The following is an 87762-nucleotide window of genomic DNA, read 5'->3' on the forward strand; positions in this document are numbered from 1 at the left end:
TGCAGGCCGATGGCGACGACCACTACACGGGCGCCGCACACGCGGCCTGGGGCAACATGGTCGGCCCGTTCGGCGGCATCACGGCCGCCACCGCGCTGAACGGCGTGCTGCAGCATCCGAGGCTGCTGGGCGCGCCGGTCGCGCTGACGGTCAACTACGCCAGCGCGCTCGCGCCCGCACCGTTCCGCCTGTCGGCCATGCCCGTGCGCACCAACCGCTCGACCCAGCACTGGACCATGACGATCACGCAGGACGGCTCGGACGAGGCTGTGCTCACGGCCACGGCCGTGACCGCCGCGCGGCGCGAGACCTGGAGCCAGAACGACATGGCGCTGCCGCCCGCCCCGCGGCCGCAGGACGTGGAGCGCCTGCAGCTGCGCGGCGTCGAATGGCTCAACCGCTACGACATGCGGCCCGTGCATGGCGCGCTCCCCAAGGCCTGGGACGGCAGCGGCGATCACAGCCTCACGCAGATGTGGGTGCGCGACGATCCGCAGCGCCCGCTGGATTTCGTGTCGCTCGCGGCCCTGTCCGACGTGTTCTATCCGCGCGTGTGGCTGCGCCGCGCCACGCGCGTGCCGGCCGGCACCGTGTCCATCACCACTTACTTCCATGCCGACGCCGCCATGCTGGCGCGCACCGGCACGGGCTACCTGTTCGCCCAGGCGCAGGCCCAGGCCTTTCGCAACGGGTTCTTCGACCAGACCGCGCAGCTGTGGAACGAGGCCGGTGAGCTGCTCGCCACGTCCCACCAGATCGTCTACTACAAGGAATGACCATGAGCGATGTCCTGATCCACGCCGAAGCCGGCGTCACCACCATCACCTTCAACCGCGTCGACAAGAAGAACTCGATCACGGGCGCCATGTACGGCGCGCTGGCCGACGCGCTGGCCGCGGCGGAGGCCGACCCGGTGCAGCGCGTGGTCGTGCTGCAAGGGCACGAGACCATCTTCAGTGCGGGCAACGACATCGGCGACTTTCTGAACGCGCCGCCCAGCGGCGAAGACTCGCCGGTGTTCCGCTTCCTGCGCGGCATCGCCGGCTTCTCCAAGCCGCTGATCGCCGCCGTCTGCGGCCCGGCCGTGGGCGTGGGCACGACCATGCTGTTCCATTGCGACCTGGTCTATGCCGGCGACAACGCCGCGTTCTCCATGCCCTTCGTGAACCTGGGCCTGGTGCCCGAGGCCGCGTCCAGTCTGCTGGTGCCGCAGATGCTGGGCTACCACCGCGCGGCCGAGGCGCTGCTGCTGGGCGAGCCCTTCATGGCCGAGGCCGCGCTCGAGGTGGGCCTGGTCAACCGCGTCGTGCCGCCGTCCGAGGTGACCAACCTGGCCCAGGCCCAGGCGCGCAAGCTGGCGGCCAAGCCGCTGGCCTCGCTGGTGGCCACCAAGAAGCTGCTCAAGAAGGGCAGCGCCGACCAGGTGCTCGCGCGCATGGACGAAGAAGGCGCGATCTTTCGCCGCATGCTGGCCGAGCCGGCCGCGCGCGAGGCGTTCGGCGCGTTCATGGAGCGGCGCAAGCCCGATTTCTCCAAGCTGTGATCAGCGCGTCTCGTACCCGGTCGGTACCGGCGCAAGCCCTGCATAGGCGGCGGCCAACGCGCGCTTCCATTGCAGCCGCCGTCGCAGCGCGATGCCGGTCACGGCGCTGCAGCCGACCAGGTTGATCAGCGAGATCAGCAGTAGGGGCAGGTCGTGCACGACCTGCGTGCTGTACAGCACGGCGAACACGTGCGAGATGGACCAGGAGGCCCAGGTCAGCAGCGACACCGAGCGGGCCCCGTCCCTGCAGCGCCACACGGCGTGGATCTGCGGGAAGTACGACACAACGCGCAGCGCGTTCGTGCCCAGGTAGAGCCAGACGATGGCGGCCAGCATGGGCGCCTCGGGGATGGGGGTGGACCACACAGGCATGCTAGCGATCCGGCCGGGCCGGCCTGGGTTGTGGCCGCGACCCGGCGGCCGGGCAGGGGCTGTGCATGCGCCGTGCGGCGAGGATGGGCGGCATGGCGGTCTCCTTCGTGCGATGGACGCCGACGCGCGGCGCATGCAGCCACTCTAGGAAACCAGGGCGCCGGCGGGAATGCCGTCAGGACGGCAGGGCGTCGCGCGTTCGCGGGATGGGAAGGCGCAGCACGATGCGCGTGCCGCGCGCGGTCGCGGGCCGTTCGAGCCGGCCGCCCAGTCGTTCGGCGCGCGCGTGCATGTTGGACAGGCCGCGGCCCGCGGGGCTGCCCGTGGTTTCAAGGCCCACGCCGTCGTCGCTCACCTCCAGCACCAGCGCGTCGTCCTGCAGCGCGATCTGCACGCGCACCTGGCTGGCCCGCGCATGCTTGAGCACATTGGTCAGGGCCTCCTGCCCGATGCGCAGCACCTGCAGCACCACATGGGGTTGCAGGGCCTGCACGGCATCGGGCAGCTCGGTGTGCCAGTGCGTGGCCAGGCCGGCGTCGCGCAGCCGCGTGTCCCAGCGGAAGCGGAAGTCGACCAGTGCCGTACGAAAGTCGCCGTCGCCCGAGGCCAGGGCCTCGATCGCCACGCGCATCTCGTCGATGGCCGCGCGCAGCATGCCCGTCATCTGCTGCGGCTGCAGCGCGCCACGTTCGGCGCGCAGCAGCGAGGTGAACAGCTGCGCGCCCAGGCCGTCGTGCAGGTCGGCCATGATGCGCTGGCGCTCGTCGGTGGCGGCCTGCTCGCGCTGCAGCGCGGCGATACGCGCGTAGCTGGCGGCGATCTCGGCTTCGCGCTGGGCCACGCGGGCCTCCAGCGTGCGGTGCGATTCCTCCAGCGCGCGCAGGTTGCGCACATAGCGCAGCGTGATCAGCCCGCCCATGGTCAGCAGCAGCAGGTTGGCACCGTAGTGCAGCAGGAAGAAGCGGTGTGCGCTCCATTGCGGCAGCGCCGCGCTGAACCAGGGCGACTGCAGGGCGATCAGGTAGTCGTGCACGCCGGACAGCAGCGTCAGCACGAAGACCAGGGCAATCAGGATGCGCTCGGCCGACGGCCGGCGCCACGCGGCCCCCACCGCGACCAGGGCGCCCATCACGCCGATCGGGATCAGCCCGGCCACCCACCAGCGCGCCACCCACTGCTCGGCGCCCGCACTGGCGCCGCCCAGCAGGTAGACCAGCGGGCCAAGCGCCCACCAGCCCAGCAGCGCGCGCAGCAGCCAGCGTGGCTGCCAGTGCGCCACGTGCAGCGCGAACAGCGCCAGCAGCACGATGAAGCCGCCGTTGCTGGCGTGGTAGAGCAACCGCCAGGGCGGCCAGGCCCAGGCCGGCAGCACGTCGAAGACGAAGGTCGTGGTGCGCAGCGCCCACACCACGCCGATCAACCCGGCGATGCCGTACACCTGCTCCTGCGGGCGCCGCAGCCAGATGTAGAGCGCGAACAGCCCGGCCACCAGCGACACGACGACGGTGATGACCGGCACCGTGCGCACGAAGAACAGCCGCAGGTCGAACTGCCCCTGCAGCACGCTCTGCGGACCCAGCACCAGCCGTGGCAGCAGGGCCGCGGCGGGCGCCTGCGAAGCCGCCACGCGCAGCTGCAGCCGGTTGGCCCCGGCCCGCAGCTGGCTGGGTGGCAGCGCCAGCAGGTGCGGGCGCTCCCAGCGCACGCGCGTGTCCTGCGTGGTCTCGGGCACCGCGCCGATCAGCTGGCCGTTGAGCCAGATGCGACCGCCCCCGTAGAAGTAGGGCAGGTACAGCATCCAGGCATCGTGCTGCATGTGCTCCATGGCGTCGGCCGGCAGCGTGAAGACCAGCTGGTACCAGGCCACCGGCGCCGGCTGTGCGTCGGGCAGGGGCACGCTGTGCCAGCGCGGGTCGCGCGCGTCGGGCGGCAGGGCGTCGTCCGCGCGCAGCAGTTCGGCCTGGGCCGGCTCCAGGGCCTGGGCCTGCACCGCGCCGCCAGCCAGCCAGGCGGCCAGCAGCAGCGCGCTACAGCAGACCCAGCTGCGCAGCTTCATAGACCGCTTCGCCGCGCGAATGCACGGCAAGCTTGCGGTAGATCTTCTTTACATGGGCGACGACCGTGTGCGGCGAGATCTCCATGAGCTCGCCGATGGTCTCGAAGCTGAAGCCCTTGGCCACCATGCGCAGCAGCTCGGTCTCGCGCGTGGTGAGCGGTGTGGCCGATGGCAGCGGCGTGGCGCTGGCGGCCGTCGCCGGCTCCTTGGCGGGCTGGCGCAGCCGCGCCAGGATGCGGCGCGCGATCCCCGGGCTGATCGGCGCGCCGCCTGCGCGCAGTTCGTGGATGCTGGCCGCGATGCGCTGGGCCGAGGCGTCCTTGAGCAGATAGCCTGCGGCGCCGGCCTCGATGGCGGCGACCACGTGGCTGTCGTCGGCGAACATGGTGACCACCAGCACGTCGCAGTCCGGCTGCTGGCGCGCGGCATGGGCGATGACCTCCACGCCGCCGATGTCGGGCAGGCCCAGGTCGACCAGCAGCACGTCGGGCCGCTGCACGTCCAGCATCGCGATGCCGGCCCGCCCGCCCGTGACCGCGCCGACCAGGCTCAGGGCCGGGTCGTCCATCACCGCGTCGGAGAAACGCCGCACGAATTCGGGCTCGTCCTCCACGATCAGCACTCTGGTGGTCATCCGTTCTCCGCGGGGATCTGTCGCGATGGCGCATTCTGACCACCGAGCGTTGTTCGTGCCACCCCGCGCATGCGGGATGGCCTGCGACTGTGCCCCCGGCACGACACACCTGTAACGGCGGCGGGCTTCGCGCGCATGCGCACAATGGGTGCCCCGCCGCGGCACGCCCGCTCTCGCAACGGAGTTCCCATGCCCTCTCGCGCTTTCGACCTGGCCGTGTGCATCGGCCGCTTCCAACCGTTCCACAGCGGCCACCTGGCCCTGCTGCGCGAGGCCCTGCGCGTGGCGCGCCGCGCCGTGGTCGTAATCGGCTCGGCCTTCCAGGCGCGCACGCCGCGCAACCCCTGGACCTGGCAGGAGCGCGCCGAGATGGTGCGCCAGGCCCTGCCCGAGGCCGAACGCGAGCGCATCGACGTGCTGCCCATGCGCGATTACTACGACCAGCCGCGCTGGGTGCAGGCCGTGCGCCAGGCCGTGGCGCAGGCTGCGCCCGATGCCAGCAGCATCGCCCTGGTCGGGCATTTCAAGGACGCGACCAGCGTCTACCTGCGCGACTTTCCCCAATGGAAGCTGTTGCCCGTGGACAAGCTGGGCCACTACGACGGCACGCCCCTGCGCGACGCGCTGCTGGGCGCGCCGGCCGGGCAGGCCCAGGCTGCGCTGACCGGCATCGCGGCCAGCCTGCCGGCCAACACGCTGGAGTTCCTGCGCCAGTGGCTGCGCGACGCGCCGCTGGCGCAGCTGGCCGAGGAGTGGCGCGCGCTGAAGGACGGCCGCGCCGCGTGGGCCGGCTCCCCCTATCCGCCCGTCTTCGTGACCGTGGACACGGTGATCCGCTGCCAGGGCCGGGTGCTGCTGATCCGCCGCGGCCAGGCGCCGGGCAAGGGCCTGCTGGCGGTGCCGGGCGGCTTCCTGGAGCAGCGCGACACGGTCTACCAGTCCGCCGTGCGCGAACTGGAGGAAGAAACCAACCTGGCCATGCTGGAGCCTGCGCTGCGCAAGTGCCTGAAGGAGGTCGCCGTGTTCGACCACCCGGACCGCAGCCAGCGCGGCCGTGTGGTCACGCATGCGCACTACTTCGACCTGGGCGACCGCGCGCTGCCGGCCGTGGAGGCGGGGGACGATGCGCGTTCGGTGGAGTGGGTGGCGATCGACCGGGTCGCGGCGCTGGAGGACCAGTTCCACGATGACCACTTCCACATGCTGGACCACTTCCTGGCCATCACGCCGCGCTGAGCGGCATGTCCAGCTCCGGCGGCGGGCCGGGCACCCATGGCTTCAGCCCGCCTGGCGCGCCGCTTGCACATGCAGCGGTGCGGACCCAGCGCGCGCGTCTGACAATCGGTGGCAGCCGCGTCCGACGCGGCCGTGGGCGCGTGGATGCGACAGTCTGCCCGTCGCTGCCAGACTCCTGGTGGCCCTGGAGTTCGCGATTTCGTCCACGCCTGCTTCCATCGCTGCGCCGCCCGGCCTGATCTACGTCAGCGACGACGTGCCCGGCATATCGCGCCATCGCCGCGGCAAGGGCTTCGCCTACCGCAAGCCCGACGGCTCCACGCTGTCGGACGCCGGCCACCTGCAGCGCATCCGCGCGCTGGCGATCCCGCCGGCCTACACCCAGGTCTGGATCTGCACGCATGCGGACGGCCACATCCAGGCCACGGGCCGCGATGCGCGCGGCCGCAAGCAGTACCGCTACCACTCCGCCTGGCGCGAGGCGCAGGATGCGGACAAGTACCAGCGGCTGTTGGCCTTCGCCGACGTGTTGCCGCGCATCCGCCGCGTGGTGCAGCGCGACCTGGCGCTGCCGGTGGGCCAGCAGATCCAGCGTGCCTCGGTGCTGGCGGCCATCGTGCGGCTGCTGGACACCACGCTGGTGCGCGTGGGCAACGACAGCTATGCGCGCAGCAACGGCTCGTTCGGCCTCACCACGCTGCGCGCGCGCCATGCGCAGTTGAAGGGCAGCCAGATCAAGCTGCGCTTCAAGGGCAAGAGCGGCGTGGAGCACGACGTGGCCGTGGACGACCCGCGTGTGGCGCGCATCGTGCGCCGCTGCCAGACGCTGCCGGGCCAGGAGCTGTTCCAGTACCTGGACGATGACGGGGGACGCCACACCATCGGTTCGGCCGACGTCAACGACTATCTGCGCGAGGCCAGTGGCGCCGAGTTCACGGCGAAGGACTTCCGCACCTGGCATGGCAGCGTGCACGCGCTGTCGCTGGCGGCCCAGCAGCCTTCGGCGCCCGACAGCACGCTCACCGCGCGCCGCAGCGCGGCCAAGGCCGTGCTGGCCGAGGTGGCGCGGCGCCTGGGCAACACGGTGGCCGTGTGCCGCAAGGCCTACGTGCACCCCGACGTGCTGGCGCTGATGATGGGCGAGCGCGACAGCCTGCCGGCCGCCGGGCTCACCCCCAAGCGCAAGGCCGGCCTGTCGGTGGACGAGCGCCGCTTCCTGTCCTTCCTGGCCACGGCCGCGGCCCCGCTGCGCACGAAAAGGCCGCGTCGCTAGACTTGCCCGCATGCAGATCTACAAAGTGGGCGGCGCCGTGCGCGACGCACTGATGGGGCTTGCCGTGAACGACCGCGACTGGGTGGTCGTGGGCGGCTCGCCCGAGCAGATGGTGGCCGCGGGCTACCTGCCGGTCGGCAAGGACTTCCCGGTGTTCCTGCATCCGCAGACGCGCGAGGAATACGCGCTGGCCCGCACCGAGCGCAAAACCGCGCGCGGCTACCACGGCTTTGCCTTCCATGCCGCGCCCGATGTCACGCTGGAGCAGGACTTGGCCCGCCGGGACCTGACCATCAACGCCATGGCCCAGCCGGCGGACGCGCAGGGCCTGGACGGCGTGGTCGACCCGTTCCATGGCCGCCAGGACCTGCACGATCGCGTGCTGCGCCACGTGTCCGATGCGTTCGGCGAAGACCCGGTGCGCATCCTGCGCCTGGCCCGCTTCGCCGCGCGCTTCGCCGACTTCTCGGTGGCGCCGGCCACGATGCACATGATGCGGGGCATGGTCGAAGACGGTGAGGTGGATGCCCTGGTGGCCGAACGCGTCTGGCAGGAACTGGCGCGCGGCCTCATGGAGGCCCGGCCCTCGCGCATGTTCGAGGTGCTGCGCGACTGCGGCGCGCTGGCCCGGCTGCTGCCCGAGGTCGATGCGCTGTGGGGCGTGCCGCAGCGTGCCGACCACCACCCCGAGGTCGACACCGGTGTGCACCTGATGCTGGTGCTGGACATGGCGGCCCGGTTGCAGGCGTCGCTGGCCGTGCGCTTCGCCTGCCTGTGCCACGACCTGGGCAAGGCCACCACGCCGGCGGACGTGTTGCCGCGCCATATCGGGCACGAGCAGCGCAGCGCCGCATTGCTGCGGGGCCTGTGCGAACGCCTGCGCGTGCCGCACGAGTGCCGCGATCTGGCCGATGTGGTGGCGCGCGAGCACGGCAATATCCACCGCAGCGCCGAATTGGGAGCGGCCGCGCTGTTGCGCCTGTTCGAGCGCTGCGATGCCATCCGCAAACCGCGGCGCTTTGCGGATGCGCTGCTGGCCTGTGAATGCGATGCACGCGGGCGCAAGGGTTTGGAGCAATCCGCCTATCCCCAGCGCCAGCGATTGCTGCAGGCATTGGACGCGGTTTTGGCCGTGGCGACGGAGGCCATTGCAGCGCAGGCGGTCGCGGCGGGGCGCAAGGGGCCGGATATCGGCAGTGCGATCCAGGCCGCACGCCTTGCGGCACTGCAGGATTATCTGGCGGCGGCCTGAGCCGGCAAGTCAGAGCGCCAATGAAAATGCCGAGCCCAAGGCTCGGCATTTTGTAGGAGTGCGACTACAACACCGCGGAGGTTCAAGCGATCAGGTACTGCTCGCGATTCTGGTCGGCGATCCACTTCGGTGGCTTGCCGCGGCCCGTCCAGGTGTCGCCAGTGGCCGGATTGCGGTACTTCGGGGCCACCTTCTGGCCGGCGGAAGCGCTGACCTTGCCGGATTTCCCGGCGCGACGCGGATTACCGAAAATGTCATCGGCCGTGAGTTCGAATTCGGCGACCAGTGCTCGCACCTTGTCGACGGCTTCCTGGTTTTCACGCTGGCGCGCTTCCTGAATCTGGCGTTCGAGGTTTTCGCGTTGCTGGAGAAGTTCTTTGTAGCTGCTCATCGTCTTTCCCATTCACATGCCCGAAGTGGCAAGCGAGCGGATTATAGGCAGCAAATCAAATCGCGCTCGTTACGCAAATACCCGTAGACAAAAAGTTGATGTCACGCGGCTGGCTTCGCGGGATACTGAAATTCAGTCCTGCGATTATGGTTTTGCCGCGCCACACCGAATCACCGCTGCACCAGGGCCAGCGCTGCATAATCGCCCACCCGATTCTCCAGACCGGCCGCGCGCAAGACGACGCCGGAGGTCATGGCGGGGAAATGCGCGCCCATTTCTGGTTCCAGGCGCGGCAACAGCAATTCACGGTGGTGCCAGAACACGCTGCCGCCCAGGCTGATGCGTTCCAGATCGAGCGTGGTGACCAGGTTGTAGAGCATGCGGCCCAGCACGCGGCACAGGCCGTCGACAACCGCCAAGGCATGGGCATCGCCGCTGCCGGCGCTCTCCATCCAGTGCGCAGCACCCTGGCCGAAGCGGCGCTCGATCGCATTGCCGGCGACCAGGCCTTCCACGTCGCCGATGTTGCCGCAGCCGCACAGGGCCTGCGCATCGTCGCTCACGAACATGTGGCCGGCATGGCCAGCGTTGCCGTTCTTGCCGCGCAGGATCTGGCCGTCCACGCACAGGCCGACACCGATGCCGGTGCTCCAGGTCACATAGGCGCAATGGGCCGCGCCCTGCAGCGCGCCCCAGCGGCGCTCGGCTTCCAGCGCGGCCACGCAGTCGTTCTCCACGCGCAGCTGCGCGAACCGGCGGGCCAGCGGCGCCTCCACCGGCACGCTGTTCCAGTCGTTCGGCAGGCCGCGCGCGGGGCCGGCCAGGCCGCCGCAGATGTTGGGCGTGGCCAGTTCGATGCGCCCGTCGCGCACGAGGAACGGGCCGGCCGAGGACACGCCGGCCGTCTGCACCTGGTCCGGCGCGACGCCGGCCTCGGCGCAGGCCTCGTCCACCATGCGCAGGATCTGCTGCGACAGCGCATCCGGCGTGCCGGTCTTGGCCGTGGGCTCGCTGCGCCGCGCGACGATGGTGGGCAGGGCATCTGCGCCCGGGGTGTCGGGCGACAGTCCGACGGCGACCTTGGTGCCGCCGATGTCGATACAGGCTTTCATGTCGGAAACTTCCTCTCTCTCTCTCAGATCAGTTTGGCGATGAGGCTGGCGACGGCGCTGAGCAGGATGGTGCTCATCAAGGGGATGAACCAGACGCGGCCGAACAGCTTGAAACGCAGGTCCCCCGGCAGCTTGCCGAAGCCCAGCTTGCCCAGGAACGGGTGCAGCCAGTTGATCAGCATCAGGGCCAGGAAGACGACGATGAGCCAGCGCAGCATGTCTAGAGCGTATGGCTGCGGTCGCCGTGCGTGAAGCCCAGCGCGTCCCAGGGCGCGACGCCCTTGGACAGCGCCAGCACCTTGAACAACTCGCCCATCTCGTGCTCGGCGATCAGCCGGTGCGCCATGCTGCGCTGCGCAAGCTCGGCCGCCTCCATGCGCTGCACCAGGCCGCAGTTGATGAGGAAGCGCGCCTGGCTGGTGTAGCCCAGCACATCCCAGCCGGCGTCCTGCGCGGCCACGGCGATGCCGCTGAAGTCGACATGGGCCGTGATGTCCTTGGCGCCGACGTCGGCCAGCGGATCGGCGTCGGCGCGGTGCGCCTGGTGGCACATCACGGTGCCGCCGCTGCGCTGTGGGTGGTAGTACTCGGCTTCGGGAAAGCCGTAGTCCAGCATCAAGGCGGCGCCGCGCACCACGTGGTCGGCCAGCGTCCGCACGAAGGCCTGGCCTTGCGCGTGGATCTCGGTCAGGTAGTCGTGCGGGCCGGAGATGGGTACGGGCGGGCGCAGGTCGGTCGGCCGGTCGTGCCAGGCGAAGCCGTCGCCGGCCAGCGCCACGCCGCGCTCGTGCCAGACGCCAGCGCGCCGCTGCAGCAGCTGGACCGGCATCGCGTCCAGCACCTCGTTGCCGACGACCACGCCATGGATCTGCGCGGGCAGGGCGTCGGCCCATTGCAGCTTGTGGGCATGGCGCTGCAGCGTAGCCTGCTGGCGCGCGCGCAGGCTGCCGGACAGGTCGACGATGGTGTAGCGGCGCACGGCGTCGCCGAGCTGCTCGAGCAGCTGCAAGGCCAGCGCACCCGTGCCGGCACCGAACTCCCAGACCTCGTCGGTGTCGGTTGCCCGCAAGGCCTCGCCGACCTGGGCGGCCAGCGTGCGGCCGAACAACGGCGACAGCTCGGGCGCGGTCACGAAGTCGCTACCCAAGCCCGCGCCCGTGGGCATGGCGCCGAACTTCAGGCTGTCGTGCGCGTAGTAGCCCAGGCCCGGCGTGTACAGCGCCAGCGCCATGAAGCGGTCGAAGCCCAGCCATCCGCCAGCCTGGGCGATGGCCTGGGCGATGTGGGCTTGCAAAAGGGGGCTTCCAGTAGGATGCGCGTTCGTTTCGTGCACCCCAGGATTCTGACCGAATGACCACCGCTTCTTTGCCGCCCGTGCGCACGGTGCTCGTGACCGGCGCCGGCCGCCGGCTCGGCCGTGCAATTGCGCTGGACCTGGCGGCCGCGGGCTGGCAGGTCGCCGTGCATTACCGCAGCTCGCGCGACGAGGCCCTGCAGACCGTGGCCGACTGCGCAGCCGCAGCGCCCGGCCTGCGCCATGCGGCCTTCGGCTGCGACCTGGCCGACGAGGCCGCCACGCGCGCGCTGCTGCCGCAGGCCGCGCAGGCGCTGGGCGCGGTCGATGCGGTGGTGAACAACGCCTCGCTGTTCGAGCACGACAGCGTGGCCGATTTCGGCTATGACGCCATGGAGCGGCATTGGCGCAGCAACACCGGCGCGCCCATCGTGCTGGCCCAGCAACTGCATCAGCACCTGCTCGCGCGCGGCGCCGCGCCCATGGCCGGGGCCGTGGTGAACCTGCTCGACCAGAAGCTGTGGAACCCGAACCCCGACTTCCTGAGCTACACCTTGTCCAAGGCCGCGCTGGAGGCCGCGACCACCGTGCTGGCGCAGGCGCTGGCGCCGCTGGTGCGCGTGGTCGGCGTGGCGCCGGGGCTGACCATGACCAGCCATCTGCTCAGCGACGCCGAATTCGCAGCGCGCCACCGGCTGTCGCCGCTGGGCCGCTCGTCCACGGCCGAGGACGTGGCTGCCAGCGTGCGCTTCGCGCTGGCGAACCGGTCCATCACCGGCACCACGCTGCTGGTGGACGGCGGCCAGCACCTGATGAAGTTCGACCGAGATTTCTCGCTGATGCAGAACCCGACATGACCACTACCGCCGGCACCCAGACCCTGCACCTGACCGGGCTGCGCTTCGATGCCAACCTGGGCATCCTGGACACGGAGCTGACCACGCCCCAGCCGATCCAGGTCGACGCCGAGCTGAACCTGGGCACCCAGCCGCTGCGCCCGCGCGACGACGACATCACCCACGTGCTGGACTACCGCAAGGTGCGCCAGATCATCATCGACGAGTGCACGGCCGAGCATGTGAACCTGCTGGAAAGCCTGATCGGCAAGCTGGCCCAGCGGCTGCTGCTGCTGCCCGGCGTGCTGGGGGTGCGCGTGCAGATCGCCAAGCTGGAGATCTTCGACGACTGCGAAGTGGCGATCCGGGTCGAGGCCGGCCAGTGGTGAGCTGCTGAAAAGCCCCGCGCGGCGCCCCCATGCCGGCTTGGCGGAAAATCCCGCTCTTGCCCCAAGGATCTGTATGACTGCCGCCTGGACTGAAGACGCCCCCGCCACCGCCGTTCCCTCGCCTGTCGGCGATAGCTTCAAGATCGAACGCGAAACCCACAAGCTGGAAAAGCGCCTGTGCCGTCTCATGGGCCAGGCCATCGTGGACTACAACATGGTGGAGCAGGGCGACAAGGTCATGGTCTGCATGTCCGGCGGCAAGGACAGCTATGCCATGCTGGACATCCTGCTCAAGCTGCGCGCGCGCGCGCCCATCAGCTTCGACATCGTCGCGGTCAACCTGGACCAGAAGCAGCCCGGCTTTCCCGAGCATGTGCTGCCCGAGTACCTGCGCAGCACGGGCGTGCCCTTCCACATCGAGGAGCAGGACACCTACAGCATCGTCAAGCGCGTGATCCCCGAGGGCAAGACCACCTGCGGCCTGTGCAGCCGGCTGCGGCGCGGCATTCTGTACCGCGTGGCCGACGAGCTCGGCGCCACCAAGATCGCGCTTGGCCACCACCGCGACGACATCCTGCAGACGCTGCTGCTCAACATGTTCTTCGCCGCCAAGCTCAAGAGCATGCCCCCCAAGCTGGTGAGCGACGACGGGCGCCACATCGTGATCCGCCCGCTGGCCTATGTGCCCGAGCGCGACCTCGTCCGCTGGGCCGCGCACCGCGCGTTCCCCATCATCCCGTGCACGCTGTGCGGCAGCCAGGAGAACCTGCAGCGCAAGCAGGTCGCGTCCATGCTGCAGGAGTGGGAGAAGAAGCACCCGGGCCGCGTGGAAAACATGTTCACGGCTTTGCAGAATGTCGTGCCGTCGCACCTGCTGGACGGAACCCGTTACGACTTCAAGGGTCTGAAGACCACGGGGGTGCCCGATCCCGACGGCGACAAGGCGTTCGACGCCGAGGACATCGCGGCCCCTGTCGCACCGCTGATGCAGATCGTCCGGCTCTGAGCCGCAGCGGTGCCTTTTGAGGAAGGTTGCCATGCGGATTGAGATGCGGATTTCCACCCTCGCGGCCATGGCTGCAGCCGTGCTGCTGTCGGGCTGTGCGACCAGTTACGTCGTCGACAACCAGGTGCAGACCTTCTCGGCCCTGCAGACCGTGCCGACGCCGGCCACCTACCGGTTCGAGCGGCTGCCGTCGCAGCAATCGGCGCCGGGCGGGCAGGCGCGGCTCGAAGCCGCGGCCGAGCCGGCGCTGGCCAAGGCCGGCATGGTGCGCAACGACGGTGCTGCCCGTTACAGCGTGTTGATCGACAGCACCGTGCTCAGCAGCACGCAGGTCGTCGACCCGTGGATGTACAGCCGCTTCGGCCCCTGGGGTCCCTACGGCCGGCGCTTCTACGGCGGGGGCTTCTACGGTGGCGGTTTCTACGGCGGGGCCTGGGGGCCGGCCTGGGGCTACCGCTACGACATGTGGGACCGCAGCTATGCGCAGCGCGAAGTCAGCGTGATCATCCGCAACCTGGCCAACCAGGAGGTCGTCTACGAGACGCGCGCCGTGCACGAGTCGCGCTGGCCTGACGACCCGGCTCTGCTCGCGCCCATGTTCGACGCGGCGCTCAGCAGCTTTCCGCAGCCGCCGGCCGGTGTGCGGCGCGTGAACATCGAGCTGCCCAAGGCGCAGCAGTAGGGCTCAACGCGCGTAGGTCGCGGCGAAGCGCTGCTGCAGGTAGGCCGCCGCCGTGACCGGCGCATGCCGCGGCGCCTCGCCGGCCGGCACGCAGCTCGGGATCGCGCTGACCAGCGCCTCCGGGTTCGGGTCCAGGAAGAACGCGATCGAATAACGCTCCTGCATGGGCGCCAGCACGCGGTGCGGCGTGGAAACGTACACGTCGTTGGACCAGCGCATCAAACAGTCGCCGATGTTGCAGATGAAGCCTCCCGGCACGGCCGGCGCGTCGATCCATTGCCCATCGCGCCGGCGCACCTGCAGGCCGGCCACGCCGTCCGTGGCCAGCAGCGTCACGTTGCCGTAGTCCGTGTGGGCGCCGGCACCCGCCTGGCCGGCAGGCGCGTCGGTGCCAAAACGCACGGGGTAGTGCAGCAGGCGCAGCGCAGCCTGGGGCCGGTCCAGCTTGTCGTCGAAGAAGGTCTCGGGCAGGCCCAGGTCCAGAGCAAACGCGCGGTGCAGCCGCTGGCCGACCGCCAGCACGGCGTCGAAATACGCCTGCGCCGGCGCGCGCCAGCCGGCGATCGGCGGCCAGATGTTGGGCGGGCGCTCGGCCTCGTCGGTCCAGATCAGGTTGTAGGCTTCCTTGAGGTCGGGCGCCGTGGTCTCGTCCAGCGCTTCGACGCCCAGGCCCACATAGCCGCGGTTGTGGCCGTGCCGCGCGATGGCCAGGTCGCGCTTGGCCGCGGCCGGCAATGCGAACAAGGCGTGCGCAGCGGCGAAGGCGCCGGCCATGCAGGCGGCCGGCACGCCGTGGCCCGTGATGGCGAAGAAGCCGGTGCCGCGGCAGGCTTGGCCGATCTGTTGCGCGACAGCCTGGCGCGCCGGCAGGTCCTCGCTGGCCAGGGCCGAGATGTTGATGCGGGGGATGCTGTCCATGTGGGCAAGCATAGCCCCGTGCAACTCAGTGCATGGCCTCGTACAAGGTCACGACGCAGGCCCCGCCCAGGCCCAGGTTGTGCGCCAGCGCGAGCCGCGCGCGCTCCACCTGGCGCGCCTCGGCCGTGCCGCGCAGCTGGTGCGTGAGCTCGTAGCACTGGGCCAGGCCGGTCGCGCCCAGCGGGTGGCCCTTGGACAGCAGGCCGCCCGAGGGGTTGGTCACCACGCGCCCGCCATAGGTGTTGTCGCCGGCCGCGATGAAGGCCGCAGCTTTGCCTTCGCCGCACAGGCCCAGCGCCTCGTAGCTGATGAGCTCGTTGTGCGCGAAGCAATCGTGCAGTTCCACCGCGTCCAGGTCGTGCGGGCCGACGCCCGCCTGCTCGTACACCATCTGCGCCGCCTCGCGGCTCATGCCGTAGCCTACGACCTGCATCATGTCGCCGCTGGTCAAGGCCTCGGGCCGGTCGGTGGTCATGGCCTGCGCGCGGATGCGCACCGCGCGCGACAGGCCGTGGCACTTGGCGTAGCCCTCGGACACCAGCAGCGCAGCCGCCGCGCCGCAGGTGGGCGGGCAGGCCATGAGCCGCGTCATGACCTCGGGCCACAGCACGGGCGCTGCCATCACGTCTCCGGTCGTGAGCTCCTTGCGCAGCAACGCCAGCGGGTTCTGGGCCGCGTGCCGGCTGGCCTTGGCGCGGATGGCGGCAAAGGCCTGCAACGGCGTGCCGTGCTTGCGCATGTGGGCCAGGCCGGCGCCGCCGAAGTAGCGCAGCGCCAGCGGCAGCTCGGCCATGCCGACCAGCGCATCGGCTTGGCGGTCGAAGTCCTCGAACGGGCTGGGCCGGTCGTCGAACACCACGCCCAGGGCGCCCGGCAACATGTGCTCGAAGCCCAGCACCAGCGCGCATTCCACTGCGCCGCTGGCAATCGCCTGGCGCGCGAGGAACAGCGCCGTGGAGCCGGTGGCGCAGTTGTTGTTGACGTTGAAGATCGGAATGCCGTGCATGCCCAGCCGGTACAGTGCCTTCTGGCCGCTGGTGGAGTCGCCGTAGACATAGCCGGCGTAGGCCTGCTGCACATGGTCGTAGCCGATGCCGGCATCGGCCAGCGCGTCGCGCGCGGCCTGCTCGGCCATCACGGGGTAGGGCGCGTTGGCGCCGGGCTTGACGAAGGGCACCATGCCCACGCCTGCCACGTACACGTCGTTTGTCATGGTGTCTGGCGCGCCAGCAGGGTGGCGCGCACCTCCTTCTTGAGCACCTTGCCCACCTTGGAGCGCGGCAGGTCGGGCCAGACTTCGACCTGCTTGGGCGCCTTCACGCTGCCCAGCCGCGCCTTCACGAAGGCCTGCGCGTCCTCGGGGCTCAGCGACTGGCCGGGCGCGAGCTGCAGTACGGCCACCACGCGCTCGCCCCATTTGTCGTCGGGCAGGCCGATCACGGCGCTGTCCTGGATGGCAGGGTGCTGCAGCAGCGCCTGTTCGACCTCGGCCGAGTACACGTTGAAGCCGCCGCTGATGATCATGTCCTTGGCGCGGTCGACGATGTACAAATACCCGTCCGGCGACAGCCGGCCGATGTCGCCCGTGTGGTGCCAGCCATGCTGGCCGACCTCGGCCGTGGCATCGGGGTTCTTGTAGTAGCCCATCATGACCAGCGAGCCGCGCACGACGATCTCGCCCACCTCGCCGTTCGCAAGCAGCCGGCCTTCGCCGTCCATGATGCCGACCTGCACCAGGGGGCCGGGCTTGCCGGCGGACGACAGCCGCTCGCGCGCCACCGAGCCGTCGGCATGGAAATGGTCGCGCGGCGCCATCATCGAGACCATCATCGGCGCCTCGGTCTGCCCGAAGAGTTGCGCCATCACGGGGCCGATGCGCTGCAGGGCTTCTTCCAGCCGCGCCGCCGACATGGGCGCCGCGCCGTACCAGAAGCACTGCAGCGAATCGCGCGGCGTGCTGTCCAGCGCCGGGTGCTGCAGCAGCATGTAGATCAGCGTGGGCGGCAGGAAGGTGTGGGTCACGCGGTACTGTGCGACGGCCCGCAGGAAGGCGTCCAGGTCGGGCTTGGGCAGGATGACCACGCGCCCGCCCAGCGCCATGATGGGCAGGCACAGCACGCCGGCCGCATGGGTGAGCGGTGCCAGCGCCAGGTAGGTGGGCCGGCCGTCGAAGGGGTAGCCCATCAGCGTCAGCGCCGTCATGGCCTCCAGGTTGCGGCCCGACAGCATCACGCCCTTGGGCTGGCCCGTGGTGCCGCCAGTGCCGGGCAGCATCACGAGGTCGCCGGCCGGCGCCACGTGCAGCGGCGCATCGCTCGTGCCCTCCAGCCAGTCGGCCAGCGAGGGCGCGAAGTCCAGGCGCTTGTCGATGCACACCAGCGCCTTCAAACCCGGCAATTCGGCGCGCATGGCCTGCACCATGGGCGCGTAGTTGCTGTGGAACAGCAGCGCCACGCAATCGAAGTTCTGCAGCACCCAGAGGTTTTCCGACGTCTCGTTGCGCGGGTTGATCGGGCACCAGACTGCGGCCGCACGCGAGATGCCGAACACGCAGCCAAAGGCCGTCGCGTCGTTGCTGGACAGCACGGCCACCTTCTCGCCCGGCGCCACGCCGGCCCGCTGCAGGCCACGGCCGACCTTGTGGCTCAGGCGCTGGACCTGGGCGTAGCTCCAGTCCTGCCCGTTCATCGTGAAGCAGGGCGCGTCCGCACCCAGTTGGGCGCCCTTGTCGAGGTAGTCGACGAGCTGCATGCGGGCCTCAGACGTGGACCGTCATGATCGGCGGCTGCACCAGCCCGAAGCTGCGCAGCGCGCCCAGCAGCTCGTGGTGGCCAAAGGCCTGGCAGCCCGACGCGAAGCCCACGCGCTTGGGCGGCTGCTGCAGCAACCATGACGCGGCGAAAGCCTGCAGCAGCCCGGTCTGCTTGTAGTTGCAGTTGCCGTAGATCACGCAGTGCGCGCGGCCCAGCGGCCCGCTGGCGTGCACGGAGTCGACCGACTTGTTGATGCGCGGGTTCTCGCGCGGCGGCATGGTGTTCATGACGCCGGCTGCGGTCTTCGACAGTGCGGCGTAGCGGTCCTCTGCGTTCATGCCTTCGGTGGCCTTCAGCGCGGCCTCGACGATCTTGGGCACGCCCAGCATCAGCGGCTTGTTGAACACGCCACCCAGCACCTTCACGTTGGCCACGCGCGGATCGCGCTTGAACCACACTGGGTGCGAAGTGCCGCCCCAAGGCAGGGCCAGCGCCATCTCGTGCTGGCCGGGGATGGCCAGCTGGTACAGGCCGGCATCGGGCTGCCATTCGACGTACTGGTTCTGCTGGAGGTGGAAGGCCTTGGAGGTGGCGGCGTTGACCAGGATGGTCTGCGTGGACGCGATGGTCGGGCTGCCACCCCAGAAGACCGCAATATCCAGCGTGTCCAGGCCCGGCGTTTCCAGGCACAGCTGGGCCGCGATCTCGCCCGTGGTGTACATCTGCGCCAGGCCGGGCGACAGCAGCAGGCCGGCCTTGGCGAACCGGGCGCCGAACTCCTGGTCGAGCGTGATCAGCCAGTCCTGCTCGCCGGTGGTGTCGGTGTAGTGGCAGCCGGCGGCCAGGCAGGCCTGCACGACCTCGGGGCCGAACTTGGCGAACGGGCCGACCGTGTTCAGCACCACGGAGGCGCCCTTGAACAGCGCCGTGAGCGCCTCGGTGTCGTGCGCAACCTCGACGATTTCGTAGTCCGCCGTCTCGATGCCTGGCACGAACGATCGCATCGCCTCGTCCAGCTTGTCCTGGCTGCGGCCGGCGGCGATGAAGGACAGGCCCAGCTCGCGCAGGTACTCGCAGATCAGCCGGCCGGTGTAGCCGCTCGCGCCGTAGACGATGACGGGCTTCTTGGTGTTGCTCATATTGGTTCCTTGGGAAAGGTCTACATGCCCATGCCGCCATCGACCGGCAGGCCGATGCCGGTGATGAAGCGCGAGGCGTCCGAACACAGAAAGACCACGGCGTCGGCCATGTCGGCCACTTCACCCAGGCGGCCCAGCGGGGTCTGGTCGACGATGGCACCGATGGCGCCCTCGACGGAGGGGAACAGCCCGGCCGCCACGACGTCGGCCGCCAGCTTGGCGCCCATCTGCGTGGGCACCAGGCCGGGGTAGACGCAGTTCACGCGCACGCCGTAGCCCAGCTTGCCGGCCTCCATGGCGGCCACGCGCGTGGCGCGGTCCACGGCCGACTTGGTGGCCGAGTAGCCCGCGATCGCCGGGAACGCGATGGTGGCGGCGACCGACGCGATGTTGACGATGGCGCCGCCCTTGCCGGCTTCACCGCCCGGGCGCATGGCGTGGAACGCGTGCTTCATGCCGATCAGCGTGCCGACCACGTTCACGTCGAACATCCTGCGCAGGCTGTCGGCCTGGACATCGGCGATGAGCGAGGTGATCTCGATGCCGGCGTTGTTGACGAGGATGTCGAAGCCGCCGAGCTCGGCCACCGTGGCCTGCACCGCGTGCGCCCAGTCGGCCTCCTGCGTCACGTCCATGTGCACGAAGCCGGCCTTGCCGCCGGCTGCGCTGATGCTGCCGGCCATGTCGCGGCCGGGGCCGTCTTGCAGGTCGCCGATCATCACGGCCGCGCCGGCCCTGGCCAGCGCCTGCGCCATGCCCGCCCCCAGGCCTTGCGCACCGCCCGTGACCAGGGCGCGGCGGCCCTGCAGGTTGTAGCTCGTCATCTCGTCTCCTTCTTGTCTTGACACTTGTCAGAATAAAACTGGGCAAGTGTCCAAACTATGGGGTTTACACGGCCTGTGCTATCTTTGTTGGCCCATGCGCACCCCCACCACGCCCACGCCCGAGAAGTTCGAACAGCGCCGCGCCGAACTCGGCGAGGCCACGTTGCAGACACTCGCCACGCTGGGCTACGCGCGCACCAGCCTGCGCGAGATCGCGCAGAACTCGGCCTTCTCGCACGGTGTGCTGCACTACTACTTCAGCGACAAGACCGACCTGATTCTGTGCAGCGTGCGCCAGTACAAGGCGCGCTGCGTCACGCGCTACGACAGCGTGGTCGACCAGGCGCAGGACCACGACCGGTTGCTCAAGGGCTTTCTCGACACGCTGGGCGAGACCCTGCGCGACGAGGCCCCTTTGCACCGCCTGTGGTACGACCTGCGCGCGCAGGCCATGTTCGAGGCCGCGTTCCAGGGCGACGTGGCCGTCATCGACAAAAGCCTCGAAAAGATGATCTGGAACGTCGTCGCCCGCCTGGCCCAGCTGGCCGGCGTAAGCGAGGGCCTGCCCAGCCCCGCGCTGGCCTACGCCACGATCGATGGCGTGTTCCAGCAGGCGCTGCTCAAGCACCTGTCTGGCGACAAGAAGGCGATCGCCACCATGAAGCGCGACGTGGCGGCATTGCTGGCCGCGTTGCTGTCGCCGGCGGCACGTGCGCGTGCCTGCGCTGCCAACTGATTCGGGGCCCGTTCACGATGCGCTTGTCGGCGGGGCTGTCGCGTCGCCCGGCGGCCAAGGCAGGCACAGCTCCATCACCGTGCAAGAGCGCCGCCACTTGCTGCGTCTGCCAATGTGCCGGAGCGCTGCAGCGGGGCGGGAAGGTCGGACAGCGCCTGCAATGTGGTCAGAGGGTTCTTCGTCACTCTCCCAACCGGCACGGCCGATGACATTGCGGGAGCGGCCCGTGTGCGAAGGCGCCGGGCGCCAAGCCGGATGCCACGGGGCGTGTCGGCGGTGCCTGCGTCACGTGCCTTGCGGTTGGGCCGTGGGGCGAGGCCGCGTCGGCGGCGGTGCCGGTGGCGAACAAAGGGTCGAGGGTCAGCATGGCGTCTCTCCTGTCGCGTTTCGGTGCACCGATGGTCGATCCGCAAGGCGACGCTGCCTCTACCCAGCGCCTGGGGCGGCTGTCCCCAGGAATGGGATGCGCCGATCCCGTCTGGCCGAGCCCGGCAGCCCTCCTAGAATTTGCGCATGAACGCCACCCGCATCATCGCCATCCGCCACGGCGAAACCGCCTGGAACGTGGACACCCGCATCCAGGGCCACCTGGACATCCCGCTGAACGACACCGGCCGCTGGCAGGCCCGGCGCCTGGGCGCGGCGCTGGCACACGAAGCCATCGCCTGCGTCTATGCCAGCGACCTGGGGCGCGCGCACCAGACCGCACAGGCCGTGGCCGACTCGGCCGGCCTGGCCGTGGTCAGCGACGTCGGCCTGCGCGAGCGCGCCTTCGGCATCTTCGAGGGCCGCACCTTCGCCGAGATCGAGACGGACTGGCCCGATCAGGCCCTGCGCTGGCGCAAGCGCGACCCGGCCTTCGAGCCCGAGGGCGGCGAGTCGCTGCTGCGCTTTCGCGAACGCATCGTGGGCACCTTGAACCGGCTGGCAGCCGGACACCCCGGCGAGCAGATCGTGGTCGTGGGCCATGGCGGCGTGATGGACGTGCTGTACCGCGCCGCCACGGGGCAGGAGCTGCAGGCGCCGCGCACCTGGGCGCTCGGCAATGCCGCGATCAACCGCCTGCTGTGGACGCCCGACGGCCTGACGCTGGTCGGCTGGGCCGACACCGGCCACCTGGACGACGCGGCACTCGACGAGACGACCGCATGACGGCAGCCGCCAAGCCGGGCGACGCGGTCGACGCCATCGACACCCCGGCCCTGGTCATCGACCTGGACGCCATGGACCGCAACATCGCGCGCATGGCCGCGTTCGCGCACCAGCACGGCGTGCGCTGGCGCCCGCACGCCAAGATGCACAAGAGCGCAGCCCTGGCGCAGCGCCTGATGGCCGCAGGCGCCGTCGGCGCCTGCGTGCAGAAGACGGCCGAGGCCGAGGCGCTGGCCGCGGGTGGCGTGCCCGACCTGTACATCAGCAACGAGGTCATCGCACCGGCCAAGCTGGCGCGCGTGGCGGCGCTGGCGCACACGCTGCAGCTGCGCGGCGGGCGTCTCGCCATCGCGGTGGACAGTGCGCTGGGCGTGGACCGGCTCACCCAGGCGCTGGCCGGCCGCACCGATGCCATCGACGTCTTCGTGGAGATCGACGTGGGCCAGGGCCGCTGCGGCGTGGCGCCGGGCCCCAATGCGGCCACGCTGGCGCAACGCATCGCGCGCTCGCCCGCCTTGCGCTTGGCCGGCCTGCAGGCCTACCACGGCCGCGCCCAGCACCTGCGCAGCGCCGACGAGCGCCGCAGCGCCATCGCGGCCGTGCTGCAGCTGGTGCGCGATACGCACCAGGCCTTCGCCGACATCGGCCTGCCCGTGCCGCTGGTCACCGGCGCCGGCACGGGCAGCATGGCCAACGAGGCTGCCAGCGGCGTCTACGGCGAGCTGCAGAGCGGCTCGTTCCTGTTCATGGACGCCGACTACGCGGCCAACGAGGCCGACGCGGCCCAGCCGCGCTTCGAGCACGCGCTGTTCGTGAAGTCGCAGGTCATCAGCGCCAGCGCCCGCCACGCGGTCTGCGACGCCGGCCACAAGAGCCACGCCATCGATTCGGGCCTGCCGCAGGTCGCACGGCCCGATGGCGGTGTGCCCTGGCGTTATGCCAACGGCGGCGACGAGCATGGCCTGCTGCACGCGGACGACGGCCAGGCCCTGCCCGCGCTGGGCGACACGGTGTGGCTCATCCCCGGGCATTGCGACCCCACGGTGAACCTGCACGACGCCATGGTCGGCGTGCGCGGCGGCCTCGTGCACGGCCAGGTGGCCGAGCTGCTGCCCGTCGACGCGCGGGGCGCGCTGCGGTGAGCGCACGCAGGCCGCGGCGCAGACATGGGCTGGCGCTGGCGGCCGCGCTGCTGATCGGCGCGGCGCAGGCGGCCACGCTGCAGGTCGGCCCCGGCCGTGGCTACGCCAGCATCGCGCAGGCGGCGCAGGCCGCGCGCGAGGGCGACACGGTCGAGGTCCAGGCCGGCGAGTACCGGGCCGACGTCGCCATCTGGGCGCAGCAGCGGCTCGTGTTGCGCGCGGTCGGCGGCCGCGTGCGGCTGATCGCCGACGGCGCCATCGCCGAGGGCAAGGCGCTCTGGGTCGTGCGCGGCGGCGACATCCGCGTCGAGGGCTTCGACTTCAGCGGTGCGCGCGCGCCCTGGCGCAACGGCGCCGGCATCCGTTTCGAGTCCGGCCGCCTGCAGGTGGTCGACTGCAGCTTCGTCGACAACGAGAACGGCATCCTGACCGCCGGCGACCCGCAGGCCGAGCTGGTGATCGAGCGCAGCCTGTTCCAGGGCAACGGCGCGGGCGACGGCCAGAGCCACAACCTGTACGTGGGCACCATCGGCCAGCTGCGCGTGACGGACAGCCAGTTCCGCGACGCGCGCGTCGGCCACCTGCTCAAGAGCCGCGCGGCCATCAACGAGATCCACCGCAACCTGCTGGTCGACAGCGACACGGGCAGCGCCAGCTACGAGCTGGAGTTCCCGAGCGGGGGCGTTGCCCGCGTCACGCACAACCTGCTGCGCCAGGGGCCGCGCACCGAGAACGAGACCATGGTGTCGTTCGGCGCCGAGGGCTATCGGTGGGCGCGCAACGAACTCGTGCTGCATGACAACCAGCTGGTCGACGACCGGCCCGAGGGCGGCGTGTACCTGTGGGTGGCGCCTGGCGATCGCACGGTGGACGTGCAGGGCAACCGTCTGCAGGGCGCGAGCCGCACGCGCGCCCAGGTGCTGGCGTACTGAGCCGCCGCGCGGCTAGCGCCGCGCCGCAACCAGCGTGCGCAGCAGCTGGCGGTTCACCTCTTCCACAGCCATCCCGTGCGAGCGGCACACGGTGCGCAGCGTCTTGGTGTCGTCGCCCTCCAGCGCGCGCGAGACCTGCAGGGCGGGGGCGTACGGGCCGGTGCGCTTGACGGTCGCGGCGTAGATGCGGTCGGAAAGCGGCAGGCGGTTCAGCGCCACGCCCAGTGGCTCGTGCAGCAGGCTGTCCAGCTCGGCGAACAGGCCGCACAGGTAGACCTCGCGGCGCAGGCCGTCCTCGGAGCCGGCGTCCAGCAGATGCTCGGTCAGCCGCGCGCGCAGGACCATCTGGGTCTTCACGGGCCGCAGGTCGGGGTCGGTCGCGGCATGGGGCAACTGGTCGGCCAGCCAGCGGCCCAGCGCGCTGTAGCCCAGCATCATCAGGCCGTGCCGCACCGACTCGATGCCGGTGCGCAGGCCCATGGAGGCCGAGTTCGTGAACGACAGGAAGCGGTAGGCCAGCACCGGCTCCTCGCGCACGATGGCCTCGATCTTTTCCATCGACTGGTCGGCGTCCACGGCCTTGGCCACGCGCAGGATCAGCGGGTGGTCCGGCGGCACGGGCAGGTGGCGGTGGGCGTGCAGCACGTCCTCCTCGGGCCAGCCGACCAAGGCCAGCGCGTCGCGCTGGTCCAGGCAGTGCTGGGCCAGGGCGCGGCTGACGATGCCCTCGTACAGCTGGCCGCCGAGCACCGGGCTGGTCGCGCCCGGCATCGCACTGGCCGCCTGCAGGGCCGCCACGGCGCTTTGCGGCGACAGGTGCAGCAGCCGCAGCGCGAAGCAGTGCTGCAGCGTGGCGTTCGGCCAGTCCTCCAGCGCACCGCGCCAGACCAGCGTGACGCCGCGCGCGTGTGCCAGCTGGGCGCGCTCGGCGATGTCGGGCTCGCTGAGCCACTCGTTGCGCACCTCGATCCAGTAGTCGCCGGCCGGCGCGTGGGCCAGCATGTCGGACAGCAGCCGGCGGTTGTGCATGGACAGCAGCAGCTGCGGCGTGTCCATGGTGGAGAGCTCTTCCAGCGCCGCCACCAGGTGCACGGCATCGATCGCGCCGCCCTGGGCCGCTTCGATGAACAGCTGGACGCCCGCCAGCTCGCGCAGCTTGTTCCAGAACGGGCGGTAGCCCAGGGTGATGCTGCCGAGAACCGATTGCGTCATGTCTTGCGTGGCTAGCGAATGAAGTCGAACAAGGACATTTTCTGGATCGACGCGTAGGTCTGCAGCGCAGCCTGGTAGCCGGTCTCCTGGTTCTTGAAGTCCGAGAGGCCTTTGATCATATCCATGTCCTCCGCGCGCGAGCGGTCGGATTCGGACTGCACCGAGCGTTCTTCCTGGGTATCGCTGATGCGGTCGGCGCGGTTCAGCAGGTCGCCGGCCTGGCCGCGCACGGCGCCGATGCGCTCCAGGCTCGTGTCCACCTGCGCCAGCGAGATGGCCAGCGTATGGTTGAAGCTGGCGTCGGTGCTGCTGGCGCCCTTGGTCGTGCTGCCCGGTGCATACAGGCCGGCGATGGCCCGGTCCAGCACACCGAACACGCTGGGCCGATCGGCGGGCACGGTAGGGTTCACCTCCAGCGTGTCGCCATTCTTCGGCACGCCCTTGACGACCACCGAGATGCCGCCCATCGTGACCGACTGGCCCGGCGTGTAGGCCTGGGCCGGGCTGGTCGTGGCCGGTGGCTGGTTGTTCGTCACGGTGTAGGTCGTGGCGCCCGTCGTGGCGTCCACGGCGAACTGCAGCGTGAAGTCGGTGCCGGCGCTGGCCATCAGGCTGGCGTCCTTGACCACGCCGATGTCGGTGTAGGCCTGGCCCTGGTTGCCGGCGCCCAGGCTCACCTGGAACACGCCGTTGCCCTCGGGCACGTCCATCCAGGTGGCGCGGCCGTCCAGCGTGAGCGGGATCGCGACCTGGCTGCCCGCCAGCTGCCCGGCCAGGCCGTTGAAGCTGTAGTCGGGGTCGGGCGGCGTGCCGTCCGCGCTGGTCTCAAAGGGGGCCGAGGTGCTGCCCAGGCCGTGGAACAGCGGCATGCCGTTGGCGTCCTTGCGGTTCGCCAGGCTCACCAGCTCCTCGCGCAGGCCCACCAGCTGCTTGGCGATGGTTTCGCGCTCGGTCGGGCTGTTGGCGCCATTGCCGGCCTGCACCAGCAGGTCGCGGAACTGCTGCAGGATCTGCGTCGAATCGCCCAGCGTGGACTCGCCCAGCGAGATCGCGCTCTTTTGCACCTCCAGCGCGCGCTGCTCCACCGCGATGCGCGCGATACGCATCTGCGCGCGCTCGGCCTGCGCGGCCGAGGTCGGGTCGTCGCTGGCCCGCGTCACGCGCTTGCCCTCGGTCAGCTTGGCCTGCAGGTCGGCCAGCTGGTTCTGCCGCGCCTGCAAGGTGCGGATCGCGTTGTCGTAGGTGTTGGCGGTCCCCAGGCGGGTGAAGGTATTGGCCATCTCAGGTGCTCCGTTGTGCGTCGGGCGCGCATGCGTGGCGCTGGCTGCGGCGCGGCGTCATGCGGTGATCGTGGCAATCAGGCTGTCGAAAATCGATTGTGCGACCTGGATCATCTTGGCCGAGGCCTGGTAGGCCTGCTGGTACTGGATCAGCTTGGCGGCCTCCTCGTCCAGGTTCACGCCGGAAACGCCGCTGCGCTGCGCCTCCAGGCTGTCGGCGATGGACTGCGAGACCTCGGCGCCGTACTGCGCGCTTTGCGCGCGCACGCCGATCTGCGAGATCAGCGACGCGTAGCCGTCCGACATCGGTGCCTGGTCGAACAGCTTCATGTCGCGCAGCTCCATCAGCGCCTGCGCGTTCCCGGCGTCCAGCGGCGCGAACGCCGGATTGATCGGCCCCACGGTCACCGTGTCGCCGGGCTGGGCCGCGCCGTTGAGCTTGAGCATCCAGTCCGGCGGCGTGGCGCCGCTGTGCGTGATGGTGTCGCCGGGGCTGTAGGCGATCGGCGTGGCGGTCGGGTCGTCCGAGCGCGTGTAGCTCGTGGAGGTCACGAAGGTGATGGTCACGTTGGCCGGCACCGGCACAGCGCTGGCGCGCAGGCTGGCCACCGTCAGGCCGCCGGTGTTGGTCGTGCCCATGGCGGCCTGCACCGGGCTGGCCACGGCCAGCGCACGCGGCGAGGCGAACATCGTGTTGATGCCGGCCGCCGCGTTGCTGAACGGGCGCAGCAGGAACATGTCGCCCGTGGCGGCCGTGCCCGTCACGTCGATCGCCAGGCCGTCCACCGTGGGCGGCGGTCCGGCGTCCACGGCCGGGAAGCTGTTGTCCGACAGGCGCTCCACCGTGAAGGTGGTCGGCGAGGTGAACACCACGCGGTAGTCGGACGCCTGCAGCGTGGGCGCCGTGGCGGGCGAGGCCACGCGCACGCCGACGCTGGCCGTGCCGGTGTTGTTGGCCGCGGCCACGCCGCCGGGCATCGCGATGGCGCTGAACAGGTTGCCGCCGGGCTTGCCGTCCAGGTCCACGCCCAGCTGGTGCTGCGCGTTCACCACGGTCGTGATCGACACCGCCATGCGGCCCAGCAGGTTGGCGGCCTCGACCAGGTCCTCGTTCTGGAAGCGCATCAGCCCGCTGATGGAGCCACCGCCCAGCATGTCCTCGCGCAGCGCCGCAACCGCGTGGCCGTTGGTGATGTTGAGCTGGCTGCGCGTCGGGTCCAGCGGGTTGGGCTGGATCGCCAGCTGCGCGGCGCGCGTGCCCTGCACCAGGGGCTGGCTCTGCGCGGCGAACACGCTGATGGTGCCGTCGTTGTTGTCCAGCGAGGTGGTCTGGACGTACTGGTTCAGGTCGCTCACCAGCTTGTCGCGCTTGTCCAGCAGGTCGTTGGGCGACTGGCCCGAGCCCTGAGCCTTCTGGATCTCGGCGTTGACATTGGCGATGCCGCGCGCCAGCGTGTTGACCGCGTCCACGCTGTTCTGCAGCTCCTCGGTCAGCCCGCTTTGCAGGTTGGACAGCTGCGTGGCGGCGTCGTTGAAGCGCGTGGCCGTCTCCGAGGCGCGCGTCAGCACCACGGTGCGTGCCGTCAGGTCGGTGGGCGAGCTGACCACGTCGGTGAACGCGTTGAGCATCTCGTTGACCGATGCGCCCAGGCCGGTCTTGCCGGTTCCGAACACGTCCTCCAGCTGCAGCAGCTTCTGCGCGCGGGCCACGTCCTGCGCCGCGACCGACTTGGACAGCGTGGCCTGGCGCGTCAGGTAGGCGTCGAACACGCGCTCGATCGCCACCACGTCCACACCCTTGCCGATGAAGCCGCTGCCGCTGAACTGGCCCTCCACCGTGGCCAGCTGCGCGACCTGGCGCGAATAGCCGACCGTGTTGGCGTTCGAGATGTTGTGGCCGGCCGTCTGCAGCGCGACCTGGTTGGCCAGCAGCGCGCGCGTGCCGACGTTGAGGATGTTGCTCATGGCCTAGGCGTTCAAGGCGCGCTGCACCTGCAGCGTGCTGTTGATCACGCGCGACAGCTTGCCCGCGTAGTCCGGGTCGGTGGCATAGCCGGCGCGCTTGAGCTCGGTCGCGAAGGCCACGGCCGAGCCGGTCTGCGCGCGCGCCTTTTCGTAGCGCGGGCTGTTGTTGATGAGCTTGGCGTAGTCGCGGAACGAGTCCTCGTAGGAATCGTAGGCGCGGAACTTGGCCTTCATCTTGCGCGGCTCGCCGTTCACGTACTCGGTGGTCGTGACCTCGGCCACCTTGCCCGTCCAGCCTGCGCCGGCCTTGATGCCGAACAGGTTGAACGAGGTGCTGCCGTCGGCATGCTTGATCTCTCGCTTGCCCCAGCCGGTCTCGTGCGCGGCCTGGCCGATCATGAAGCTGGCCGGGATGCCGCTGGTCTGCTCGATGCGCGCGGCCGCGTCCTGGTGCTGCTGCACGAAGCCGGTCTTGCCGGCGCCGGTGGCGCCTGCGCGCGAAACCTTCTCGCTGGCGGCCGGCAGCACACGCGTGTTGTCCATGCCCACCGTCTGGCGCGACAGCTGGCGCTCGATCGCGGCCGACAGGCCTCCTGGCAGGCCGGACATGGACACGGACATCTGCTGGTCCAGCAGGTCGCTGCTCATGTCGGTCTGGGCGCTGTCCAGCATGCCGGACTTCATCGTCGCCTGGCGCATGCTCTTGATCAGCTCGCGCATGAACAGCGACTCGAGCTGCTTGGCCGCCTCCTTGATCGCGGCGGCGCCGTCCTTGTTGGCCGTGGCCTTCAGCGCGTCCAGCGAACGCGCATCGGCGGCGAGCGAATTGCTGTTCGTGGCTGTTGGAGACAGAGACATGGGGCTACTCCGCCGTACGGTTGAGCTGCATCGGCGTGCGGAGCGACGTCCTTTCGGTGGCACCCGCGGAACCGGCTCTGCCGGGCCGCTGGGTGCGCCCCCTGCAGGGGGCATGCGCGCACACGCAGTGGGCGCGAAACGGGGGGGAGCCTGTCATATCACCTCCAGTTCCGCGTTCAGGGCCCCCGCCGCCTTGATGGCCTGCAGGATGGCCAGCAGGTCCTGCGGCGTGGCGCCCAGCGCGTTCAGCGCGCGCACCACGTCGGCCAGTTGCGGCGCCGGCGGCAGCGACAGCAGCTTGCCGGGCTCCTGCTTGACCTGGATGTCGGACTGCTGCGTGACCACGGTCTGGCCCTGCGAGAACGGTGCCGGCTGGCTGATGACCGGCGTGCTCGCGATGCTGACCGACAGGTTGCCGTGCGCGATGGCGCAAGGCCCCAGCGTCACCGACTGGTTCAGCACGATGGAGCCGGTGCGCGAGTTGATCACCACCTTGGCCGAGGGGGCGGTCTGCTCCACGCGCAGCTCCTCCAGCTCGGCGATGAAGTTGACGCGTGCGTTCGGGTTCGTCGGGGCGCGCACCTGCACCGTGCGGCCGTCCAGCGCCTGGGCCAGGCCCTGGCCCAGCCGGTCGTTGATGACGGCGGCCACGCGGCGCGCGGTCTGGAAGTCCGAAGCGTCCAGCCCCAGCGTCACGAAGTCGCCCTGCTGCAGCGGCGATGGCACGCTGCGCTCGACCTGGGCGCCGTTCGGGATGCGCCCGGCCGACAAATGGTTGATCTGCACCTTGCTGCCGCCGGCCGCGGCGCCCGCGCCGGCCACCACCAGGCTGCCCTGGGCCAGTGCGTAGATCTCGCCGTCGGCCCCGCGCAGCGGCGTGGCGATCAGCGTGCCGCCCTTGAGCGACTTGGCATTGCCCATGGAGGACACGGTCACGTCGACGAACTGGCCGGGCTGGGCGAAGGCCGGCAGCTGGGCGGTGATCAGCACGGCCGCCACGTTCTTGAGCTGTAGCTGCGATGCGGCCGCGGCGGGCAGCGTGATGCCCTGCTGCTGCAGGTAGTTCGACAGGCTCTGCGTCGTGTAGGGCATCTGCGTGGTCTGGTCGCCCGTGCCGTCCAGGCCCACGACCAGGCCGTAGCCGGTCAGCTGGTTGCTGCGCACGCCTTGCACGGCGGCCAGTTCCTTGATGCGCATGGCCTGCGCCGGTGCGGCCAGCAGCGACAGCGCGGCGAGCAGCGGGAGGAGAAAGCGCAGGGCGTGGGGCATGGCGTGCAATCGTGGGTCAGGGGTGGAGGGCCTGCCGCGATTGTGCGAAGCCTCAGAACGGCAGAACGCTCAAAAAGAACCGCGCCAACCAGCCAATTACCTGGGCATCTTGCTGCTGGCCGCGGCCGCGCGATTCCACGCGCACGTTGGCCACGGCGGTGGAGGGCACGACGCTGCCGGGCAGCACGGCGCGCGGGTCCACCGTGCCCGAGAAGCGCAGCACGTCCACGTTCTGGTTCACGCCGATCTGCTTGTCGCCGGCGACCTGCAGATGGCCGTTGGGCAGCACGTCGACCACGGTCACGGTGATGGTGCCGCTGAAGGTGTTGGCGCTCTGCGTGCCGCCGCTGCCCTCGAAGCTGTTTTCCGACTCCGCGCCCACGGCCAGCTTGCCGAGCAGCTTGGAGCCCAGGAACGGAAAGCCGGTGATGCCGCTGCTGACCGAGCCCGACTTGTCCACCGTGGACGAGGAACGCTGGCTGGCATTGATGTTCTCCACCACCTGCACCGTCAGCGAATCGCCCACCAGGCGCGGCCTGCGGTCTTCGAACATGGGCCGGTAGCGCACGGTGGAGTACAGGCCGCCGGTGGCCACGGGCGGGGCCTGCGGCGCCATCGCCACGGGCCGGGTCGTGATCGGGTCGGGGAACTCGACCTTGGGCGTTTGCTGCAAGGTCTCGCAGCCGGCCAGCCAGAACGCGGCCAGGGCCAGCAGCCAGGGCCGCAGGGATGTGTGTGTCATGGCCGCTCCTACAGCTGCGAGAGCTTCTGCAGCATCTGGTCGGAGGTCTGCACCGCCTTGGAGTTCATCTCGTAGGCGCGCTGCGTCTGGATCATGGTGACCAGCTCCTGCACCACGTTCACGTTCGAGGTCTCCAGGTAGCTCTGCTTCATGATGCCCAGGCCGTTGGTGCCCGGCGTGCCGCCCTGCGGCTGGCCCGAGGCCGCGGTCTCGGTGAAGATGTTCTGGCCGCGCGGCTCCAGGCCGGGCGGGTTCACGAAGTTGGACATGGCCAGCGTGCCCACGGTCTGCGGCGTGGCGTTGTTGGGCAGCACCACCGACACCGTGCCGGTCTCGCTGATGCTCACCGACAGCGCGTTCGGCGGAATCGTCACGCCGTTGGCCACGGGCAGGCCGTTGGCCGTGACCATGCGGCCCTGCGAGTCGACCTGGAAGCTGCCGTCGCGCGTGTAGCCCACCGTGCCGTCGGGCAGCTGGATGTTGAAGAAGCCGTTGCCGTTGATGGCCACGTCGAAGGCGTTGTTCGTGAGCTGCAGGCTGCCCTGCGCATACGAGCGGCTGGTCGCCACGGTGCGCACGCCCAGGCCCAGCTGCAGGCCGGTGGGCAGCTGCTCGGCCTCGGTGTTGTTGGCCCCGACCTGGCGCAGGTTCTGGTAGATCAGGTCTTCGAACACCGCCGTGGCGCGCTTGTAGCCCGTGGTCGACACGTTGGCCAGGTTGTGCGAGATGACGTCCAGCTGGGTCTGCTGGGCTTCCATGCCGGTCTTGGAGATCCAGAGCGAATTGATCATGGTGGTTCCTTGTCCTTATCCTTGAACGCCCAGCAGCTGGCTGGCGCTCTTGTCGCCGGCTTCGGCGAGTTGCAGCAATCGCATCTGGGTCTCGAACTGGCGCGCGACCTGGATCATCCCGACCATGGTCTCGACCGCGTTGACGTTGGAGCTCTCCAGCGCGCCGGCCGCCATGCGTGCGTTGGCGTCGGCCTCCAGCGGGTCGCCGGTCGTGGTGCGGAACAGGCCGTCGTCGCTGCGCTTGAGCGGGTTGTCCGCGGTCGGCGTGGCCAGCTTGAGCCGGCCCAGGTTGGTCGAGGGCAGGTTGCCGGTCTTGGCGCTGATGCTGCCGTCCGAGCCCAGCGTGACCTCCGCGCCGGGCGGCACGTCGATCGGCGCGCCGCCGGCCGACAGCACGGGCAGGCCGGTCGGCGTGACCAGCGTGCCGGTGGAGGAGACCTCGAAGGCGCCGCCGCGCGTGTAGGCCTCGGTGCCATCGAGCCCCTGCACGGCGAACCAGGCGTTGTCGCGCGCCATGGCGTCCAGGTTGCGGCCCGTGCGCTGCACGGCGCCCGGCGTTTCCGAGTGGCCGCGCGTGGTCTCCAGCGCGAACACGCGGCTGCTGGAGCCCGGCCCGTTCAGCGGCACCGAGCGGAAGGTCGACAGCTCGGCGCGAAAGCCGTTGGTCGAGACGTTGGCCAGGTTGTTGGACAACACCGCCTGCCGGCTCGCAGCGGCATTGGCGCCGGTCATCGAGGTGTAGATGATGTGGTCCATGCTTCAGCTTCCTTGTGGGCTCAGGCGGATCAACGCAGGTTCAGCAGGGTGTTCATGAGCTGGTCCTGCGTCTTGATGGTCTGCGCGTTGGCCTGGTAGGTGCGCTGCGCGGTCATCATGTTCACGAGTTCCTTGGTCAGGTCCACGTTGGAGTCTTCCAGCGCGCCGGCGCGCAGCACGCCCAGGTTGCCGGTGCCGGGCACGCCGGTGGCGGTCGGCGCGCCCGAGGACGACGTGGCCACCCACAGGTTGCCGCCGATGGGCTGCAGGCCCTGCACGTTGGTGAACGTGGCCAGCTGGATCTGGCCGGCCGCGATCGACTTGCCGTTCGAATACACGCCCTGGATCACGCCGCTCTCGTCGATGTTGATCTTGGTCAGCGTGCCCGGCGCCTGGCCGTCGGTCGTGGCCTTGGTCACCGAGAACTTGGACGAGCCGAACTGCGTGGCGCGCTCCAGGTTGAACGTCAGGGCCGGCGAGCGCGTGGCGCCGTCGCCCTCGGGCAGCGTCAGGCCGGCCGGCGTGAACTTGGCCGGCGAGGGCGACGACAGGTTGCCGTCGTTGTCGAAGGCCAGCGGGCCGGCCAGCGTGGGCGTGCCGCCGTCCACGGCGTAGTACATGTCCCAGGTGTTGGCGCTGGTCTTGGTGAAGTACATCGACACCGGCACTTCGGTGCCCTGCGAGTTGTAGGCGATGGCCGAGGTGCCATAGGTGTCCAGCGGCGGCACCAGGGCGGCGGGCGCCGTGCCCGTGGCCACGGGGGCCGATGCGTCCAGGTTGAAGCGCATGTCGATCTTGGTCGTGAGCTGCGCCTCGATCTCGCCGCCCGCAGGCAGCACCAGCGGGCCGACGGCGCCGCCGGTGGGGATGGTGCCGTCGGCCGCGGCCGTCAGCCCCATCAGGGTGCCGCCATCGCTGGTGACGATCTGGCCTTCCTTGGTCATCTTGAAGGTGCCGTCACGCGTGTAGGCCGGCGTGCCATTGGGCTGCGTGATCTGGAAGAAGCCGTTGCCGTTGATGGCCACGTCCATGCTGTTGCCGGTGATGCTGACGTTGCCCTGCGTGAACTGCTGCGACACGGCGTTGACTTCCACGCCGATGCCGCTGTTCACGCCGCCCGAGGAGCCCAGGTTGGACGCGTACAGCTCGGCGAATTCGGCGCGCGAGGCCTTCATGCCGGTGGTGTTGGCATTGGCGATGTTGTGGCCGATCACGTCCAGGTTCTTGCTGGCGGCGTTCAGACCGGAGAGGCCTTGTTGAAAACTCATGGGGAGCTCCTGAGAGGGCGGGGCGGGCGGTTAAAGGATGGCCTTGACGGCGCTGTAGGCCACGGCGTCGCGCCCGGCCAGTTGCAGCATCAAGGTGTTGTTCTCGTTGCTGACGGAGCCGACCTTGGCGCGTTCGAGCGCTGTGGCCGTCACGGCGGTGTTGTTGTTGGTGGCAGTGACCTTGAATTGCAGGGTTTCGGAGCCTGCGTATTTGGTGGCGTCCCATTCGAAGGATTGGCGGCCCGCGGCGAGGTTGCCCATCTGCAGCGTGTCGACCAGCGTGCCGCCGGGCGTGCGGATCTCCACCTTCACGGCGTCGGCCGCGCCGCCCAGGTCGAAGCTGCCGCGGCCCACGCCGTCGGCCACGGCCACCCGCGAGCCCGGCACCAGCACGTCGCGCCCGACCATGGTCGCGCCCTGCAGCGTCTGCAGCGAGGCCAGCTGCGACAACATGCCGGTCACGGTGGCGTTCAGCGTCTCGATGCCGGTCACGGTGTTGAGCTGCGCGATCTGCGAGGTCATCTGCGCGTTGTCCATGGGGTTCATGGGGTCCTGGCTGTTGAGCTGGGCGACCAGCAGCTTCAGGAAGCGGTCCTGCGTCGCCTGCGCGGTCGAGGTGCTGTTGCTGGTGCTGCTGCCGGCGGCAGTGCCGTTGACGGAGTTCAGGACGTCGGTGCTGATGGCCATGTCGTGCTTTCGTTGGTTCGGGTGCGGCTCACTGGCCCATCTGCAGCGTCTTGAGCAGCAGGGTCTTGGCGGTGTTCATGACTTCCACGTTGTTCTGGTAGGAGCGCGAGGCCGAGATCATGTTGACCATCTCCTCCACCGCGTTCACGTTGGAATGCGTGACGTAGCCCTGCGCGTCGGCCAGCGGGTGGTTCGGGTCCAGCACCTTGCGCGGCGCCGCGTCGCTCTCGGTGACCTGGCGCACGGCCACGCCGGCGGCGCTGTCGGCGCCCATCAGCGTGGTCTGGAAGACCACCTGGCGCGCCTTGTAGGCCGCGCCGTCCGGGCCGGCCACGGCGTCCACGTTGGCCAGGTTGCTGGCCACCACGTTCAGCCGCTGCGACTGCGCGCTGATGCCGCTGCCGGAGACGCCGAAGATCGAGAACATGGACATGTCAGCTCTCCTTTACTGGCCCGTGATGGCGGCCAGCATGGTCTTGGACTGGCCGTTGATGAAGCGCAGCGCGGCTTCGTAGCGCACGGTGTTGTCCACGAAGTTGGCGCGCTCGCGGTCCAGGTCCACGGTGTTGTTGTCCATGTTGGGCTGGGCCTGCACGCTGTAGCCCATGTCGGCCCTGCCACCGGCGCCGCCGCCCAGCTCGCCGATCGGGGAGAAGGCCATGTGCTGGCGGTTGGTGCGCGCCTGTTCGGTCGACACGCTGTAGCCCTTGTCGCCGTGCATCACGTTCTGCAGCGCGTCGCCGAACTTGTAGTCGCGTGCCACGAATCCGGGCGTGTCCACGTTGGCGATGTTGCTGGCGATCGTGCGCTGGCGTTCCGAGCGCAGCAGCAGGGCGCGGGCCTGGAAGTCCATCGATCCGGTGAGTTTGTCCAGCATGTGCGGCACCTCGTGCAATTGGTTGCGCCCCACGGGTGGCCCGGGGGCGGGGAGTGCTGGGAATCTTAAAAACGCCGGGTCTGCGCGAAGCGGCGATGAAACCGGTGTTTGGCGGGCAGTTCGGCCCTTCGGGCGCGCTGCGCCTGCCTACAGTTGCGGCTGTTCTTTCACGCTTGCAGGAGATGACCATGGTGCTTGCCCACTGGTTGCGCCGGCTGCCGGTGCTGGCCCTTGCGGTGGCCAGCGTCCCCGCCGCCGCCCAATACGCCGAGGCCACCCAGCAATGGGCGGAGCAGGCCCTGGCCCAGTTGCCGCAGGACGCCAAGGGCCCGCTGCGCATGGAAGTGGCCGTCGGCGCGCTGGACAGCCGGCTGCGCCTGGCGCCCTGCACCCAGGTCGAGCCCTACATGCCGCCGAACACGCGGCTGTGGGGCCGCACGCGGCTGGGCCTGCGCTGCGTGGACGGCGTGGCGCGCTGGAGCGTCTTCCTGCCGGTCACGGTCAAGGCCTTCGGCCCGGCCTGGGTGCTGCGCGGCCAGGTGGCCCAGGGCGCGGTGCTGACGGCCGACGACGCCGAGCAGGCCGAGGTGGACTGGGCCGAGGACCGCTCGCCCGTGCTGGCCGACCCGGCACTGTGGGTGGGCCAGATCACCACGCGTTCGTACATGCCGGGCCAGGCCATCCGCCAGTCCATGGTCAAGCCGCCGGTGGCGTTCCAGGCCGGCACACAGGTGCGCGTCGTGGCCCAGGGCCAGGGCTTTGCCGTCAGCTCCGACGCGCAGGCGCTGTCGGCCGGCGTGATCGGCCAGGTCGCCCGCGTGCGCATGGAGAGCGGCCGCATCCTCACCGGCATGGTGCTGGATGCCCGCACAGTCCAGCTCGACATGTGAACCGGGGCCAGGGAATTTCCATGCGAACCCTCAAGTTGATCCGCCATCTGCCGAAACCATGGCTACGATGCCCTGCACCCAGGGACCATGGAGAGCGCAATGAAGATAGGCCAATCGCCCGATACGACCCCCGGAGCCATGGCTCCGGCGGCGAAACGGCCCGGGCCGGAGCTGGAAGCCGCCGCCCAGGCGAAATCTGCTGCCGCAAAACCGGCGGCGGGCCCCTCCGTGTCGGTCTCCACGCTGAGCCGCACGCTGGAGACTTCGCGCCGCGCCGACTTCGGCGACATCGACCAGGTCAAGGTCGACGAGATCAAGGCCGCCATTGCCAGTGGCACGTACAAGGTCGACGCCGAGGCGATCGCCGACCGGATGCTGGCCAATGCCGAGGAAATGCTGCAACCCAAGGGCCCGGTCTCCAACGGCTGACGCCCGCCGGGAGCGCGCTGTGAACCACGAGCGCCTCCATTCCCGCCTCGCCGACGTCGAAACCCTGCTGGCCGACATGGCCGATCTGCTGGTCCGCGGCGACGCCCCCTCCTTCGAAACCGCTGCCACGGCCCTGCGCCAGGCCATGGTCGAGCTGGCCCATGCCAGCCAGCGCGCCGACGGTCCACCCCCCCATGCCGATCTGCGCGAGCGCCTGCAGCGGGTGGCCCATGCCCTGGTGCGCCAGCGCGAGAACCTGGCCCGCCGCAGCGTGATCAACGAGCGCGGCCTGGCCGCCGTGCTGCCTCAGCACCGGGCGACCTATACGGCGCCCGGGCGCCAGGGCCCGTTCCGCGGCTCGGTTGCACGCCTCTACGTCACGCCCGCGACCTGAAACATTCGCCTACCGTAAGCCAGCCCACCTGCTCGCGCGGCTGTCAAATCCGTCGACAGCCGAAGCAGTGCGATTGTTGACAGTGGCGGGCAGGCCGAGAGCGCTCTGTGATTTTGTGCTCGCAAAAAAATCACATGCGTCTGGCACGCATGGTGCATACACGGAAGCACCATGCAACACTTCAAACATCTTCTCTCTGCTGCAGTGCTCTTCACTGTCGCCGTCGCAAGCCAAGCCGCCACTGTGCGGGTCGACTTTGATTCGCCGCTATTCGACCAGCGCGCGGACAAAGGCTTCGACAGCAACGTCTCGGTGTCCTACCCGGGCGGCAAACGTACGGTGGACGCGGGCACCTTCAGCGGCACGGCGTCCCGTTTCAACGGCGTCCAGTCCTCGGTCTTCGTGTCGACGAGCGACTTCTACGCCTACTGCTACGACCTGGACGAGACCGTCCAGGCCGGCCAGCGGGTGAATTACACGGTGAACATGGACGGCGGTACCGCGCGCACGCTCGATTTTCTGGGCGCCGTGAACTACAAGCTGAGCCTGGACCGTGGCTACTACGACCCGTATGCCTGGTTGAACCCTTCGGACAGTTCGATGGGCGCTGCCATCCAGCTGGGCATTTGGGAAAGCCTGTACGAGACGTCCAGCGCGTGGTCCAGCTCGAACGGCGCGTTCCGGGCCACGGCCGGTGTGCGGTCCGCCACCGCCACCATGCTCAGCGCCTTCTATGCGGTGCTGGGCCGGTCGAACGCACTGGAGAGTCAGTTCGTGATGACCCTCACCGCCTCGGGCGCGCAGGATCTGATCACGGGGTCTGTTCCAGTCGCGGTCGTGCCGCCCGTCACGCCGCCCGCGGTGGTGCCACCGACCAACCAGGTGCCCGAACCGGCATCGTTGGCCCTGTTCGGGCTGGCGATTGCGGGCCTGGGCCTGGCACGCCGCCGCAGGGCCTGAGCCACGGTTCGTCCGACCCGCGCCACGACAACAGAACCCGCTTCGGCGGGTTTTGTTTTGGCCGCGCGGCACCGTCCGTCAGTGCGCGCGCATCTTGGCGCGCAGCCGCGCCACCGACTGACTGTGCAGCTGGCACACGCGCGACTCGGTGATGCCCAGCACGGCGGCGATCTCCTTGAGGTTCAGGTCCTTCTCGTAGTACATGCTCATGATGTACTGCTCGCGCTCGGGCAGCGACTTGATGGCGTCGACCAGGGCCTGGCGCAGCCGGGCGTCGCGCAGCATCTGCATGGGGTCGGCATCAGCGTCACCGGTGTGCCGGTCCAGGAAGCTGTCGTCGCCGTCGTCGCCGGTCATGTCTTCCAGGTAGACCAGCTGCGTGCCGCGCACCTTGCCCAGCAGGTCCTGGTAGTCGGCCAGCGTCATGCCCAGCTCCTCGGCGATCTCCGATTCCCTGGGGCTGCGGCCGAGCTTTTGCTCGACCTTGCGCAGCGCGCGCTCGATGTCCTTCTGGCTCTTGCGCGAACCGCGCGACATCCAGTCGCCCTCGCGCAGCTCATCGATCATCGCGCCGCGGATGCGCTGGGTGGCGAAGGTCTCGAATTGCACGCCCTGCGCCACCTCATAGCGCGTCAGTGCCTCGGACAGGCCGATCATGCCGACCTGGATCAGGTCGTCCAGCTCCACGTTGGGCGGCAGCTTGGCGATCATGTGGTGGGCGAGCCGACGCACCAGCGGAACGTACTGCCGGATCATGTGTTCGCGGTCGAACTGGCCTTTGGCGGTGTACATGTTGTTGTCGTGCCCTACACAACGCTCTGGATCATGTCAGAGGCCTTTTCCCGCATGGGCGAAAGGGGCGGCACCGCCCTCCAGCAGGCGCAGCGCGAGCCGGTGCACGTCGTCGTTGCGCCGCCCCGACTCCACCTCGCTCTGCACGGTGACCATGTCGGTCTCGCACCCCAGGAAGGTCATGGCGCATTTTTGCAGATTTCGGCCGGCTGTTCTGGCCAATTGCTCCGCATTGCGCAACGGTGCGACGGCCAGCGCGACCAGCGTGGGCACCAGCTGGGCCTGCATGCGGAACTGCTTGAGCGTGCCGTAGCTGCGCAGCATGGCGCGCCGGCCAGGCGTGATGGCCAGCACGGGCTGCGCCTGGCTGCCGGCCAGCACCGGGATCAGCAGCTCGGCGCGCGCATACAGCACCAGCACGCCGCAGCCGTTCAGCAGCTGCCCGAGCCGGGCCAGTGGCGGGGCCGAGCCCTGGCCGAGCGCGCGCAGCCCGGCGGCCGCCGGCATCACGGCCCATTCGGAATCGTCGGTCGCGCCGATTGCGGCCCAGGGCATGTGCTGCATCAGGTCGACCAGGCCCGGCCGCGTGGCCGATTCCATGCTCGTGCCGTCCAGCACCACAGGCGGGTAGCCGTAGCCCTGCAAAGCCTGGCACAGCTGCCACAGCAGCGGCTGTTCGTGGGCCTGGTCGCCCTGGCTGACCAGGGTGATCAGGCGGGGCTGGCCCTGCGCGGCGATCTGCCGCAGGCTGGCTCCCTGGCCGGCGATGTGCTCAAGCATGGGCGCCCGCTCCGGGTTGTCTGGACCTGCCGGCCGAGGAGAAGAAAAAGTTGAGGTCGGAGGGCTGCGGGTCGTAGGCCGAGCGCACGTTGCTGCGCATGGACGCGCCGATCAGCTTGGCGGCGCTGGCGCGCTCGAAGTCCTCGGGCACGCGCTGGCCGTTGCAGACGCCGCGCAGCAGCAGCTGGTGGCGGATGGCTGCGTCCAACGAGGGGCCCAGCTTCACGGCTTCGTCGACCTTGGACAGGATGGCCTGCTGCACGCCGCTGGTCTTGAAGGAGCCCATCACGTCGTCCAGCATGTCGCCATGGGCGCCGGCATTGACCACCAGCAGGCGCTGCACGCCGGGCAGGCCCAGCATGTCCAGCATGCCCTGCTTGCGCGGGTCGCGCGGGGCCACGCCGGTGGTGTCCACCAGCACCATCTTCTTGTTGGACAGCAGGCCCAGCAGGTCCTGCAGCGCGGCGCGGTCGTGCGCCAGGTGCGCCACCACGCCCAGCATGCGGCCGTAGCTGCGCAGCTGCTCGTGCGCGCCGACGCGGTAGGTGTCCAGCGTGACCAGGCCGACGCTGGCCGCGCCATGGGCCTGCACGCAGTGCGCGGCCAGCTTGGCGGCGGTGGTGGTCTTGCCCACGCCGGTGGCGCCGACCAGCGCGAACACGCCGCCCTGGTCGTACAGCGGCTGCTGCAGCTCGTCGGTGCGCAGGTTGCGCTGCAGCACCTCGATGACCCAGCGCACGGCGTCACCGGGCGCGTGTTCGGGCGGCAGGCGTTCCAGCAGCGCACGCGCCAGGTTCGGCGAGTAGCCGGCGCGGATCAGCTTGAGCATCAGGTTCGACTGGATCGGGTCCTGCCGCGCCTGGCCCAGCCAGGTCAGCGTGTTGAAGCGCTCCTCGATCATCTCCTTCATCGCCTGCAGCTCGTTCGAGATGGCGGGCGTGGCCGGGGCGGCGGCGGGCAGCGGTGCCGGCCGGGTGCGCAGCGCTTCCTTCACGAAGGGCAGGGCGTGCTGCACGCGCGGCGCGGCCGGCTCGGCGGGCGCGGCGGGCGCAATGGCCTGCGGCTGCATGCGCTCGGCCAGCTGCAGCAGCTGTGCGGCCTGGGGCAGCGCCTTGGCCGCGGCCGAGGCGCGCAGCGGCAGGCTTTCGCCGGCATCGGCCAGGGCCTCGTGGCGGCGGCGCAGCATGCGCTCGCGCACATAGTCCTGGAACGACAGCGTGCTCATGGCGAGCTGCTCGGCGTCCTCGGCCACGGGGTTGGTGGCCTGCTCGGCAGCAGGGGCGCGGGGCCGGGGCGCAGCGCCGGCCGGAGCCTGGCGGGCGTCCAGCGCCGACAGCGTGTCCTCGGCGGTCGCGACCACTTCCACGCCGGTGGCCGTGGGGCGGTTGGACAGGATCAGCGTGCCATCGCCGAATGCCATCCTGGCCTTGGCCAGAGCCTCGCGCGAGGTCGCGCCGGTAAAGCGTTGAATGTTCAAGATGCACCTCTCAGGATGGGGCCGATGCGGATGGAATGGGTCTCGGGAATCTCGCTGTGGCCCAGCACCTGCAGCCGGGGGGCCACGCGGCGCACCAGGCGCGAGATCGCGTTGCGGATCTGGTCGGGCACCAGCAGGCAGGCCGGCACGCCCAGCTCTTCCTGGCGCATGGCGACATCGGCCGCGTTCTTGGTCAGCAGCTCGGCCACGCTGGGGTCGAGCGAGGGGCCGGCGGCATTGCCCAGGGCCTGCACCAGCAGGCGCTCCAGGCCGGGCTCGATGGCGATCACGTTGAGCTCGCGCGTCGGGCCGTAGATCTGCTGCACGATGGCCGGGGCCAGCGCGATGCGCACGCGGCGCGCCAGCTCGGCCGGGTCGCTGATGGCGCCGGCATGCTCGGCCAGCGACTCGACGATGGTGCGGATGTCGCGGATGTGCACGGCTTCCTCCAGCAGCAACTGCAGCACCTTCTGGAAGGTGGCGATGGGCACCATCTTCGGTACCACTTCTTCGATGAGCTTCGGGGCCAGGCGTGTCACGTGTTCCACCAGTTGCTGGGTCTCGGTGCGGCTGAGCAAACGTGCCGCCTGCACCTGCATCAAGTGTGAAAGATGTGTGGCCATCACGGTTTCCGAATCAACGACGGTAAAGCCGGCCATTTGTGCCGCTTCCTTCTGCCGCTCGTCGATCCAGTGCGCCGGAAGGCCGAACGCCGGGTCGGTGGTGGCCGTGCCGATGAGCGGCGTGGTGATGCCGCCCGGGTTGATCGCCAGGTACATGCCGGGGTAGGCCTCGCCCTCGCCCACGACCACGCCGCGCAGCGTGATGCGGTAGGCGCTGGGCTTGAGCTCCAGGTTGTCGCGCACGTGCACGGCCGGCGGCAGGAAGCCCACCTCCTGCGCGAACTTGCGGCGCACGCCCTTGATGCGGTTGAGCAGGTCGCCCTGGCGCGTCTTGTCCACCAGCATGATGAGCCGGTAGCCCAGCTCCAGGCCCAGCAGGTCCACCGGCTGCAGGTCGTCCCAGCTGGCCTCGCCCTCGCCGGGCGCAGGCGGCGGGGGCGCGACCACCTCGTCCTTGGGGGGCCTGCGTGCCATGGCCCAGGCCGCGTAGCCCAGGATGGCGGCGGCGCCCAGGAACACGACGTGCGGCATGTTCGGGATCAGGCCCAGCAGCGCCATGATGCCGGCCGTGATGCCCAGCGTGCGAGGCGAGTTGAACAGCTGGTCGATGATCTGCACGCCGATGTCTTCGTCCTTGCCCACGCGCGAGACCACCATGGCCGCGGCCACCGAGATCAGCAGGCCGGGGATCTGCGCCACCAGCGCATCGCCGACGGCCAGCAGGATGTAGCTGTCGGCCGCCTCGCCGGCCGACAGGCCGTGCTGCAGCATGCCGATGGCAAAGCCCCCCACAATGTTGATGACCAGGATCAGGATGCCGGCCACGGCGTCGCCGCGCACGAACTTGCTGGCGCCGTCCATTGAGCCGAAGAACTCGGCCTCTTCGCCCACCTCGCGGCGCCGGCGCTTGGCTTCCTTGTCGTCGATCAGGCCGGCGTTCAGGTCGGCGTCCACCGCCATCTGCTTGCCGGGCATGGCGTCCAGCGTGAAGCGGGCCGAGACCTCGGCGATGCGCTCGGCGCCCTTGGTGATCACCACGAAGTTGATGACCACGAGGATCAGGAACACGATCAGGCCGACCGCGAAGTTGCCGCCGATCAGGAAGTGGCCGAAGGCCTCGATCACCGCGCCGGCCGCGCCCGGGCCGGTGTGGCCCTCCAGCAGCACGACGCGCGTGGAGGCCACGTTCAGCGACAGCCGCATCAGCGTGGTCAGCAGCAGCACGGCCGGAAAGGCCGCGAAGTCCAGCGGCCGCGTCATGTACGCCGCCACCATCATGACCATCAGCGCCACGGCGATGTTGACCGTGAAGAAGCTGTCCAGCAGCCAGGGCGGGATGGGCAGCACCATCAGCGCCAGCACGGCCACCACCAGCAGCGGCGCGGCCATGCCGCGCATTTGCTTGCCGTTGGACTGCAGCCAGGCCTGGGTCTTTTGCAGTTGCGCGTTCATCGCAGTGGTTCCACGGGGGTGATGTCGTCGACGGGGGCGTCAGGGGTGCCTTCTGCGCTTTCGGCCAGCACGGTCTTGCCCAGCGGGTCCAGCTCGGGCGGCACGAAGGGCGTGGGCTGTTCCTCGGGCATCGGGCCTTCGCCGCGCATCGCGGCCTTGAGCCGGTACACATAGGCCAGCACCTGGGCCACGGCGTTGTACAGCGCGGCCGGGATCTCGCCGTCCAGCTCGGCATGGGCGTACAGCGCGCGCGCCAGCATGGGCGACTGCAGCACCGGCACCTTGTGCTGCTGGGCCACCTCGCGGATGCGCATGGCCAGCAGGTCGGCGCCCTTGGCGATGACCTGGGGCGCCGCCATCGTCTTGTCGTCGTAGCGCAGCGCCACGGCGAAGTGGGTCGGGTTCATGAGCACGAAATCGGCCTTGGGCACGGCCTGGATGCTGCGGCGGTTGGCGATCTCGCGGGCCCGGGCGCGCAGCTGGCCCTTGAGCTGCGGGTTGCCTTCAGACTCCTTGTGCTCCTGCTTGACCTCCTGGTGCGACATCTTGAGCCGCGACTTGTGCAGGAAGGCCTGCAGCGGCACGTCGATCAGGGCCACGACGAACACCACCAGCAGCAGCAGCGCCATGCCCATGGTCAGCCACTGGCCCAGCAGGGCGATGGAGGCCACCGAGGGCTGCATCACCATGGCCGCCACGGTCTTGATGCTGCCCTTGAGGTAGGACCAGGCCACCGCGCCGAGCACGCCCGTGATGACCAGCAGCTTGCCGGTCTCGACCAGCTTTTCCTTGCTGAACAGCTTGGTGAAGCCCGACAGCGGGTCGAGCCGGTTGAGCTGCGGCATCAGCGGCTTGGTGGTCACGACCCAGCCGCCGGCGGCGATGGTGCTGCCCACGGCGGCGACCAGCACGATGGCCGCGAAGGCCACGGCGGCGGCCAGGCCGACCAGGGTCATCTGCTGCAGCCGGTCCAGCATGCTGGCGCTGTGCAGCAGGGTATCGGCCTGGAACCTGAGCTGCTGCGCCAGCGCGAGCTTGAGCCGGTCGAACAGCACCGGCGCCAACACCAGCAGCGCGAAGCTGCCCACGCCCAGCACGGCGATGTGCGAGAGGTCGCGCGAGCGTGCGACCTGGCCGTCCTTGCGCGACTGCTCCAGCTTGCGCTCGGAGGCGGGAAGGTTGCGGTCTTGGCTGCTGGATTCCATGGCATGCGGCGGAGGTTGAGCCGCATTGTCTGGAACGGGGGCCGGAACTAAAGGCCGATAAGAGGGGGCTTGGCGCCCCTATTGGCGGCCCTGCGTAACGCGCGCCAACCACGGCATTCGCACGGCCCTTGCCCTCGCCAGTCCCTGCCAGGGCACGCGCGGGCCCGGCTCTGCCAGGCCGACGGGTGCGCCCCCTTCGCGCAGCTCAAGGGGGGAGCGGCGAAGCCGCCTGGGGGGATGTGCTTCAGAACCCGAGGCTGGCCAGCAGGTCGTCCACCTGCGACTGGTCGGTCACCACGTCGTCGCGGCCCTCGCTGTCGACCACCGGGCCCTGCAGGCCCTGGGCCGCTGGCGCCGTCGCCTGGGCCGGCGCGGTCTGGATCAGCAGCGCCACGAGCTGTTCCTCGATGGTGGCCGCCAGCGTCACCACGCGCGCGATCACCTGGCCGGTCAGGTCGTGGAAGTCCTGCGCCATCATGATCTCGGTCAGGTGGGTGTCGATCTCCTTGCTGGCGCGGTCCACGTCGGCCACGAAGTTGAAGATCTGGCCCGTGGCCACGGCGGCGACCGGGTCCTTGACCAGCAGGTCGCCCACGCGCCGGGTCTCGGCGGCGATGAAGTCGTGCTGGGTCTTGGCCAGCTCCACGCGCGAGAGCACCTTCTCGGCCGCCTCGCCCGTCAGGCGGGCGATGTAGGAGAGCCGGCTTTGCGCGTCGGGCAGCTCGTCCACGCTGCCGCGCAGCTTGTCCACATAGCCGAGCTCGCTCAGCGAATCGTGCAGCTGGCGCGTCAGCAGGCCGATCTTGTGGTGTACGTCGGGGGCGGCGTCCTGGTCGGACGGCCCGGGAGGGGCAGGCTGCGGGGCAGCTTCGCTGGTCTGCATGGACGGCAGCCTTACATGCCCAGCTTCTTCAGGATGTGCGCCACCTTCTCTTCGAGGGTGGCCTTGGTGAAGGGCTTGACGATATAGCCAGCCGCGCCGCCCTGCGCCGCGGCGACGATGTCCTCCTTGCGCGCCTCGGCCGTCACCATGAGCACCGGCAGGTGCTTGAGCTTCTCGTCCTGCTTGATCTGCGTGAGCAGCTCGAAGCCGTTCATGTTCGGCATGTTGATGTCGCTGACCACGAAGTCGAAGCGCCCGTTGCGCAGTTTCTGCAGCGCGGCCACGCCGTCCTCGGCCTCCTCGGCCTCGGTGTAGCCGCTCTCCTTGAGCAGGTTGCGCACGATGCGCCGCATCGTGGAGAAGTCGTCGACGATCAGAAAGCGTAGGTCGGCCACGTTTGTTCCTTAAGGGGCGTTGGCTGGAAGAAGGCGCATGGGTCGAGCTCTCGATGTCCTCATCGTTTGCCGGGCAAGGGCAGCGTCTCGGTTTTGGGCCCGGTCTCGAAGACCGGGGCAGCAGGGGACGGCGCGATCGGCGCTATTGTGGCACCACCCATCAGCCGGCTTTCGGCCTCGCGCGTCATGACGGTCAGCGTGATGCGGCGGTTCACGGGCGCACCCGGGTTCTGCGTATCCAGCAGCCGGCTGGCGGCCAGCCCGACGACGCGGCCCAGCTTCTCGTCGGGCATGCCGGCGGCCACCAGCTCGCGCCGCGAGGCGTTGGCACGGTCGGCCGACAGCTCCCAGTTGCTGTAGCCGCGGTCGCCGTTGCCATAGGGCTTGCTGTCGGTGTGGCCAGCCAGGCTGATGCGGTTTTCCACGCCGTTCAGCGCGGCACCGATCTCGCGCAGGATCTCGCGCATGTAGGGTTTCACGAGCGCGCTGCCGCTATCGAACATGGGCCGGTTCTGGTCGTCCACGATCTGGATCTGCAGGCCGTCGGGCGTGGTCTCCAGCTGGATCTGCGAGCGGTACTCGTTGAGCTTGGGGCTGTTGGTGATCAGCGCCTCGATGCGCGTGCGCAGGTTCTCGATGCGCTGCGCGTCCTGGCGCGCCGCCTCGGCCTTGGACGACTCCTCGGCCATGCGCCGCTTCATCGGGTCGTCGGACTGGCCACGCATGGTCTGGCCGGTCTTCTCGGTGAGGTCTTTGCCGCCGCCGGGCAGGATGGAGTTGCTGGCGCCGGCGCCGCTGCCGCCCTGCATCGACACCTTGAGCGGCGCATTGAAATAGTCCGACAGGCCCTTCTTGTCGCCCTCGGACGTGGAGCCCAGCAGCCACATCAGCAGGAAGAAGGCCATCATGGCCGTCACGAAGTCGGCGTACGCGATCTTCCAGGCCCCGCCATGCGCCGCATGGCCGGACTTCTTGATCTTCTTGACGATGATCGGCTGCAGTTTCTTGGCGTCACCGGCCATGGCGCATCCCCCGGGGCCTTACTTCTTCTGCTTCACGTGCGCCTCCAGCTCGGCAAAGCTGGGGCGGTCGGTGGAGAACAGCACCTTGCGGCCGAACTCGATCGCGGTGGACGGGTTGTAGCCCTGCATGCTGGCGAGCAAGGTGGTCTTGATGCACTGCAGCTCCTTGGCCGCGTCCTCGCTCTTTTGTTCCAGCAGGCCGCCCAGCGGCTCGACCACGCCGTAGGCCAGCAAGATGCCGAGAAAGGTGCCGACCAGGGCCGAGGCGATCATGCCGCCCAGCACGGCAGGCGGCTGGCCCACCGAGCCCATGGTGTTCACCACACCCAGCACGGCGGCCACGATGCCGAAGGCCGGCAGCGCGCCGGCCAGCCGCGCGATGGCGGCCACGGGGGCATGCGCCTCCTGGTGGTGGGTCTCGATCTCGCTGTCCATCAGCGACTCGATCTCGTGCGCGTTCAGGTTGCCCGAGACCATCATGCGCAGGTAATCGGTCATGAACTCCACGACATGGTGGTCGCTGCCCACGGTCGGGTACTTCTTAAAGATCTCCGACTGCTCGGGCTCCTCGACGTCCTTCTCGATGGACATCAGGCCTTCCTTGCGCGCCTTTTGCAGGATGTCATAGAGCATCGCCATCAGTTCGAGATAGCGCGCCTTGGTGAACTTGGAGCCCTTGAAGGCCGTGGGCAGGGCCTTGAGCGTGGCCTTGAGCACCTTGGGCTGGTTGTTCACCGCGAACGCGCCCAGCGCGCCACCGAAGATCGTGATCAGCTCGAACGGCAGCGCGGTCAGGATCACGCCGATGTTGCCGCCGTGAAAGACATACACCCCGAAGATGCAGCCCATGGCGACGGCGTAGCCGATGATGACGATCATTGTTGTGGGCTGGCGGTTGTTGGGGTCGGATGCACGACGACCCGGTGCGACAAGGCGACGCGCCTGGGGGTCATCTGCTTGCAAATGTATCGGATGAGTCGCCGGATATGAAGCGTTTGAAGCGCGTATAAGCGGGCTAAACAACGGCCAGATCCGTGAACGGTCGGCGTGGCGGGATGAGTGGATGGCGGGATGCCGGGCCCTGGAGCCGCTGGCGCGGTCCGGGCAAATAGACCATGATTCGAACGTATTTCCGGCCGTGTGCGGTCGGTTCAGTCGCTATTCTCGGCAGAGTTTTTGTTCCAACGCCTTCATGCCGTGTTCCAAGCCCATGACTGAAACACTCGACGCCGCTGCCCTGTCGGAGCTCTTGGAGCAAGCCATCGAGCGGCACCGCGCCTTCGATTTCGACACGGCCGAGCGGCTGTACCGGGACGTGCTGGCGGCGGACCCGGGGCATGCGGATGCGTTGCACAACCTGGGCGTGCTGTATGCCATCGGCCTGGGCCGGCCCGGGGACGCCTTGCCGCATTTCGAGGCGGCGCTGAATGTGGGCGCAGACCGTCCGCAGTTCTGGTTCAGCTATCTCGACGCATTGATCCGCGCTGGGCAGCGGGCCATGGCCGAACAGTTGTTGCCCATGGCGCAAGCGCACGGCCTGTCACGTGTGCAGATCCAGGCGCTGACGGAGCGTCTGGCGCGCGCGCCGATGCCGGCAGCCGTGCTGGCCAACCCCGTCGCCGCGCCCGGGCCCGATGTGGCTGCAGCCATGGCCGACACACCGGACCAAGCCGATGCCTCCATGCCCTTGGTGGAGCAGCGCGCGTTGGTTGCGCTCTTCGGCCAGCGTGACTACGTGGGCGGAGAGGCGCGGGCCCGGGCGTTGCTCGAGCGCTATCCGAACGAAGGCTTCCTTTGGAAGGCCCTGGGCAGCATGCTGCAGTCGCAGGGGCGCAAGCCCGAGGCCCTCGAAGCCAAGCAGCGTGCGGCGGCCTTGTCGCCACACGATGCCGAAGCCCTGTGCAACCTGGGCCGTGCCTACTTCGAAATGGAGCAGCGCGGCCCGGCCATTGCGGCGCTGCGCGCTGCCATTGCCATCCGGCCCGACCATGCCGAGGCCTTGAACAACCTGGGCCTGGCCTTGAACGCCGATGGCCGGGTGGCAGAGGCTGCCGATTGTTTCGAACGTGCTGTTGCCCTGCAGCCAGGCTTTGCCGAAGCGCTGAACAACCTCAGTGGCATTTACGTCACGCAGGGTCGGGTCGACGCCGCGGTTGCCGTGCTGTCCCGTGCCGTGGCGGCCAAGCCCAGCTACCGCGTCGCTTTCGACAATCTGTTGTTCGCGATGAACTACCACCCGGACGCCAGTGCCGAGACGGTCTACGAGGCCTATGCGGCCTACGACCGGGCCTTTGGCGCGCCGCAGCAACTGCACTGGCAGAAGCACACGAATCCGCCCGCTGCGGGCCGGCGCCTGCGTGTGGGCTATGTGTCGCCGGACTTCAGGTTGCATGCCTGCAGCTTCTTCATGGATCCGCTGCTGGCCGGCCACGATCGCCAGGCCTTCGAGGTGTACGCCTATGCCGAGCTGCGCGATGCAGGCGACGGTGTCACGCAGCGCACGCTCGCGCTCGTCGACCACTGGGTGCTGACGCATGGCCTCAGCGACCGAGCGCTGGCCGAACGCATCCGCGCCGACGGCATCGACATCCTGGTCGATCTTGCCGGCCACACGAAGGGCAATCGGCTGGACGCGTTTGCGCTGAAGCCCGCGCCCGTGTCGCTGAGCTGGATGGGCTTTGGCTATACCACCGGCCTCACGGCGATCGACTACTACCTGACCGACGAAAACAGCGCCCCGGTCGGTTGCGAGCATCTGTTCTCCGAAACGCCGTGGCGGCTGCCGGACACGCCGTTCGCGGTGTACCGGCCTGGGCCGGGCATGGGCGTTGTCGGCCCCTCGCCGGCGCAGCGCACACAGCGCATCACGTTCGGCACCCTGACCCGCGGCATACGCATCAACGACCATACGATCCGGACCTGGTCGCAGATCCTCCAACGCGTTCCACAATCTCAGCTGGTCATCGACAGCCGCTCGTTCATCGACCCGGTCGTGGCCGACGCGCTGGCCGATCGCTTTGCGTCCTGCGGCATCGAGCGCTCCCGCCTGCAGATCGGCTGCCACAGCCCGCCGTGGGACCTGCTGCGCGAGATCGACATCGGCCTGGATTGCTTTCCACACAATTCGGGCACGACGCTGTTCGAGATGCTCTACATGGGCGTGCCCGTGGTGACGCTGGCCAGCCGGCCCAGCGTCGGCCGCATCGGAAGTTCCATCTTGCAAGGCCTGGGCCGCCCCGACTGGATTGCCCGGAGCGAAGCCGAGTACGTGGACAAAGTGGTGAGCCTCGCGCAGGACATCCCTGCACTGGCTGCGCTGCGCGCCGGTCTGCGGGCAGAGATGGCCGCCAGCGCGCTGATGGACGAGCGCTCCTTCGTGCGCTCTGTCGAGGCCGCTTACCGCGAGATGTTCGCGCGCTGGTCGGCGGCACAGGGCGGAACGCCCGCAGCCGCTGCCAGCGAGCCGATCGACGCAGACCTGTCCGCGCTGCGGGCCGAGCTGCTCTACAACGAAGGCAACACCCTGCATGCGCAGGGCCGCACGGCCGAGGCCGAAGCCCGCTGGCTGGCCGCGCTGACGCTGTGCCCGCATCATGCCGACGTGCACAACAACCTGGGCTTGCTGCGGCAGGAGCAGGGCCGGCCGGAGGAGGCGCAAGCCAGCTATCGTGCCGCGTTGCAGGCACGCCCCGACCATGCGCTGGCCCACCACAACCTGGGCAATGTGCTGCAGCACCTGGGCGAACTCGGCGAGGCCGTGGCTTGCTACCAGCGGGCGTTGAGCCTGGGACTGGATTCGCCGCACCTGTTCGACAACCTGCTGTTCCTGCTGAACTACGAGCCTGATATGGATGCCGCGACCATCTTCGCGGCCTACGAAGACTACGACCGCCGCTTCGGCCGGCCCCACCGGAAAGACTGGCGGCCGCATGCCCGTGCGCGCGACAGCCGTCGGCGGCTCAAGGTCGGCTACGTCTCGCCGGACTTTCGCCAGCATGCGTGTTCGCTGTTTCTGGAGCCTTTGCTGGCCGCCCATGACAAGCACGCGGTGGAGGTCTGGGCCTATGCGGAACTGTCGCGTGACGACGACGATACGACGCGGCGCTACCAGGGCCACGTGGACCACTGGGTCGCCACCCGTGGCATGAGCGACGAGGCCATGGCCGAGCGCATCCGGGCCGACGGCATCGACGTCCTGGTGGACGTGGCCGGCCACACCGTCGGCAACCGGCTCGGCGTTTTCGCGCGCAAGCCGGCGCCGGTGTCGCTGAGCTGGCTGGGCTTTGGCACCACCACCGGCCTGCGCGCGATCGACTACTACCTGGCCGACGCGACCAGCGTGCCGCCTGGCAGCGAAGCCGTCTTCTCCGAAGAGCCCTGGCGGCTGCCGGTAGGCTGGGTCTACCGCCCGGCGCCGGGCATGGGTGAGGTCGGCCCACTGCCAGCACAGCGTCGGGGCTCGGTCACATTCGGCACCTTGTCGCGCAGCATCCGCATCAACCACCACACGGTGCGGGTGTGGTCGCAGATCCTGATGCAGGTGCCCGGCTCGCGGCTGGTCATCGACAGCCGCAATTTCACGGACGCGCAAACCAGCGATCGTGTGCTGGCCCGCTTTGCCCAGCATGGCATCGCGGCGGATCGCCTGGCCATCGGCTGCCATAGCCCGCCCTGGGACGTGCTGCGCGACATCGACATCGGGCTTGACTGCTTTCCACACAACTCGGGCACCACCCTGTTCGAGATGCTCTACATGGGCCTGCCGGTCGTCACACTGGCTGCGCGGCCGAGTGTCGGGCGCATCGGCAGCGCGATCCTGCAGGCGCTGGGCCGGGCCGAGTGGATCGCCACGACCCAGGCCGAGTACGTGCGCAAGGTGGTCGCATTGGCCCAGGATCTGCCGGCACTGGCCGGCTTGCGCGCCAGCCTGCGCGAGCAGATGCAGGCCAGCCCCCTGATGGACGAGGCAGGCTTTGCGCGCAGCGTGGAGCAGGCCTACCGTGCCATGTTCGAGCGCTTCCAACAGCGTACTGCGCCCCGTGCCGGGCCGGCTGCGACGGAGCCGAGCCCGCAGGATGCCGAGACGCTTGCCCGGCTGTTCCGCGAGCGCCGCCTGGGCGAAGGCGAGCAACTGGCACGCGGCATGAGCCAGCGCTTCCCGGACAGCGGCTTCGTCTGGAAAGCGCTGGGCGTGATGCTGCAGGCGCAGGGCAAGAGCGAGGAGGCGCTGCGGGCCAAGCGCCGCGCGGCCGACTTGCTGCCCGACGACGCCGAGGTGTTCTGCAACCTGGGCCATGCGCTGCAGGACACAGGTCGCTTTGGTGAAGCCGAGCAGGTGCTGGCCCGTGCCCTGGCGCTCAAACCGGACTACCTCGAAGCGTTCAACAACCTTGCCATCACCTACCAGAAGCAAGGCCGACTGGATGAGTCGCTCGCGAATTTCGAGCGGGCGCTGGCGTTGCAGCCTGGCCATGAAGACATCTACGGCAACTTGCTGTTCACGCTGAACTACCACCCGGATCTTGGCGCCGACGAGATTTTCGGCGCCTATCGTGAGTACGACCGACGCTTCGGTCGGCCCCACCGCGGCGCCTGGAAGCGGTTTGCCAATCCGCGCACTGCGCAGCGGCGCCTCAAGGTGGGCTACGTCTCGCCGGATTTCCGTGAACACGCCGTCGCGCGCTTTCTGGAGCCGCTGCTGGCGTCACACGACAAGGGCGCGGTCGAAGTCTGGGCCTACGCCGACCTGGGCCGCGCAGACGCCGCCAGCGCACGCTACGAAAAGCAGGTCGACCACTGGGTGCCGACGCGGCAGCTGGACGACGCGGCCTTGGCCGATCGCATCCGCGCCGATGGCATCGATGTGCTGGTGGACGTCGCCGGCCACACCGTCGGCAACCGACTGGGGGTGTTCGCGCGCAAGCCGGCGCCTGTGTCCCTGAGCTGGTTGGGGTTTGGCTACACGACCGGCTTGTCCGCCATCGACTATTACCTGACGGATGCGCCGAGTGCACCGCCTGGCTCCGAAGCCCTCTTCTCGGAAACGCCGTGGCGGCTGCCTGTCAGCTGGGTCTACCGGCCAGCCGACGGCATGGGTGAAGTCGGCTCCCTGCCTGCCTTGCGCAACGGCAGCATCACGCTGGGCACGTTGACCCGTGCCGTGCGCATCAACCACCACACGCTGCGGGTCTGGTCGCAGATCCTGCACCGCCTGCCGCAGGCCCGGCTGGTGATCGACAGCCGCAGCTACGCCGATGCCAGCGCGCAGCAGGCCCTGGTGGCGCGGTTCGAAGCCTTGGGCATCGCGGCGGATCGGCTTGCGATAGGCTTCCACAGTCCGCCGTGGGATGTGCTGCGCGGCATCGACATCGCGCTGGACTGCTTTCCGCACAACTCAGGCACGACGCTGTTCGAGAGCCTGTACATGGGCGTGCCCTTCGTGACACTTGCAGCGCGGCCCAGCGTGGGCCGGCTCGGCAGTGCCGTGCTGCATGGCCTGGGCCATCCTGAATGGGTGGCCGAAGACGAGGCCGGCTACATCGCCCGCGTGCTGGAACTTGCGCAGGATCTGCCCCGGCTTGCTGCGTTGCGCGCCGGCTTGCGTCAACGCATGGCCGCCAGTGCGCTGATGGACGAGGCCGGCTTTGCGCGCCAGGTGGAGCGCGCGTACCAGCAGATGTTCGCGCAGTGGTGCCAGGGCGACGCCGATCCGGTGGTGGCCCTGGTCCAGCGCGCGCAATCGCTCTACCACCGCGGCAACGTCGAGCATGACGAAGGCCGGCTGGAGCAGGCTGCGGCGAGCTTGCGCCAGGCTGTGCAACTGGTGCCGGAGCTGGCCGAGGCGCACACCAACCTGGGGCTGGTCCTGCAGCAGCAAGGGCGACTGGCTGAGGCCGAGGCTTGTTACCGGGCCTCGCTCGCACAACGTCCCGAGTTCGCGCTGGTGCACTACAACCTGGGCACCAACCTGCGGGCACAGGGGCGCCCGGCCGAAGCCGAACGCGCATTGCGCGATGCGCTGGCGCTGGAAGCCACACTGCGGCCGGCGCAGGTGCTGCTGGACCGCGTCATGCAGGAGCAGGGCCTGTGGATCGAATCGGAGGTGTACTGGCGCGATGCCGTGCGCGAGCGGCCCGGTCAGTCCGACGGCTACATCCAGCTGGCCGCCGTCCTGCGGCGCCAGAACCGCCATGCCGAGGCCATCGCATGCCTGCAGCATGCGCTGCAGGTGGTGCCCGAGGAAGCGGCCCTCCACCAGCACCTGAGCACGGCCTACATGGAGCAGCGTCGGCATGCCGAGGCCGAGCAGAGCTGCCGCCGAGCGCTGGAGCTCGACCCCGACAGCGCCTTGGCCTGGAACAACCTGGCCAGCGTCTGGAATGCGATGCAACGCCTGGAAGAGGCGGAGTCGGGTTTCCGCAAGGCGCTGGAGCTGGACCGCGGGCTCGCTCCGGCCTACGGCAATCTGGGCATCGTGCTGCAGAACCAGGGCCGCCAGCAGGAGGCCGAAGCGGCCATGCGCCAGGGCCTGGCACTGCGGCCCGACGACATGACCGGGCACGGCAACCTGCTGTTCGTGCTGAACTACCACCCGGACAAGAGCGCCGAGCAGGTGTTCGAAGAGTACCGGCTGCACGACCAGATGTTCTACGCCGTGCACCGTCGCGACTGGCGGCCGCATGCCAACACGTCGGTACGCGGCCGGCCGCTGAAGATCGGCTACGTGTCGCCCGATTTCCGCCATCACTCCTGCGCGTACTTCGTCGAGCCCCTGCTCGCGCGGCATGATCATTCGGCGGTCACCGTCTATGCGTATGCGGAGCTGCAGCAGGAAGATTCCGCCACTGCGCGCTACCGCGAGCTGGTCGATTACTGGGTGCCGACGCTGGGCCTGAGCGATGCAGCGCTGGCCGAACGCATCCGCGCCGACGGCATCGACATCCTGGTCGACATCGCCGGCCACACGGCCGGCAACCGGCTGGGCGTGTTCGCCCGCAAGCCGGCGCCGGTCTCGGTCAGCTGGCTGGGCTACGGCACCACCACGGGCCTGTCGGCGATCGACTACTACCTGACGGATGCGCAGCATGTGCCGGCGGGCAGCGAACGCTATTTCTCCGAGACGCCCTGGCGCCTTCCCGTGGGATGGGTGTACCGGCCGCCGCCGCTGCGTCAGACCGGCGAGCCCGGCGCTTCGCCGGCACAGCGCAATGGGCATGTCACCTTTGGCACGCTGACGCGCGCGGTCCGGGTCAACGACGCCACCGTTCGCGTCTGGTCCGAACTGCTGCACCGCGTGCCTGGCTCGCGGCTGGTGGTCGACAGCCGCAGCTACCGCGACGACCAGACGTGCCAGGCGCTGGCGCGGCGTTTCGCCGCCCACGGCATCGCGGCCGATCGCCTGTCGATCGGCTGCAGCAGCTCGGGCTGGGAGCCCTTGCGCGGCATCGACATCAGCCTGGACTGCTTTCCGCACAACTCCGGCACCACGCTGTTCGAGAGCCTGTACATGGGCGTGCCGTTCGTGACGCAGGTCGGCCAGGCCGGTGTCGGCAGCCTGGGCTGCGCGATCCTGCATGGCGTCGGCCATCCGGAGTGGGTGGCGCACAGCGAGCAGGCCTACGTCGACAAGGCCGTGGCGCTGGCCATGGACGTGCCGCGGCTGGCGGCCCTGCGCGCCGGGCTGCGCGCACAGATGCAGGCCAGCCCGTTGATGGACGAGACCGGCTATGCGCGCGCGGTGGAAGACGCGTACCGCCAGATGTTTGCGCGCTGGGAACAGGACAACAAGGAGAAGGCACCATGAAAGCCGTGATCCTGGCCGGCGGCCTGGGCACCCGCATCTCCGAGGAGACGCACCTGAAGCCCAAGCCGATGATCGAGGTCGGCGGCAAGCCCATGCTGTGGCACATCATGAAGCTGTATGCGGCGCACGGCGTCAATGACTTCGTGATCTGCTGCGGCTACAAGGGCTACCTGATCAAGGAGTACTTCGCGAACTACTTCCTGCACATGTCGGACGTGACCTTCGACATGGTGAACAACCGCATGGAGGTGCACGAGAAGCACGCCGAGCCCTGGCGCGTGACGCTGGTGGACACCGGCGAAGACACCATGACCGGCGGCCGGCTGCGCCGCGTGGCCGAGTACGTGCGCGGCGAGGAGGCCTTCTGCTTCACCTATGGCGACGGCCTGGCCGACATCGACATCGCGGCCGAGATCGCCTTTCACCGCGCACACGGCAAGCAGGCCACGGTCACCGCCGTCATGCCGCCAGGGCGCTACGGTGCGCTGGTGCGCGAGGGCGAGCAGGTGCAGGGTTTCATCGAGAAGCCGCGCGGTGACGGTGGCTGGATCAACGGCGGCTTCTTCGTGCTGTCGCCCGAGGTGCTGTCGCGCATCGACGGGGACGGCACCAGCTGGGAGCAGGAGCCATTGATGGGCCTGGCCGCCGACGGCGAACTGGCAGCGTTCGAGCATCGCGGCTTCTGGCAGCCCATGGATACCCTGCGCGAGAAAAACATGCTGGAGGACCTCTGGCAGTCCGGCAAGGCGCCGTGGAAGTGCTGGTGAACCCCATGCCGGACTGCGCTTTCTGGCGTGACCGCTCGGTCTTCCTGACCGGGCACACCGGTTTCAAGGGCAGCTGGCTGGCGCTGTGGTTGCAGCGCATGGGTGCGCGTGTGCATGGCTACGCGCAGGACCCGGCCACGCAGCCCAGTCTGTTCGAGGTGGCGCGCGTCGGCCAGGGCCTGGCCAGCGATATGCGTGCCGATCTGGCCGACCGCGACGCCTTGGCACACGCCATGCACGCCGCGCGACCCTCGGTGGTGCTGCACCTGGCGGCGCAGGCCCTGGTGCGGCCTGGCTATGCCGACCCGGTCGGCACCTTCGCCACCAATGTCATGGGGACGGCGCACCTGCTGGAGGCCGTGCGCGGGGCGAGCAGCGTGCAGTCGGTCGTGGTCGTGACCACCGACAAGGTCTACGACAACCGGGAGTGGGTCCACCCGTACCGCGAAAGCGATGCGCTCGGTGGGCACGACCCCTACAGCGCGAGCAAGGGCGCAGCCGAGATCGTGGCAGCGAGCTACCGCGCCAGCTTCTTCGGCGTGGCAGGCGGCCACGCGGCCCGCATCGCCACCGCGCGGGCCGGCAACGTCATCGGCGGGGGCGACTGGGCGACCGATCGGCTGGTGCCAGACTGCCTGAAGGCCTTTGCTGCCGGCGAGCCTGTGCAATTGCGCTATCCCGGCGCCGTGCGGCCCTGGCAGCACGTGCTGGAGCCGCTGTCGGCCTACCTCCACCTGGCAGAGCGGCTGCTGGACCCATCGGGCGCCGCGCTGGCCAAGGGCTGGAACTTCGGGCCCGAAGCCAACGGGGATGCCACCGTGCTGGCGCTGGCGCGGTCATTGGCGCGGCACTGGGGCGATGGCGCCGCGGTGCAGGCGCCCGGCGCGGCCGGGCAGCCGCACGAGGCCGGCCAGCTGCGGCTGGACATCACGCAGGCGCGCGTCGAACTGGGCTGGCGCCCGCGCTGGAGCCTGGACCAGGCGCTGGCGGCCACGGTCGCATGGCAGCGGGCCTGGCTGCACGGCGACGATGCCCGCGCCATGGTGCACCAGCAGATCGACCACTATCTGGCCAGCCAGCCCCGCTGAACATGTCGACCGTTTCCACCCCGCGATTTGACTTCCAGCCCACGCCGCTGGCCGGCCTCTGGCTGGTCCAGCGCAAGCCGATCGGCGACGCACGTGGCTTCTTTGCGCGGCTGTACTGCGCCGAGGAGTTCCGTGCCATCGGTGTGCGCGCGGCGCTGTCGCAGCTGAACCATTCGTTCTCGCGCCAGGCTGGCACCGTGCGCGGCCTGCACTTCCAGCACGCGCCGCACCAGGAGACGAAGATCGTCAGCTGCCCCGCCGGCCGCATCTACGACGTGGCGGTCGACCTGCGGCGTGGCTCGCCGACCTTCCTGCAGTGGTTCGGTGCCGAGCTGTCGGCTGAGAACCAGCGCAGCCTCGTGGTGCCGCCAGGCTTCGCGCACGGGTTCCAGACCTTGAGCGACGACGCGCAGACGCTGTACTGCGTGACCGAGGCTTACCACGCTGCGGCCGAGGACGGGCTGAACCCGTTCGACCCCGCTCTGGCCGTGCGCTGGCCGCTGGCCGCGACCGAGGTGTCGGCCCGCGACGCGCAACGTGCCGCCATCGACTTGGCCACCTTCACGGGCGAGGAGGTCGCGCATGGCTGATGTGCCGATCACCGTGCTGGGCGCAGGCGGCTTCATCGGCGGGCACCTGCTGCGCCATCTGCAGGCAGCCGGCGTGCCCTGTGACGCACCGGCACGCAACGATGACACCTGGCTGCGCCGGCCGCTCGGGCATGTGGTCTACGCCATCGGGCTGACCGCGGATTTCAGGGCGCGGCCGCTGGACACGGTGCAGGCCCATGTCTGCCTGCTGCGCGAGTTGCTGGCGCACGGCGATTTCGCGTCGCTGACCTATCTGTCCAGCACCCGCGTCTATGCCGGCGCCGCGCGCACCGACGAGGCCGCGACCCTGCTGGTCGACCCGAACGCACCCGGCGATCTGTACAACCTGTCCAAGCTGATGGGCGAGTCGCTGTGCCTGCATGGTGGGCACCCACGCACGCGCGTCGCGCGCCTGTCCAACATCGTCGGCCTGCGGCCCGACCCGGACATCTTCATCGACCAGTTGCTCGAAGAGGGCCGACGCACCGGGCGCGTCCATTTGCGCACGGCACTGGCGTCGACCAAGGACTACCTGTGGATCGACGACGCGGTGGCGCTGCTGGCGCGCATCGCGGTGTCCGATGCGACCGGCATCTTCAACGTTGCCAGCGGTGAGGGCGTGGCCAACGCGCAGATTGCCCGAGCGCTGGAGCGCGACATGGGCTATGCCGTGTCCGTCGCCGCCGATGCGCCGGCCTGGGATTTCACCGCCATCGACATGCGCCACACCCAGCGCGCATTTGCCTTCACGCCCCGCAGGTTCTCGGATTACTTCCCCGAGTTCCTGCAGCACTACCGCCTCCAGAAAGGAATCACGGCATGACCTACCTCGAAACCACGCCCTCCGCCCACCCCGACTACCAGCAGGAAAAGAAGGACCGCATCGCGCGCTTCGGCAGCGACGCCGAGTTCCGGGCGCTGTCCAACCAGTGGCGTGCGATGGCGCTGGAGCGCAAGTACATGAACAACTTCTCGTGGCTGGGCCGTCCCCTGATCCAGCTGCCGATGGATGCCATGGCACTGCAGGAAATCATCTGGACCGTGAAGCCGGAGCTGGTCATCGAGACGGGCGTCGCGCACGGTGGCTCACTGGTCCTGTCGGCCTCGATGCTGGAGATGATCGGCCACGGCGAGGTCGTGGGCGTGGACATCGAGATCCGGCAGCACAACCGCCAGGCCATCGAGGCGCACCCGCTGGGCCACCGCATCCAGCTGATCGAAGGCTCCAGCACGGCGCCCGACGTGGTTGCCAAAGTGCGCGCTGCGGCTGCGGGGAAAAAGAGTGTGCTGGTCTGCCTGGATTCCAACCACACGCACGACCACGTGCTGGCCGAATTGCAGGCCTATGCCGACCTGGTCACGGTTGGCAGCTACTGCGTGGTGTTCGACACCTTCGTGGAAGACATGCCGGACGACTACGTCTGGACCGACCGCCCCTGGGGCAAGGGCAACAACCCCAAGACAGCGGTGTGGGAGTGGCTGCGCAGCCATCCCGAATTCCAGATTGACAAGTCGGTCGAAGACCGGCTGCTGGTGACCTCGGCACCCGACGGCTTCCTGCAACGCGTGGCCTGAGGAGAGCATCGACATGAACTTCCTCTCCAGTGTGTTCTTCGGCGTGAAGCCCGAGGGCTTCGTGAAGAACATCCAGGGTGCCATCGACAACCTCAACACCCAGAACGGCGTCTTCACCGGTGACAACCTGTTCACGTTCGGGCGCAACCTGGGCTTTTTCGAGGACGAGAAGTTTGTCAACGCCTGGCGCGGCGTGGTCGAGACGCCGATCGAGGAGGCCATCGTCTGGCGTCTGCATGTCGTGGCCTGGGCCGCCAAGAGCGTGATCTCACGCCGGGTCCCTGGCGATTTCGTCGAGTGCGCCTGCTACAAGGGCGGCACGGCGCGCCTGGTGGCCGACTACACCGACTTCAAGGACCAGGATCGCACGTACTACCTCTACGACCTGTTCGAGCACGATCCGTCCATGGCGCACCATGCGATGCCCGAGCACAGCAAGCAGCTCTACCAGCGCGTCGTCGACCGGTTCGCCGACATGTCCAACGTCCGTGTGACGCAGGGCAGCGTGCCGCAGGTGCTGCACGAGGTGGCGCCCGAGCGGGTGGCGTTCATGCACATCGATCTCAACAATGCTCCTGCCGAGATCGGGGCGCTGGAGGTGCTGTTCGATCGCCTGTCGCCGGGCGGCATCCTGATCCTGGATGACTATGGCTGGCTGGGCTACCGTGCGCAGAAGCTGGCCGAGGACCCCTGGCTGGCCGCGCGCGGGTACCACGTGCTCGAACTGCCAACGGGCCAGGGACTGGTGTTCAAGTGATCGTCATCCACCCCACCGCCAAGGTGTCGCCACTGGCCGACATCGAGGACTCGGTCCGCGGCACGCGCATCGAGATCGGCGAGCACACCGTCGTCGACAGCTTCGTGAAGTTCAAGCCGGCCGGGGGGCTGGGCGACGTCGTGATCGGTGCCTGGTGCGTTCTGAATTCGGGTTGCGTCGTCTACACCGGCAATGGCCTGAGGATCGGCAACCATGTCGCCGTCGCGGCCAATTGCACCTTCGCGCCCGTGAACCACGCCTACCGTGACCGCGACCGGCTGATCCGGGCGCAGGGTTTCATGCCCAGCAAGGGCGGTATCGTGATCGAGGACGACGTCTGGATCGGTGCCAACTGCGTGCTGCTGGACGGCGCCATCCTGCGCCGCGGCTGCGTGATTGGCGCGGGGGCCATCGTGCGCGGCGAGATCGCCGCCTACTCCGTCAACGCCGGCCAGCCTTTGCGCGTCGTGGGGCATCGCCAATAAGAAAGGCTGCTTGCGCAGCCTTCTGGGTCGGGGAGCCTTTCTGAAGCTTATTGCTGCAGCAGCTGCAACACCTGCTGGGGCAACTGGTTGGCTTGGGCCACCATCGCCGTGCCGGCCTGCTGCAGGATCTGCGTGCGCGACAGGTTGGCCGTCTCCTTGGCGAAGTCCGCATCCACGATGCGGCCCCGCGCAGCAGCCAGGTTCTCGATCTGGATCTCGACGTTGGCGACCGAGCTTTCGAAGCGGCTTTGCAAAGCGCCCAGGTCGGCGCGGGCGGCGTTCACCTGGTCCAGCGCACTGTCGATCTTCTTCAGTGCCACCCAGGCGTCGCGTTGGGTGGCAATGGTCAGGGTGTCGATGCCCAGCGCGTCCGTGGAAGTGTCGGCGGCATCGATCTCGCTACCGATGGTGCCGGTGTGGCCCGAGTTGGCGACCGTGAAGCCGGTCAGGTTCATGCTGACCGCGTCGCCCACGCTGTCGAGCCGGGACGACATGATGTCGATCGTGTACAAGCCAGATGCGTCCTGGGTCAGGAAAGCGGTGACGCCCGTGTCGGCCGACTTGCGGTTGATGGCCTCGACCATCTGGCCCATGCGCTCGGTGCCCGAACTGGCGGCCTTGATCGGGCCCAGATCCCAACTGGTCGTGCCGTCGTTGATCTGCTGGGCTGCGGCATCGGTGATGGCCGACAGGTCGTTGACGTTGCTGGCCTGGATGCCGGTCTCCGAGTTGTAGGCATATGCGACGCGCGCCAGGCCCTTGGCGGTGGTGTTCACGAGCGCGCCGACGGAGATGTTGTCGCCCGAGTTCGCGCCCACCTGGAACACAGCGCCCGAGAAGCTGCCGTCCAGGATCTTGGTCCCATTGAAGGACGTCTGCTTGGCGACGCGGTCGACCTCGTCGCGCAGTTGCGCCACTTCGGCCTGCAGCGCGGCGCGGTCGGCCTTGCTGTTCGTCGCGTTGGAGGACTGCACGGCCAGTTCGCGCATGCGTTGCAGCATGTCGCCGACCTTGCCCAGCGCGCCTTCGGCCGTCTGCGCCAGCGAGATGCCATCGTTCGAGTTGCGGGCCGCCACCGTCTGGCCACGCACCTGCGTGTTCATGCGTTCGGAGATGGCCAGGCCGGCGGCGTCGTCCTTGGCGCTGTTGATGCGCAGGCCGGAGGACAGCCGGGCCATGGAGGTGGCCAGCGAGCCTTGCGACGTGCTGAGATTGCGCTGTGCGTTGAGGGAAACGACGTTGGTGTTGATCGTTGCTGCCATTTGTGAACTCCTGGGTGACTGGGGGAGGGCTGAACCGAGATCGCCGGTTGCGTCGTCGGCACCCCGCTGACGGCCACTTCCCTGGGCGTGAGGGAATTATGGAAATCGCCGCTTCGGGCATACGGGCGAAAAGCGTTCAAAAGTCCGGCTTTTTCCGCGCTAGGAGCAAACAAACCCTCAAGTTCCGTCGCGTCCACCCGAAAACCTGAGCAATGGACCCCGATGGGGTTCGTTGACCGGCACAGTGGCTTCGGAAAATCCTTGTAGATCAAGGATCTCCCGGCCAGCACCGGTCAGGGCGGCCAGTGTCGTGCTGGCGTTGTGATCGGCGTTTTTGCCACTTTTATCTGGAGTTTTTTCATGGCCTCGACCATCAATACGAACGTCAACTCGCTGAATGCGCAGCGCAACCTCAGCACCTCGCAAGGGTCTCTGGCGACGTCCATGCAGCGGCTGTCGTCCGGCCTGCGCGTGAACAGCGCCAAGGACGATGCCGCCGGCCTGGCGATCTCCGAGCGCATGAACACCCAGATCAAGGGCAACATGGTTGCTGCGCGCAACTCGAACGACGGCATCTCGCTGGCGCAGACGGCTGAAGGCGCATTGGGCAAGGTCGGCGACATGCTGCAGCGCATGCGCGAGCTGGCGGTGCAGGCCGGCAATGCCACCAACAGCGTGGCGGACCGCAAGGCCCTGCAGGCCGAGGTGGCCCAGCTGGTCGACGAAGTGGATCGCGTCGCCAAGCAAACCAGCTTCAACGGCGCCAAGATTCTGGATGGCAGCTTCTCCGGCGCCGTGTTCCAGGTGGGCGCGAACTCGGGCGACAACATCACGGTCGGTGCGCTGGTCAACACGACGGCCAAAGGCCTGGCCGACGTGGCGTACGCCTACACCGCAGCGACCGGGATCGAGTCGTCGAGCGTCACCGACCTGTCGGCGATCACAAGCTCTTCCGCACTGCAGATCGACGATGGAACGACATCGTGGGATCTGGGCCCCATCAAGGCCGCCAGCTCCGGCACGGAACGCATGGGCCAGATGGTCGAGGCGATCAACCGCAAGTCTGCCGATACCGGCGTGACCGCTTTCCTGACGAAGGACGCGGCCGGCACGTACACGATCGACCTCATGTCGTCGAAGCTCGATTCCAGTGGCGATGCCGTGGTGATGTCGCTGGGCTCCGGTTTCACGGCAGACAACTTCGGCGTGGCTGGCGCCGCACTGGAATCGAGCATCGACTCGACGGACACCACGACCGACGCGCTGGGCATCGACACGCTGAGCATCGACACCCAGCGCAACGCCTGGGTCGCACTGAAGAAGATCGATGCGGCCATCGACCAGGTCAACTCGGCGCGTGCCGACCTGGGTGCTCTGCAAAGCCGCTTCGAGAACGCAGTGGGCTCGATCGAGATCCAGACGGAGAACCTCTCCGCTTCCCGAGGTCGGATCGTGGACGCGGACTTCGCCAAGGAAACGGCCAACCTGTCGCGCACGCAGATCCTGCAACAGGCTGGCACCGCGATGGTGGCGCAGGCCAACCAGCTGCCGCAGGGCGTGCTGGCCCTGCTGCAGTAAGGCGGCTAGCATGGGAGCGCTTCCTGCGGGAAGCGCCTGAGAACGGCGGCGGGCAGGGGATTTTTCCCTGTCCGCCCTTTGAGCTTTCAGACAGGCCGTGCGCCACACGGCCTGGTTTCAGGAGATCGACATGGCTATTTCATCGGCCGGCATCGGCAGCGGCCTCGAAGTCGAGGACATCATCACCAAGCTGGTGGCGCTGGAGAAGAAGCCGCTGGAAGGCCTGGAGAAGAAGGCCGAGACGATCGGCACCAAGATCTCGACCTACTCCAACATCAAGTCGCTGATGTCCACGATGGAAGACGCCGCCTCCAAGCTGGCGCTGGACAGCGGTTGGAACACGCTGGCGGTCAAGTCGTCCAACGACAAGGCGGTCTCGGTCAGCGTTACCGGCATCGCCAGTGCCACCAGCTTCAGCGTGGGTGTGCAGCAACTGGCCAAGGCGCAGTCCACCGTGTCCACCTCCATCGCCGCGGGCGCCAGCATCGGCTCGGGCACGCTCACGCTGGAGCTGGGCGCCTGGAATGCCGGCGTGTTCACGGCCGGCACGGCCGCTGCCGTCAGCGTGACGGTGGGTGCCAGCGACACGCTGGCCCAGGTGGCGGCCAAGATCAACGATTCGGGTAGCGGCGTGGTGGCCACCGTGCTGTCCGACGCGTCGGGCGAGCGCCTGATGCTGCGTTCCAAGGAAACCGGCGCCGTCTCGGGCTTTCGCATCACGGCGGCCAACGACACCAGCGACACCGGCCTGTCGCGCCTGGCCTTCGACCTGGCGGCGCCCACGCAAGGCATGGCAGCCAACGCCTACCAGGTCGGCCAGGATGCCAAGGCCACGGTCAACGGCATCGCCGTCACTTCGTCCAAGAACCAGCTCACGGGCACCATCCCTGGCCTCACGATCTCGCTGAACGAAGTCACGGCTGTCGACGCGGACGCCATGATCACCAGCACGGTGGACAAGGCGGCGATGACCAAGAACATCCAGGAGTTCGTGGATGCCTACAACGCCATCAACACCTTGCTGGCCGAGTCCACCAAGTACGACGACGCGACCAAGACGCGCGGCGACCTGCAGGGCGACGGCACGGCCGTGGGCCTGCGCAACAGCATGCGCTCGGTGCTGACCGGTGGCTCGGAGGGCAGCGTGTTCAAGACGCTGTCCGACATCGGCATCAGCCTGGGCCGCGACGGCAATCTCACGGTGAACGGCTCCAAGCTCAGCACCTCGCTGGACGACCTGGACAACGTCAAGAAGCTGTTCATCCAGCGCGACGAGAGCGGCGCCAGCACCGGCATCGCGGCCAAGATGAAGGCCTACGTCGGCAACGCGCTGTCCTTCGACGGGCTGATCAACAGCAAGACCGACGCGCTGGCGCGCGAGTCCGACCGCAACCTGGAACAGCAGGACAAGATCAACAAGCGCGCCGAGGTGTCCGAGGCGCGCCTGCGCAAGACCTACACCGCGCTGGACGTGAAGATGGGCTCGCTGCAGGCGCTGGCCAACTACATGGACCAGCAGGTGGCCCAGTGGAACAAGAAGGACTGAACTTTTTCTCGTCCCGCAGCCTTGATTTCCAGGCCCGGCGGTCGATACATCTAGCATCAAGACAGTTCAAATGGATGCCCCGATGTACTCCTCGGTCAGTTCGCGTTCCGCAGCCGCCTACAAGCGCGTTGGTGTCCAGACCAGCGTCGAAGGCGCCAACCCCCATCAGTTGATTAGCCTGCTGTATGAGGCCTTGTTGCAGTCATTGCGCCTGGCGCACGGCGCGACAATGCGAGGCGACATTGAAACCAAGGGCAAGGAAATCGGCAAGTCCGTGCGCATCCTCGAGGAAGGCCTGAAGGCCAGCCTCAACGACGCGGCAGGCGGCGAGCTGGCGACCAACCTGCGCGGTGTCTACAACTACAGCATCAGTCGACTGACCAGAGCCAACCTCAACAATGACGCGCCGATGATCAACGAAGTGATTGAATTGATCCTGCCGGTCTACGGCGCCTGGAAGAGCATCGCCAACCCTGCCGGCCAGCCGGCTGCATCCTGAGCACACGGCCATGCCGCAAATGCTGATCGACTACTACAAGGCCATCGAGGACAGCAGCGTGAAGATGCTGCAGGCCGCCCAGCAGGAAAACTGGGACGAGGTGGTGCGCTACGAAGGCGCCTGCGCGGTGCTGATCGAGCAGCTGCGCCACCGCTCGCAGACCGAGCCGCTGACGCCCGAGCTGCGCCGCGAGAAGTCGCGCATCATGCAGCGCATCCTGCGCAACGACGCCGAGATCCGCTGTCTGACCGAGCCCTGGCTGACCCAGGTCGAGCACATGATGGAAAGCCGGCCGCAGCTCCTGCACTGAGCATCGCCGGCCTGGCCACCACGGCTCAGGCCGGCCCGCTCGCTGGCATCAGCGGTGCCGGCGAGGTCTCCACCCGGTTGCGCCCTGCAGCCTTGCCACGGTAGAGCGCGACGTCGGCGCGCTGCACCACCGCCAGCACCGGCTCACCGTGCTGCGCCTGCGCCGCACCCAGCGTCATCGACAGCGCCACGACCTGGCCGCCCACGCGCAGCTCCATGGCCGCGATCTGGCTGCGCAGCGCCTCGGCCACGCGCGATGCGTCGCCCTCGTCGGCGCCGGACAGCAGCACGGCAAATTCCTCCCCGCCCCAGCGCCCGATGGTGTCGACGCCGCGCAGCGCCTTGCGCAGCACCTGGCTGATGGCGCGCAGCACCTCGTCGCCGGCCGCATGACCGTACCGGTCGTTGATGGACTTGAAATGGTCCACGTCGGCCAGCAGCACCGAGAACGGCAGCCGTTCCTCGCGCAGCCGCCGTTGCGCCTGCTGCGCGGCCTCCACCCAGTGGCGGCGGTTCACCAGGCCGGTCAGCGGATCGGTGTCGGCCAGGTCCAGCAGCATCTTCTCGCCGCGCACCACGGCGCCCAGGTGCACGGAGGCGCCCATGGCCAGCAGCAGCACCATGGCGATGATGTTGAAGTACTCCAGCCCGTGCAGCGCGGGCGTGGAGACCGTGTACCACGGTGCCACCTGGTGGCTCATGTAGCGCAGTGCGGCATAGCCCATGGCCATGCCGGCCATGGTCAGCCACTTGGGCAGCGGCTTGAGATTGGTGCCGATGCAGAACACGGCGACGACGGCCATCAGGTAGAAGTGAAAGCCGCTCTCCCAGCCCAGACATCGCACGGCCAGCACCGCGTGCGCCACGTATTCGAGCGCCGCCAGGTTGGCGATGAAGCGGTAGCGCCGCGAGCGCCGGATGGCCACACCGATGCCCACGAAGACCAGCACGCTGACCAGGTTCAGCGCCACCAGGGCATGCCAGCCGAACCAGGCAAAGACGGCCATGAAGCCCAGGTGCGTCGTGGCGCCGCCGACCGCCACGAACATCATGAGCCGCGCGAAAGTCTTGCCGTTCTTGAGGCGGGATTCCGACGTGAGGTAATGCCTCACCATGCTGTGCCACCGTGGCCTGCGGTGGGGCCGCGCGAGCGGTCGGGGGCGTGCGGCGCGGGCAGGGGCTGGGTCGAACGCATGACGTGCTGGAAACTCGCTCGCTATGTGAGCGCTGTCTCCATTGCATTCTGTCATGCAGAACTTCTAATCACTACATTGTTTGTATTCAATAGAAAATTGAGGGCGATTTTGTCGCGTCTGGTGAACAGCTTCAGACCTGCATGTTCATGATGTCGCTGTAGGCCTGCACCATGCGGTTGCGCACGTGCAAGGTGGCCTGAAAACCGATCTGCGCCTTCTGGATCGCCACCATGGTCTCTTCCAGGCTGACCTTGGGGTTCTCCAGCTGGACCTCGCGCGCCAGCCGGGCCGACTCGCTCTGGGCCGCGCTGACCGAGTTCAGCGCGCCCTTGAGCGCGGTCGAGAAACCCTGGCTCTCGTCCTTGGCCACGGGCGCGGCGCCGCGCTGTACCGGGGGCAGGGCGGCGGCAGGGCGGTTGATCAGCGAGCCGGCAGAGGGGGAAAGGCGCAGGTCCATGGAGGGTTCCTTTTGGGAACAAGGGCGATGGCCGGAATGCTAGCGGCGGGCCGCCACGGGCAATGGGCGAAATGGCGGCCAAATCCGCCCCTTATCGGGCCGAGGCCGGCGCGGCCAGATCGAATAATCCGCGGCATCACTCCTTCCGGCGCAGCCCTCACCGGCGCGTCCACCAACGATGTCCGCCGTCGCCGAAATTCCAGCGGGTTCCCTGGCCCCGATCGCCGAGCCCTCGCCGTTCGTGCAGCGCCTGAGCAAGCTCGACCGCACGCAGCGCATGCGCCTGGGCGCCGGCATCGCGCTGCTGGTGCTGGTCGTCATCCTGGGGCTGGTCATGGGCCGGCAGGCCGACTACCGCACGCTGTACGCCAACCTGACCGACAAGGACGGCGGCGCCATCGTCGCGCAGCTGTCGCAGATGAACGTGCCCTACAAGTATTCCGAGGGCGGCGGCGCCATCCTGGTGCCTTCCGACCGCGTGCACGACGTGCGCCTGCGCCTGGCCTCGCTGGGCCTGCCCAAGGGCCAGGTGACCGGCTTCGAGCTCATGGAGAACAACCGCTTCGGCATGACGCAGTTCCAGGAACGGCTGACGTTCCAGCGCGGGCTGGAGGGCGAGCTCACGCGCTCGATCCAGGCCCTGTCCTCGGTGGCCAGCGCCCGCGTGCACCTGGCGCTGCCGAACCAGAACGGCTTCTTCCGCGAGCAGCAAAAGCCCTCGGCCTCGGTGCTGCTGAGCCTGCATGGCGGCCGCGTGCTGGACCGCACGCAGCTGGCCGGCATCGTTCACCTGGTCGCCTCCAGCGTGCCCGAGATGAGCCCGTCGGCCGTCAGCGTGCTGGACGACACCGGCAAGCTGCTGTCCGGCGCGCCCGAGGGCAGCGCCAACGGGGCCGACGCCCAGCAGCTGCAGTACGTGTCATTGATCGAGCAGCAGTACACGCGCCGCATCATGGACATCCTGGAGCCCATCGTCGGGCGCAACAACGTGAAGGCCCAGGTCACGGCCGACGTGGACTTCACGCAGACCGAGCAGACCAGCGAGCAGCACCGGCCCAACTTGGCCTCCGACGCCAGCGCCGTGCGCAGCCAGCAGGTCGTGGAGACCACCAACGGGCCGACGCCGGGCCAGCCCTCGGGCATCCCGGGCGCCGTGTCCAACCAGCCGCCGCAGCAGGCCAATGCGCCCATCAACGGCGCATCGGCCCCGCTCACCGCGTCGGGCCAGGCTGCAGCGGGCCAGCAGGGCGGCGCCAAGCGCGAGTCGGTCACCAACTACGAGGTCGACAAGACCGTGCGCACGGTGCGTGGCGGTGCCGGCGGCATCAAGCGCCTGTCGGCGGCCGTGGTGGTGAACCACCAGACCAGCAAGGACGACAAGGGCAATCCCACGACGCGCGCATTGACGCCGGAGCAGATCACGCAGATGACCGCGCTGGTGCGTGAGACCATCGGCTTCAACCAGGAACGCGGCGACTCGGTGAACCTCATGAACGCGGTCTTCGTGCAGGACGCGGCGGTGGACGACACCACGCCGCTGTGGCGCCAGCCGGCCACGCTGGAGACCGCGCGCAGCCTGGCCTGGCCGGTCGGCACGCTGCTGTTGGCGCTGATCGTCATGTTCGGCCTGGTGCGCCCCGGCATGAAGGCCATGATGGCACCCAAGGCGCTGGCCGGTGGCGCAGGCGCAGGCGGCGCGGCGGGCGGTGCGGGTGGCGCCGGCGCTGCAGGGGCTGCAGGCGCTGGCGGCCTGGCCGGCGCGGCGGGCGGTGCCGGCGGTGCCGGCGGTGCCGGTGCCCAGCTCAACGCGCTGGTGGGCGACGACGCCCAGCGCCCGGCCTTGCCCGGCCCGGACGGCACGGCGGTCGCGCTGACGCCGACCGACCACCAGCTGCGGCTGGAGGCGGCGCGCAAGCTGGCGCTGGAGAATCCGATCGCGGTGGCCAACATCGTGAAGGACTGGATCAACGGTGAAAACGGCGCTCCCACCTGAGCGCCCAGGAGTGCAAGCATGGAAGAACAGGGACTGACCGATTCCGCCGTTTTCCTGATGTCGCTGGGCGAGGAAGAGGCCGCCGAGGTGTTCAAGCATCTCTCGCCCAAGGAAGTGCAGCGCCTGGGCGAGACCATCGCCCGCACGCGCACCGTCACGCGCGAGAAGGTCGAGGAGGTGATGCTCAAGTTCACCGAGGTCGCCAGCCGCCAGAGCCTGCTCGTCAGCGACACGGGCGACTACGTGAAGTCGGTGCTGCGCCGCGCGCTGGGCGAGGACAAGGCCACCTTGCTGATCGACCGCATCCTGCAGGGGGGCGACGTCTCGGGCATCGAGAGCCTGAAGTGGATGGACCCGCTGTCGGTGGCCGAGCTGCTGCGCAACGAGCATCCGCAGATCGTGGCCGCCATCCTCGTGCACCTGGATTCCGAGCAGGCCGCCGGCGTGCTCAAGCAGCTCACCGAACGCCAGCGCAACGAGGTGCTGCTGCGCGTGGCCACGCTGGAGGGCATCCAGCCCACGGCGCTCAAGGATCTGAACGAGGTGCTGTTCAAGGTGCTGGCCGGCGGCGACAAGGTGCGCAAGTCGTCGCTGGGCGGCGTCAAGGCCGCGGCCGAGATCATCAACTTCCTGGGGGCCAACATCGAGGGCACGGTCATCGAGTCCATCCGCGGCCATGACGCCGACCTGGCGCAGAAGATCACGGACAAGATGTTCGTGTTCGACGACCTGCAGAACCTGGACAACAAGTCCATGCAGATGCTGCTCAAGGAAGTGGCCTCCGACTCGCTGATCGTGGCGCTCAAGGGCGCTGCGCCCGAGCTCAAGGACAAGGTGCTGGCCAACATGTCCAGCCGCGCGGCCGAGACCATGCGCGAAGACCTGGAGTCGCGCGGGCCGATGCGCCTGTCCGAGGTCGAGGCGCAGCAAAAGGAGATCCTGAAGGTCGTGCGGCGCCTGTCCGAGGAAGGCCAGATCGTGCTGGGCGGTGGCGGCGACGACGCGTTCGTATGACACCGATGCGCCTCGCCGCCGGGGTGTGTGCGGCATGACCAACGCGCGCAACCGCATGTACACGCGCTTCATCCCGAGCGAGGAGGTCGGCGCCGTCGCGGCCTGGCAGTTCGGCCGCTTCGGCGAGCCGGCGCTGCCCGAGCTGCCGCTGGCCGACGGCGCGCAGGCGGGCGATGCCGAACCCGTGCCCCCGCCGGAGCCGGAGGAAGCGCGGCTGCAGCGCGCCTGGGACGGCGGCCATGCCGCAGGCTACGCCGAAGGCCATGCCGACGCCGCGCGCGTGGGCCACGAGCAGCTGGACGCCTACGTGAGCGGCCAGGGCCGCGAGAACGCCGGGCAGCTCATGGCCCTCGTGCAGTCGCTGGAGCAACGGCTCGCCGCCTGCGAGCAGACCATGGCGCGCCAGGTGCTGGACCTGGCGGCCGAGCTGGCGCGCCAAATCGTGCGGCGCGAGCTGGCCGTGCGGCCCGACGCCGTGCTGCCCGTGGTGCGCGAAGCGCTGGCGCTGCTGGGCACCGACCACAAGCCGGCCAGCGTGCGCCTGCACCCGCAGGACCTGGAATGCGTGGGCGCGGCGCTGCGCGAGGAGTTCCCGCGGGCCACGATCAGCTGGATCGCGGACGATCAGATCGAGCGCGGCGGTTGCACCGTCGAGACCGGCGGCACGCTGGTGGACGGCACGCTGGCCAGGCGCTGGCAGCGCGCCCTGGCCAACCTGGGGCTGGACGCGCCCTGGGACGCCGCGCCCCCCGAAACCGAGGCGGCCCATGACGACTGAAGCCCCCGACACCCCGGCCTGGTCCGGCCTGCTGGACAACGCGCTGGCCCGCGCGCGCGCCGGCAGCACGCTGGAGGTGCGCGGCACACTCACGCGCCTGGCCGGCCTGGTGCTGGAGGCCACCGGCGTGCAGGTGCCCGTGGGCTCGCAGGTGCGCATCAGCATGCCGGGCCAGCCGCCGGTGCTGGCCGAGGTGGTGGGCTTCTCCGGCGACCGCGCATTCCTGATGCCGGCCGGCGACGTGCACGGCCTGTCGCGCGGCGCCATGGTGGTGCCGGCCGCACCCTACATCGCCGTGCCGCGGCTGGGCGACAGCGCGCAGAGCGCCGTGCCGCCGGCCGAAGGCGTGCTGCGCCTGCCGCTGGGCGACGGCCTGCTGGGCCGCGTCGTCGATGCCCAGGGCCTGCCCATGGACCACCAGGGCCCGGTGCTGGACGTGCAGGCCCTGCCCATGGACCGCCAGCCCATCAACGCCATGGACCGCGACCCGGTGCGCCTGTCGCTGGACACCGGCGTGCGCGCCATCAACGCCATGCTCACCGTGGGCCGCGGCCAGCGCATCGGCCTGTTCGCAGGCTCCGGCGTGGGCAAGAGCGTGCTGCTGGGCATGATGGCCCGCTACACCGCGGCCGACGTGATCGTGGTCGGCCTGATCGGCGAGCGCGGGCGCGAGGTCAAGGAGTTCGTCGAGGACATCCTGGGCGCCGACGGGCGCGCGCGCTCGGTCGTCGTCGCCGCGCCTTCGGACGCACCGCCGCTGCTGCGCATGCAGGGCGCAGCCTATGCCACGGCCGTGGCCGAGTACTTCCGCGACCAGGGCAGGCATGTGCTGCTGCTGATGGATTCGCTGACGCGCTACGCCATGGCCCAGCGCGAGATCGCGCTGGCCATCGGCGAGCCGCCGGCCACCAAGGGCTACCCGCCGTCGTGCTTCGCCAAGCTGCCCGCGCTGGTGGAGCGCAGCGGCAACGGCCTGAACGGGCGCGGCTCGATCACGGCCTTCTACACCGTGCTGTCCGAAGGCGACGACCAGCAGGACCCGATCGCCGACGCGGCGCGCGCCATCCTGGACGGCCACATCGTGCTGTCGCGCAGCCTGGCCGAGTCGGGCCACTACCCGGCCATCGACATCGAGCAGTCGGCCTCCCGTGTGATGCACAACGTGATCACGCGCGAGCATTTCGAGCTGGCGCGCCGTTTTCGCGCCGTGTACTCGCGCTACCAGAAGGGCCGCGACCTGGTGCAGATCGGCGCCTACGCGCCCGGCTCCGACCCGGCCCTGGACGAGGCCATCCGGCTGGCGCCCGGCATGGCCGAGTTCCTGCAGCAGGACATGTTCCAGCGCGCCTCGCTGCCGCAGAGCATCGAGCAGATGGCCATGGCCTTGGACGGGGAGTTTTGAACGTGGCCAGGTTGCAGACCCTCGCTGCGGCCGGGCGCGCCGGCCTTCGCTCCCTCTCTCCGTGGGAGAGGGTCGGGGTGAGGGCCAGCGCCCGCCCTTTGCTTGAACCCGGGGCACGCACATGTCGCTGATGAAGACGCTGGACCTGGCCATCGAGGTCGCCGAGCGCCGCCGCGACCAGGCCAACCAGGCCATGGGCCAGGCCCAGCAGCGCCGCATCGCCGCGCAGCAGCAGCTGGACCAGCTGCAGAGCTACGCCCGCGAGACCGAGCAGCGCTGGGAATCGCAGTCTCAGGTCTTCGCCGTGCCCGAGCTCATGCACCACCACTACCAGTTCATGGCCCGGCTCGACCAGGCCATCGGCATGCAGCAGCACGCCGTGGCCGACCAGGAACGCTGGGTGGAGCAGGCCAGGCAGGTGCTGCTGGCGGCCGAGCTGCGCGTGGCCACGCTGCGCCAGGCTGTGCGCCACAAACAGGCTGCGATCGACCTGGCCCAGAACCGGCGCGAGCAGCGCCAGATGGATGAAATGGCCGCCATCCGCCATGCCATGACGGCACGGCAGGCGGCCCAGGAGATGGACCATGAGCATTGAACGTGGACATGCCGCAGGCGCTTCGGCCGCCGTGGCGCACCGGCCGGGCGCCGGCAGGAACCCGGCGCAGGCCGCGGCGGGCGGCGACTTCCTGGCCCTGCTGTCGGCGCAGGACGCGCTGCTCCCCGCCGGCACCGAACCCGGCCTGGGCGGCGAGGCCACTCCCGAGGGCGCGGCGGGTGCGCTGCGGCACGACCTGCGAGACGACGCCGCGCTGCCGTGGCCTGCCGATGCGGCCGCGGCCCAGGCGGCGGCCGAGGCCGCAGCAGCCGCTTCGGCTGCGGCGCAGCCCCCCGCGCCTGCGCTGGCCTCGTCGCCCGTGGCGTCTGCCGAGGCTGGTGCGCAGCCCACCGCGCGGCTGCCGGCCCCGCAGGCCGCCGACCCGGCCGCCCCGGCGCCCCTGCCGCCGCAGCTCGCCAGCGTGTTCGAGCAGCTCAGGACCCGCGTGGCCGCACAGGATGCTGCCGCGCCGCTCGCCCCGTCGCCGGTGCCGGCAGGCGCACGGGCCACCGCAGCGGACCTTGCGCCTGTACCCGGCGCGCCCGCCGAGGCGCCTGCGCAGCGGCCCGAGGCCGCCACCGAGCCGGCCACGCGGCCGGCCGCCGCGGCTGCGTTGCCGCCCCAGGTGGCCAGTGTGTTCGAGCAGCTCAAGAGCCGGCTGGCGGCGCAGGACTCCGCCGCCCCGGCGCTGGCCGACGCAGCCTCACCCGTGGGCGCTGTCGTCCCCACGGCAGCCGCAGCCGCGCAACGCGATGCACGCGGCGAGCGCGGCTTCGCCAGCCCCGTGCCGGCCGCCACCTGGGCCCGCGCCGAGCCCGTCGCCGTGCAGGCCCAGGCCGTGGAGCCGGTGCCTGGGCGCAGCGCGGCACGCGGCGAAGAGGCGGCCACGAGCACACCCGCCGAGCCAGGCGCCTGGGCGCCGCAGGACTTCACGCCCACGGTGCAGTACGAAGCCGCCGCAGCGGGCATCGACGCCATGCCGCAGCCGGCCGCGCCCGACGCGCCGCTGGCCGAACAGCTGCGCTACTTCGTCAGCCAGGGCCTGCGCAGCGCCGAGCTCACCGTGCAGGGCGATGCCGACCCGGTGCAGGTCAGCATCGCGATGCAGGGCAACGAGGCCCATGTCTCGTTCCGCAGCGAGCAGGCCGCCACGCGTGAAATGCTGGCCGGCAGCACCGACCAGTTGCGCGAGCTGCTGCAGGCCCAGGGCATGGTGCTGTCCGGCGTGTCGGTGGGCGCGCACCAGGCCGGCGGACGCGGCGGCCAGCCGCAGGAGGCCGAGCCGCGCACACGCCAGGCCTCGCCACGCATCGGCGCCGTGGCATCGGCCGCGCCCGCCACACCCGGCGCGGCCGCGGCTGCCGCGCGCACGGCCGCGGGCGGGCTGGACCTGTACGTCTGAGCGGAGGGGGCGGTGGGCGGGTATATGGCCGTTTTACCAGCCTAATCTGGCTATTATTCCGACGACCTGGGTAAATAATCAAAGCCAGAAGCCGTTGTCCGGCCCGGGGTCTGCCCCGCTGGCGACCGGCCTGTCCGCAGCCCAGACCACAAAGGAATCACCGTGTCCGCACCTGCCGCCACCGATGCGTCGGCGCCCAAGCCCAAGGGCAAGAAGATGATCGTCATCGGCGGGGCGGTGGTGCTGCTGCTGGCCATCGGCGCGGGCGCCTGGATGTTCCTGGGCCGTGGCCACGAGGAGCCCGAAGAGGGCGCCGCCCCGGCCGCCAAGGTCGCCCACGCCAAGCCCAAGGAGGGCACACCGCCGACCTTCCTGCCGCTGGAGAACATGGTCGTGAACCTGGCCGACCCGGGCGGCGCGAAGTTCGCGCAGATCGGCGTCACCGTCGAGACCATGGACCAAAAGACTGCCGACCAGGTCAAGGCCTACCTGCCCTCCATCCGCAGCGCCGTGCTGATGCTGGTCTCGCAGCGCACGTCCGAGGAACTGCTGACGCGCGAAGGCAAGGAAAAGCTGGCCACCGACATCCACCGCGAGGTCTCGCGCCCGCTGGGCTTCGAGGTCGAAGAGCCCGCGCACGAAGAGGCCGGCAGCAAGCCGCGCAAGAAGGCGCGCGCGCCCGCGTTCAACCCGGTCTACGGCGTGCTGTTTTCCAGCTTCATCATCCAGTGACGACTGCGCCGGAGCCGCACCATGAGTGAATCGTTCCTGTCCCAGGAAGAGGTCGACGCCCTGCTGGAAGGCGTGACCGGCGAAAGCCAGAAGGAAGCCGAAGAAGTGGTCGTGGCGGGCGAGGTCCGCAACTACGACATCTCCAGCCAGGAGCGCATCGTGCGCGGCCGCATGCCGACGATGGAAATCGTCAACGAGCGGTTCGCGCGCAACTTCCGCCTGGGGCTGTTCAACTTCATCCGCCGCAGCCCCGAGATCTCGGTGGGCACCGTGGCCGTGCAGCGCTACAGCGCCTTCCTGCGCGAGCTGGCCGTGCCGACCAACTTCAACATCGTGGCCATCCGCCCGCTGCGTGGCAACGGGCTGGTGGTGTGCGAGCCCTCGCTGCTGTTCGGCGTGATCGACACGCTGTATGGCGGCGCCGGCAAGTACCAGACGCGTATCGAGGGCCGCGAGTTCTCGGCCACCGAGCAGCGCGTGATCAACCGCCTGCTCAACGTCGTCATCGAGGAATACAAGAAGGCCTGGCACAGCATCTATCCGCTGGAGCTGGACTACCAGCGCTCGGAGATGCAGCCGCAGTTCGCTAACATCGCCACGCCCAGCGAGATCGTGGTGTCCACCGCGTTCCAGCTGGAGATCGGCGACATCACGGGCGCCATCCACATCTGCATGCCGTACTCCACGCTGGAGCCGATCCGCGACGTGCTGTACTCGTCCACGCAGGGCGACTCGGTGGAAGTCGACCGGCGCTGGGTCAACGTGCTGTCGCGCGAGATCCAGTCCGCCGAGGTTGTGCTGGTGGCCGAGCTGGCCCGGGCCGACGCCACGGTGGAGCAGCTGCTGGCCATGAAGCCCGGCGATTTCATCGAGCTGGAGCGCGAGCCGCGCATCACCGCCTCCATCGGCGGCGTGCCGGTCTTCGAATGCCAGTACGGCACCCACAACGCCAAGTACGCGATCCGTATCGAGCAATGCCTGCGCGGTAACGACCAACCCATCAAAGAGGACCGCCATGTCATCTGAAGACCCCAAGGACGCGGGCGACGACCCGATGGCCGCCTGGGCCGAAGCACTGGAAGAAGCCAAGACCTCGGAGCGGCCGAGCGACGCCGACCAGGGCGGCCCGCTCAACGGCGAGGGCGTGCGCCCCTTCGTCGGCAAGGACGGCACGCTGCAGGACATCAACATGGTGCTGGACATCCCGGTCACCCTGTCCGTGGAGCTGGGCCGTACCAAGGTGCCCATCAAGTACATCCTGCAATTGGCGCAGGGCTCGGTGGTCGAGCTCGACGCGCTGGCCGGCGAGCCCATGGACGTGCTGGTCAACGGCTACCTGATCGCGCAAGGCGAGGTGGTGGTCGTGAACGACAAGTTCGGCATCCGTTTGACCGACGTCGTGACGCCTTCTGAACGCCTGCGCCGCGTGAGCCGCGGCGGTTGAGTTTCTCCATCGTATGTCGATGACCACGCAGACCTTGCTGCTCGTGGCGCTGTTCGTCGCCGCGCTCGCGATGCTGCCGTGGCTGGTGCGCTGGCTGCAGCGCCGCACCCAGGGCGGCATGGCGGCGGCGGGGCTGTCGTCGCGCCTGGTCGGTGCGCTGGCGGTCGGGCCGCAGCAGCGCGTGGTCACGGTGGAGGTCGGCCCGCCGGGCGCGCGCACCTGGCTCGTGCTGGGCGTGACGCCGCAGTCCGTGAACCTGCTGCACAGCATGCCCGCCGGCGCGCCCGATTTCGCCGGCGCGCTGGTCAAGGCCGAATCCAGGGGCGGCCCGGCCGTGGAGCCCGCACCATGAGGCGCGCAGCGCTCTGGGCCGGCGTCGCTGCTGCCGCGCTGCTGGCCGGGCCGGCCGTCGCGCAGAACAACGCCAACCTGCCGCTCATCATCGGCAACGGCCCGGGCGGCACTAGCTACTCGGTGCCGATCCAGACGCTGCTGTTTTTCACCGCGCTGTCGTTCCTGCCCGCCGTGCTGCTCATGATGACGGGCTTCACGCGCATCGTGATCGTGCTGTCGTTGCTGCGCCAGGCGCTGGGCACGCAGTCGGCGCCGCCGAACCAGGTCGTGATCGGCCTGTCGCTGTTCCTCACCATGTTCGTCATGGGCCCCACGCTGGACCGCGTCTACCGCGACGCCTACCAGCCCTTCACCACCAACGCCATCACTTTCGAGCAGGCCGTGGAGCGCGGCGAGGCGCCCATGCGCGAGTTCATGCTCAAGCAGACGCGGCAGTCCGACTTCGCGCTGTTCGCCCGCCTGGCGCGGCTGGACGCGGCCGTCACTGCCGAGAACGCGCCGCTGCGCGTGCTGGTGCCGGCCTTCGTCACGAGCGAGCTCAAGTCGGCGTTCCAGATCGGCTTCATGATCTTCATCCCGTTCCTGGTGATCGACATCGTGGTGGCCAGCGTGCTCATGTCGCTGGGCATGATGATGCTCTCGCCCGTGCTCGTGGCGCTGCCGTTCAAGCTCATGATCTTCGTGCTGGCCGACGGCTGGAACATCCTGATCGGCTCGCTCGCATCCAGTTTCGTGCAGTAGAGGAGACCGCCCATGAGCCCCCAATTCGTGCTGACCATGGGCCAGGAAGCCCTCACGCTGCTGCTGATGGTGTCCGCGCCCGTGCTGATCGTGGTGATGGTGGTGGGCCTGGTGATCAGCATCTTCCAGGCCATCACGCAGATCCACGAGGCCACGCTGTCGTTCGTGCCCAAGCTCGTTGCCGCCATGCTGGTGCTGGCCATCGCCGGCCCGTGGATGCTGACCACGCTGGTGGACTACATCCGCCGCATGATCATGGCCATCCCCACGCTCGTGCAGTGATCACGTTCAGTGAAGCGCAACTGGTCGCCTGGATCTCGCCCATCCTGTGGCCGTTCCTGCGCGTGCTGGCGCTGTTCACCTCGGCCCCCATCTTCTCGATGCGCGCCATCCCGGCACGCGCACGCATCGGCCTGGCGTTCCTCATCGCCGTGGCCGCGCAGCCCAGCCTGGTCGGCCAGCCGGTCATCGGCGTCAACAGCCCCGAGGCCCTGGGCGCCGTCGTGCAGCAGGTCGGCGTGGGCCTGACCATCGGCTTCGCCGTGCGCCTGGTGTTCGCCGCCGTCGAGCTGGCCGGCGAGCTCGTGGGCTTGCAGATGGGCCTGAACTTCGCGGCCTTCTTCGACCCCATGGCCAACGCCCAGGTCAGCGCCGTGTCGCGCTTTCTGGGCAACATGTCGATGCTGCTGTTCATCGTCATCAACGGCCACCTCATGGTGTTGATGGCCGTGGTCCGCAGCTTCGACGCCTTCCCCACCAACGGCAACTTCCTCGTCACGCTGCAGCGCCTGCAAGTGCACCAGCTCGGCGCCGAGCTGTTCGCCAGCGCACTGTGGATTGCGCTGCCCATGATCGGCCTGTTGCTGTTCGTGAACCTGGCGCTGGGCATCGTCTCGCGCGTGGCCCCGCAGATGAACGTGTTCGCGGTGGGTTTCCCCATCACGCTGGTGATGGGCATGATCGGCATCGCCGCCACGCTGCCGCTGATGGACCAGCCCTTGATGGCGTTGATGGAGCGCACGCTGGCGCTGTTCGGGCCGCGGTAGGGGGCTGGGTGCCGTCAGCGGCTGGCGCCGCGTTGCTGCGCCAGCGCGTCCAGCGGGCTGCGCACCGCCATGCCGCCCATCTGCAGCACATGCGTGTAGATCATCGTGGTGGCCACGTCCGCATGGCCCAGCAGCTCCTGCACCGTGCGGATGTCGCTGCCGCCCTGCAGCAAGTGCGTGGCGAAGCAATGCCGCAGCGTGTGCGGCGTTGCGGGCTTGGCGATGCCGGCTTGCTGCACCGCGCGCTTGAAGGCCCGCTGGAACGTCTGGTCATACAGGTGGTGCCGCCGAATCACCCCGCTGCGCGTGTCGGTCGACAACTGATCTTGCGGGAACACCCAGAACCAGGCCCAGCTCGACCCGGCCCGCGGGTACTTGCGCTCCAGCGCCCTGGGCAACTGCACGCCGGCCTGGCCGGCCGCCACATCCGCCGCCCATACCAGGCGCCCGCTCGCCAGTTGCGCACGCAGGTCGGCGGCCAGCGTGCCGGGCAGCATCACCACGCGGTCTTTGCCGCCCTTGCCCTCGCGCACGAAAACGGCGTGCTGCCCGAAATCCAGGTCTTTCACGCGCAACTGCAATGCTTCGGTGATGCGCAAGCCGGTGCCATACAGCAGCCGCGCCAGCAGCAAATGCACGCCGCTCAGGTGCTCCAGCACCGCCAATACTTCGTCCGGCGTCAGCACCACCGGCAAGCGGCGCTTTGGCACCGGCCTTCCGATCTCGGCCATCCAGGGCAGTGGCGTTCCCAATACCTTGCCGTACAGAAAAAGTAATGCGGACAACGCTTGCCGGTGGGTGGATACCGCCACCTGCTTGTCGACTGCCAGATGAGTCAAAAAGCCCTCCACCTCTGCTTTGCCCATTTCCGCTGGGTGGCGCAGCCCATGGAAGCGGATAAAAGCACGGCACCAGTACACATAGGTTTCCTCCGTGCGCAAGCTGTAGTGCATCAACCGAATCCGCTCGCGCAACCTGTCCAACAGCTTGACCGCGCGCAGCGCTGGCAGTGGCGCTGCTACAGGCTGTGGCCGCGAGCGGCCTTGTGTGAACGGAATGACAGATGACGACATGGATATGCTCTCGTGGCAAGATCAATGCGGCCGGGGAAAAGTTGTAACGGCCGCGCTACTTTGCGGCAAATTTAATGCTGTATGAAGATACAGTCAATCGATGAGAAAACAATGCTAAATCAACGACTCGATCGCGCGGAATGTGGGTGTTATGGGGAGCAGGTGTTGTGATGGGGAGCTTTATGCTGCGCTCCATAACACGTTATGCCGATCACTGACGACTGGCCGATTCTGAAGGAAGGCGTATGGCTGTACGCGGGGTCAGCCCCTGTTGCGGTTCGCATTCTGTTGAGCGCTGAAACGTGGGGCACTGGCGAAGACGAGGACGAAGAGGCAGAGCGCGAAAATCGCCAAGTGGAGTGCTACTTTCTTGCGTACGAGATGGCCGCAGCGCCCGGGAACTTTTGCAATCTGATGCCGAACATCATGAGTTTTGAAGAAGCTGTGTCTACCGCCGAAGACAAATTTCCAGGCATCCATTGGGCGTCGAAAAAGGAATGAGCTTGTCTCTTGGTTACTCTCAAAATGGCATAACAGGCCGCTGCATCCGACCGCCTTCGGCGTCGGCTGAGCGGCGGCGTTAGGGATGGCCTACGCATGGCTCATTCGTTTCGACTAGCTGAAGGGGCGATGTGGCAAAAGCTCACGTTCGGTGGATGCTTGGCTGCTTTCGTCGCACTCGGATCGGTGCGGTTTCAGCAAGGTTCTAGTGCCTTGGCCTTTTTTCCACTTCTTGTAACGCTTCCGCTGGGCGTTTTCGCTTTCCGTGGGGCGTGGAACAAGCATCCTGTTCTAACTCTTGACTCGACGGGGATCTGGTTCAAAACGTGGAAACGCGACGGCCCACTGCCTTGGTCTCATATCAAAAAGGTTGAACTCTTGACGGTCGGTCCCGGCGACCCCTTCATTGGATTTTTTCTACTGGACGACGCACTATATAAATTTCCAAGCAACTCACTTCGAGTGTCTCATCTGAACGTTAGCACCAATGCGTTCTATGAACTTTGCTTGGACTATTGGCGCCAATTCGGCCCTAACTCTTCGCTGCAGCGGACGGCTTCGCCGCCCGCTGAGCTCGCACGTTAGGCAGCACAGTCAATGAGCGCGTACACATACAGAGCTCTTACGGCCGCTGATGCTCAGCAGTTCCGAGACTTGCGGCGATCAGTCGTTGCAGCGTCGCCGATAGGCATGGGCACGACGCTGGACGAAGAACTTCAGCAGCCGGCATCCTTCTTTCACAGCCAGCTTTCGTTTGCAGCGCCGAGTCGCGTCTTCGGTGCTTTCTCAGAAGGCGAGCTCGTCGCGGCAGCCGGTATTCGGTGGCCTACAAACCATGCCTCGGGGAAGCACAAGACCATTCTGTATGGAGTGCAAACCGCGCCTGCGTTCCGCCGGCAGTCGCTTGGTCGTCGTCTCGTACGACAAGCAGTCGACCACGCATTCTCTTCGGGCTGCCTTCGGATCTACCTCTATGTCTATGTCCCTAATCCCGGGGCCGTGTCTTTGTACGAGTCTCTCGGGTTCGTATCCTCCGGCGCTGAACCGGAAGAGCTCAATATCGATGGCCACTATTACGATCTTCAGTACATGAGCTTGCGCAATCCAGCGCCGCTAGGCGCAGGAGATAGAGGGGGTGGGTAGTGCTGCCTAACCGGTCGTTCGTGTGGGACGGCTTCGCCGCCCCACAACTTCAACGTTAGCTTGCCGAGTCCATCACATCATTACTCGAAGAGAATCGCTACATGTCGCATAGTTCACCCCTTGAGGTCGTACAGGCTCAACTAGAGGCGTATAACGCGAAAGACATCGAGGCACTGCTGGCCACATACTCTCCGAGAGCCGAACAGTATGCGACTGGTGGAGAACTTCTGGCGCAAGGGCATGAGCAGATGCGTCCGCGCTTTCTTGCGCGGTTTGCTGAGCCGAACCTTCACGCCAGGCTACTGTCTCGGCAAGTGGTAGGAAATATGGTCGCAGACCTTGAGTTGATTGAGCGCACATTTCCGGATGGGATTGGCTCCATCGAGATGTTATGCATCTACGAAGTAATCGAAGGTCGCATTGTGCGAGCTACGTTCGCCACCGGCGAAAAAAATCTGTTCGCAGGCCCATCCAATGCAAGCTAACAAATCGCTCCAGCGGACGGCTTCGCCGCCCGCTGAGCTGGATCGTTAGACCGCTGCAAATGCAATCCATCGTCGTTTCCGTCAGCCTCAGTAACTCCCACTCGTTCTCCAAGACGAGGGCGGAAGAAATCATGCTGCTCGAAGGTCTTGGGGTACAGGGCGACGCGCACAACGGAGTAACGGTCAAGCATCGCTCACGGGTCGCGCAGGATCCGACGCATCCAAATCTGAGGCAAGTCCATCTGATTCATGCCGAGCTTCTTCATGAACTCGCGGCTAAGGGGTTTTCTGTTGAAGCGGGTCAAATTGGCGAAAACATCACAACCTCAGGATTGGATCTATTGGGATTGCCGGTAGATACGGAACTGCATATTGGCGCTACTGCAATCGTCAGAATCACTGGGTTGCGCAATCCTTGCGTACAACTTGATCAATTTAAACCCGGCCTTATGTCGGCGGTGCTCGGACGGACGGCAGAAGGCGCATTGGTTCGCAAGGCTGGAATCATGGGTGTTGTTGCGACCGGTGGTATTGTTCGGCTTGGTGATTCCATACGCGTTCAGTTGCCGCCGGAGCCGCACCGATCATTGGAGCGGGTGTAGGCTGTGGTGAAAATCCAGCGGTCTAACCGGTCGTTCGTGTGGGACGGCTGCGCCGCCCCACAACTTCAACGTTAGCCACCCAGAGTCCATCAAGAGGGGAGTAGTCGCATGAACGCACAGTTATCGGGTACTACTCTGTCCCTCAAGGACGCCTACGACATCTACAACAAACACACGGAATCTGCTCACAAACTGTGGGCATATTTTTCGGCTGTTTCCCTAGCTGTTCTTGGCTACACCATCGGCAAAGAGAAGGTCGCCTGGCCTGGTGACATGTACTTCGTTATCGGCCTCTGTTACGTGGGTTTCGCTTGGTCCAATCTTTGGATACTTCGCATAACCCAGGGAGAGTGTGTGCGTTTTGCGTCGCTGCTCAACACTGTGGCGAAGCAGGTAGACGGGGCCGATACAACCATTGCAGTCGAGTCGGCGTCGGTCGAGAATGTGAGCGGCTTTCACGCGTTCGCACAGCTGGTTGTTGTTGCATCAATCTTCCTAACCTGGCACTACCAACTCGGTGCCAAAGCAGCAGAAGAAGCCAAGCTAAGCAGGCCTGCAGCCGCCGCAAGTGCGGCAGGTGGCTAACATTTCTTTCCATCGGACCGCCTTCGGCGCCCGCTGAACTCAGACGTTGAACATCACTGAAAACTGATCGCCCACCATGACCGCACCGAACATCGAGCATTTCAATCGAGTCGTTCTTGTGACGCTGGATAGGATCCATGACGCATTTCCAGTTCCCATTGAACTGAAGACGGCGGAGATTGCCAATGCTGCAACGCCAGGAACACTTCCGCCTGAGTCATGGTTCAATGATTTAGAGCCGACATTTGAGGCCGTCAAGTTCCTTGCGGCGGAGGGGTTCCTTCAATACTCGGACCATTGGCTGGAAGGCACGGCTTTTCTCCAAGTCCAACTGACAATGAAGGGGCTAATGGTCCTGGAGCAGGTTCCTAATTCTCTGGACAAAAAGCCGGGACTTGCAGCACAAATTAAAACCGCGCTCAAGGCCGGCGCTCTGGGTGCAACAACAGAGGCCGCAAAGCAGTTGGTTGGTCAACTTTTTAGTGCGGCCATCGCCGCTGGCCCAGCAATTTCGACCGCGGTGCAGTCGTGATGTTCAACCCTGCTCCGCAGCGGACGGCTTCGCCGCCCGCTGAGAGTGAACGTTAAAACTCGTTATGGGAATTCTTGGCGTCAGCCATTTGACATTCGTGGTCCGCGATGTTGAGCGGACTGCGAGGCTGGTCTGCGAAGGACTTGGGGCTAAAGAGGTCTACGACAGCAAAGCCAAGAACTTTTCGCTGTCACGAGAGAAATTCTTTCTCTTGGGTGGCGTATGGCTGGCTTTCATGGAGGGGGTTCCTTCCGAGCGGTCCTATCGTCACGTCGCCTTTGAAGTAACCGAAGAAGAAATTCCAAGATACGAGGCTAGCCTTAGAAGTCTTGGTGTTGAAGTTCGAGAGCCGCGGCCGAGAGTGGCTGGAGAGGGGCTGTCACTGTATTTCTACGACTATGACAACAACCTATTCGAGCTACATGCGGGAACTCTGGCGCAGCGACTAGAAAGGTATGCGCAATGAGTTCTAACATTACGTTCGACCGGACCGCCTACGGCGTCCGGTCACCTTCACGTTAGAACTCATGATCCACCGTCGCGAGTTGGTTTTTGGCACTGTCGTAGCTGCCGGGCTCTCCACCTTGTCTCTTGGTCAAACTAGGTCTATGAACGTCTCTGTGGTTTCCGAAGCGGAAGGGTGGTTCGACGTAATCTTCCCTATCTTGGCGACCGCTCCCTTCGAAGATGGAGGTAGGCGCTTGGGTACCCTCCTGCGCATCGGTGGCGACTGGTCCGGGACCCCCGTGGAATGGGGAGTGCTTATTCCAGACGAGTGGGAGGAGGCGAAGATGACGCCGCCACCTCCAATGAAATCCTGGGCGACCTCAATCCTCTTGGGAAGAACCGGCGAAAAGTCCGATGCCCTGGTCCGTTGTCTGTCGGAGACTTACCAAATGCCCGATGCGACGCTGCGGGCCCGAGACGAGGTGGAACTTGACGTTGTGTCAATATTCGCCGATCCGCGGCCAGTTGGCTCCAAGCCAATTTATCTCAAGGTCTTTTTGCACGGTGGTGCGGGCCAGGAGTACGGGGAGTTTTACATTACTGTGGATCTTGCCGCCGGGAAGATTCAGCTCAAAGAGAAGGATCCAGAGTACCGGAGTGCCGTGCTGAGCGCGCTCTCAGTTTGCGTGCAATGATTTCTAACCGGTCAGTCGATCGGACCGCCTGCGGCGTCCGCTCACCTTTGCGTTAGGCGACATGGAGCTCTTCGCCCCAAATCTCTCGCTCCGGCTCGAACCAGTCCGGCCCGTCGATTCGGAGGACTGGGTTCGCGTTCGTGCTTCTATCATTGGAGGGGTCTTCGCCGGAGCGTTTGAGGCGTATTTTCAGCTTGGAGAATTGAGCCGGTTCAAAGAGGAGGTGGAACTGATGTATGCGCAGGTGGGCTCTCCGCACGAAGCTGTTCTGTCGTGTCACGAGCCGGGCATCTACGTCCGTCTAGCGTCCAACTCATTGGGTCAAGTTGAGGGGACATACGAGTTCGAAAATGAAGACGGCTCGCTAGCCAAGCTAGCCGGCTCGTTTCAAGTCGATCAGAGCTACCTCCCGGCGCTGGCAGCAAGCACGCAAGAGCTCATCGTTTTGCTGTCCGAGAATGTCGCCTAACCCTTCCTTCAAGCGGACCTGCCTACGGCAGACCGCTTAAGTCAAACGTTAAAGCGCAGCAATGACGGGGCCGCAGAGCATGACGTTTCTCTTGGAAAAGTTCGCGCTGGTCACCACGGTCCTCGGGATGTCCGCGTACTGGGCGGCGTTCGGTTGGCTTGTCTACTCCGCACCACTGACTTGGGGTGAGCTTGACCTGAATAAGAATGGCGAAGTCACATTCGGTGAAGCCAGCTACGCCGCGTCGTTTGGCAAGCGCACCATACAAGTCGATGACAAGCAATGCACAGAATATTTCGCCTACAAGGATGGCCTGCCGCTCAAAGTGGTATGCCCGGCAAGCGCATGACACAGCGCTTTAACCTGCCAGTCGAGCGGACCGCCTTCGGCGTCCGCTCACCTTCACGTTGAACCTCATGAAGACAGTTCAGTCGCACCCTCACAAGTTTCAGGATGCCGAGTGGCCGTTTTTCTCGCCTCAGAATGCGTTGGCGATCTCGACGAAGCCTGTAATTCAAGCGGGCCACCCAATTCTTCTAGTCAGTCATGACGACGATGGCATTTGGCAAATCCTCTGCGACACAACCACAGCGGAGGAGGATTGCCTCGTCGTCTGTCTTGGGTGCTGTTTTGAGCGAGATTCAAGCATTGCAGAGTTGGCGGATCTTCCTCCTGGCTGGTTGGCTCAACGTGAGCGTGTCGGTTCTGCGTGGTTTAGGCGTCCAGCTTCGGCAGGCAACGCGCCTGAGGTTCAACAAGTCGCTCCAGCGGACGGCTCCGCCGCCCGCTGAGCTTATTCGTTGGGCATCCGAACACCACAGCGCGGTTCTACAAAGGAAAACACCATGGCTCAATGCACAGCCCCAGTAAATGGTCACCGCACATCAAGCGCCGCTGCCAATTGCCCTGCATGCAGCAGTCGCTATGGCGGCTATCGGAGCAGCTATGGCTATGGCAGTGGATATGGCACTGGATACGGATCGTCCGGCTCGTCAGGCGGCGGAACCAGCTACGGCGGCGGTAGCCGGTCTGGCGGGGGCGGCTCCAGGCCGCGCTGGTCGCGGACCGGATCGACCGTCTCGTACACGCCAGCCCAGGTGGCATCGCTTACGCCAGTTCGCGAGGCGGTTGAGGCCCAAGCGGCGGCGAGGCCAGATCTGCGTGATTGCTTCCTCTGTCATGCCTGGGATGATCGCCGGGGAGCCGCCAAACAACTGCACGACCTCCTTGAGGCGGCTGGCGTAAAAGTGTGGTTCAGCGAGAAGGACTTGGGTCTTGGTGTTCCGATGATGCGCGCGATTGACAAGGGCTTGGCCGCCTCAAAGATTGGGCTTGTTCTTGTGACCCCCGCACTGTTGAAGGGACTTCCGAAAGAGGGCGTCGCGGACAAGGAACTGTCAACGCTTCTGGCGGGCAACCGGCTCGTGCCGATCGTCCACGATACAACGTACGCGGCACTCCGCGAGGTCAGTCCAATGCTTGCTTCGCGAAGCGGCCTAGACACTTCGGAGGATTCGATGGAAGTAGTCGCCACCAAAATCGCCGAGCTCGTTGCAATCTGGAGTTGACTGCATTGAATGAAAGCCGGACCGCTGATGCCTAACCATTCCATCGAGCGGATGTCCAGCCGGCTGCGCCGTCAGGCCACCGCTCATGTCAAACGTTGGGCGTCATGAACATTCGCGCAATTCATCCTTCAGAGCTTGAAGCTACGTATGCGTTGCTCAGTTCGTCGGGGTGGTCTCATCGTCTGCGCTCCATGTTGGAGTTTTCAGCATTGGTCGCGGCAAGTGATCGCGCATACGTGGCGGTCTTACCAGGTGGTCAAGTTGTTGGCTTCGCGCGTGCCCTTACGGACGGTTTGTCGAACGGCTATCTGTCTATGGTTGTTGTTGCGCCGGAATTTCGCCGGCAGGGTGTCGGCCGTGCCCTGGTTGCCGGTGTCACTGCGGAAACTCCGGGTGTGACTTGGGTCCTGCGCGCCGGGCGCGAAGGCGCGTCCGAGTTCTTTGGTCGTCTTGGCTTGGCGGTTTCAAACTTGAAGTGCAACGCCGGCAATGAGATCCGCAGTGAGTTGTGAGAACACTTCATGCGGGGAGTGGAAGTTGAGGATTTTGCGCGGACGGTGGTTGAGCATG

The 87762-nt window shown here is 68.0% G+C and carries 91 protein-coding genes (1 of these 91 running past the window's edge); 54 read left to right on the forward strand and 37 right to left on the reverse strand.

All coding sequences use genetic code 11. The features are described from left to right. Positions 1-776, forward strand: the 3' portion of a protein-coding gene (locus ASF43_RS23240; protein ID WP_056186363.1) for an acyl-CoA thioesterase II. Its footprint begins 34 nt before the window's first position; 776 of the gene's 810 nt are visible here — the last part of the coding sequence; its start codon lies off the left edge, out of view; the stop codon is at positions 774-776. Between the two features lie 2 nt (positions 777-778). Next, positions 779-1543 (forward strand): enoyl-CoA hydratase, encoded by a 765-nt coding sequence (locus ASF43_RS23245; protein ID WP_056186366.1) that lies wholly within the window; start codon positions 779-781, stop codon positions 1541-1543. On the opposite strand, the gene ASF43_RS23250 is transcribed toward ASF43_RS23245, so the two are convergent. From ASF43_RS23250 to ASF43_RS23260, 3 genes are all read right to left on the reverse strand, one after another. Then, positions 1544-1915 (reverse strand): hypothetical protein, encoded by a 372-nt coding sequence (locus ASF43_RS23250; RefSeq protein ID WP_156373484.1) that lies wholly within the window; start codon positions 1913-1915, stop codon positions 1544-1546. A gap of 175 nt (positions 1916-2090) precedes the next feature. After that, positions 2091-3971, reverse strand: a complete 1881-nt coding sequence (locus ASF43_RS23255) for an ATP-binding protein (protein WP_056186371.1) — start codon at positions 3969-3971, stop codon at positions 2091-2093. Further along, complete coding sequence (locus tag ASF43_RS23260; protein WP_056186374.1) at positions 3943-4605, reverse strand: response regulator transcription factor; 663 nt, start codon at positions 4603-4605, stop codon at positions 3943-3945. Before ASF43_RS23260 ends, ASF43_RS23255 begins: the two co-directional genes overlap by 29 nt. Positions 4606-4794: 189 nt before the next feature. Here ASF43_RS23260 and ASF43_RS23265 point away from each other — a divergent pair, with 189 nt between their 5' ends. The 3 genes from ASF43_RS23265 to ASF43_RS23275 all read left to right on the forward strand — a co-directional run bounded on the left by ASF43_RS23265 (position 4795) and on the right by ASF43_RS23275 (position 8366). After that, positions 4795-5841 carry an NUDIX domain-containing protein gene (locus tag ASF43_RS23265; RefSeq protein ID WP_056186377.1) on the forward strand — a complete coding sequence of 349 codons (1047 nt, stop codon included), beginning with the start codon at positions 4795-4797 and terminating at the stop codon, positions 5839-5841. Between the two features lie 178 nt (positions 5842-6019). Continuing rightward, on the forward strand, positions 6020-7114 hold the full coding sequence (locus ASF43_RS23270; protein ID WP_235578347.1) for a DNA topoisomerase IB: 1095 nt from the start codon (positions 6020-6022) through the stop codon (positions 7112-7114). 10 nt (positions 7115-7124) lie between these two features. Further along, positions 7125-8366, forward strand: coding sequence for a multifunctional CCA addition/repair protein (locus tag ASF43_RS23275; RefSeq protein ID WP_056186380.1), 1242 nt, complete (start codon positions 7125-7127; stop codon positions 8364-8366). 82 nt (positions 8367-8448) lie between these two features. Here ASF43_RS23275 and ASF43_RS23280 read toward each other — a convergent pair whose 3' ends face one another. The 4 genes from ASF43_RS23280 to ASF43_RS23295 form a co-directional block, all read right to left on the reverse strand. Continuing rightward, complete coding sequence (locus ASF43_RS23280) at positions 8449-8757, reverse strand: H-NS family nucleoid-associated regulatory protein (RefSeq protein WP_056186383.1); 309 nt, start codon at positions 8755-8757, stop codon at positions 8449-8451. Positions 8758-8927: 170 nt separating this feature from the next. Beyond that, a complete protein-coding gene (locus ASF43_RS23285; protein ID WP_056186386.1) occupies positions 8928-9869 on the reverse strand; it encodes an ROK family protein in 942 nt (313 codons plus the stop codon). Positions 9870-9892: 23 nt separating this feature from the next. Next, entirely contained in the window at positions 9893-10087 is a 195-nt protein-coding gene (locus tag ASF43_RS23290; RefSeq protein ID WP_056186389.1) for a DUF2905 domain-containing protein, read from the reverse strand. Positions 10088-10089: 2 nt separating this feature from the next. Continuing rightward, a complete protein-coding gene (locus tag ASF43_RS23295) occupies positions 10090-11163 on the reverse strand; it encodes a class I SAM-dependent methyltransferase (RefSeq protein WP_235578348.1) in 1074 nt (357 codons plus the stop codon). A gap of 56 nt (positions 11164-11219) precedes the next feature. Here ASF43_RS23295 and ASF43_RS23300 point away from each other — a divergent pair, with 56 nt between their 5' ends. From ASF43_RS23300 to ASF43_RS23315, 4 genes are all read left to right on the forward strand, one after another. After that, complete coding sequence (locus ASF43_RS23300) at positions 11220-12020, forward strand: SDR family oxidoreductase (protein WP_056186393.1); 801 nt, start codon at positions 11220-11222, stop codon at positions 12018-12020. Next, positions 12017-12388 (forward strand): dihydroneopterin aldolase, encoded by a 372-nt coding sequence (locus tag ASF43_RS23305; protein WP_056186396.1) that lies wholly within the window; start codon positions 12017-12019, stop codon positions 12386-12388. The genes ASF43_RS23300 and ASF43_RS23305 overlap by 4 nt, the downstream gene beginning before the upstream one ends. Positions 12389-12461: 73 nt before the next feature. Continuing rightward, positions 12462-13394 carry a tRNA 2-thiocytidine(32) synthetase TtcA gene (ttcA, locus tag ASF43_RS23310; protein WP_056186399.1) on the forward strand — a complete coding sequence of 311 codons (933 nt, stop codon included), beginning with the start codon at positions 12462-12464 and terminating at the stop codon, positions 13392-13394. A 31-nt stretch (positions 13395-13425) separates the two neighbouring features. Next, entirely contained in the window at positions 13426-14076 is a 651-nt protein-coding gene (locus ASF43_RS23315) for a DUF4136 domain-containing protein (RefSeq protein ID WP_082498123.1), read from the forward strand. 3 nt (positions 14077-14079) lie between these two features. On the opposite strand, the gene ASF43_RS23320 is transcribed toward ASF43_RS23315, so the two are convergent. From ASF43_RS23320 to ASF43_RS23340, 5 genes are read right to left on the reverse strand one after another with little or no spacing between them, the layout of a single operon-like run. After that, entirely contained in the window at positions 14080-14994 is a 915-nt protein-coding gene (locus ASF43_RS23320; RefSeq protein WP_082498107.1) for an isopenicillin N synthase family oxygenase, read from the reverse strand. 25 nt (positions 14995-15019) lie between these two features. Then, positions 15020-16207 carry a lipid-transfer protein gene (locus tag ASF43_RS23325; protein ID WP_056186404.1) on the reverse strand — a complete coding sequence of 396 codons (1188 nt, stop codon included), beginning with the start codon at positions 16205-16207 and terminating at the stop codon, positions 15020-15022. Continuing rightward, positions 16204-17745, reverse strand: coding sequence for an AMP-binding protein (locus ASF43_RS23330; protein ID WP_056186408.1), 1542 nt, complete (start codon positions 17743-17745; stop codon positions 16204-16206). The genes ASF43_RS23325 and ASF43_RS23330 overlap by 4 nt, the downstream gene beginning before the upstream one ends. A 7-nt stretch (positions 17746-17752) precedes the next feature. Continuing rightward, the gene (locus tag ASF43_RS23335; protein WP_056186412.1) at positions 17753-18886 is read right to left on the reverse strand and encodes a DUF5938 domain-containing protein; all 1134 of its coding nucleotides are present in this window, start codon (positions 18884-18886) and stop codon (positions 17753-17755) included. A 20-nt stretch (positions 18887-18906) separates the two neighbouring features. Then, positions 18907-19710: an SDR family NAD(P)-dependent oxidoreductase gene (locus ASF43_RS23340; RefSeq protein WP_056186415.1), complete on the reverse strand. Its 804-nt coding sequence runs from the start codon at positions 19708-19710 to the stop codon at positions 18907-18909. A gap of 94 nt (positions 19711-19804) precedes the next feature. On the opposite strand from ASF43_RS23340, the gene ASF43_RS23345 reads away from it, so the two are divergent. From ASF43_RS23345 to ASF43_RS23360, 4 genes are all read left to right on the forward strand, one after another. Continuing rightward, complete coding sequence (locus ASF43_RS23345) at positions 19805-20446, forward strand: TetR/AcrR family transcriptional regulator (RefSeq protein ID WP_056186418.1); 642 nt, start codon at positions 19805-19807, stop codon at positions 20444-20446. A gap of 513 nt (positions 20447-20959) precedes the next feature. Next, positions 20960-21598, forward strand: a complete 639-nt coding sequence (locus ASF43_RS23350; RefSeq protein WP_056186420.1) for a histidine phosphatase family protein — start codon at positions 20960-20962, stop codon at positions 21596-21598. Further along, positions 21595-22740: a DSD1 family PLP-dependent enzyme gene (locus tag ASF43_RS23355; RefSeq protein WP_056186423.1), complete on the forward strand. Its 1146-nt coding sequence runs from the start codon at positions 21595-21597 to the stop codon at positions 22738-22740. Before ASF43_RS23350 ends, ASF43_RS23355 begins: the two co-directional genes overlap by 4 nt. Continuing rightward, positions 22737-23672 carry a hypothetical protein gene (locus tag ASF43_RS23360; RefSeq protein WP_056186427.1) on the forward strand — a complete coding sequence of 312 codons (936 nt, stop codon included), beginning with the start codon at positions 22737-22739 and terminating at the stop codon, positions 23670-23672. Before ASF43_RS23355 ends, ASF43_RS23360 begins: the two co-directional genes overlap by 4 nt. 12 nt (positions 23673-23684) lie before the next feature. Here the strand turns inward: ASF43_RS23360 and ASF43_RS23365 are convergent, their stop codons facing one another. The 12 genes from ASF43_RS23365 to flgB form a co-directional block, all read right to left on the reverse strand. Next, a complete protein-coding gene (locus ASF43_RS23365) occupies positions 23685-24884 on the reverse strand; it encodes an HDOD domain-containing protein (protein WP_056186430.1) in 1200 nt (399 codons plus the stop codon). Between the two features lie 11 nt (positions 24885-24895). Then, positions 24896-26164 (reverse strand): flagellar hook-associated protein FlgL, encoded by a 1269-nt coding sequence (gene flgL, locus ASF43_RS23370; protein ID WP_056186433.1) that lies wholly within the window; start codon positions 26162-26164, stop codon positions 24896-24898. A gap of 57 nt (positions 26165-26221) precedes the next feature. Beyond that, a complete protein-coding gene (gene flgK / locus ASF43_RS23375) occupies positions 26222-28129 on the reverse strand; it encodes a flagellar hook-associated protein FlgK (protein ID WP_056186435.1) in 1908 nt (635 codons plus the stop codon). A gap of 3 nt (positions 28130-28132) precedes the next feature. After that, positions 28133-28987 carry a flagellar assembly peptidoglycan hydrolase FlgJ gene (gene flgJ / locus ASF43_RS23380; RefSeq protein WP_056186439.1) on the reverse strand — a complete coding sequence of 285 codons (855 nt, stop codon included), beginning with the start codon at positions 28985-28987 and terminating at the stop codon, positions 28133-28135. 153 nt (positions 28988-29140) lie between these two features. Further along, the gene (locus ASF43_RS23385) at positions 29141-30256 is read right to left on the reverse strand and encodes a flagellar basal body P-ring protein FlgI (protein ID WP_056186696.1); all 1116 of its coding nucleotides are present in this window, start codon (positions 30254-30256) and stop codon (positions 29141-29143) included. 52 nt (positions 30257-30308) lie between these two features. Continuing rightward, positions 30309-30998 (reverse strand): flagellar basal body L-ring protein FlgH, encoded by a 690-nt coding sequence (locus tag ASF43_RS23390; RefSeq protein ID WP_056186443.1) that lies wholly within the window; start codon positions 30996-30998, stop codon positions 30309-30311. Between the two features lie 8 nt (positions 30999-31006). Beyond that, complete coding sequence (gene flgG / locus ASF43_RS23395) at positions 31007-31789, reverse strand: flagellar basal-body rod protein FlgG (protein WP_056186446.1); 783 nt, start codon at positions 31787-31789, stop codon at positions 31007-31009. Between the two features lie 15 nt (positions 31790-31804). After that, a complete protein-coding gene (gene flgF, locus ASF43_RS23400; protein ID WP_056186449.1) occupies positions 31805-32545 on the reverse strand; it encodes a flagellar basal-body rod protein FlgF in 741 nt (246 codons plus the stop codon). 29 nt (positions 32546-32574) lie between these two features. Beyond that, positions 32575-33813 (reverse strand): flagellar hook protein FlgE, encoded by a 1239-nt coding sequence (flgE, locus tag ASF43_RS23405; protein ID WP_056186452.1) that lies wholly within the window; start codon positions 33811-33813, stop codon positions 32575-32577. 30 nt (positions 33814-33843) lie between these two features. Then, positions 33844-34500: a flagellar hook assembly protein FlgD gene (locus ASF43_RS23410; protein WP_056186455.1), complete on the reverse strand. Its 657-nt coding sequence runs from the start codon at positions 34498-34500 to the stop codon at positions 33844-33846. Positions 34501-34528: 28 nt separating this feature from the next. Beyond that, entirely contained in the window at positions 34529-34933 is a 405-nt protein-coding gene (gene flgC / locus ASF43_RS23415) for a flagellar basal body rod protein FlgC (RefSeq protein WP_056186459.1), read from the reverse strand. A 12-nt stretch (positions 34934-34945) separates the two neighbouring features. Beyond that, positions 34946-35377 (reverse strand): flagellar basal body rod protein FlgB, encoded by a 432-nt coding sequence (flgB, locus tag ASF43_RS23420; RefSeq protein WP_056186699.1) that lies wholly within the window; start codon positions 35375-35377, stop codon positions 34946-34948. Positions 35378-35565: 188 nt separating this feature from the next. On the opposite strand from flgB, the gene flgA reads away from it, so the two are divergent. The 4 genes from flgA to ASF43_RS31835 all read left to right on the forward strand — a co-directional run bounded on the left by flgA (position 35566) and on the right by ASF43_RS31835 (position 38050). Next, positions 35566-36267 carry a flagellar basal body P-ring formation chaperone FlgA gene (flgA, locus tag ASF43_RS23425; RefSeq protein WP_056186702.1) on the forward strand — a complete coding sequence of 234 codons (702 nt, stop codon included), beginning with the start codon at positions 35566-35568 and terminating at the stop codon, positions 36265-36267. Between the two features lie 99 nt (positions 36268-36366). Beyond that, positions 36367-36696 carry a flagellar biosynthesis anti-sigma factor FlgM gene (gene flgM, locus ASF43_RS23430; RefSeq protein WP_082498108.1) on the forward strand — a complete coding sequence of 110 codons (330 nt, stop codon included), beginning with the start codon at positions 36367-36369 and terminating at the stop codon, positions 36694-36696. Between the two features lie 19 nt (positions 36697-36715). Beyond that, positions 36716-37090 carry a hypothetical protein gene (locus tag ASF43_RS23435; RefSeq protein WP_056186465.1) on the forward strand — a complete coding sequence of 125 codons (375 nt, stop codon included), beginning with the start codon at positions 36716-36718 and terminating at the stop codon, positions 37088-37090. 171 nt (positions 37091-37261) lie between these two features. Beyond that, positions 37262-38050, forward strand: coding sequence for a PEP-CTERM sorting domain-containing protein (locus ASF43_RS31835; protein WP_082498109.1), 789 nt, complete (start codon positions 37262-37264; stop codon positions 38048-38050). A 78-nt stretch (positions 38051-38128) separates the two neighbouring features. Here ASF43_RS31835 and ASF43_RS23445 read toward each other — a convergent pair whose 3' ends face one another. The 9 genes from ASF43_RS23445 to motA form a co-directional block, all read right to left on the reverse strand. Next, positions 38129-38842, reverse strand: a complete 714-nt coding sequence (locus ASF43_RS23445) for an RNA polymerase sigma factor FliA (RefSeq protein ID WP_056186471.1) — start codon at positions 38840-38842, stop codon at positions 38129-38131. A gap of 36 nt (positions 38843-38878) precedes the next feature. Further along, positions 38879-39622: a hypothetical protein gene (locus ASF43_RS23450; RefSeq protein WP_056186474.1), complete on the reverse strand. Its 744-nt coding sequence runs from the start codon at positions 39620-39622 to the stop codon at positions 38879-38881. Continuing rightward, on the reverse strand, positions 39615-41099 hold the full coding sequence (gene flhF / locus ASF43_RS23455) for a flagellar biosynthesis protein FlhF (protein WP_056186477.1): 1485 nt from the start codon (positions 41097-41099) through the stop codon (positions 39615-39617). Before flhF ends, ASF43_RS23450 begins: the two co-directional genes overlap by 8 nt. Next, positions 41096-43174 carry a flagellar biosynthesis protein FlhA gene (flhA, locus tag ASF43_RS23460; RefSeq protein ID WP_056186480.1) on the reverse strand — a complete coding sequence of 693 codons (2079 nt, stop codon included), beginning with the start codon at positions 43172-43174 and terminating at the stop codon, positions 41096-41098. Before flhA ends, flhF begins: the two co-directional genes overlap by 4 nt. Further along, complete coding sequence (locus ASF43_RS23465; RefSeq protein WP_056186483.1) at positions 43171-44379, reverse strand: flagellar biosynthesis protein FlhB; 1209 nt, start codon at positions 44377-44379, stop codon at positions 43171-43173. Before ASF43_RS23465 ends, flhA begins: the two co-directional genes overlap by 4 nt. A 244-nt stretch (positions 44380-44623) precedes the next feature. Continuing rightward, positions 44624-45262: a protein phosphatase CheZ gene (locus ASF43_RS23470; RefSeq protein ID WP_056186486.1), complete on the reverse strand. Its 639-nt coding sequence runs from the start codon at positions 45260-45262 to the stop codon at positions 44624-44626. Positions 45263-45273: 11 nt separating this feature from the next. After that, entirely contained in the window at positions 45274-45657 is a 384-nt protein-coding gene (gene cheY / locus ASF43_RS23475; RefSeq protein ID WP_082498110.1) for a chemotaxis response regulator CheY, read from the reverse strand. Positions 45658-45716: 59 nt separating this feature from the next. Beyond that, positions 45717-46679 (reverse strand): flagellar motor protein MotB, encoded by a 963-nt coding sequence (gene motB / locus ASF43_RS23480; protein WP_056186489.1) that lies wholly within the window; start codon positions 46677-46679, stop codon positions 45717-45719. 18 nt (positions 46680-46697) lie between these two features. Next, positions 46698-47558 carry a flagellar motor stator protein MotA gene (motA, locus tag ASF43_RS23485; RefSeq protein ID WP_056186492.1) on the reverse strand — a complete coding sequence of 287 codons (861 nt, stop codon included), beginning with the start codon at positions 47556-47558 and terminating at the stop codon, positions 46698-46700. A 331-nt stretch (positions 47559-47889) separates the two neighbouring features. On the opposite strand from motA, the gene ASF43_RS31435 reads away from it, so the two are divergent. From ASF43_RS31435 to ASF43_RS23525, 8 genes are read left to right on the forward strand one after another with little or no spacing between them, the layout of a single operon-like run. Next, complete coding sequence (locus ASF43_RS31435) at positions 47890-55482, forward strand: tetratricopeptide repeat protein (protein WP_200932594.1); 7593 nt, start codon at positions 47890-47892, stop codon at positions 55480-55482. Further along, the gene (rfbF, locus tag ASF43_RS23495) at positions 55479-56249 is read left to right on the forward strand and encodes a glucose-1-phosphate cytidylyltransferase (protein WP_056186498.1); all 771 of its coding nucleotides are present in this window, start codon (positions 55479-55481) and stop codon (positions 56247-56249) included. The genes ASF43_RS31435 and rfbF overlap by 4 nt, the downstream gene beginning before the upstream one ends. 5 nt (positions 56250-56254) lie before the next feature. Then, the gene (gene rfbG / locus ASF43_RS23500) at positions 56255-57337 is read left to right on the forward strand and encodes a CDP-glucose 4,6-dehydratase (protein WP_056186709.1); all 1083 of its coding nucleotides are present in this window, start codon (positions 56255-56257) and stop codon (positions 57335-57337) included. A gap of 2 nt (positions 57338-57339) precedes the next feature. Then, positions 57340-57927, forward strand: a complete 588-nt coding sequence (gene rfbC / locus ASF43_RS23505; RefSeq protein ID WP_056186502.1) for a dTDP-4-dehydrorhamnose 3,5-epimerase — start codon at positions 57340-57342, stop codon at positions 57925-57927. Continuing rightward, positions 57920-58750, forward strand: coding sequence for an NAD(P)-dependent oxidoreductase (locus tag ASF43_RS23510; protein WP_056186505.1), 831 nt, complete (start codon positions 57920-57922; stop codon positions 58748-58750). Before rfbC ends, ASF43_RS23510 begins: the two co-directional genes overlap by 8 nt. Further along, a complete protein-coding gene (locus ASF43_RS23515; protein WP_056186507.1) occupies positions 58747-59502 on the forward strand; it encodes a cephalosporin hydroxylase family protein in 756 nt (251 codons plus the stop codon). Before ASF43_RS23510 ends, ASF43_RS23515 begins: the two co-directional genes overlap by 4 nt. Before the next feature lie 13 nt (positions 59503-59515). Then, a complete protein-coding gene (locus ASF43_RS23520; RefSeq protein WP_056186510.1) occupies positions 59516-60259 on the forward strand; it encodes a TylF/MycF/NovP-related O-methyltransferase in 744 nt (247 codons plus the stop codon). After that, positions 60256-60744 carry a DapH/DapD/GlmU-related protein gene (locus ASF43_RS23525; RefSeq protein WP_056186513.1) on the forward strand — a complete coding sequence of 163 codons (489 nt, stop codon included), beginning with the start codon at positions 60256-60258 and terminating at the stop codon, positions 60742-60744. The genes ASF43_RS23520 and ASF43_RS23525 overlap by 4 nt, the downstream gene beginning before the upstream one ends. A gap of 47 nt (positions 60745-60791) precedes the next feature. Here ASF43_RS23525 and ASF43_RS23530 read toward each other — a convergent pair whose 3' ends face one another. Continuing rightward, a complete protein-coding gene (locus ASF43_RS23530) occupies positions 60792-62006 on the reverse strand; it encodes a flagellin (protein WP_056186517.1) in 1215 nt (404 codons plus the stop codon). 360 nt (positions 62007-62366) lie between these two features. On the opposite strand from ASF43_RS23530, the gene ASF43_RS23535 reads away from it, so the two are divergent. The 4 genes from ASF43_RS23535 to ASF43_RS23550 all read left to right on the forward strand — a co-directional run bounded on the left by ASF43_RS23535 (position 62367) and on the right by ASF43_RS23550 (position 65939). Next, a complete protein-coding gene (locus tag ASF43_RS23535; protein ID WP_056186711.1) occupies positions 62367-63584 on the forward strand; it encodes a flagellin in 1218 nt (405 codons plus the stop codon). Between the two features lie 130 nt (positions 63585-63714). Then, positions 63715-65130: a flagellar filament capping protein FliD gene (gene fliD, locus ASF43_RS23540; RefSeq protein ID WP_156373485.1), complete on the forward strand. Its 1416-nt coding sequence runs from the start codon at positions 63715-63717 to the stop codon at positions 65128-65130. Positions 65131-65212: 82 nt separating this feature from the next. Next, complete coding sequence (fliS, locus tag ASF43_RS23545; protein WP_056186521.1) at positions 65213-65629, forward strand: flagellar export chaperone FliS; 417 nt, start codon at positions 65213-65215, stop codon at positions 65627-65629. 10 nt (positions 65630-65639) lie between these two features. Beyond that, complete coding sequence (locus ASF43_RS23550; protein ID WP_056186523.1) at positions 65640-65939, forward strand: flagellar protein FliT; 300 nt, start codon at positions 65640-65642, stop codon at positions 65937-65939. A 25-nt stretch (positions 65940-65964) separates the two neighbouring features. Here the strand turns inward: ASF43_RS23550 and ASF43_RS23555 are convergent, their stop codons facing one another. Continuing rightward, positions 65965-67053: a GGDEF domain-containing protein gene (locus ASF43_RS23555; RefSeq protein ID WP_162241851.1), complete on the reverse strand. Its 1089-nt coding sequence runs from the start codon at positions 67051-67053 to the stop codon at positions 65965-65967. A 211-nt stretch (positions 67054-67264) separates the two neighbouring features. Then, positions 67265-67591, reverse strand: coding sequence for a flagellar hook-basal body complex protein FliE (fliE, locus tag ASF43_RS23560; RefSeq protein WP_056186528.1), 327 nt, complete (start codon positions 67589-67591; stop codon positions 67265-67267). A 178-nt stretch (positions 67592-67769) separates the two neighbouring features. Between fliE and fliF the strand changes: the two genes are divergently transcribed. The 13 genes from fliF to fliR all read left to right on the forward strand — a co-directional run bounded on the left by fliF (position 67770) and on the right by fliR (position 79092). Then, entirely contained in the window at positions 67770-69584 is a 1815-nt protein-coding gene (gene fliF, locus ASF43_RS23565) for a flagellar basal-body MS-ring/collar protein FliF (RefSeq protein WP_056186530.1), read from the forward strand. A gap of 18 nt (positions 69585-69602) precedes the next feature. Further along, positions 69603-70598 (forward strand): flagellar motor switch protein FliG, encoded by a 996-nt coding sequence (fliG, locus tag ASF43_RS23570; RefSeq protein WP_056186534.1) that lies wholly within the window; start codon positions 69603-69605, stop codon positions 70596-70598. Between the two features lie 34 nt (positions 70599-70632). Beyond that, positions 70633-71376, forward strand: a complete 744-nt coding sequence (locus tag ASF43_RS23575; RefSeq protein WP_056186537.1) for a flagellar assembly protein FliH — start codon at positions 70633-70635, stop codon at positions 71374-71376. Continuing rightward, positions 71366-72778 carry a flagellar protein export ATPase FliI gene (fliI, locus tag ASF43_RS23580; protein WP_056186538.1) on the forward strand — a complete coding sequence of 471 codons (1413 nt, stop codon included), beginning with the start codon at positions 71366-71368 and terminating at the stop codon, positions 72776-72778. Before ASF43_RS23575 ends, fliI begins: the two co-directional genes overlap by 11 nt. 121 nt (positions 72779-72899) lie before the next feature. After that, on the forward strand, positions 72900-73373 hold the full coding sequence (gene fliJ / locus ASF43_RS23585; RefSeq protein ID WP_056186541.1) for a flagellar export protein FliJ: 474 nt from the start codon (positions 72900-72902) through the stop codon (positions 73371-73373). Then, entirely contained in the window at positions 73363-74775 is a 1413-nt protein-coding gene (locus tag ASF43_RS23590) for a flagellar hook-length control protein FliK (RefSeq protein ID WP_082498113.1), read from the forward strand. The genes fliJ and ASF43_RS23590 overlap by 11 nt, the downstream gene beginning before the upstream one ends. A 156-nt stretch (positions 74776-74931) precedes the next feature. Further along, entirely contained in the window at positions 74932-75507 is a 576-nt protein-coding gene (gene fliL, locus ASF43_RS23595) for a flagellar basal body-associated protein FliL (RefSeq protein ID WP_235578351.1), read from the forward strand. Between the two features lie 21 nt (positions 75508-75528). Then, on the forward strand, positions 75529-76533 hold the full coding sequence (gene fliM / locus ASF43_RS23600) for a flagellar motor switch protein FliM (protein WP_056186545.1): 1005 nt from the start codon (positions 75529-75531) through the stop codon (positions 76531-76533). Then, positions 76523-76951, forward strand: coding sequence for a flagellar motor switch protein FliN (gene fliN / locus ASF43_RS23605; RefSeq protein ID WP_056186551.1), 429 nt, complete (start codon positions 76523-76525; stop codon positions 76949-76951). The genes fliM and fliN overlap by 11 nt, the downstream gene beginning before the upstream one ends. Positions 76952-76970: 19 nt before the next feature. Further along, a complete protein-coding gene (locus tag ASF43_RS23610; protein ID WP_369803323.1) occupies positions 76971-77303 on the forward strand; it encodes a FliO/MopB family protein in 333 nt (110 codons plus the stop codon). After that, entirely contained in the window at positions 77300-78046 is a 747-nt protein-coding gene (gene fliP / locus ASF43_RS23615; protein WP_056186558.1) for a flagellar type III secretion system pore protein FliP, read from the forward strand. The genes ASF43_RS23610 and fliP overlap by 4 nt, the downstream gene beginning before the upstream one ends. A 12-nt stretch (positions 78047-78058) precedes the next feature. Further along, complete coding sequence (gene fliQ, locus ASF43_RS23620) at positions 78059-78328, forward strand: flagellar biosynthesis protein FliQ (protein ID WP_056186563.1); 270 nt, start codon at positions 78059-78061, stop codon at positions 78326-78328. Further along, entirely contained in the window at positions 78325-79092 is a 768-nt protein-coding gene (gene fliR / locus ASF43_RS23625; protein WP_056186565.1) for a flagellar biosynthetic protein FliR, read from the forward strand. Before fliQ ends, fliR begins: the two co-directional genes overlap by 4 nt. Positions 79093-79106: 14 nt before the next feature. Here the strand turns inward: fliR and ASF43_RS23630 are convergent, their stop codons facing one another. Beyond that, positions 79107-80165, reverse strand: a complete 1059-nt coding sequence (locus ASF43_RS23630; RefSeq protein WP_056186569.1) for an integron integrase — start codon at positions 80163-80165, stop codon at positions 79107-79109. A gap of 204 nt (positions 80166-80369) precedes the next feature. Between ASF43_RS23630 and ASF43_RS23635 the strand changes: the two genes are divergently transcribed. The 12 genes from ASF43_RS23635 to ASF43_RS30150 all read left to right on the forward strand — a co-directional run bounded on the left by ASF43_RS23635 (position 80370) and on the right by ASF43_RS30150 (position 87704). Continuing rightward, on the forward strand, positions 80370-80666 hold the full coding sequence (locus tag ASF43_RS23635; RefSeq protein WP_056186572.1) for a hypothetical protein: 297 nt from the start codon (positions 80370-80372) through the stop codon (positions 80664-80666). 690 nt (positions 80667-81356) lie between these two features. Continuing rightward, positions 81357-81809, forward strand: coding sequence for a GNAT family N-acetyltransferase (locus ASF43_RS32335; protein ID WP_369803324.1), 453 nt, complete (start codon positions 81357-81359; stop codon positions 81807-81809). A gap of 101 nt (positions 81810-81910) precedes the next feature. Next, the gene (locus tag ASF43_RS30135) at positions 81911-82294 is read left to right on the forward strand and encodes a nuclear transport factor 2 family protein (protein WP_082498115.1); all 384 of its coding nucleotides are present in this window, start codon (positions 81911-81913) and stop codon (positions 82292-82294) included. A 59-nt stretch (positions 82295-82353) separates the two neighbouring features. Further along, positions 82354-82896, forward strand: a complete 543-nt coding sequence (locus tag ASF43_RS30140; RefSeq protein WP_082498116.1) for an MOSC domain-containing protein — start codon at positions 82354-82356, stop codon at positions 82894-82896. Between the two features lie 108 nt (positions 82897-83004). Beyond that, positions 83005-83481: a hypothetical protein gene (locus ASF43_RS30960; RefSeq protein ID WP_156373486.1), complete on the forward strand. Its 477-nt coding sequence runs from the start codon at positions 83005-83007 to the stop codon at positions 83479-83481. Positions 83482-83557: 76 nt separating this feature from the next. Then, complete coding sequence (locus tag ASF43_RS30965) at positions 83558-84013, forward strand: hypothetical protein (protein WP_156373487.1); 456 nt, start codon at positions 83558-83560, stop codon at positions 84011-84013. A 64-nt stretch (positions 84014-84077) separates the two neighbouring features. Continuing rightward, on the forward strand, positions 84078-84479 hold the full coding sequence (fosX, locus tag ASF43_RS30145; protein ID WP_156373488.1) for a FosX/FosE/FosI family fosfomycin resistance hydrolase: 402 nt from the start codon (positions 84078-84080) through the stop codon (positions 84477-84479). Positions 84480-84540: 61 nt separating this feature from the next. After that, a complete protein-coding gene (locus tag ASF43_RS23640) occupies positions 84541-85155 on the forward strand; it encodes a hypothetical protein (protein WP_056186575.1) in 615 nt (204 codons plus the stop codon). 61 nt (positions 85156-85216) lie between these two features. After that, complete coding sequence (locus ASF43_RS23645) at positions 85217-85624, forward strand: hypothetical protein (protein ID WP_056186577.1); 408 nt, start codon at positions 85217-85219, stop codon at positions 85622-85624. Between the two features lie 79 nt (positions 85625-85703). Next, a complete protein-coding gene (locus tag ASF43_RS23650) occupies positions 85704-85973 on the forward strand; it encodes a hypothetical protein (protein ID WP_156373489.1) in 270 nt (89 codons plus the stop codon). 748 nt (positions 85974-86721) lie between these two features. Further along, positions 86722-87192 carry a toll/interleukin-1 receptor domain-containing protein gene (locus ASF43_RS23655; RefSeq protein WP_235578349.1) on the forward strand — a complete coding sequence of 157 codons (471 nt, stop codon included), beginning with the start codon at positions 86722-86724 and terminating at the stop codon, positions 87190-87192. Between the two features lie 104 nt (positions 87193-87296). Next, positions 87297-87704 (forward strand): GNAT family N-acetyltransferase, encoded by a 408-nt coding sequence (locus ASF43_RS30150; RefSeq protein ID WP_082498127.1) that lies wholly within the window; start codon positions 87297-87299, stop codon positions 87702-87704. Positions 87705-87762: the final 58 nt, after the last annotated feature.

It is taken from the genome of Pseudorhodoferax sp. Leaf267 (genome assembly GCF_001422405.1).
In the GTDB taxonomy this organism is placed as follows: Bacteria; Pseudomonadota; Gammaproteobacteria; order Burkholderiales; family Burkholderiaceae_C; genus Pseudorhodoferax.

Excerpts from the sequence above, each read along its gene's own strand:
- ASF43_RS23245 (WP_056186366.1), top strand. The coding sequence starts at position 779 with ATGAGCGATGTCCTGATCCACGCCGAAGCCGGCGTCACCACCATCACC.
- ASF43_RS23250 (WP_156373484.1), bottom strand. The coding sequence starts at position 1,915 with ATGCCTGTGTGGTCCACCCCCATCCCCGAGGCGCCCATGCTGGCCGCC.
- ASF43_RS23255 (WP_056186371.1), bottom strand. The coding sequence starts at position 3,971 with ATGAAGCTGCGCAGCTGGGTCTGCTGTAGCGCGCTGCTGCTGGCCGCC.
- ASF43_RS23260 (WP_056186374.1), bottom strand. The coding sequence starts at position 4,605 with ATGACCACCAGAGTGCTGATCGTGGAGGACGAGCCCGAATTCGTGCGG.
- ASF43_RS23265 (WP_056186377.1), top strand. The coding sequence starts at position 4,795 with ATGCCCTCTCGCGCTTTCGACCTGGCCGTGTGCATCGGCCGCTTCCAA.
- ASF43_RS23275 (WP_056186380.1), top strand. The coding sequence starts at position 7,125 with ATGCAGATCTACAAAGTGGGCGGCGCCGTGCGCGACGCACTGATGGGG.
- ASF43_RS23280 (WP_056186383.1), bottom strand. The coding sequence starts at position 8,757 with ATGAGCAGCTACAAAGAACTTCTCCAGCAACGCGAAAACCTCGAACGC.
- ASF43_RS23285 (WP_056186386.1), bottom strand. The coding sequence starts at position 9,869 with ATGAAAGCCTGTATCGACATCGGCGGCACCAAGGTCGCCGTCGGACTG.
- ASF43_RS23290 (WP_056186389.1), bottom strand. The coding sequence starts at position 10,087 with ATGCTGCGCTGGCTCATCGTCGTCTTCCTGGCCCTGATGCTGATCAAC.
- ASF43_RS23300 (WP_056186393.1), top strand. The coding sequence starts at position 11,220 with ATGACCACCGCTTCTTTGCCGCCCGTGCGCACGGTGCTCGTGACCGGC.
- ASF43_RS23305 (WP_056186396.1), top strand. The coding sequence starts at position 12,017 with ATGACCACTACCGCCGGCACCCAGACCCTGCACCTGACCGGGCTGCGC.
- ttcA (WP_056186399.1), top strand. The coding sequence starts at position 12,462 with ATGACTGCCGCCTGGACTGAAGACGCCCCCGCCACCGCCGTTCCCTCG.
- ASF43_RS23315 (WP_082498123.1), top strand. The coding sequence starts at position 13,426 with ATGCGGATTGAGATGCGGATTTCCACCCTCGCGGCCATGGCTGCAGCC.
- ASF43_RS23320 (WP_082498107.1), bottom strand. The coding sequence starts at position 14,994 with ATGGACAGCATCCCCCGCATCAACATCTCGGCCCTGGCCAGCGAGGAC.
- ASF43_RS23325 (WP_056186404.1), bottom strand. The coding sequence starts at position 16,207 with ATGACAAACGACGTGTACGTGGCAGGCGTGGGCATGGTGCCCTTCGTC.
- ASF43_RS23330 (WP_056186408.1), bottom strand. The coding sequence starts at position 17,745 with ATGCAGCTCGTCGACTACCTCGACAAGGGCGCCCAACTGGGTGCGGAC.
- ASF43_RS23335 (WP_056186412.1), bottom strand. The coding sequence starts at position 18,886 with ATGAGCAACACCAAGAAGCCCGTCATCGTCTACGGCGCGAGCGGCTAC.
- ASF43_RS23340 (WP_056186415.1), bottom strand. The coding sequence starts at position 19,710 with ATGACGAGCTACAACCTGCAGGGCCGCCGCGCCCTGGTCACGGGCGGT.
- ASF43_RS23345 (WP_056186418.1), top strand. The coding sequence starts at position 19,805 with ATGCGCACCCCCACCACGCCCACGCCCGAGAAGTTCGAACAGCGCCGC.
- ASF43_RS23350 (WP_056186420.1), top strand. The coding sequence starts at position 20,960 with ATGAACGCCACCCGCATCATCGCCATCCGCCACGGCGAAACCGCCTGG.
- ASF43_RS23355 (WP_056186423.1), top strand. The coding sequence starts at position 21,595 with ATGACGGCAGCCGCCAAGCCGGGCGACGCGGTCGACGCCATCGACACC.
- ASF43_RS23365 (WP_056186430.1), bottom strand. The coding sequence starts at position 24,884 with ATGACGCAATCGGTTCTCGGCAGCATCACCCTGGGCTACCGCCCGTTC.
- flgL (WP_056186433.1), bottom strand. The coding sequence starts at position 26,164 with ATGGCCAATACCTTCACCCGCCTGGGGACCGCCAACACCTACGACAAC.
- flgK (WP_056186435.1), bottom strand. The coding sequence starts at position 28,129 with ATGAGCAACATCCTCAACGTCGGCACGCGCGCGCTGCTGGCCAACCAG.
- flgJ (WP_056186439.1), bottom strand. The coding sequence starts at position 28,987 with ATGTCTCTGTCTCCAACAGCCACGAACAGCAATTCGCTCGCCGCCGAT.
- ASF43_RS23385 (WP_056186696.1), bottom strand. The coding sequence starts at position 30,256 with ATGCCCCACGCCCTGCGCTTTCTCCTCCCGCTGCTCGCCGCGCTGTCG.
- ASF43_RS23390 (WP_056186443.1), bottom strand. The coding sequence starts at position 30,998 with ATGACACACACATCCCTGCGGCCCTGGCTGCTGGCCCTGGCCGCGTTC.
- flgG (WP_056186446.1), bottom strand. The coding sequence starts at position 31,789 with ATGATCAATTCGCTCTGGATCTCCAAGACCGGCATGGAAGCCCAGCAG.
- flgF (WP_056186449.1), bottom strand. The coding sequence starts at position 32,545 with ATGGACCACATCATCTACACCTCGATGACCGGCGCCAATGCCGCTGCG.
- flgE (WP_056186452.1), bottom strand. The coding sequence starts at position 33,813 with ATGAGTTTTCAACAAGGCCTCTCCGGTCTGAACGCCGCCAGCAAGAAC.
- ASF43_RS23410 (WP_056186455.1), bottom strand. The coding sequence starts at position 34,500 with ATGGCCATCAGCACCGACGTCCTGAACTCCGTCAACGGCACTGCCGCC.
- flgC (WP_056186459.1), bottom strand. The coding sequence starts at position 34,933 with ATGTCCATGTTCTCGATCTTCGGCGTCTCCGGCAGCGGCATCAGCGCG.
- flgB (WP_056186699.1), bottom strand. The coding sequence starts at position 35,377 with ATGCTGGACAAACTCACCGGATCGATGGACTTCCAGGCCCGCGCCCTG.
- flgA (WP_056186702.1), top strand. The coding sequence starts at position 35,566 with ATGGTGCTTGCCCACTGGTTGCGCCGGCTGCCGGTGCTGGCCCTTGCG.
- flgM (WP_082498108.1), top strand. The coding sequence starts at position 36,367 with ATGAAGATAGGCCAATCGCCCGATACGACCCCCGGAGCCATGGCTCCG.
- ASF43_RS31835 (WP_082498109.1), top strand. The coding sequence starts at position 37,262 with ATGCAACACTTCAAACATCTTCTCTCTGCTGCAGTGCTCTTCACTGTC.
- ASF43_RS23445 (WP_056186471.1), bottom strand. The coding sequence starts at position 38,842 with ATGTACACCGCCAAAGGCCAGTTCGACCGCGAACACATGATCCGGCAG.
- ASF43_RS23450 (WP_056186474.1), bottom strand. The coding sequence starts at position 39,622 with ATGCTTGAGCACATCGCCGGCCAGGGAGCCAGCCTGCGGCAGATCGCC.
- flhA (WP_056186480.1), bottom strand. The coding sequence starts at position 43,174 with ATGAACGCGCAACTGCAAAAGACCCAGGCCTGGCTGCAGTCCAACGGC.
- ASF43_RS23465 (WP_056186483.1), bottom strand. The coding sequence starts at position 44,379 with ATGGAATCCAGCAGCCAAGACCGCAACCTTCCCGCCTCCGAGCGCAAG.
- ASF43_RS23470 (WP_056186486.1), bottom strand. The coding sequence starts at position 45,262 with ATGCAGACCAGCGAAGCTGCCCCGCAGCCTGCCCCTCCCGGGCCGTCC.
- motB (WP_056186489.1), bottom strand. The coding sequence starts at position 46,679 with ATGGCCGGTGACGCCAAGAAACTGCAGCCGATCATCGTCAAGAAGATC.
- motA (WP_056186492.1), bottom strand. The coding sequence starts at position 47,558 with ATGATCGTCATCATCGGCTACGCCGTCGCCATGGGCTGCATCTTCGGG.
- ASF43_RS31435 (WP_200932594.1), top strand. The coding sequence starts at position 47,890 with ATGACTGAAACACTCGACGCCGCTGCCCTGTCGGAGCTCTTGGAGCAA.
- rfbF (WP_056186498.1), top strand. The coding sequence starts at position 55,479 with ATGAAAGCCGTGATCCTGGCCGGCGGCCTGGGCACCCGCATCTCCGAG.
- rfbG (WP_056186709.1), top strand. The coding sequence starts at position 56,255 with ATGCCGGACTGCGCTTTCTGGCGTGACCGCTCGGTCTTCCTGACCGGG.
- rfbC (WP_056186502.1), top strand. The coding sequence starts at position 57,340 with ATGTCGACCGTTTCCACCCCGCGATTTGACTTCCAGCCCACGCCGCTG.
- ASF43_RS23510 (WP_056186505.1), top strand. The coding sequence starts at position 57,920 with ATGGCTGATGTGCCGATCACCGTGCTGGGCGCAGGCGGCTTCATCGGC.
- ASF43_RS23515 (WP_056186507.1), top strand. The coding sequence starts at position 58,747 with ATGACCTACCTCGAAACCACGCCCTCCGCCCACCCCGACTACCAGCAG.
- ASF43_RS23520 (WP_056186510.1), top strand. The coding sequence starts at position 59,516 with ATGAACTTCCTCTCCAGTGTGTTCTTCGGCGTGAAGCCCGAGGGCTTC.
- ASF43_RS23530 (WP_056186517.1), bottom strand. The coding sequence starts at position 62,006 with ATGGCAGCAACGATCAACACCAACGTCGTTTCCCTCAACGCACAGCGC.
- ASF43_RS23535 (WP_056186711.1), top strand. The coding sequence starts at position 62,367 with ATGGCCTCGACCATCAATACGAACGTCAACTCGCTGAATGCGCAGCGC.
- fliD (WP_156373485.1), top strand. The coding sequence starts at position 63,715 with ATGGCTATTTCATCGGCCGGCATCGGCAGCGGCCTCGAAGTCGAGGAC.
- fliS (WP_056186521.1), top strand. The coding sequence starts at position 65,213 with ATGTACTCCTCGGTCAGTTCGCGTTCCGCAGCCGCCTACAAGCGCGTT.
- ASF43_RS23550 (WP_056186523.1), top strand. The coding sequence starts at position 65,640 with ATGCCGCAAATGCTGATCGACTACTACAAGGCCATCGAGGACAGCAGC.
- ASF43_RS23555 (WP_162241851.1), bottom strand. The coding sequence starts at position 67,053 with ATGGTGAGGCATTACCTCACGTCGGAATCCCGCCTCAAGAACGGCAAG.
- fliE (WP_056186528.1), bottom strand. The coding sequence starts at position 67,591 with ATGGACCTGCGCCTTTCCCCCTCTGCCGGCTCGCTGATCAACCGCCCT.
- fliF (WP_056186530.1), top strand. The coding sequence starts at position 67,770 with ATGTCCGCCGTCGCCGAAATTCCAGCGGGTTCCCTGGCCCCGATCGCC.
- fliG (WP_056186534.1), top strand. The coding sequence starts at position 69,603 with ATGGAAGAACAGGGACTGACCGATTCCGCCGTTTTCCTGATGTCGCTG.
- ASF43_RS23575 (WP_056186537.1), top strand. The coding sequence starts at position 70,633 with ATGACCAACGCGCGCAACCGCATGTACACGCGCTTCATCCCGAGCGAG.
- fliI (WP_056186538.1), top strand. The coding sequence starts at position 71,366 with ATGACGACTGAAGCCCCCGACACCCCGGCCTGGTCCGGCCTGCTGGAC.
- fliJ (WP_056186541.1), top strand. The coding sequence starts at position 72,900 with ATGTCGCTGATGAAGACGCTGGACCTGGCCATCGAGGTCGCCGAGCGC.
- ASF43_RS23590 (WP_082498113.1), top strand. The coding sequence starts at position 73,363 with ATGAGCATTGAACGTGGACATGCCGCAGGCGCTTCGGCCGCCGTGGCG.
- fliM (WP_056186545.1), top strand. The coding sequence starts at position 75,529 with ATGAGTGAATCGTTCCTGTCCCAGGAAGAGGTCGACGCCCTGCTGGAA.
- fliN (WP_056186551.1), top strand. The coding sequence starts at position 76,523 with ATGTCATCTGAAGACCCCAAGGACGCGGGCGACGACCCGATGGCCGCC.
- ASF43_RS23610 (WP_369803323.1), top strand. The coding sequence starts at position 76,971 with ATGACCACGCAGACCTTGCTGCTCGTGGCGCTGTTCGTCGCCGCGCTC.
- fliP (WP_056186558.1), top strand. The coding sequence starts at position 77,300 with ATGAGGCGCGCAGCGCTCTGGGCCGGCGTCGCTGCTGCCGCGCTGCTG.
- fliQ (WP_056186563.1), top strand. The coding sequence starts at position 78,059 with ATGAGCCCCCAATTCGTGCTGACCATGGGCCAGGAAGCCCTCACGCTG.
- ASF43_RS23630 (WP_056186569.1), bottom strand. The coding sequence starts at position 80,165 with ATGTCGTCATCTGTCATTCCGTTCACACAAGGCCGCTCGCGGCCACAG.
- ASF43_RS23635 (WP_056186572.1), top strand. The coding sequence starts at position 80,370 with ATGCCGATCACTGACGACTGGCCGATTCTGAAGGAAGGCGTATGGCTG.
- ASF43_RS32335 (WP_369803324.1), top strand. The coding sequence starts at position 81,357 with ATGGGCACGACGCTGGACGAAGAACTTCAGCAGCCGGCATCCTTCTTT.
- ASF43_RS30135 (WP_082498115.1), top strand. The coding sequence starts at position 81,911 with ATGTCGCATAGTTCACCCCTTGAGGTCGTACAGGCTCAACTAGAGGCG.
- ASF43_RS30140 (WP_082498116.1), top strand. The coding sequence starts at position 82,354 with ATGCAATCCATCGTCGTTTCCGTCAGCCTCAGTAACTCCCACTCGTTC.
- ASF43_RS30960 (WP_156373486.1), top strand. The coding sequence starts at position 83,005 with ATGAACGCACAGTTATCGGGTACTACTCTGTCCCTCAAGGACGCCTAC.
- ASF43_RS30965 (WP_156373487.1), top strand. The coding sequence starts at position 83,558 with ATGACCGCACCGAACATCGAGCATTTCAATCGAGTCGTTCTTGTGACG.
- fosX (WP_156373488.1), top strand. The coding sequence starts at position 84,078 with ATGGGAATTCTTGGCGTCAGCCATTTGACATTCGTGGTCCGCGATGTT.
- ASF43_RS23640 (WP_056186575.1), top strand. The coding sequence starts at position 84,541 with ATGATCCACCGTCGCGAGTTGGTTTTTGGCACTGTCGTAGCTGCCGGG.
- ASF43_RS23645 (WP_056186577.1), top strand. The coding sequence starts at position 85,217 with ATGGAGCTCTTCGCCCCAAATCTCTCGCTCCGGCTCGAACCAGTCCGG.
- ASF43_RS23650 (WP_156373489.1), top strand. The coding sequence starts at position 85,704 with ATGACGTTTCTCTTGGAAAAGTTCGCGCTGGTCACCACGGTCCTCGGG.
- ASF43_RS30150 (WP_082498127.1), top strand. The coding sequence starts at position 87,297 with ATGAACATTCGCGCAATTCATCCTTCAGAGCTTGAAGCTACGTATGCG.